This is a genomic window from Streptomyces sp. FIT100 (assembly GCF_024584805.1).
Classification (GTDB): Bacteria; Actinomycetota; Actinomycetes; order Streptomycetales; family Streptomycetaceae; genus Streptomyces.
Genome location: NZ_CP075715.1, coordinates 7,705,668 through 7,821,010 on the forward strand (window position 1 = coordinate 7,705,668; position 115,343 = coordinate 7,821,010).

85 protein-coding genes and 3 pseudogenes (1 of these 88 only partly in view) are annotated in these 115,343 nt (G+C 70.0%); 44 read left to right on the forward strand and 44 right to left on the reverse strand.

The window, feature by feature from the left end; all coding sequences use genetic code 11:
• Positions 1-634, forward strand: the 3' portion of a protein-coding gene (locus KK483_RS34210) for an FAD/NAD(P)-binding protein (protein ID WP_262009099.1). Its footprint begins 848 nt before the window's first position; 634 of the gene's 1,482 nt are visible here — the last part of the coding sequence; its start codon lies beyond the left edge, outside the window; it ends in the stop codon at positions 632-634.
• Position 635: 1 nt separating this feature from the next.
• Here the strand turns inward: KK483_RS34210 and KK483_RS34215 are convergent, their stop codons facing one another.
• Positions 636-1,406, reverse strand: coding sequence for a DUF427 domain-containing protein (locus KK483_RS34215; RefSeq protein ID WP_262009100.1), 771 nt, complete (start codon positions 1,404-1,406; stop codon positions 636-638).
• 203 nt (positions 1,407-1,609) lie between these two features.
• On the opposite strand from KK483_RS34215, the gene KK483_RS34220 reads away from it, so the two are divergent.
• Positions 1,610-2,374: a dienelactone hydrolase family protein gene (locus KK483_RS34220; protein ID WP_262009101.1), complete on the forward strand. Its 765-nt coding sequence runs from the start codon at positions 1,610-1,612 to the stop codon at positions 2,372-2,374.
• Positions 2,375-2,553: 179 nt separating this feature from the next.
• On the opposite strand, the gene KK483_RS34225 is transcribed toward KK483_RS34220, so the two are convergent.
• Both KK483_RS34225 and KK483_RS34230 read right to left on the reverse strand, forming a co-directional pair.
• Entirely contained in the window at positions 2,554-3,699 is a 1,146-nt protein-coding gene (locus KK483_RS34225) for an RNA polymerase sigma factor (protein ID WP_262009812.1), read from the reverse strand.
• Positions 3,700-3,707: 8 nt separating this feature from the next.
• On the reverse strand, positions 3,708-4,127 hold the full coding sequence (locus tag KK483_RS34230) for a YciI family protein (RefSeq protein WP_262009102.1): 420 nt from the start codon (positions 4,125-4,127) through the stop codon (positions 3,708-3,710).
• Positions 4,128-4,389: 262 nt separating this feature from the next.
• Here KK483_RS34230 and KK483_RS34235 point away from each other — a divergent pair, with 262 nt between their 5' ends.
• A complete protein-coding gene (locus tag KK483_RS34235) occupies positions 4,390-5,580 on the forward strand; it encodes a winged helix DNA-binding domain-containing protein (protein ID WP_262009103.1) in 1,191 nt (396 codons plus the stop codon).
• Positions 5,581-5,739: 159 nt separating this feature from the next.
• Here the strand turns inward: KK483_RS34235 and KK483_RS34240 are convergent, their stop codons facing one another.
• The 4 genes from KK483_RS34240 to KK483_RS34255 all read right to left on the reverse strand — a co-directional run bounded on the left by KK483_RS34240 (position 5,740) and on the right by KK483_RS34255 (position 13,917).
• Positions 5,740-7,383 carry a DUF4139 domain-containing protein gene (locus KK483_RS34240; protein WP_262009104.1) on the reverse strand — a complete coding sequence of 548 codons (1,644 nt, stop codon included), beginning with the start codon at positions 7,381-7,383 and terminating at the stop codon, positions 5,740-5,742.
• Positions 7,384-7,391: 8 nt separating this feature from the next.
• Positions 7,392-9,545, reverse strand: coding sequence for a DUF4139 domain-containing protein (locus tag KK483_RS34245; RefSeq protein ID WP_262009105.1), 2,154 nt, complete (start codon positions 9,543-9,545; stop codon positions 7,392-7,394).
• Between the two features lie 264 nt (positions 9,546-9,809).
• Complete coding sequence (locus KK483_RS34250; RefSeq protein ID WP_262009106.1) at positions 9,810-10,739, reverse strand: endonuclease/exonuclease/phosphatase family protein; 930 nt, start codon at positions 10,737-10,739, stop codon at positions 9,810-9,812.
• 700 nt (positions 10,740-11,439) lie between these two features.
• Positions 11,440-13,917 carry a SpoIIE family protein phosphatase gene (locus KK483_RS34255; protein WP_262009107.1) on the reverse strand — a complete coding sequence of 826 codons (2,478 nt, stop codon included), beginning with the start codon at positions 13,915-13,917 and terminating at the stop codon, positions 11,440-11,442.
• Positions 13,918-14,266: 349 nt separating this feature from the next.
• On the opposite strand from KK483_RS34255, the gene KK483_RS34260 reads away from it, so the two are divergent.
• Entirely contained in the window at positions 14,267-14,653 is a 387-nt protein-coding gene (locus KK483_RS34260; RefSeq protein ID WP_262009108.1) for a VOC family protein, read from the forward strand.
• A gap of 56 nt (positions 14,654-14,709) precedes the next feature.
• Here KK483_RS34260 and KK483_RS34265 read toward each other — a convergent pair whose 3' ends face one another.
• Together KK483_RS34265 and KK483_RS34270 are read right to left on the reverse strand one after the other, a co-directional pair.
• Complete coding sequence (locus KK483_RS34265; RefSeq protein ID WP_262009109.1) at positions 14,710-14,949, reverse strand: hypothetical protein; 240 nt, start codon at positions 14,947-14,949, stop codon at positions 14,710-14,712.
• Between the two features lie 228 nt (positions 14,950-15,177).
• Positions 15,178-15,750 (reverse strand): dihydrofolate reductase family protein, encoded by a 573-nt coding sequence (locus KK483_RS34270; protein WP_262009110.1) that lies wholly within the window; start codon positions 15,748-15,750, stop codon positions 15,178-15,180.
• A gap of 445 nt (positions 15,751-16,195) precedes the next feature.
• On the opposite strand from KK483_RS34270, the gene rph reads away from it, so the two are divergent.
• Positions 16,196-18,820 (forward strand): rifamycin-inactivating phosphotransferase, encoded by a 2,625-nt coding sequence (gene rph / locus KK483_RS34275; RefSeq protein WP_262009111.1) that lies wholly within the window; start codon positions 16,196-16,198, stop codon positions 18,818-18,820.
• 89 nt (positions 18,821-18,909) lie between these two features.
• Here the strand turns inward: rph and KK483_RS34280 are convergent, their stop codons facing one another.
• Positions 18,910-19,539: a class I SAM-dependent methyltransferase gene (locus tag KK483_RS34280; protein WP_262009112.1), complete on the reverse strand. Its 630-nt coding sequence runs from the start codon at positions 19,537-19,539 to the stop codon at positions 18,910-18,912.
• Between the two features lie 365 nt (positions 19,540-19,904).
• On the opposite strand from KK483_RS34280, the gene KK483_RS34285 reads away from it, so the two are divergent.
• The 21 genes and pseudogenes from KK483_RS34285 to KK483_RS34390 all read left to right on the forward strand — a co-directional run bounded on the left by KK483_RS34285 (position 19,905) and on the right by KK483_RS34390 (position 50,474).
• On the forward strand, positions 19,905-21,080 hold the full coding sequence (locus KK483_RS34285) for a LacI family DNA-binding transcriptional regulator (RefSeq protein WP_262009113.1): 1,176 nt from the start codon (positions 19,905-19,907) through the stop codon (positions 21,078-21,080).
• A gap of 1,469 nt (positions 21,081-22,549) precedes the next feature.
• Positions 22,550-24,298, forward strand: coding sequence for a phage tail sheath C-terminal domain-containing protein (locus KK483_RS34290; RefSeq protein ID WP_262009114.1), 1,749 nt, complete (start codon positions 22,550-22,552; stop codon positions 24,296-24,298).
• Between the two features lie 17 nt (positions 24,299-24,315).
• Complete coding sequence (locus tag KK483_RS34295; RefSeq protein ID WP_262009115.1) at positions 24,316-24,765, forward strand: phage tail protein; 450 nt, start codon at positions 24,316-24,318, stop codon at positions 24,763-24,765.
• 281 nt (positions 24,766-25,046) lie between these two features.
• A complete protein-coding gene (locus KK483_RS34300; protein WP_313879502.1) occupies positions 25,047-25,445 on the forward strand; it encodes a hypothetical protein in 399 nt (132 codons plus the stop codon).
• Positions 25,442-25,600, forward strand: coding sequence for a DUF6760 family protein (locus KK483_RS34305; RefSeq protein ID WP_242331741.1), 159 nt, complete (start codon positions 25,442-25,444; stop codon positions 25,598-25,600). Before KK483_RS34300 ends, KK483_RS34305 begins: the two co-directional genes overlap by 4 nt.
• Before the next feature lie 1,427 nt (positions 25,601-27,027).
• Positions 27,028-27,465, forward strand: a complete 438-nt coding sequence (locus KK483_RS34310; RefSeq protein WP_262009116.1) for a phage tail protein — start codon at positions 27,028-27,030, stop codon at positions 27,463-27,465.
• Positions 27,466-27,609: 144 nt separating this feature from the next.
• Positions 27,610-28,296 (forward strand): LysM peptidoglycan-binding domain-containing protein, encoded by a 687-nt coding sequence (locus tag KK483_RS34315; protein ID WP_262009117.1) that lies wholly within the window; start codon positions 27,610-27,612, stop codon positions 28,294-28,296.
• A complete protein-coding gene (locus tag KK483_RS34320; protein ID WP_262009118.1) occupies positions 28,293-30,425 on the forward strand; it encodes a VgrG-related protein in 2,133 nt (710 codons plus the stop codon). Before KK483_RS34315 ends, KK483_RS34320 begins: the two co-directional genes overlap by 4 nt.
• A gap of 62 nt (positions 30,426-30,487) precedes the next feature.
• Positions 30,488-30,901 (forward strand): GPW/gp25 family protein, encoded by a 414-nt coding sequence (locus KK483_RS34325; protein ID WP_262009119.1) that lies wholly within the window; start codon positions 30,488-30,490, stop codon positions 30,899-30,901.
• Entirely contained in the window at positions 30,898-34,896 is a 3,999-nt protein-coding gene (locus tag KK483_RS34330; protein WP_262009120.1) for a hypothetical protein, read from the forward strand. The genes KK483_RS34325 and KK483_RS34330 overlap by 4 nt, the downstream gene beginning before the upstream one ends.
• Positions 34,897-35,039: 143 nt before the next feature.
• Positions 35,040-35,206, forward strand: a pseudogene (locus tag KK483_RS34335) (transposase); the annotation flags it as partial.
• 79 nt (positions 35,207-35,285) lie between these two features.
• Positions 35,286-35,738: a collagen-like protein gene (locus KK483_RS34340; RefSeq protein WP_262009121.1), complete on the forward strand. Its 453-nt coding sequence runs from the start codon at positions 35,286-35,288 to the stop codon at positions 35,736-35,738.
• An 813-nt stretch (positions 35,739-36,551) separates the two neighbouring features.
• Positions 36,552-37,139 carry a transposase gene (locus KK483_RS34345; protein WP_262009122.1) on the forward strand — a complete coding sequence of 196 codons (588 nt, stop codon included), beginning with the start codon at positions 36,552-36,554 and terminating at the stop codon, positions 37,137-37,139.
• Positions 37,140-37,716: 577 nt separating this feature from the next.
• The gene (locus KK483_RS34355; protein WP_262009123.1) at positions 37,717-38,166 is read left to right on the forward strand and encodes a collagen-like protein; all 450 of its coding nucleotides are present in this window, start codon (positions 37,717-37,719) and stop codon (positions 38,164-38,166) included.
• Between the two features lie 129 nt (positions 38,167-38,295).
• Complete coding sequence (locus KK483_RS34360) at positions 38,296-40,152, forward strand: putative baseplate assembly protein (protein WP_262009124.1); 1,857 nt, start codon at positions 38,296-38,298, stop codon at positions 40,150-40,152.
• A 98-nt stretch (positions 40,153-40,250) separates the two neighbouring features.
• Positions 40,251-44,141, forward strand: a complete 3,891-nt coding sequence (locus KK483_RS34365; RefSeq protein ID WP_262009125.1) for a phage tail protein — start codon at positions 40,251-40,253, stop codon at positions 44,139-44,141.
• Between the two features lie 383 nt (positions 44,142-44,524).
• Positions 44,525-45,520, forward strand: coding sequence for a hypothetical protein (locus KK483_RS34370; protein WP_262009126.1), 996 nt, complete (start codon positions 44,525-44,527; stop codon positions 45,518-45,520).
• Positions 45,521-45,991: 471 nt separating this feature from the next.
• Positions 45,992-46,357: a hypothetical protein gene (locus KK483_RS34375; RefSeq protein ID WP_262009127.1), complete on the forward strand. Its 366-nt coding sequence runs from the start codon at positions 45,992-45,994 to the stop codon at positions 46,355-46,357.
• 704 nt (positions 46,358-47,061) lie between these two features.
• Positions 47,062-47,502 carry a hypothetical protein gene (locus KK483_RS34380; protein WP_262009128.1) on the forward strand — a complete coding sequence of 147 codons (441 nt, stop codon included), beginning with the start codon at positions 47,062-47,064 and terminating at the stop codon, positions 47,500-47,502.
• A gap of 123 nt (positions 47,503-47,625) precedes the next feature.
• A complete protein-coding gene (locus KK483_RS34385; RefSeq protein WP_262009129.1) occupies positions 47,626-48,318 on the forward strand; it encodes a DUF4255 domain-containing protein in 693 nt (230 codons plus the stop codon).
• A 62-nt stretch (positions 48,319-48,380) separates the two neighbouring features.
• Positions 48,381-50,474 (forward strand): ATP-binding protein, encoded by a 2,094-nt coding sequence (locus KK483_RS34390; protein ID WP_262009130.1) that lies wholly within the window; start codon positions 48,381-48,383, stop codon positions 50,472-50,474.
• A gap of 473 nt (positions 50,475-50,947) precedes the next feature.
• Here the strand turns inward: KK483_RS34390 and KK483_RS34395 are convergent, their stop codons facing one another.
• Entirely contained in the window at positions 50,948-53,377 is a 2,430-nt protein-coding gene (locus KK483_RS34395; RefSeq protein ID WP_262009131.1) for a polysaccharide lyase 8 family protein, read from the reverse strand.
• Positions 53,378-53,644: 267 nt separating this feature from the next.
• Here KK483_RS34395 and KK483_RS34400 point away from each other — a divergent pair, with 267 nt between their 5' ends.
• On the forward strand, positions 53,645-54,388 hold the full coding sequence (locus tag KK483_RS34400; protein ID WP_262009132.1) for a DUF3472 domain-containing protein: 744 nt from the start codon (positions 53,645-53,647) through the stop codon (positions 54,386-54,388).
• A 174-nt stretch (positions 54,389-54,562) separates the two neighbouring features.
• Here KK483_RS34400 and KK483_RS34405 read toward each other — a convergent pair whose 3' ends face one another.
• From KK483_RS34405 to sbnA, 5 genes are all read right to left on the reverse strand, one after another.
• Positions 54,563-55,786, reverse strand: a complete 1,224-nt coding sequence (locus tag KK483_RS34405) for a PP2C family protein-serine/threonine phosphatase (RefSeq protein WP_262009133.1) — start codon at positions 55,784-55,786, stop codon at positions 54,563-54,565.
• Between the two features lie 292 nt (positions 55,787-56,078).
• Positions 56,079-57,602 (reverse strand): aldehyde dehydrogenase family protein, encoded by a 1,524-nt coding sequence (locus tag KK483_RS34410; protein ID WP_262009134.1) that lies wholly within the window; start codon positions 57,600-57,602, stop codon positions 56,079-56,081.
• Between the two features lie 142 nt (positions 57,603-57,744).
• Entirely contained in the window at positions 57,745-58,998 is a 1,254-nt protein-coding gene (locus KK483_RS34415; RefSeq protein WP_399016283.1) for a GAF domain-containing protein, read from the reverse strand.
• A gap of 144 nt (positions 58,999-59,142) precedes the next feature.
• Positions 59,143-59,646, reverse strand: a complete 504-nt coding sequence (locus tag KK483_RS34420) for a metallophosphoesterase (protein WP_262009135.1) — start codon at positions 59,644-59,646, stop codon at positions 59,143-59,145.
• Between the two features lie 236 nt (positions 59,647-59,882).
• Entirely contained in the window at positions 59,883-60,875 is a 993-nt protein-coding gene (gene sbnA / locus KK483_RS34425; protein WP_262009136.1) for a 2,3-diaminopropionate biosynthesis protein SbnA, read from the reverse strand.
• Between the two features lie 340 nt (positions 60,876-61,215).
• Here sbnA and KK483_RS34430 point away from each other — a divergent pair, with 340 nt between their 5' ends.
• From KK483_RS34430 to sbnB, 3 genes are all read left to right on the forward strand, one after another.
• Complete coding sequence (locus tag KK483_RS34430) at positions 61,216-63,918, forward strand: Pls/PosA family non-ribosomal peptide synthetase (protein WP_262009137.1); 2,703 nt, start codon at positions 61,216-61,218, stop codon at positions 63,916-63,918.
• A 107-nt stretch (positions 63,919-64,025) separates the two neighbouring features.
• The gene (locus KK483_RS34435; RefSeq protein WP_262009138.1) at positions 64,026-66,542 is read left to right on the forward strand and encodes an amino acid adenylation domain-containing protein; all 2,517 of its coding nucleotides are present in this window, start codon (positions 64,026-64,028) and stop codon (positions 66,540-66,542) included.
• Positions 66,543-66,592: 50 nt separating this feature from the next.
• Positions 66,593-67,636 (forward strand): 2,3-diaminopropionate biosynthesis protein SbnB, encoded by a 1,044-nt coding sequence (gene sbnB / locus KK483_RS34440; protein WP_262009814.1) that lies wholly within the window; start codon positions 66,593-66,595, stop codon positions 67,634-67,636.
• 61 nt (positions 67,637-67,697) lie between these two features.
• Here the strand turns inward: sbnB and KK483_RS34445 are convergent, their stop codons facing one another.
• The 3 genes from KK483_RS34445 to KK483_RS34455 form a co-directional block, all read right to left on the reverse strand.
• Positions 67,698-69,038: an LCP family protein gene (locus KK483_RS34445; RefSeq protein ID WP_262009139.1), complete on the reverse strand. Its 1,341-nt coding sequence runs from the start codon at positions 69,036-69,038 to the stop codon at positions 67,698-67,700.
• 655 nt (positions 69,039-69,693) lie between these two features.
• The gene (locus KK483_RS34450) at positions 69,694-71,007 is read right to left on the reverse strand and encodes an SWF or SNF family helicase (RefSeq protein WP_262009140.1); all 1,314 of its coding nucleotides are present in this window, start codon (positions 71,005-71,007) and stop codon (positions 69,694-69,696) included.
• Positions 71,004-73,973, reverse strand: coding sequence for a DEAD/DEAH box helicase (locus tag KK483_RS34455; protein WP_262009141.1), 2,970 nt, complete (start codon positions 73,971-73,973; stop codon positions 71,004-71,006). The genes KK483_RS34450 and KK483_RS34455 overlap by 4 nt, the downstream gene beginning before the upstream one ends.
• 299 nt (positions 73,974-74,272) lie before the next feature.
• On the opposite strand from KK483_RS34455, the gene KK483_RS34460 reads away from it, so the two are divergent.
• The 3 genes from KK483_RS34460 (at position 74,273) to KK483_RS34470 (ending at position 76,420) form a co-directional block, all read left to right on the forward strand.
• The gene (locus KK483_RS34460; RefSeq protein WP_262009142.1) at positions 74,273-75,496 is read left to right on the forward strand and encodes an acyl-CoA desaturase; all 1,224 of its coding nucleotides are present in this window, start codon (positions 74,273-74,275) and stop codon (positions 75,494-75,496) included.
• A gap of 73 nt (positions 75,497-75,569) precedes the next feature.
• Positions 75,570-75,752 (forward strand): hypothetical protein, encoded by a 183-nt coding sequence (locus KK483_RS34465; RefSeq protein WP_262009143.1) that lies wholly within the window; start codon positions 75,570-75,572, stop codon positions 75,750-75,752.
• A gap of 119 nt (positions 75,753-75,871) precedes the next feature.
• Complete coding sequence (locus tag KK483_RS34470) at positions 75,872-76,420, forward strand: MOSC domain-containing protein (protein WP_262009144.1); 549 nt, start codon at positions 75,872-75,874, stop codon at positions 76,418-76,420.
• A gap of 17 nt (positions 76,421-76,437) precedes the next feature.
• Here KK483_RS34470 and KK483_RS34475 read toward each other — a convergent pair whose 3' ends face one another.
• The 18 genes from KK483_RS34475 to KK483_RS34560 form a co-directional block, all read right to left on the reverse strand.
• Positions 76,438-77,691: an MFS transporter gene (locus tag KK483_RS34475; protein WP_262009145.1), complete on the reverse strand. Its 1,254-nt coding sequence runs from the start codon at positions 77,689-77,691 to the stop codon at positions 76,438-76,440.
• Between the two features lie 63 nt (positions 77,692-77,754).
• Positions 77,755-79,173: a polysaccharide deacetylase family protein gene (locus KK483_RS34480; protein WP_262009146.1), complete on the reverse strand. Its 1,419-nt coding sequence runs from the start codon at positions 79,171-79,173 to the stop codon at positions 77,755-77,757.
• Positions 79,163-79,939 (reverse strand): sugar phosphate isomerase/epimerase, encoded by a 777-nt coding sequence (locus KK483_RS34485; protein ID WP_262009147.1) that lies wholly within the window; start codon positions 79,937-79,939, stop codon positions 79,163-79,165. The genes KK483_RS34480 and KK483_RS34485 overlap by 11 nt, the downstream gene beginning before the upstream one ends.
• Positions 79,940-79,982: 43 nt before the next feature.
• Positions 79,983-81,041 carry a Gfo/Idh/MocA family protein gene (locus tag KK483_RS34490; protein ID WP_262009148.1) on the reverse strand — a complete coding sequence of 353 codons (1,059 nt, stop codon included), beginning with the start codon at positions 81,039-81,041 and terminating at the stop codon, positions 79,983-79,985.
• An 80-nt stretch (positions 81,042-81,121) separates the two neighbouring features.
• Positions 81,122-82,141 (reverse strand): zinc-binding alcohol dehydrogenase, encoded by a 1,020-nt coding sequence (locus KK483_RS34495; protein WP_262009150.1) that lies wholly within the window; start codon positions 82,139-82,141, stop codon positions 81,122-81,124.
• Between the two features lie 16 nt (positions 82,142-82,157).
• Positions 82,158-83,213 (reverse strand): zinc-binding dehydrogenase, encoded by a 1,056-nt coding sequence (locus KK483_RS34500; RefSeq protein WP_262009151.1) that lies wholly within the window; start codon positions 83,211-83,213, stop codon positions 82,158-82,160.
• Positions 83,210-83,983: a 5-deoxy-glucuronate isomerase gene (locus tag KK483_RS34505; RefSeq protein ID WP_262009152.1), complete on the reverse strand. Its 774-nt coding sequence runs from the start codon at positions 83,981-83,983 to the stop codon at positions 83,210-83,212. The genes KK483_RS34500 and KK483_RS34505 overlap by 4 nt, the downstream gene beginning before the upstream one ends.
• A complete protein-coding gene (locus KK483_RS34510; protein ID WP_262009153.1) occupies positions 83,984-85,162 on the reverse strand; it encodes a Gfo/Idh/MocA family protein in 1,179 nt (392 codons plus the stop codon).
• Complete coding sequence (locus KK483_RS34515; protein WP_262009154.1) at positions 85,155-86,339, reverse strand: N-acetylglucosamine-6-phosphate deacetylase; 1,185 nt, start codon at positions 86,337-86,339, stop codon at positions 85,155-85,157. The genes KK483_RS34510 and KK483_RS34515 overlap by 8 nt, the downstream gene beginning before the upstream one ends.
• 23 nt (positions 86,340-86,362) lie before the next feature.
• Positions 86,363-87,472 carry a glycosyltransferase family 4 protein gene (locus tag KK483_RS34520; protein WP_262009155.1) on the reverse strand — a complete coding sequence of 370 codons (1,110 nt, stop codon included), beginning with the start codon at positions 87,470-87,472 and terminating at the stop codon, positions 86,363-86,365.
• Positions 87,469-88,626: a glycosyltransferase family protein gene (locus tag KK483_RS34525; RefSeq protein ID WP_262009156.1), complete on the reverse strand. Its 1,158-nt coding sequence runs from the start codon at positions 88,624-88,626 to the stop codon at positions 87,469-87,471. Before KK483_RS34525 ends, KK483_RS34520 begins: the two co-directional genes overlap by 4 nt.
• A 3-nt stretch (positions 88,627-88,629) precedes the next feature.
• Complete coding sequence (locus KK483_RS34530; RefSeq protein WP_262009157.1) at positions 88,630-89,646, reverse strand: NAD-dependent epimerase/dehydratase family protein; 1,017 nt, start codon at positions 89,644-89,646, stop codon at positions 88,630-88,632.
• A 96-nt stretch (positions 89,647-89,742) separates the two neighbouring features.
• A complete protein-coding gene (locus tag KK483_RS34535) occupies positions 89,743-91,005 on the reverse strand; it encodes a nucleotide sugar dehydrogenase (RefSeq protein WP_262009158.1) in 1,263 nt (420 codons plus the stop codon).
• Positions 90,998-91,795 carry a class I fructose-bisphosphate aldolase gene (locus tag KK483_RS34540; RefSeq protein ID WP_262009159.1) on the reverse strand — a complete coding sequence of 266 codons (798 nt, stop codon included), beginning with the start codon at positions 91,793-91,795 and terminating at the stop codon, positions 90,998-91,000. Before KK483_RS34540 ends, KK483_RS34535 begins: the two co-directional genes overlap by 8 nt.
• A gap of 26 nt (positions 91,796-91,821) precedes the next feature.
• Positions 91,822-92,853, reverse strand: a complete 1,032-nt coding sequence (locus KK483_RS34545) for a phosphotransferase enzyme family protein (RefSeq protein ID WP_262009161.1) — start codon at positions 92,851-92,853, stop codon at positions 91,822-91,824.
• A 427-nt stretch (positions 92,854-93,280) separates the two neighbouring features.
• The gene (locus tag KK483_RS34550) at positions 93,281-94,150 is read right to left on the reverse strand and encodes a hypothetical protein (RefSeq protein WP_262009162.1); all 870 of its coding nucleotides are present in this window, start codon (positions 94,148-94,150) and stop codon (positions 93,281-93,283) included.
• A 125-nt stretch (positions 94,151-94,275) separates the two neighbouring features.
• Positions 94,276-94,587 (reverse strand): hypothetical protein, encoded by a 312-nt coding sequence (locus tag KK483_RS34555; protein WP_399016287.1) that lies wholly within the window; start codon positions 94,585-94,587, stop codon positions 94,276-94,278.
• 148 nt (positions 94,588-94,735) lie between these two features.
• Entirely contained in the window at positions 94,736-95,335 is a 600-nt protein-coding gene (locus KK483_RS34560) for a class I SAM-dependent methyltransferase (protein ID WP_262009163.1), read from the reverse strand.
• A 196-nt stretch (positions 95,336-95,531) separates the two neighbouring features.
• Between KK483_RS34560 and KK483_RS34565 the strand changes: the two genes are divergently transcribed.
• The 7 genes and pseudogenes from KK483_RS34565 to KK483_RS34595 all read left to right on the forward strand — a co-directional run bounded on the left by KK483_RS34565 (position 95,532) and on the right by KK483_RS34595 (position 103,675).
• The gene (locus KK483_RS34565; RefSeq protein ID WP_262009164.1) at positions 95,532-96,395 is read left to right on the forward strand and encodes an MHYT domain-containing protein; all 864 of its coding nucleotides are present in this window, start codon (positions 95,532-95,534) and stop codon (positions 96,393-96,395) included.
• A gap of 69 nt (positions 96,396-96,464) precedes the next feature.
• Positions 96,465-99,134 carry a nitrate- and nitrite sensing domain-containing protein gene (locus KK483_RS34570; RefSeq protein WP_262009165.1) on the forward strand — a complete coding sequence of 890 codons (2,670 nt, stop codon included), beginning with the start codon at positions 96,465-96,467 and terminating at the stop codon, positions 99,132-99,134.
• The gene (locus tag KK483_RS34575) at positions 99,131-99,565 is read left to right on the forward strand and encodes a roadblock/LC7 domain-containing protein (RefSeq protein WP_242331789.1); all 435 of its coding nucleotides are present in this window, start codon (positions 99,131-99,133) and stop codon (positions 99,563-99,565) included. The genes KK483_RS34570 and KK483_RS34575 overlap by 4 nt, the downstream gene beginning before the upstream one ends.
• Positions 99,566-99,586: 21 nt before the next feature.
• Positions 99,587-100,000, forward strand: coding sequence for a DUF742 domain-containing protein (locus tag KK483_RS34580; RefSeq protein WP_262009166.1), 414 nt, complete (start codon positions 99,587-99,589; stop codon positions 99,998-100,000).
• Between the two features lie 322 nt (positions 100,001-100,322).
• Entirely contained in the window at positions 100,323-101,267 is a 945-nt protein-coding gene (locus KK483_RS34585; RefSeq protein WP_262009167.1) for a nucleoside hydrolase, read from the forward strand.
• 525 nt (positions 101,268-101,792) lie between these two features.
• Positions 101,793-102,356, forward strand: a complete 564-nt coding sequence (locus KK483_RS34590; protein ID WP_262009168.1) for a type 1 glutamine amidotransferase domain-containing protein — start codon at positions 101,793-101,795, stop codon at positions 102,354-102,356.
• 146 nt (positions 102,357-102,502) lie between these two features.
• Positions 102,503-103,675: pseudogene (locus tag KK483_RS34595) on the forward strand (Vms1/Ankzf1 family peptidyl-tRNA hydrolase).
• A gap of 34 nt (positions 103,676-103,709) precedes the next feature.
• Here the strand turns inward: KK483_RS34595 and KK483_RS35590 are convergent.
• The 4 genes and pseudogenes from KK483_RS35590 to KK483_RS34610 all read right to left on the reverse strand — a co-directional run.
• A pseudogene (locus KK483_RS35590) lies at positions 103,710-103,907 on the reverse strand (cation transporter); the annotation flags it as partial.
• Positions 103,904-104,113: a hypothetical protein gene (locus KK483_RS35595; protein WP_399015832.1), complete on the reverse strand. Its 210-nt coding sequence runs from the start codon at positions 104,111-104,113 to the stop codon at positions 103,904-103,906. The gene KK483_RS35595 and the pseudogene KK483_RS35590, both read right to left, overlap by 4 nt.
• A 416-nt stretch (positions 104,114-104,529) precedes the next feature.
• The gene (locus KK483_RS34605; RefSeq protein ID WP_262009169.1) at positions 104,530-106,413 is read right to left on the reverse strand and encodes a transketolase; all 1,884 of its coding nucleotides are present in this window, start codon (positions 106,411-106,413) and stop codon (positions 104,530-104,532) included.
• A gap of 21 nt (positions 106,414-106,434) precedes the next feature.
• The gene (locus tag KK483_RS34610; protein WP_262009170.1) at positions 106,435-107,853 is read right to left on the reverse strand and encodes an NAD(P)/FAD-dependent oxidoreductase; all 1,419 of its coding nucleotides are present in this window, start codon (positions 107,851-107,853) and stop codon (positions 106,435-106,437) included.
• A gap of 338 nt (positions 107,854-108,191) precedes the next feature.
• On the opposite strand from KK483_RS34610, the gene KK483_RS34615 reads away from it, so the two are divergent.
• Positions 108,192-108,797, forward strand: coding sequence for an ATP/GTP-binding protein (locus KK483_RS34615; RefSeq protein ID WP_262009171.1), 606 nt, complete (start codon positions 108,192-108,194; stop codon positions 108,795-108,797).
• On the opposite strand, the gene KK483_RS34620 is transcribed toward KK483_RS34615, so the two are convergent.
• A complete protein-coding gene (locus KK483_RS34620) occupies positions 108,781-109,689 on the reverse strand; it encodes an AraC family transcriptional regulator (protein ID WP_262009172.1) in 909 nt (302 codons plus the stop codon). The genes KK483_RS34615 and KK483_RS34620 overlap by 17 nt on opposite strands.
• Before the next feature lie 286 nt (positions 109,690-109,975).
• Here KK483_RS34620 and KK483_RS34625 point away from each other — a divergent pair, with 286 nt between their 5' ends.
• Entirely contained in the window at positions 109,976-110,818 is an 843-nt protein-coding gene (locus KK483_RS34625) for a phytanoyl-CoA dioxygenase family protein (protein ID WP_262009173.1), read from the forward strand.
• A 113-nt stretch (positions 110,819-110,931) separates the two neighbouring features.
• On the opposite strand, the gene KK483_RS34630 is transcribed toward KK483_RS34625, so the two are convergent.
• Positions 110,932-111,360, reverse strand: coding sequence for a PPOX class F420-dependent oxidoreductase (locus KK483_RS34630; protein ID WP_262009174.1), 429 nt, complete (start codon positions 111,358-111,360; stop codon positions 110,932-110,934).
• A gap of 179 nt (positions 111,361-111,539) precedes the next feature.
• Between KK483_RS34630 and KK483_RS34635 the strand changes: the two genes are divergently transcribed.
• Positions 111,540-111,953, forward strand: a complete 414-nt coding sequence (locus KK483_RS34635) for a roadblock/LC7 domain-containing protein (protein WP_262009176.1) — start codon at positions 111,540-111,542, stop codon at positions 111,951-111,953.
• A 36-nt stretch (positions 111,954-111,989) separates the two neighbouring features.
• On the opposite strand, the gene KK483_RS34640 is transcribed toward KK483_RS34635, so the two are convergent.
• Positions 111,990-113,786: an RICIN domain-containing protein gene (locus KK483_RS34640; RefSeq protein WP_262009177.1), complete on the reverse strand. Its 1,797-nt coding sequence runs from the start codon at positions 113,784-113,786 to the stop codon at positions 111,990-111,992.
• 279 nt (positions 113,787-114,065) lie between these two features.
• Between KK483_RS34640 and KK483_RS34645 the strand changes: the two genes are divergently transcribed.
• The gene (locus tag KK483_RS34645) at positions 114,066-115,133 is read left to right on the forward strand and encodes a DUF6397 family protein (RefSeq protein WP_262009178.1); all 1,068 of its coding nucleotides are present in this window, start codon (positions 114,066-114,068) and stop codon (positions 115,131-115,133) included.
• Positions 115,134-115,343 lie beyond the last annotated feature (210 nt).

Here is a 115,343-nt window from a genome sequence, read left to right on the forward strand (position 1 = left end):
GCACCCGGCCGAGCTCGAGACCGAGTTCGCCCTGCTCCACGAGGACCCCGCGCGCCGACTGCGGCGACAACTGGACCTGGTCCACTCGCAGAGCCTCGCCCTGCGCATCCTGCAGCACACCCTGCCCGTCGCCGTCGACGTCTGGCCGCTGATGCCGCACCGGGACCGCAGCGAACTCCTGCGGAACCACTATCGCGCCATCCACTCCCTGTGCTGCCCGATGCCGCCCACCACCGCCGCCCGCCTCCTCGCGATGAGCGAAGCCGGCCAACTCCACATCATGGGAGGGCTGTACGACGTCGGCCGCGCCCGCCGGGGATTCACCGCCGCCACGGACAGCCGACAGATCCACGCCGACACGGTGGTCAACGCCGCCTCCGTCGCGCCGCACCGCGTACCCGCCGCGGCCGCGCCCCTGGTGGAGTCCCTGATCACGGCATCCGCGGCGTCGGCGCACCCGCACGGTGGACTCCGTGTGGAGCGCCAGACCAGCCGGCTCGTCGCCAACGGCGGGACGCAGGAGTGCTTTTACGCCCTCGGTGACGTGACCTTCGGCGCCTTGTTCATCACCGCGGCGATGCCCGTCATCGTGAAGCTGGCCCAGGAGATCTCCCGCGAGGTGACCGGGCCGTGACTCACGAGTCGATGGGGCGCGGCAGCGGCGCCCCGTCGACATACAGGTCGACGTGCTCGTTGTAGAACGCGACCATGCCCGCAATGCCGTTGGCGTGGACCGTCGGGAAGTCGTACGCCCAGGCGATGTCCTCGCGGGTGGCGACGTCGCCGTCGAACGACCAGTAGCCGCTCGTCGTCCCCTTGTACGGGCAGCGGGTCACCGTGTCGGAGCGGCGCAGCCGGGGCCAGTGGACGTGCATGCGGTCGAGGTAGTAGCGGGTCGGCAGGCCGGTCTCGAACAGCTTCACGCAGGACGGCGCGTCCGCCAGCACGATCCCGTCCAACTCCACGCGGACACTGCTGGAGGAGCGCAGCGCGTCCACCCGGGAGTAGGGACTTCTGGGGTGGACGAAGACCGGCTCGTCCTCCTCGAACCACGAGTCCAGCGCCTCCCATGCGAAACGGACGGTGCCGAGCAGATGCTCCGGAGCGCCCTCGCCCCAGACCCACGCCGCACCCTCGCGCACCTCGGATCCGACCCGCAGGGTGTGGCGCCGCGCAGGCCCGGCGCCCCGTGGTTCGACGTGGTCCTCGTCGGTCAGCGCACCCTCGACCATGTCCTCGACCGGGATGCTGAACTGGGGATACGGGGGCCACTCCCACACGTACAGGGCACGTCGGGTGTCGAACACGACACGCCCGCCGATCAGCCCCCGGATGCGCCGCGGTACCGGCTCGACATGTCCGACCGGGACGATCAGGCTCGGGTACAGCACGCTCTCGTCCGCCATGGACGGTCACCTCGGTTCACTCGTTCCATGTGCGCCCTTGCGCCTCTGCGCCCTTGCGCCCGGGCAACTGCGCCCGGGCAACTTCGGCGTCCGTGACAACGGCACCTCTGCCCGGAACCGGGACTCTGGGCATGTGTCTGAAATGCTATCGATCGCCGAGATCGACCGGTGAACGGCCTGCCCCCACGAGAAGGAGAACGGTCATGCCCGTCGTGCGCGGAACCTCCGTGGACATCCCCACCCAGGACGGCACCGCCGACGCCTACCTGGCCCACCCCGGCGACAGCGCCCCGCACCCCGCGGTCCTGCTCTACATGGACGCGTTCGGGCTGCGCCCCCAACTGCGGAGGATGGCGGACCGCCTTGCCTCGGCCGGCTACACCGTCCTGGTCCCCAATGTGTTCTACCGCCACGGCAGGGCCCCCGTGGTCGAGCTGCCCGACGTCATCGACCCGGTCCGGCGCCCGGAGATCTTCGCGGCTCTCGGCCCCGTCATGCAGGCCCTCACGCCCGAGTCGGCCATGCGCGACGCGGGGGTGTACCTCTCCTGTCTCGCCGCCTCACCCCTGGCCGACGACGGGCCGGTCGGCCTCACCGGCTATTGCATGGGCGCCGTCCTGGCACTGCGCACCGCCGGAACCTATCCGGAGCGGGTCGCGGCCGCGGCCTGCTTCCACGGCGGGCGCCTGGCCACCGACGCCGCGGACAGTCCGCACCTGCTCGCCGACCGCATCACGGCGGAGCTGTACTTCGCGCACGCGGACCAGGACCCGTCCATGACCGAGGACCAGATCGCCCTCCTCGAAAGCACCCTCACCGCGGCGGGCGTCACGTATCGCAGCGAGGTCTACCACGGCGCGCACCACGGCTTCACCCAGGCGGACACCGCCGCCCACGACGCCCAGGCGGAGGAACGCCACTGGCAGGCGCTGCTGGCCCTGCTGAGCCGCACGCTCCGACCGGGCTGATACGGCGCACCGCGTGACCCGACGAGGGGCGCTTCACGGATCGGCCGGGACGGGCCCTTCTTCAGACAGCCCGCACCACGCCCCGGCGCGCATGCGGTCACTGCCCCGGACTGCCCCGGCCCGACCCGGCTCGCCACGGGGCCGCGCCGAAGAGCGCGGGAACGTACCAGCGTGGCCCCTCAGCGAGTCCGGCGGGCGTGGAGACGGGCGGCCTGGCGCGTCAGATGGTCCCGCTCGGCGAGGTTGGGTGCCTTCCGGGCCGCCTCCGCGTACAGCCGCGCCGCCGTCGCCGGATCGCCGTCGCGCTCGTGGAGGTACGCCGCCACCGCGGCGTGACGGGGCAGCGCGTCGTTCACCGCCGCGAGCGCCGCCAGGCCGGCGCGCGGCCCGTCGGCCTCGCCGACGGCCACCGCACGGTTGAGCCGGACGACCGGGCTGTCCGTCAGACGCGCCAACTCGTCGTACCACTCGACGATCTGCACCCAGTCGGTCTCCTCCGCCGTGAGCGCGTCGGCATGGAGCGCCGCGATGGCGGCCTGGGCCTGGAACTCGCCCAGCCGGTCGCGGGCGAGGGCGGCCTGCAGGATCTCGACGCCCTCGGCGATCGACTCCGTGTCCCACCGGCCGCGGTCCTGCTCGGCGAGCGGCACCAGGCTGCCGTCGGGCGCGGTCCTGGCGGCGCGCCGGGCGTGGTGGAGCAGCATGAGCGCGAGCAGGCCCGCCACCTCGGGGTGGTCGATCGAGGCCGCGAGCTGCCGGGTGAGCCGGATGGCCTCGGCGGAGAGGTCGATGTCGCCGGAGTAGCCCTCGTTGAAGACCAGGTAGAGGACGCGCAGCACGGTGGAGACGTCGCCGGGCCGGTCGAACCGCACGCCGGAGACGGTGCGCTTGGCCCGGCTGATGCGCTGCGCCATGGTCGCCTCGGGCACCAGGTATGCCTGGGCGATCTGGCGGGTGGTCAGCCCGCCCACGGCGCGCAGCGTGAGCGCGACCGCGGACGACGGCGTCAGCGACGGGTGGGCGCACAGGAAGTAGAGCTGGAGCGTGTCGTCCACCGCGGGCGCGGGCCCGGGCGCCGGCTCCTCGTCGACGAGGTCCTCACGCCGGCGGCGTGAGGCGTCCGACCGGGCCGCGTCGAGGAACTTGCGCCAGGCCACGGTGGTCAGCCAGCCCTTCGGGTCCCGCGGCGGGTCGGCCGGCCAGACGCGGACGGCCTCGACCAGGGCGTCCTGCACGGCGTCCTCGGCCGCCGCGAAGTCGGCTCCGCGGCGGACGAGGACCCCGAGCACGCTCGGCGTGAGGCTCCGGAGCAGAAGCTCGTTCACCGCAGAGGTCATCGGTGCGGGCACTCCGTGACGGTGGGCGACGCGGCCAGGAACGGGCGCACCTCGAGCCACTCGTGGATCGGCTTCCCGCCCGCCCCGGGGGCGGCCGACAGCTCCCCGGCCAGCTCGACCGCGCGCTCGTAGCTGTCGACGTCGATCACCATCCAGCCGGCGATGAGGTCCTTGGTCTCGGCGAACGGGCCGTCGGTGACCGGCGGGCGCCCCTCGCCGTCGTACCGGACGAACGTCCCCTCGGGGGCGAGCGCCTGACCGTCGACGAACTCACCGGTCCCCTCAAGCCGGGCCGCGAAGTCGTGCATGTACTGCACGTGGGCCGAGATCTCCTCCGGCGTCCACCGGTCCATGGGCACGTCGTTGACCGCGGCCGGGGCGCCGCGGTAGTGCTTGAGCAGCAGGTACTTGGCCATCGTCGTTCTCCTCGGTGCTGGTGCGACCCCCATTGTGGTCGCGTTCACTGCGGGGACGGAGCCGGTCACGGGTTCTCGACATCGCCGTCCGGAACTTCCTGCCGGAATCCGTGGACAGGCTGCCGCAGCGCACGGCGACGGCGCTGAGCGCCTGCTGATGGCGGCGCGCTGCTGCGTCCGATCGGCTCGTTCCCGGGCCACGCCGACGCTGCTGGAGACAGCCTCACACGGGGCGGCCGACGGGCCGCGATACCGTCCGACAGTGGCTGACACGGTTTCGAGAGGCGACGTCATCGCGTTTCGTCTGGGCGCCCATCACCTCACCGAACGGTCGAGCGCGGACGGGCTGCTCGACGCGGCCGGCCGATGCGGGGTCCAGAACAGCCCGCCCGGTTCGGCGCTGCTCGCCCTGCACGCCAGGGTGCGCGACGTTACGCAGCAACGGGTGGCCGACTCAGTCGCCGAGGAGAAGAGCCTGCTGCAGAGCTGGTGCATGCGCGGCTCGCCGTTCTACTTCCCGGCCTCGGACGCACCGGTGTTCACCACCGGCGTGCTCCCGCCCACCGAGGAGGCGCTGCGCCACTTCATTCCCGGCGTGGAGCCGGCGTTGGAGGAGCTCGGTATCAGCCTGATCGAGGCGGTCGAGCTGACCGGCGCCGAGATCGGCGGCGTGCTCTCCGGGCGCCGGCTCGCCATCAACGAACTGGGCGCGGAGGTCGCCGAGCGGATTGCCCGCACCCTGCCGAAGAGACGACGCGGCATCTGGGAAGAAGAAGGCCCCTACGCCCCGGGCCAGCCGCTCGGCGAGGGGGTCGTGCACTTCTGCATCCGCATCCTCTCGCTGCAACGCGTCGTCTGCTTCGCGCCCCGCGCCGGGAACGAGGCACCGTTCGTCCTGGTCGACGAGTGGCTCGGGCAACCGATCCCGCACATCGATCCCGACCTCGCCCGCGCCGAACTGCTCCGCCGCTATCTGCGCTGCTACGGACCGTCGACGCGGGGACACTTCGCTGCGTGGGCGGGGATCCATGCCCGTGACACCGACCCCTGGTGGAGCCCGGTCGAGGACGAGCTGACACAGGTCGAGTTCGGCGGCACGTCGTGGATCCTCGCCGAGGACCTCGACGCACTGCGGACGGCACCGATGCCGAAGGGGGTGCGCCTGCTCCCGCCACGCGACCCGTACACCCAGATGCGGGACCGCGAGACGATCGTCGACCACCGGTACCACCGGGACATCTGGAAGACGGTCGGCGAACCCGGCACGGTCCTCACGGGCGGCAGAATCACCGGCACGTGGCGTCCTCGCAAGAGCGGGCGGAAACTGACCATCACCGTCACGACGTTCGGCCGACTGCCGGAGCGGGACAGGAAGTTGCTGCGGAACGAGGCCGAGCAGGTCGCACCGTTGCGAGGCGCGTCGTCCGTGGACGTCGAGTTCGACTCCGGCTGAGCCTCCTGATCCTCCGCGCCACGAACGGCCCATGTTCACGCCTGCCATGCCCTCCGCGCCGTTCGTGTGTCGACGCGTGGGCCCGCTGGCCGTCCTCATGCCGGCGACCGGCCGTGACCTGCACGGACGGCCTGACGATCCGGACTTGCAGCTGCCGTGTCAGAGCCCGGCGACCTTCGCGCTCGCCGACAGTTCGTAGACCAGGGTGACCGTACGACTGCTGCCGGGCGGGAGGGCGACGCTCCAGCTGGCGATGCCTTCGGCGTCGACCGTGTCGGGCGCCGGCGAGCAGGCTTCCTCGCGCAGGCGTACCTGCACCGCCGAGACCTCGGAGACCGGGATCCGCTCGCGGAGCACGACCGCCCGATCGCCATGCTCCCCGGGAGCGGAGAACCGGGACAGGTGCAGCCGGACCGTGCGGGTGACCAGAGTCCGCTGGGTGATTCCGGAAGTGTCGCGGGTCTCCTCGGACTCCCTGACCACCCGGTGGTCGTCCGCGCTGCCGAAGGCCAGCTCGGCGGGGGCGCCGGGGGCGGTGAAGTCCAGCGTTCCACGGCCGGTGAAGCCGCTGTCGCGGACCAGGTCCACGGGCCCGGCGAGCAGCGCGTGGCCGGACCGGTTATGGAACCGCACCACCTGGGTGACCAGTGGGGACAGCTCGGGCGAGCAGGCGTACTCGCTGCTCGCGGCCGTGGTGAAGACGGAGACGGGCACCCGGTGCGCACGGCCGTCGCCTGCCACGGACACCGGAGCCGGGGACTTCAGTACGCGTACTTCGCCGCCGTCGTCCACGCCCGGCAGGGCGGGCACCGAGAGGCCCGGGGACGGGCCGAGGTCCCCGATGTCCTCCTCGCGCAGCTCGACGCCGACCGTGCGGCGCTCCGCGGCCGAGCGGTCCTCCAGCGTCAGCCGGTCCTCGCCCAGCCGCGGGGGATCGGTGGCGAGCGCCGACCGTGCCGTCGACAACGTCAGCCGTACGTCCGACCAGTCCTCGCCGGTGCGCTGCCAGACCATGGCGTCGGTCTCCAGCGTCAGGGAGCCCCCGTCGAGTACGGCCCGGTAGGCGGGCCGCCACAGCGCACACGCGGTGAGGTGGCTGAGCCGCAGCCGGGCCGGCCCGGCTGCCGTGGACTCCACGGTCAGCTCGATGTGGCCGACCAGCTCCGCGGGCTCCTCCTCGGTGAGGTCCAGCGTCCGCCGTCCCTCCGCGAGCTCGCCTGCGACGGCGGTCAACCGGACCTCCACCGTGCGGAGTTCCTCGCTGTGCGTGTCACGCCCGCTGTCCACCCGGTCCAGTTCGCGTGCCCAGCGCTCCGGCTCCGTCTCGCCGAACCCGGCGCCCTCGCCGATCTCCCGCAGCAGATCGGCGCCGAGCCGGCCGAGCAGGTCGAGGCGGGCCCGGAGACGGTCGCGCCGCTGCCCGAGGGCGAGCCGCTCCTCTTCGAGGGCGTGCAGGCGGTGGCGCAGCGCCGAGTCGTCGTCGCCGGGCGGCAGCGGGCCCCGCGGCGTCCAGCTGCGGACGATCCGCGCGTCCAGCACGGTCGCCGCACGATCCGGTCCATCCGGTCCATCCGGTCCATCCGGTCCATCCGGTCCATCCGGTCGGTCGGCTCGATCTGCTCGATCGGCCGTCAGCTCGGCGTGCAGCGTGCGGTCGACGGCCAGTGCGCTGACCGGTCCGAGGCGCAGCCGTTGGACCCCGGCCTCCAGTTCGAGCACGGTGGTGCGCTCGACATGGGCTCGGTCCTCCAGGCAGGTGACGGCGGTGACGGGGAGGGGGATCGGCCCCGGGGCTGTGGACATGGCGAAGCTCAGCTCCTCCGGTTGCCGCCGGCGATGGCCTTGCCGGCCGGGATGCGGATCTCGTAGCCGCCGTCGAGGGCGGCGGTGCCGCCGGCGGGCAGGTCCACCCGCCAGAGGCGGGTGCCCGGAGCGTGGTGCTCGGGCCCCTCACCGGCCACGGGCGCCTTCCAGTCGGCCCGTTCCTCGATCCGGACGTCCGGTTCCGAGGAGACCGGGACACGCTCGCGGACCTCCACGGTGACGGGCCTCCCGAGCCGGTTGGCCAGCTCCACGTGCACGCGGTGGTCGAGCACGGTGATGTGGTTGCGCAGCCCCGAGGCCGACTCGTGCATCTCGGTACGGCGGGTGACCCGGATCGCCTCGGCCGGACCGAGGCCCACCCGTCGGACCCCTCCGGGTGCGAGGGTGGGCAGCGCGGCGGTCAGCACGAAGTCGTCGTCGACGGTGACCTCCACGGGGCCGGCCAGCAGAGCCCGGTCAGTCGCGTTGGAGAGCGCCAGCGTCGCGTACACGGTCTCCTCCACGGACGGCACGCAGACGTACTCGGTACGCAGACCGACCGGGATCTCGGTGACGGTGACGGTGTGCCAGGTGCCGTCCGACGGGATGTCGGCGCGGGCGGCGGCGTCGAAGCGATGGTCGAAGGAGCCCGCCGACTCGCGGGGCCGCACGGCGTGTCCGGGCAGCGGCAGCGCGGCGACAGCCTCTGCGCGGCGGCGGTACTCGGCGGTCACCAGGTCGCCGGCGGAGGCGGGGAACAGCCGGCCTCGGCGACTGCGCTGCTCGTCGGGGCCGCTCAGGACGAGGGCGGCGTAGTCGAGTTCGGCGCCGCTCGGCCGCGGCGGACCGGTCACCGGCTCCGGCGGCGGAGCCGGCGCGGCACCGCCGGGAGCGGCAGGTGCCATGGGGGCGGGCGCCGCCAAGGACGCGCTGCCCGGACGCGCCCCGCCGCCCGGACGCGACCGGGCCGTCGGCGCGGGGCCGGGCCCACCGCCGCCGACGGCCTCCCGGGTGGGGTCGGCGGCCGCAGCGCCGGGGACCGGCAGCCTCGGAGGCGGTGCACCGTAGCCCTGGAGGGTGGGTGGCGGTGGCGGTGGCGGCGGGACGGCGACGGGCGCGGATCCGATCCCGACAGCCAGTGCCGCGGAACCGGCGGCTGCGCCCGCGCCTGCGCTGGCAGCGGTGGCGGGGCGCGGGCCGGCCGCGTCGTACCCGGCGAACAGATCGGTGAGCCCCGCCGGGGGTTCGCGCCAGCCGGAAGGCGCCGGGCCGGGCTGACGGCGTCCGATCCGGATCGATCGGAGCGTGGGCAGATCGGTGCGGCGCCGCAGGTCGGCGGTGGACAGGCCGACGCGCACGCCCCTCCAGTCCTCGCCGGTGCGCTGGGCGACCGAGGCGCGCAGCACCAGACGGCCGCTGTCATCGCCCTGACGGTGCGTGAGGCGGTAGGCGGGCACCCAGACGGCGCCCGGCACCCCGTACTCCACTTCCACTTCCACCTCCACCTCCAACTCCACATCCGGCTGCGGGTCCCCGACGCCGCTGAGGGTCAGGGCCGCCGAGACCGTGGTCGCCATGTGTGCCGACGGCGCGTCGGTGGAGGCACGGTCCAGCTTGTCCGCGGCGACCTCCAGCGCGTGCTCCGCCCGCCGCAGCTCCTCCTCCAGCTCGACGAGCCGGGCATGAAGGCCCGTCAGCCGCTCGTCGACGAAGTCGGCGAGCTCAAGCCACGCGTCGGCCGGGGTGCGGCGGTGCGGGTCCTCGCGCTTACGGGCCGGCGGGACCGGGCGCAACGCCCCGACCTCTTCGATCAGGCCCCGCTGCCGGTCCCGGCGCCCCTCCGCAGCCGCGTACTCGTCGTGCAGCCGTTCGACCTCACGCCGCAGCCCATCGGGGGTGCAGGCGGCAGCGGGGGTATGGGGGGCGGCAGGCTCGGCCTCCACTTCCACCTCTACCCGAGCCTCGACGACCCGCACACCGGAGGCGCCGAGGACACGGGCCCGCAGAGAACCCGTATCGAGTGAGCGGGGCAGCCCCGTGACCCGCACCCGACCGTCGGGCGGCACGCTGCCCCGGGCCAGCCGACGGCAGACCGCGCCCTGCGCGTAGACCACCACCGAATCGAGGGTCGACTCCCACCGCTGCGCCGTCTCAGCCGTCATCCGCCCCGCCCCCGCCGCGTCAAATGCCGAGCGAAGCCTACGTCAGGGGTCGACCCGTCCGCGTAGGGGCGGACGGCAGTGCCCGTCGTACGGGACGGTGGTCCGGTCGGGCGGCGAGGCCGATTCCGAGGCGTTCACGGAGACGTGGTGGGCCACGGAGACGCGGTGGTCACGGAGGCGCGGTGGGTCATCGGTCCGGGCGACGCCGGCCGGTGTGTCCGCTTCGGACTCCGCCCGCCGCCCGGACCGATGGCCCGAGTCGGATCAGAACTCCAGCACCGCCTGCACCGGCAGGTGGTCGCTGGGGAACTGGCCGTTCTTGGAGAAGGTGTTGATGGCGGCGTAGCGGGTGCGGACGTCAGGCGACGTGAGGATCCAGTCGATCCGGTCACCGTCGGGAGTGAGGGGGCGGTAGCCGTGGAAGGTCGCGTAGAGCGCGCTGCGCCGCTCGGCGACGTCCCAGGTGTCCAGGAGGGCGCCGCCGTTGAGCATGGTGTCGTAGGCGGGGTTCTTGTGGGCGGCGGCGTTGAAGTCGCCCATGACGATGCGGGGCAGGGCGGCGTCAAGGCCGCCCAGACGCTCGGTGATCAGCGCCGCCGAGTGCTCGCGCGCGCTCTGGCCGACGTGGTCGAAGTGCGTGTTGACGGCGTAGAACTCACGGCCCGTGCGCCGGTCCCGGAAGCGGACCCAGGTGACCATGCGCGTGATGGCGGCGTCCCAGCCCTTGGAGGCGATCACGTTCGGGGTCTCGGAGAGCCAGAAGTGGTCGTACTCGAGCGGGTCGAGGCGGGTCGAGTCGTAGAAGACCGTCATGAACTCGCCGTGGCTGCCGCCCTCGCGGCCGGTGCCGATCGCGGCGTAGCGCGAGCCGAGGTCGGCCTCGATGTCCCGCAGCTGGTCGTACAGCCCCTCCTGGGTGCCGATCAGGTGCGGCTCCTCGTGGCGCAGCAGCTCCCGCATGACCGGGCGGCGCTCGGCCCAGGAGTTGGGCGTGGTGGCGCTGGCGTAGCGGAGGTTGAAGCTCATCACGCGCAGCGGTCGGCCACCGTCTCCGCTTTTGGTCCCGGCGCTCACGGCCTGGGCGGACTCGGCGGCCTGGGCCGCCGAGGTGCCGTAGGCGGCGATCGGCAGGGCCAGGGCCGCCGCGGCCGCGGCCTTGATGCCATGACGGCGAGAGATGGGGGATGCGGACATGTGCACTCCAGACTTCTGGTACGGGCCGGGGCCGGCCACGGAGAGTCTCAGACGGCCTTGTGTGGCGGACGTGGCCTGCGCGGGACCGAAGTCGGAACACCGGGTGGCGTACGGCCCGGTACGACGGAACCGCTCCCGCCCCGGCACCCGGCACCCGGCACCCGGCGCCGCACCGCGGGCCGGCGCCCGCCCGGCCGTCGCGCACCGCGAGGCCGCCCTGGCCGCGGTCACCGAAGAACCTCGGCTGCGCATGGGCGATTTGCGGACCGTCGACACGTCGTGAGATCCGGCAGCTTTCGAGCCGGTGGCCACTGGCGTCTACGCCTACGACCGGGGCCGCACGCTCTTCGGCGATCCAGTCGCGCACCGGACAGTCCGCACGGTTCTCCGGCCCGCCTGCGGTCGGCGCGGCACCCCCCTGCCGCGATGCGGCACTCGTACGCCCATGAGGCCCACCGCCTGGGGGTGATCCGCACGGGGCGGCAGCGCCTCCACCACACCCGCGGGGTCCGCGGCGGCGAAGCGGCGGGCCGTAGGCCGACGGCGGTGGTCGGGCCCCGGTGAGCGGTAGCTGACCGCCGACTGCGCATGGCCTACCGCACGCAGAGCGCGGTCGAGCACACGCCCGGTGCGGGAGAAACGGGAGCGCGTGGACTGGATGACGGGACCATCCGGGTCTGCCGGACCGGCAGACGCCCGGTCATTCCTGGCTATTGACGCGCATGCCGGGCGCCCGCGCCAGGGAGTCGGGGTCCGACTGCTCCGCGCGTGCAGGAGTGAGCTCTTCCTCAGCCCAGACGATCTTGCCGCCCAGTGTCGGGCGGGAGCCCCATCTGCGGGACAGCTGGGCGACCAGGAAGAGACCGCGGCCGTTCTCGTCGGCGGTCTGTGCGTGACGCGGACGCGGGGAGTCGGCGTCGGTGTCGGACACCTCACAGGTCAGGGCCTGATGCTGGATCAGGCGCAGACCGATCGGGCCCGTGCCGTGGCGCACGGCGTTGGTGACCAGTTCGCTGACGATCAGGTTCGTGGGGTCCTCAAGACTTTTCAGACCCCATTGGGCCAGCTGACCTGCTGCCAGTTTCCGGGCACGGCGGACAGCGGTCCGGTCGCGGGGCAGCGTCCAGGAGGCGACCTGGTCGGGGCTGAGCGTTCGGGTGCGGACGAGGAGCAAGGTGACGTCGTCGCAAGCCGTCTGCCCCTGGAAGGGCTCCGTTGCGCGGGCGCAGAGGTCTTCCAGGGATCGATCCGGTTGTGCGAGGGCGGTGCCCAGGCGGTGCATTCCCACGTCGATGTCGTGGTCACGGGTCTCGATCAGGCCGTCGGTGTACAGGGCGAGGAGGGTTCCCTCGGCCAGTTCCAGCTCGACGGCCTCGAAGGGGACGCCCAGACCGATGCCGAGTGGGGCTCCGGTGGGCAGGTCGGGGAAGGTGACCCGGCCCTGCGGGTCGACGATCGCGGGCGGGGGATGCCCGGCCCTCGCCATCGTGCACATGCGGGTGACCGGGTCGTAGACGGCGTACAGACAGGTGGCGCCCACCACCGCGGGGGCCTGGTCCGGCGCGTCGGCGTCTTCTCCGACCAGCCGCTGGACCGTGTCGTCGAGGCGGGCCAGCAGCTCGTCGGGGGGCAGTTCCATGTCGGCGAGCGTGTGGACGGCGGTACGGAGCCTGCCCATGGTCGCGGCGGCGTTGATGCCGTGCCCCACCACGTCACCGACGACGAGGGCCACCCGGGCGCCGGACAGCGGGATCACATCGAACCAGTCGCCCCCGACACCGCGGTCCATGTCGGCGGGCAGGTAGCGCGAGGCCGCCTCGACCGCCATACCGCCCCTCAAGCGGTGCGGGAGCAGGTTGCGCTGGAGCGCCAGGGCCGTGGTCTGCTCGCGCGCGTACTGGCGTGCGTTGTTCAACGACTGCGCGACGCGGCTGACGAGTTCCTCGGCCAGGAGCAGGTCGGCCTCCTGGAACGGCACCGGGTCTTCGGTGCGGATGAACAATGCCATGCCCAGCAGGACGCGCCGCGCACGGATGGGTACGACCATCAGCGAGTGCATGCCGTTCTCACGGATCTTCGGCGCCCGTATCGGATCCCGGTCGATCCAGGTGCCCGGAGCGGTGTCCACGATCGGCTCCAGATGGGGCTTCCCGGTGCCGAGGACGTCGGAGACGGGTGAGGCGGGCGGCACGGGAATCGGCTCACCGCGCGCCCACGGGGATTCCGGGACTCCTTCGCGGATCGAGGCCAGACCGGCGCGCCGGAATACGGGGAGGCGCTCGCCCACCGAGCCGATGCGGACCGGGGCGCCCTCGCCGAACGGGACGGACTGCTCCAGGTCCACGGCGACGAAGTCGGCGAACAGCGGCACGGCGAGATCGGCCAGTTCCTGACTGATCTGCATCACGTCCAGGGTCATGCCGAGGCGCGTGCCTGCCTCACGGAGGGTGGCGAGCCGCTCGCGCGCGAGCTGGCTCTCGATGACGTCGACGCTGATGACGCATACCCCGACCGCTCGGCCGTCGGCGCCTCGGAAACAGGAGAACGAAACCGCGAACGGGTGCTCCGGGCCCAGACTCGTCGGCAGCCAGGTCCGGTACTCGTGGACCTTGGTAGTGCCGCTCGCCAGCACCTGCTGCATCACCGCCTCCAGCGCTTCGGCCTTGACACTGGGCATGGTGTCGGTCAGCCGATGTCCGAGCCGTCGGTCGCGGGGGATGCCGTCGTGGCTCTCCATCGTGTCGTTCACCCAGACACCGCGCAGCTGCGGGTCACGTACGGAGATGCCGATCGGTGCCCGGGTAAGGAGCGAGCCCCGCACCGCTCCGTTCACCGCGTCTCCGGTCCGCGCGCCGGCGTCGCTCATGGACACGAGCCACCGCGCTGTCCCGTCCTGCCCGTGCAGCACCGAGATCCGCAGGCTGACATCGAGCAGGCGGCCGTCTCGGTGACGTACCGCCGACGCGCCCGACCAGCCGTTCTGGGCACGGCACTGCTTGACGAACACCGACATCGTCGCCGCTTCGCCGAAGGACGGCAGGAGGAGCGCGACGGAACCGCCCACCATGTCCTGCGCGCAGTACCCGACAAGCCGCTCAGCGGCCTGCGTCCAGGCGACCACGATCCCTTGCTCGTCGAGCAGCGCGATCGCCGATTCGGATACCTCATAGGCACTCATCTGCTTACTGAGCGTTACCTGTTTGGTATTGATGGTGGTCATCGAAGGATGTCCTCGCATGGTCGGGTGAGCGGTAGGGACTCCGGAGCCGATTTGTCCAATGTTCAGCTGATTGACCAGGTGAGGCTCTGTTTTGTGACAGTGGTGCGATCGCTCGCCAGGGAGGATGTCGATGCTCGATCAATTGAAGATCAACGCCGCGTTCGTGCGGTCGCACGGTGGAACTGGCCGCGTCCTCCGCCCCACGTGCGAACAACCGCCTGTGAGCTGAGCGGACGTGGCATCATCGCTCCGCCGCGGTTGGCGTGTTGCCTTTGCCGGATCCGCTACTCGACCGGGAGGTCCTGTCATGACCAGTAAGTTCACCGAGCTGGCGATCGACTGCGCCGATCCCGTCGCGCTCGCCCGGTTCTGGTGCTCGGTCCTGGGCTACGAGGTGCAGGACGAAGGTGACGGAATCGTCACCATCGGCTCGCCGATGGTGCCTGAAGGCAAGAGCCGAATCGGCCCCGTGCCACCGACGCTGACCTTCGCGTGTGTGCCCGAGGGCAAGACCGTCAAGAACCGTCTCCACCTCGACGTCAACCCGACCGACAGGGAACAGGACGAAGAGGTCCGTCGCCTGCTCGACCTGGGTGCTCGACGCGCCGACGTCGGCCAGGGTGAGGAGAGCTGGGTCGTACTTGCCGACCCGGAGGGGAACGAGTTCTGCGTCCTCGCGGGCCGCTGCCCCTGATCGGCATGGCCGGTGGGGTTGTACGCAGAGATCAAGCCGGATCAGCTCGACCGGAGTCAATCGCCGGCAGGCAGGGCCGCCGGCCTGCGCAGCAGCCACCGCCCGAACGACCGACCTGAGGGCCGCACGACGACGCGGCCGAAGCTCTTCGTGCCGACCAGCTCCACCCGCAGTACGACCGGCGTACCGGGGGCCGGAGCCTGACGGATCTTGAGCTTGCTGAATTCCAGTGTCAGGGCGTCGGCGTCGACCACGATGCCCGGCCTGGTGATCAGCGTCAGGGTCTTGCCGCGCATGTCACGTCGATCCGCAAGGTGTTCTGCGTGATCACTGCCCGAGTGAAGTCGAGTGTCACCTCGCACCACTCCGCTGCGAGCTCCAGCCTCCGCGGTACCACCCAGGGCCCCACACGGTCGACCGCACTGAACCTCTGGTCGATCCGGAGCACGTCCTTGACCTCCGCGACGACCGCGCCGGCCGAGGCGGACACGGGCGGCAGGGCTCGCGGAGCCACACCTGCGGTCTCAATCCGCCTGGCGCGCCACGCGGTAGCGGAGGTGGACGACTCTCGACCTGAAGGTGCGGGTTTCGATGAGTTCGAGCTGCACCCGGCGCTCGTGCCGGGGAAAGAAGGGAATGCCACCGCCGACCAGCACCGGGTAGACCCTGGCCCGGTACTCGTCGATCAGATCCGACGCGGCCGCCTCGGCGGCGAGAGTCGCGCCGCCGATCGCGATGTCACCCTCTCCCGGCTCGGCGCGCAACCGCTCGATCTCCTCCGCCAGGCTGCCGGAAGCCAGGCGGGCATGGCCCTGCACCGCCGACAGCGTCGTGGAGAACACCACCTTCGGGAGCGGCTTCCAGAGCGCGGTCCACTCGACCATGGACTCGTCGAGCGACGGATCCTCGTCGGCGGTCTCCCAGTACAGCATCGTCTCGTACAGCCGTCGCCCCAACAGGTGGACGTCGACCTCGCGGATCTCGTCGATCCAGGAGCGGAAGACCTCCTCGTCGGGCTCCGTCCAGTTGAATCCACCGTCCGGCCCGACGATGTAGCCGTCAAGTGAGACGCCCATCGAATAGGTCACGCTGCGCATCAGAAGCCCTCCATGGGAACAGGATCGACCACTATGACCGCCCGACGCCGCGGAACTCATCGCGGCTCGCTGGATTTCCCGGGCTGAGGTGGTTCCTCGTGGGCAGTGCCCTTGGACGGCAAAGGCAAAGCAAAGGCAAGGAGAGCTCTCTCCTTGCCACTCTCAACGTATAGCGCGCTGGGGGGCTTGCCACAAGACCCGGGGCACGGCGCAGAATCGTCGGCCGATGCCACAACCTGCGGAAATGGGGGCACGGGGTGCCTGTGTTGTTGTCGACGTACGAGGGACGCGGTGACGTCGGACCAGCGGTGGGGAGCGGCACTGCAGTTGCCGTTGCACTGGCGGGTGCTCAGCGCGCAGGCGCGGGTTCGACGGACCGGGAGGCGGCCGTGATTCGATCGGGCACCACGGCACAACGGAGCACGACTGCCTCGGAGGCATCGCGATGATCGAGCAGTACGTGTGGGACCTCGATGAGGTTCTCGATGAGGTTGACGAGACACAGATCGCGGTCGTCGGCGGCAAGGGCGCGCACCTGGGACGGCTGTCACGGATCGAAGGCATCCGCGTGCCGGCCGGCTTCTGCGTGACGACGGACGCCTTCCGGCGGATCATGGCCGAAGCGCCGTCGATCGACGATCGGCTCGATCAGCTGTCGCGCCTCGACCCGGACGACGACCGGGAGGCGATCCGCACGCTCAGCGCGCAGATTCGTCGGACCATCGAAGGGATTGCCGTCCCGGACGATCTCGCGGCGGCGATCACCCGCGCGCTTGCCCGGCTCGGCGAGCAGGCCGCCTGCGCCGTCCGGTCCAGCGCGACGGCGGAGGACCTGCCGACGGCCTCCTTCGCCGGCCAGCAGGACACGTACCTGAACATCGTGGGGCCGGCGGCGGTCCTCCAGCACATCAGCCGGTGCTGGGCCTCGCTGTTCACCGAGCGGGCCGTGATCTACCGCCGGCGGAACGGCATCGACCACGGTGCGGTCCACATGGCTGTGGTCGTGCAGCAGATGGTCTTCCCGCACGCGGCCGGCATCCTGTTCACGGCCGACCCCGTCACGGGCAACCGGAAGGTCGCCACCGTGGACGCCGGCTTCGGCCTCGGCGAGGCCCTGGTCTCCGGCCTGGTCAACCCGGACGTCTTCAAGGTGCGGGACGGCGAAGTCGTCGCCAAGGCGATCGCCGCCAAACAACGTGCCGTTCACGCCCTGCCTGCCGGCGGTGTGCAGGACGTGGCGATCGACGCACAGCGGCAGGAGCAGCCCGCGCTGACGGATGCGCAGGTCGTGCGGCTCGTGCAGCTCGGGCGGCGGATCGAAGCGCACTTCGGCCGCCCGCAGGACATCGAATGGTGCCTTGACGACGACGGCTTCCACATCGTTCAGAGCCGGCCGATCACGACGCTGTTCCCCATCCCCGAGACCGGCGACCAGGAGAATCACGTCTACGTCTCCGTCGGCCACGGGCAGATGATGACCGACCCGATGAAGCCCCTGGGGCTCTCCGTGTGGCAGCTGACGGCCATGGTGCCGATGCACGAGGCCGGCGGGAGGCTGTTCGTCGACGTCACCCGGCGGCTGGCCTCGCCCGCGAGCCGCGCCGGCCTCCTGGACGTCATAGGGAGAGGCGACCCGCTGATCAGGGACGCTCTGGAGACCGTCCTCGACCGCGACGAATTCGTCCCGTCGCTCCCGGACGCGGGTCCCGGTGGCCCGCCGGCCGGTGGCCCGCCGGGACCCGCCTCCGCCCCGATCGCTACCGATCCGGCCATCGTCACCGAGCTGGTCGAGCGCAGCCGGATGTCCATCGCCGCCCTGGAGCGCGACATCCGGACGAAGACCGGACCGGCGCTGTTCGACTTCCTGCTGGAGGCGTTCGAGGAGCACAAGCGAGTCCTCGGCGATCCGCTGAACCTTCAGGCGATCACGGCGGCGATGGAGGCCACGTGGTGGCTCAACGACAAGCTGCAGGAGTGGCTGGGCGAGAAGAACGCGGCCGACACGCTCACATTGTCCGCCCCCGGCAACATCACGTCGGAGATGGGACTGGCACTGCTCGACGTCGCGGACGTGATCCGCCCGCATCCGGAGGTCTTGGCGTTCCTGCAGCGCGTCGAGGACGAGGACTTCCTGGACGAACTGGCGAAGCTCGCGGGCGGGACCGAAGCGCGCGACGCCATCGATGCCTACCTCGACCGGTACGGCATGCGCTGCGTCGGCGAGATCGACATCACGAGGCCACGCTGGCGCGAGCGCCCCTCCACGCTCGTGCCCGTACTCCTCGACAACGTCAGGAACTTCGAGCCGGGAGCCGCCGAACGGCGCTTCGAGCAAGGACGGCGGAAGGCGCAGAAGAAGGAACAGGACGTGCTGTCTCGCTTGCGGGCCCTGCCGGACGGGGACCGGAAAGCCGACGAGGCCAAGCGGATGATCGACCGGGTCCGGGCCTTCATCGGGTACCGGGAGTACCCGAAGTACGGCATCGTCAGCCGCTCCTTCGTCTACAAGCAGGCCCTCCTGGAAGAGGCCGGGCGCCTCGTGCAGGCCGACGTGCTCCCTGAGAAGGAGGACATCTTCTACCTCACGTTCCAGGAACTCCACGACGTCGTGCGTACGAACCAGGTGGACGGCCGGCTCATCCAGCGGCGCAAGGACGCGTTCCGGTCGTACCACGCGCTCACACCGCCCCGCGTGCTCACATCGGATGGTGAGGCCGTCACCGGGGCCTACCGGCGCGACGACGTGCCGGCCGGCGCCCTGATCGGCCTCCCGGTCTCCGCCGGGACCGTCGAAGGGAGGGCCCGCGTCGTCCTCGACATGTCGGAGGCCGATGTCGAAGCGGGCGACATCCTGGTCACGGCCTTCACGGACCCCAGCTGGTCGCCGCTGTTCGTCGGGATCGCGGGCCTGGTGACGGAGGTGGGCGGTCTGATGACCCATGGCGCGGTGATCGCCCGGGAGTACGGCCTGCCGGCCGTCGTGGGCGTGGAGCGGGCCACCCGGCTGATCCTGGACGGGCAGCGGATCCGCGTACACGGAACCGACGGGTACGTCGAGGTCCTGCCGTGACCGACCGCACCGGGAAGCCGCATCCGAAGCTTGCGGAGCTTCCGACGGGACAGTGCCGAGCACCCGCCCCGAAGGCCAGGGGGCACGCCCTACTGGCGACGGGCCATCAAGTGGGCGTCGAGGAAGCCCCGTTCGGAGGCCGGGTCGTGGAGCAGCCGAGCGAACGTGAGGAGCCCGGCCCCGGCCAGCAACTCGGCGAACCGGTCCGCCGGCCAGCTGTAGGCGGGCGTCACCTTGTGGTCGAAGCGGACCGGCTCCGGTCCTTCCGTCCCGAAGAACGAGACCAGAAGCAGGCCCCCTGGTGCCAGGACACGCACCTGCTCGGCGAGCAGCGCGGGCAGTTCCCCAGGCGGGGTATGGATCATCGAGTAGCGGGCCAGCACACCGCCGAGCGCGCCGTCCTCGACCGGCAGAGCCTCCATCCGCGCCTCGTCGAACCGCAGCGCCGGATGGGCCCGCCGGGCATGGTCGACCATGCCCGGGGAGAGGTCGAGCCCGAAGGCGTCCAGCCCCAGGTCGTGCAGCATGGCCGTGACATGTCCGGGGCCGCACCCCACGTCGGCCGTCCGCAGGTTCCCCGTCGCGCGCACCAGCGCGGCGAAGGTGCCGACCATGGCCCGCCCGAACGGCTGCGTGTCCAGCCGATCGGCGAACATCGACGCGTACTGCTCGACGGCCCCGTCGTAGGCCGTCCTGGTCTCGTCCTGGTGCTCCGCCACGGGACAGGAAGCTAACACCCGTACACGTGCGAGGCTTCTCCGGCCCCTTGCCGACCCCCACCCAGCCGGAGGAAGTTTAGGCCCCCGATGCGGCGGGGTCGATCACCGTGGCCAAAGGACGTCCCGCTGCCGGGCAGCTCACCGATAGCCACATACCGCAGTGCTGCGGTTGGCGCCGCCCTGTTCCTCGTGTCGGGGACAATCAAGCGGAGGACCGCGGTCACCACCATGACACACCCGGGCAACGCGTGCTCCGGGCGCTATCGCATATTCGACTGAATTGGATGACGTATCCTTTCCGTCAAGGAAATTGAATGGCCATTTGATTTGTCGTACCAATTGATGGTGGGCGGTGGGGTCGGGCTGTGCGGGAGACAGTTGAAGGGCGACGAGAGCGGATTCTTCGTATCGTGCACGACCGAGGAATGGTACGGGTGGCCGAGTTGGCCACCGAGCTCGGCGTCTCCACGGTGACCGCCCGGCGGGACGTGGCCGCCTTGAATCAACTGGGTGAGGTTCGCTGGCTGCACGGTTCTGTTTCCTGGCCAACTGAGCTTCCCAGCACACAGGACACACGGTCGGCTCGGCGGAGTCGGCAAGTCGGATCTCGTCGGGAGTGCGTGCTGGGCATGGTGGTGCCCACTGTGGAACACCACTTCCGGCCCATTGTTCTGGGAGCCCAGACGGCCGCCACCGCAGCCGGGGTCCGCCTGATCGTCGCCGTCTCCGAATACTTCTACAGTCGTGAAGTCGTGCAGGCGCAGGCGATGGTGGAAGCTGGCGTTAAGGGGCTGTTGCTGTCGCCGAGTTGGGATATTAACGGGCCCATTGAGAAAGAGATGGAGCAGATCCTGGCACTGGACGTGCCCGCCGTGCTGGTCGAGCGCAGGCTGCCCGCAGGCGTCGACGAGGCGAGGATGGACCACGTCAGTATCGCTCACACGGAGGGAGCCGCGTTGGCTGTACGGCACCTGGCGCGGCTAGGACACCAGCGGATCGCATTCCTGTCCAGGAACACCCACACTCTTCCCTACATCCGATCCGGTTACCGGGCAGCCACCAGCGCACTGGGCATCGCCGACGACGACCTGTCCCCCCGGGAGCGTCATCTCTTCGGAGACTTCGAAACCTTCGATCAAGAAGCTGACAGATTGCTCGAACTGAGAAAATCCAAGGGTGTGCAAGCAGCGCTCGTGCACACGGACATGGACGCCGTCAGACTGCTTCAGCGGCTCTTTCTGCAAGGCGTTCGCGTACCGGATGACTTCGCCATCGTGTGCTACGGCGATGACTACGCACGCACCACCGACGTGCCACTCACTGCCGTCGCTTCACCCCGAAGAGCGCTCGGCGAGGCCGCTGTGCAACTCCTCCTGCGCCGAGTGGGACATCCCCACGCACGACGTTGGGGATTGGAACTCATGCCCGATCTCCAGCTACGAGGATCCTGCGGAGGCCGAACCCCAGGGAAGGATGCTCACCACCACGGCTTCATCGGCGATGACTGCCCGCTCGCAACCCAGCACCTCACCAACACCTGACGGCGAAGACAGGTTCACTCCGGAACCCGACTGGCGCTCCGGGGACATCTTCGAGCGCATGCATCAGCCGACCCGAGCACTGCCGCATGATACCCGGCAGATTGCGGCCCACCCGGACCCGAACGGAGTTGGCGGTTCAGTCACCCGTGTCATGGTCACCCATCTGCTGAGACACACAGAACCGTCCCGCTTTCCGGCCCGGAGTCATGACCGGGCAGCTCCCGACCACCGTCGACGGGCGCAACGCTCGGATGGCGATCCCCTCGAACGGCAACCTCTTCGAGCGGTGCTTCGCGTCGAGGGTCTGTTCTCTGTTCGCTCACGCCCAGCTGCTTGCGCGCGCGTGCGGAAAGTCGTGATCTCCAATGTGGAGGAAAGAGGTCAATTGACACGCTTCGATCACCGTGTCACGCTACATGCCGAAGTTGGATCACTGCGGGGTTGCGGGGTTTCGAACCTGATAGGTCCAGCCCCGGGACGTCGTCCCAGCAGCAAGCCGCCATCGCCTGATTGGCTCGCCCAGGGTCGTCCTGTCTCGGCTTGGTGTTCCTCAAGCATCTCCAGCCGGACTGCTGTCGGCGCAGCGAGTCCGTTCAACCCGGGTCTCCTCTACGGCAAGTGGCGGGGTTTCCATCTCGGGCGGCGCTTTCTCGGCTGTCGAGGGTCCGGGCTGCTCTCTGTTCGCTCGCGCCCAGCTGCTTGCGCGCGCGTGGAGAGTCGTGATCTCCGATGTGGAGGAAAGGGGTCAATTGACACGCTTCGATCGCCGTGTCACGCTACATGTCGAAGTTGGATCACTGCGGGGTTGCGGGGTTTCGAACCTGATAGGTCCAGCCCCCGGGGCGTCGTCCCAGCAGTAAGCCACCATCGCCTGATCTTGAATCTGTTCATATCCACGCGGTGAGCCTCCGCAGGCCGGCAGGCTTTGCACAACGTGTCTCGAACCCTCTGGTGTGAGGTCGGTTCTTCGGGCGCGCCTGAGGCGCGTTCGCCGATGGCCCGTGGTCGACTTCCTTGATCCACCTGTGCCTGGTCGTTTTGCCAAGCGTGTGGCCCGTCATCGCGCCAGACGGCAGACCCGGCAGAGGTGGCTTTGTTCGTTCATGGCTGACTGATACAGGATCAGCAGTTCGTCTAGGTAACGCTGTTCACGGCAGACGTGCCCTCGCGAGCCACTGCCTCAACGGACTACCGCTCATGAGGCGTCACAGCACCACGCACCCCCGACAGCCCGCGCACATCGCGCCTTGCGCCCGCCGGTTTCAGGAATCTTCCGTAGATGGGCCCGGGCAGCCAGGGCCTGCCTGCTTGAAGCAGCCCGCTGCGGCAGTAGACCATGCCTCACCAGACCGCTGTCTCACAGATCGACGAGCCCGGACTCCTGACGTCCGGGACGCGTCGGCCGGTCCTCTTCCGGCTCGGCATGACTCCAGTTCCGCATCATTCCGCAGTTCTCAAAAGGAGTAGACATGACCACCCCTCTGGCTCCTGGCGTGTATGTGAAGGAAGTTCCCAGCGGTGTCCGATCCATCATCGGCGCCGGGACATCAACGCCTGCGTTTCTAGGGAATACTGCCACCATCAAGACCATCAAGACGCCCACGCTCGTCCGGAGTTGGACCGAGTTTCGCAGCAAGTTCTTTCCTACGCCGGCCGATGCCATGGGGGCGCTTGCGAAGGCCAGCGAGGCCTACCAGGCGGCGGCGAAGAAGCAAGCCGAAGTCGATGCCTTTATCAAGGATGTAGGTGACGGAAAAAAGTCCGATCCCAAAAGCCTATCAGACTGCAACACCATGGCTAAAAAGGCGCTCGAAGTAGCAGAGAAGGCCGGCAGCTTGGCCCACAGCCTTGGATTCAGTCCAGACACTTCCCTTACGGAGGCTTCCGCCCTCGTCAAACAGGCCAGCGATGTCGGCACCACTGAGGCTAAGATAACCAAGTTCAAAGAAGACATCGTCGCCTTCTACGGAAAACTTGACACCTCCTCCGCGAAATTCTCCGTAGGGGGGGAGGCAGTTAAGACTGCAGCTGGCAATGTCAAGAGCGTGGTCGACACGCTGGAAAAGGATGCGTCCCCGGCAAAGGCAGAACTCCAGAAGAACAGTCTCACGACAGCCGACACCGCAATGACAAGCGCGAAAGTGGATTCAGTTGTCCTAGCTCGTTTCGGTCTGGTTCCTCTGGCGGATGTCATCGACATCGTGATCGGCGCGTTCAAGGGATACGACACCAAGTGGTGTCTAGGTGAGGCGGTCCTGGGCTTCTTCGCCAACGGGGGAAGCTCCTGCTACATCGTTCCCGTAACGATCAGCCCCGGAAAGTCGGATCTCGCGGGCACGGCGGCGGACAACACAGGGCTGGCGGGACTGGAGAAGGTGCAGGATGTGAGCATGGTCGCGGTCCCCGACCTGCACCTCGCCACCGCCGATACGACAGCCACAGCCGCCACTGCGCTGAAGCCGCTGGCCGACCAGGTCGTGTCGCACTGCGCGAAGATGCGTAACCGACTCGCCATCATCCACACCGTCCCCGGCCTGAACGCGCAGGAGGCGGGCACATTTCGGGACGGCCTGGGCGTTGGGTCCCGCGCGGACCTTGCCACGCTCTACTACCCCTGGCTCGAGGTCCCCGGGATCGACGGCAAGGTGCGCACCGTGCCGCCGAGTGGGCACATCGCCGGTGTCTGGGCCGCCACCGACACCTCCCGCGGTGTGTTCAAGGCTCCTGCCAACGTCTCACTGTCCGGCGCCATCAGCCTGGCCACACCGCTCAGTGACGACGAGCAGGCCGGTCTCAACGCCAAGGGCGTCAACTGCCTGCGCAGCTTCCCCGGCCGGCCCCTCATGGTGTGGGGGGCGCGCACCCTCGCCGACCCCTCGGACCGGGACTGGAAGTACGTCAACGTCCGCCGCCTGGTGTGCTTCCTGTCCGATTCCATCAAACAGTCCACCAGTTGGGCTGTCTTCGAGCCCAACGACGATCACCTGTGGGCCACCTTGCGTCACTCCGTGTCCTCCTTCCTGAAGGACCAGTGGCGTCAGGGCGCTCTGCAGGGTGCCACTCCTGAGGAGGCGTTCCACGTCGTGTGCGACGCCAGCAACAACCCCCAGGACCTCATCGACAAGGGCGAGGTGCACTGCGACATCTATGTCGCACCGGTCCGGCCGGCGGAGTTCGTCCACTTCAGCATCCAGCAGACCGCGGGCCAAGCGGCCTGACCCGATAAGGAGTTCCCATGGCAACCGGAGACGTCTACCCCTGCAATACGTTCAGCGTTGATTTCGGTGGAATCCAGGTCGAAACCCTGCAGAACGTGAGCACCCCCAGTATGCAGATCGACGTGGTGGAGACCCGTCAGGTCTCGGCCACCGGTGAACCGATCTTGCGTAAGCAGCCCGCTGCCCACCCCCAAGGAGGTGAGATCACCGTGACGCGCGGTATGGACAAGAGCAAGGCCTTCACTGACTGGATCAACACGGCCCTGGAGAAGAAGGACATCGCCAAAGCCCGTCAGAACGTCACGATCGTGCAGTACGACGTGGACAAGAAACCTGTCCTCCGCTACCACCTCAGCAACGCCTGGGCCTCCCAGCTCAAGTGCGCGGACCTCGACGCCAGCAGCACTAACGCCGCCACCGAACAAGTGACGATCACCTACGAGGAATGCACCATGGAACGCCCCTGACCTACCGTCCCTGATGCCGTATCCGGGCCTCGCTGTATGAGCCCTCAAGCCTCGTCCCCGGGCGGCGCAGAGCTCGCGGAGGCAATGCCCGGATACGGCTGATTCCTCGAACCGCTGATTCTTCGAACCGCCGCGCCGATAGCTGCCCTGGGCCACCTCGCCCGCCAGAGAGGAGCGGCACGCCTGCGCGGGTACCCCAGGCCCTGTCCTGTCCCTGCACCCACCCCGACCAACGTAGACCTCCGCGCTACGCCTGAACCGATGAAAGGCCTTCGTCTGCCATGACGGATACCATCCCGGCCGCATCCCGGCTGCAGACCGAGTTCGCCTTCGAATTGCCTCATGGGTACGTCGACGGCGAGGGTGTCGTGCACAAACACGGCAGTATGCGCCTGGCGACAGCACGGGACGAACTGTCGCCGCTGATCGACCAGCGCGTCCGCGAGAACCCTGCCTATCTGGGCGTCGTTCTGCTTGGCCTCGTCACCACCCGTCTGGGGACCGTTCCGCATATCCATGCCGGTGTCATCGAGCAGCTTTTCGCCACCGACCTCGCCTACCTGCAGGGGTTCTACCGAACCATCAACGGCCTGAGCGAGGACACCGGAACGGTGGCGTGCCCTTCCTGCGGTACGCGGTTCACTCTTCCCGACCCCGGGAGCGGCCTGGGGGAATCGTGACGTACCCCCAAGACCGCCTCGGGGAGGAAGTGGGCTACATCGCCTACCACTTCCACTGGCCCAGAGACGACATCCTGGGTCTGCCCCATCATGAGCGTCTTGGCTGGGTACGTGAGATCAACCGGATCAACACACGGCTGAACACGGAGAGGTGATTCCCATGAGCGAAGGGCCTTCTCCTCCTCTATTGTCGGCCGCGGTCTGGCCGCCGGCATCGAGCGGGCTCCGGTATTTCACCAGGCACCTGGCCGCGTGGCAGCGTCTGTCCGTCTTGCCGCACACCTCCGATCCGCTCCCGCGCGGGTGGATCCTCATCTCGCGTGTGGAACTGCGCAGCACGGCGAGAGCACGCCGCAGGCCGACTCCGGCGCTCCTCCTGTGGCAGCCCTTCATTCCCGCGCTGCCAGAAGGAGTCTCCTTCCCGCCCAGTCAGTCAGCGACGCGGCACATGCCCGGGGTCCGGGGCTCGTCCACCGCGCCCCCGCCCCCGGCTCCGGGGGCTCCGGCAAGGGCGGCTCCGGCCGGCACCGCAGCCGACACCACAGCACGTACCGGGAAATCCCCGCGTCCTCCCGGCCAGCCCGATGCGCGCACCCCAGGTGCAGACGCCGCCAAGGACACCGCCGGGTTCCCCCGATCAGCCAGGGAACAGATCGCTTCGCCCCCCGGCAACGCGCGCACACCCGGCCCCAAGGCGCCCGTAGCCCCCCACGCGGCCGCTCCCTTCGGCAGCCCTTCCACAGCCGCCGGCCCTGGAGGACCACTCAGCGATGAGCCCCAGCTCTCCCTCGCCGGGCCGCGCCCCACCGGTCCCCAACCACCATCACCCGCACGCGAACGGCCCTCGCACACGGAACAACCCTCCACCGCCTCCCGTACCGCCCAACCACCCACCGCCCAACCCCGCATCGGTCTCCAACCGCCATTGCCCGCCGCTCAGACCCGCAGGCTCAGCCTCCACACCCCCCGTTACGAATCCATCGCCCAGCCCTCCACGCCCCCTACACCGAGAATGCCCCCCACGCCGACAGCGTCGACAACGGCCCTGCGTTCCGCCACCCCGTATGCGACGACAGCCGTGCCGGCAGTCGTACCGTCGGCGAGCGCGTCTGCCCAGGCCCGTGCCGACAGCACGGAGGCCCTTCCGCTCACCCTCCACTACCCGTCGCCTGCCCAGCCCTCCACAGCGAAAAAGCTGCCCCCGCCCGCCCCCACGACCCCCACCACCCGCGCCCCCGCCCTCCCCTCACCCGCCGCCACGGCACATCTCCGAGCGGTGCCTACGTCAATGTCCGCAGCGGCCGGGGAGACAGTCGCTTTCGCCGCCGATGCGTCGGCCGACCGCCATCGCCGAGCCGCTGTCAACAGTGCGGCTCTCGCCCGAGAGATCACCCGCAGTCATGCGGATCTCCTGGCGCGTGCGCTCCTTCCACGCTTGAAAGCGGCCGGTACACGCAGCGCGGAGCGCGAAAGGCTTCCCACCGGCCGTGACCAGCCTCGGTGACACTCGCGAACGGGTGTGAACGCGTACAGGCGATATGCGCAGGACCCCCTGCTTATCCCTCAGGAGGCGAATACCGCAATGACAGATCAGCCCTTCGCCGTCAGTTCGATGTTCCAACTCACCATCGGCGTCCACAATCTCGGTTCATTCACCAGTTGTGACGGCCTGGGGTGCTCCACCGAGGTGGAGGAACACCGGGAGGGCGGCCTGAACGACCACGTGTGGCAGCTGCCGGGCAGACTGCGCTACACACCGTTGACGCTGTCGCGGCCACTGACCCGGCAGACCACGTTGATCTGGCTGTGGCTGAGCCAGGTGAACTACTCCTTGAAGCCCATACGGCTCCCCGGACAGCTCGTCGCCCTGGGACCCGATCGCCGCCCATTGGTGCGCTGGGCTCTCGACGGCGTCGTCCCAGTGAGGTGGACCGGTCCCTCCTTCTCAGCCGACCAGGCACAGGCCGCGAGCGAGACGCTGGAGATCGCACACAACGGTTTCCTGGAAGTAACGGTCTGAGCCACGCCCCGACCGGACCCCGGGACATGACCGTACGTCGTGAGCGCGCTTCGCCGCAGGCAACGCAAGGGCGAGCCAGCGTCGCCCCCATTGGTTTGAAAGGACTCTGTGGTGTTGTCACTTCCCCCTCTCGGCGGTGCTCTGGTGCGCGCCGCTCTGGTGATGCACGAGCCTCCGACAGGCGACAGCAAGCTTCCCGGGCCGGAACGCGGCCGCCTCGTCCTCCATTTCAACCCCGACCATCTGAGTATCAGCAAACACAGCACATGGGTTCGTGATCCTTCCAAGCTGGCACCGGAAGCGAGCAGTCCCGAGTTCTCCGGGAGCGAACCGCGCACGACGAGTGTGGATGTCTTCCTCGACGCCGGCGACGGCCGCGGCAAAGTACAGGATGCGGTGGAGACTTTGATGGCGTGCTGTGAGCCCACTCCCAAGAGTCTGAGTGCGAATCGGCCCTCGCCGCCTTGGGTGCGCCTGGTATGGGGGCGTCTGCGGACGTTCACCGCCATGGTGACGTCGGTGAGCGCCAACTACACCCTGTTCGCGGCGGACGGGCTGCCGCTCCGCGCGCAGTGCGACGTGTCGCTGGAGGAGATGGGCGGTGTCGTGCGCCGGCAGAACCCGACCTCCGGTGGTCAAGGAAGCGCCGGCATGCATCTGATGAGAGAGGGGGACTCTCTGGCCTCGGTCGCGCACCGCACCTACGGAGATCCGGGCAAATGGCGGGAAATCGCCGAGCGGAACAATATCGACGACCCGGCCCAGCTGCGCCCGGGCCGTCGGTTGATCCTGCCTGAGCTGGTGGACGATATCGCTGGAGGGATGGTATGAGCGAGCGCGCCTACGCCGCCAGACCTCTCATCGACATCGGCTCGCCCATCCCCGGGGAATGGGCCGAACGCCTCACCGAGGCGTTCGTCGACACCAGTACGGGACTCCCAGACGAAGCCTATCTCCGCTTCCACGATCCGGAACACCGGCTGCTGGGCTCGTTGAAAGCCTCGATCGGCACTGCGGTGAGAGTCTCCGTCGTGACCTCACGGGACCGCACCCGTACCGGGATCTTCGCCGGCGAAGTCATCGCGCTCGAAACCGAGTTCACTCACGAGGGGGGGACTTACACCATTGTGCGCGCTATGGATCCCGGTCACCGTCTTCTGCGCGGCCGGCGTGTCACCTCCTATGCCGATACCACGGTCGCCGATGTCGTCAGCAAGATCGCCCGCCGCTCCCGGATGACTTGCGGTCCCATCCAGGCCGACAGCGCCCGTATCCCTTTCCTGGCGCAGCTCAATCTCAGTGACTGGGAGATGGTGCAGCACCTTGCCGCCGAACGCGGTCTGACTGTCAGTGTCGAGGGCACCAAGCTGTGTCTGCGCAAGCCCACTGCCGCGCAGACTGCTCCCAGCCCCCGGAGCGGGGCAGCCGCCAGTCCTTTCGTGCTTCAAGAGGGTATGAACCTCATCTCCCTGCGCGCCGGGCTGTCCTCGACCGGGCAGGTCGCCAAAGTCGAGGTGCGTGGCTGGGACCCGGTGTCCAAACAGCCATTGGCACACCGTGAACCGGCCACCGCCAGTGACCGGTTACAGGCGGGTACCACCCCGGGCAGCGCGTCCAAAGCCTTCGGCTCGGACAGCACCCTTCTGGTCACCGGCCGCCCCTACACCACCGCTCATGACGTGCAGAACGCGGCCCGTGCACTGGCCGCCGACACCTCCGCGGCCTTCGCCGATGTCGAGGCAGTGGCCGTGGGAGCCCCGCAGTTACGGGCGGGCGCCGCTGTCGCCCTGGCCGGTGTCGGCTCGCCCTTCGAGGGAAAGTACACGATCGCCTCCAGCCGCCATATGTTCAACGACCGTGACGGGTACCGGACCCGGATCCGTGTCACCACACACTCGCTCGCGCCGGTGCCTCCGGCACCTCCCTTGAGTACCCGTGGCGTGGCGGTGGGGGTGGTCGCGGACACCAAGGAGCCGCACGAGGGGCAGCACGGCTGGGTGCGCTTACGGCTGCCGTGGCTCGGCCCCGACTACGTCACCGACTGGGTCCGCACCGTGCAGAGCGGAGGGGTCGGCGGTGGCGGGGTCTTCCCGGTCGAGCTTGAGGACGAGGTACTGGTCGGTTTCGAGCACGGACGACTGGACCGGCCCTACGTCCTGGGCGGTTTGTACAACGGCAAGGACAAGCCCGGCGATCACGCGGGAATCAAGCTCATCGATCCCTCCACGGGCAAGGCGAACCGCCGTTCCTTCGCCTCCCGCGACACCGACCGCATCGAGATCCTGACCCCGGCCGAAGGCTCCCAGGGCATTCAGCTGTCCACGGGCAAGGGCAGCGACCTGTACACGGTGCTCATGGACCGGAGCAAGAAGGCCATCACCGTTACCGCTGGCACGGATGCGGAGAGCCTGGCTGTCTGCCTGGACCGGAGCAAGAAGGCCATCACCGTTACCGCCGGCACGGACGCGAACAAGATCACTTTCTGTCTCGACCACGGAAAGAAGGAAGTCACTTTGGACGCCGGCCCGGAAGGCACTCTCAATCTGAAGGCGGCTGACGTGAAGATCCAGCCCAGTGCCAACACCGAGGCGAGGACCAGCACGTTCGCGGTGAACAGCCACACCATCGATCTTGAGGCGGATGAGGAAGGAACCTTCACCGCGAACGGCAGGACGATGAAACTGGGCAGCGCCAAGACAGCCACGCTCGACATCACCACCGGAACCGACGACAACAAGGTGTCCATCAAGACCAAGACGGCGAACATCGAGACGACGGACAACGTGAACTGGAAGAGCAAGGACGTGAAGTTCACCGTCGATGGCGAGTTCAGCGCCACCGCAGGAAAGAGCCAAGTCACCGTCAACAGCACATCGGCCACCGCCGCACAAGGGTCTAACAAGGTCGAGGTCAACAGCAGTGGTGTCACGGTCAAGGGCTCGGCAGTCAACATCGACTGACCGACACAGGCCGCGCGTGCGTCAACAGACCCGAAGAAGCGACTCAGTGAGGAGGTAACGCGATGTCTGTTTCCGACATCATCGGCGCGGGCTGGTCCTATCCCGCACGCTGGAGCCCCCAGCACAACGCCCAGCTCGCCACAGGCGTGGACGACATCGAGCAGGCGATCCATCTGATCCTTGCCACGGCACCCGGTGAGCGCCCCATGCGTCCGGAGTTCGGCTGCGGCATCCACCACCTGGTCTTCGCGACGGTCAACGCCACCACAGCGGGGCTGATGGAACAGGAAGTCCGCCAAGCGCTGGAGCGCTGGGAACCGCGCGCGGAGATCGACGACATCGCCATCACCGGCGATCAGGAGGATGCCTCGCTGATGTACATCGACATCCACTTCCACCCCCGCGGTACCAACGACCCACGCAACCTCGTTTTCCCCTTCTACACGATCCCTTCCCACGCCCCGGAAACGCCATGAGTACCCCCCCGCCCCCTGTCCCGCAGCCCTCGGACGAAGCTCTGGCCCGCCTTGCGGAGGAGGGGCCCGCGGCCCTGGACACCCTGCGGTTCCAGGACGTCGTGGACAACGCCAAGCGTCTGATTCCGCACCTGTACCCCGAGTGGACCGACCACAACGTCTCCGACCCCGGCATCACCCTCGTCGAAGCCTGCGCCGCGCGCATCGACGAACTCTCCTACCGCCTGGGACGTGTCACCGGGCCCGTGCGCGAGGCGTTCCTGCGGCTGCTGGCGCCACCCCGGCGCCCGGCGGTCCCGGCCCGTGCGCTGCTGACGTTCACGCATGAGCCCGGTCCGGCCGCGCCAGTGCCGCTGGTCGTCCCCGCGGGTACGCAGATCAGCACCGGTTCCGCCGGGGGAGACTCCGCCAGGGGAGAGGAGATCATCTTCACGCTCCAGGAGGAGGTGAATCTCCCGCCGGTCCAGGTCTTCCTCTACGGCAAGGCGGCCGACGAGGCGAACATGCCTCCCGTCACGGGCGGCGGCGAGAGCGCCATCCTCTACTCGGGGACCTTGGCACCGGATGGCACCTACGACACCGGAGAGCCGGGACCGGACGCGAGTGCGATCGTCCTGGTGGCCGATCCCGGGCCGGACAAGCTGCTCACCCTCCACCTGTCGTTGCGTGCGCGCAGCGGCCGGCCGGGCCCTCTTCAGTGGCAGATATCCACCAAGGACGGGTGGAAGATGCCGGAGAGTCTGGGCACGAGCTCTCCCGAGCCGTTCGCCGGACCGACCCAGGTGACGCTGAAGGTGCCCGACAGTCGGCTGCGCTACCACCCCAGCATCACGCTTGGCTCCGTCGAATCCTTCCCCATGTTCCGTCCGGCGGAGGAGTATCTCGCCCTGCGGCTGACAGCCGATACCAGTGCTGCGGGGAAGGCGACCTGGTCAATCGCCGCCCTCCACCCCGCCGAGGCGGTCTCCGCGCCCGCGCCCGCCCTGCAAGTCGTACCGTTCAACCAGCAGCACCTCACCGTCGCAGAATCCACCGGCCAGCCGGCCCAGCGCCTGCGGCTGGCTGCCTTCCCGGTCGCCGGCGGCGGCATCGAGGTGACGACACAGCCCAAGGCCGGCATGCTCCAGACCTGGACTCGGACTACGTCGTTCGCCACGTCCGGGCCGGACGATTCGCACTACGTCCTCGACGCCGCAGCGGGCGAAATCGTCTTCGGCCCCGCCATCGCCACGCCCGACGGCCCGCGTCTGTGCGGACGTACGCCCGCGGTGGGCGCAGAAATCAGGGCCCGGGCCGACACCACCCGCGGCGCCCTGGGCAACGTCCCCGCCCACAGCCTCACGCAGTTCGCCGGACAACAGACGGGGCCCCAGCCCGTGCCGGACGCCGTGGTCACCACGGCAGCTGCCGACTACGTCTTCGTCGGCCCGCTGGTGGCCGGCCGCTCCCACCTTAACTCCACAGAAAACTCCACAGAAAACTCCGCGAGGAACTCCACAGAAAACTCCGCGAGAAACTCCACGGAAAACTCTGCGGGAATACCCACGGTCCAGCCCTACACCGGCCTCTGGCCGGCACTCCGGCAATTCCCGAGGATCAACGCCGGGGTCGAGCTGGGTGAGGACTCCCTCATCCTTTTCTCCGGGAGTTCCTACCTCACCCTGCCCACCCCGGACAAGACACAGCCTTCCTCCGACCTGACGCCCCTTCCCATCAGCGGCCTCCTGGGCACGACCGTGAGCGCCGCTCTTCAGTCGTTCGCCCACGGCATCGACGCCGCGCTGCGCATCGACGCCACGACGGTCTACCTGTTCAAAGGCCCACTCGCACTCGCCATGACCATCCAGAACGGAAAACTGACTTCGCCCGGCACGCCCCAGCCGATCAGTTCCCTCTTCCGGTACCTGCCGCCCTCCTTCACCAGCGGTCTCAGCGCCGCCACCGCCGTGCACGGCAAGACCGGGACGTACCACCTGTTCCGCGGGGCGCAGTACGTCGAGATACAGAAGACGGGCGAGGGTGTGTTGGCATGCGCCTCCCCCGCGCGCCCGTCGGCGGAACTGTGGCCGGGCATCGACCGGATCACGCCCCGCATCATGGTCACCAACCCCGCCCCCGCCGTGGGCGGAAGCGATCCCGCGACGTTCCCGGAACTCCTGCGCGACACCCCTGCCGGGCTCGCCCATCCTCAGCGGGCCGTCACGAGCGAGGACTACGAACGCGCTCTGCGCGACGCCGTTCCCGGCCTGGCACGTGTCATCTGCCGCACCTCGGCGCAGGGGTTCGGCGACCTGTCCGTCCTCCTCATACCGGAACTCCCCGCCGGTACACCCCCCACAGCACACAGCCTCACCCCCAGCCCCGGACTGGTGGCCGCCGCGCGAGAGCGGCTGGAGACCCTCCGCCTGCTGGGCACCCGCCTCCAGGTGACCAACCCCTCCTACCACCGCCTGCGCATCACAGCCACACTCACCACCGACACCCCGCCGCCTCACACCCTGCTGCGCGAACAGGTCCGTGCCGCCCTGGTAGCCGCGTTCCACCCGATCACCGGCGGCCGCTCCCAAACCGGCTGGCCGCTCGACCGGCTTCCGGTCTCCGGGGACGTCATCACGGCCCTGGCCCGCTTCCCGGGCACCCGGGTGACCGGCGATCCCGTCGTCGAGGACCTGGACGCCGGAGGCGACGGCTCCGCCTTCCTGCCCGTACTCGACCTACTGGATCTCACCATCAACGGGGTCGATCACCAGGACTCCCACGCCCTGACCCCATCAAGCGGTCAGGCAGACGGTCAGTCACCGGCCACCGCCGACCGCAGCGTCAGCCTGAACCTCACCACTCCGTCAGGCCGCATCTGGCGCCGGACCCACTGCGAGACGCAGAACGGACGCTGGGACACACCGCCGCCGGAAAACCTCAGCCCTGAGACCGCCCGCACGGTCGTGTGCGCCGCGGCCGACCGTGCCTTGCCTCTGTCCGCGCATATCGTCTACCAGCTGGCCGGGACCGACGAAAGCGTCACCCTGGACTTGACCAACCCACCCGCCGGGGCGAACACCTACACCGTCCATACGACAGCGAAAACCAGCCTCGCGCTCTCTTCCCAAAACGCGTCCGGTGCCCAGCCGGTCATCGTCCAGGGATTCCGGGCAGTGGACGGGAGCGAGCTCCCTCCATCGGGAAACAACGCCCACGCCCAGCTCACGGCCGCGCTCGACAGCACGCTCCAGCGGTCCCTCACCATCACGTTGCGCGACGTCAGCCACGACACGTGGACGTTCGGGAACCCGGCGGGTCTCAGCGCCAACACCAGTGTCACTCCCTCCCCCATCCCCCAGGTCGGCAGCGGCAAGACCACCTCCGTCGTCGTGACCACCCCAAGCACCACCGGCGATCTGACCGGTTCCATCCCCTGCACACCCGAGGGAGGGCGGCAACCCCTCACGCTCTCCTGGACCGCTACGGACCACGGCGTGGTGATCTACAAGGTGAGCAGCGACGACGCGGCTGTTTCCGCCTACGTAGGCAACGACAAGATCACCACCAGCGGGCTGCGCAAGAGTGCCTCACAGGACGGTGGAGGCCTCCACGCGGCCGTGCACATCAGCCTGAAGAACTCCGCCCACCGAGCCGCCACACTCTCCCTGCGCAACATACTGCCCGCCACTTTGCAACGGTCCTCTTGCTCACTGCAGGAGGGCAACTGGACCACCGAGCCGGAGAACTACATCGCCAAGGACAAAACCGCGACGCCCACCTGCACGGTTGACGATCCGGGCAAGGCCATGACGGGAAACGTCACTTACACATACACCCTGGCGCCAGGAAAGGAGGACAGCCTCGCCTTCGATTGGACCAGCACGTCCAGTGACACGACCTTCACCGTGAGATGCCCCAAGGACGCCGAGATCAAGACGGGCAACACCCCGTGGATAGCGGAAAAAACCACCACAGATGGAGAGGAAACGGTGTGGGTACTGAGGAGGCAGCAGTAGGAGACGTGAATCGGAATCAACACCCCAAATCTACTGATCCCGCACATGTAAGCAACCCCAGTCCACCCGCAGCTCAAGGAATAAGTCATACCGACACACACCGGTACGGCCTCTCCCGCGTCGCCCCGTAAGCATCCATAACTGAGTTGGTCTTTGCTGCGATCACCTACGCGCTGGTCAGCGGTTACGCCTGGAGGGGCCTTGTCTCCTTGCTTTAAAGTGTCGAAGTCGAACAATGCATCGCCGGTTTGCCGTCTGGTCTCGTGCGGGGATCTGGGGCCAGCTGCACCACAGGATTTGCCAGCTCCTGGGCGCCATCGCGATGGATCACTCCTGAATAGTCTTCCCAGTAATCGACATCCCATCCAAAGTGAAGTGCAGCCGAATATGTGAGAGATTTCATGAGTGAAGAATTAGACGTGACAATACGACAGAAGACGCAAGGTCCCAAGGGGGACACCGGGCTCCAAGGGGACGTCGGCGCCAAGGGGAAAATCGGCGCCAAGGGGAAGAGAGGCTCTAAAGGGAACGTCGGATCCAAAGGGAAACCCGGACCCAAGGGAATGACCCTGTCGGGCGATATTCTTTGTTTTACGGGGGAGACCCTCCGCTTCGGGCGATCCACGGGGCTGAAGGGGATCTCCGCCAGGTTTCCCGTATTCGTGATAACATCCGATAGTTTCTCTATAGCCTACGAGCGATGGCGTGGGGGCACGGTCACTCTAAAATGCGAGATAGAAAGTGATGGGACACTTAAGGTTGTCGAAGGAGGTGATGACGTCAGGGATAATAAAACGCAGAACTTCGGCAGGCTTCGGCAGCACACGCTTAAAATGTCCTAGGCGCGCCAGAAATTCGAGTGTGCACGCAGAAATACCAGCGACGCTTTGGACCGTTTGGGGAAGAGGTTGGGCTGCCGTCACTCCACCATTCCGCAAGAGAATAAAAGCGGCGTCACGGTACAGTCCAGAACCTCATCGTTTCGGATTCATATTGGGAGCAGCATGTCCGAGAACACCGTTACGATTTATCTAGGCCCTGGCCTCAAAGGCGAGACCGGAGATAAAGGCAAGCGCGGAGATAAGGGCGAGCGCGGAGATAAGGGCGAGCGCGGAGATAAGGGCGAGCCCGGAGACAAAGGCCAGACCGGAGACAAAGGTCCGCCTGGGGACGATTGAGGATCGAACTTTCGGAGTTGTTTGGCAAACCGCATCAGCTGGAGCGTGCGGTCGATGCCTGGGTGACTTCGGTGCAGTGAGAGGTGATCATGCTCCAGCGTGCCACCCGTGGAGTTCCGCGCGGCGTGGGTGTTGCGGGAACAACGCCCACGACGGATACCACCATGTCTGGGGATATCGAGCGCATCCTGCAGTACACGATGCCCGCGTGAGGGCTGGAACGGCCACCGCGTGACCATCAAGGGCCGTGTGGACTCCTGACGATCGCGCGGTGGCCGCGGGCACAGGAACGACGCCGCCGCTGGCGGGCGACGTTCGACGTTCGACCAGGCCATGGCCCCTGATCGCGGGCCGATTCCGGTGCGGGTGGAGCCGCGTGCCACAGCCCGCGCCTTCGTACTCGTCCTGCTGGCCGGCGTCGAGCGGAGGAACTGTTGACGGCTGGCCGAACAGGCCGGTCACACCCGCCCCGGACCGGTGCAGTGGCTGCTGCAAGGTGCACGCTGGGACGCCGACGCGCCCGTCCGCGACGACATCCGCGCCTACGTCCTCGATCGCCTCGGCGCCGACAACGGCGTGCTGATCGCAGGCGAGACAGGACTTCTGGAGAAGGGCACCGCTTCGGCGGTCGTGCAGCAACACCACATGGACGCTACGGGCCGGTCTGAGAACAACCAGGTCGGCGTGTTCCTCGCTACACCTCCCGCAAGGCGGGCACTGATCGACCGTCGGCTTTGCCTGCCCGGGCGTGCGTGGTGCCAGGACGTCGATCGCCGCAGTCGCGCAGGGGTGCCTCACCAGGCGGAGTTCGCGACCAAACCCGCTCTGGCCGGGCAGAAGATCGAGGCAACCCTGGACGCGAGGATCAGCGATTCCTGGGAAACGGCGGATGAGGCAAACGGCCAAGGCCCCACTCTGCGTGCTTTGTTGGAGCCCCGCCGGATCGGCTACGTGCTGGCCCGCCGAGGCGAGTACCGCTGTCGGCCGTGTTCGGGGCCGGACACCTCCGATCCGACGGTCTCCCACCTGATCGACGCCTCGCCGCTTCTGGCGAGATGGAGCTGACCGCGATCCGCACTCGCACGTTCCGAAGTCCACCAGCACGTCTGACAGTTGGTGACGACCAGGCTCCGGATGCCAGCGGGCAGGAAATCGTTGGACCTGGACGGGGTCCTGGTCGACGCCCACTCGGACAAGCAGGACGCGGCTCCGACCTGGAAGAAGACCCACGGCCACCACCCGCTCATGGGGTCTGTCGACCACGGCCCCTGAGGGACCGGAAAACCCGTCGCCGCTCTCCTTCGCCCCGGCAACGCGGGCTCGACCACGGCCGCCGACCACATAACCGCCACGCGCCTCACCCTCACTCAACTGCTGGAGAAGTACCGGGCGAGGACGGCGGACGCTGATTCGCTGCGACTCCAGTGGGTCAGAGACGGACGGATGCCCAGGGCGATGCCATCGCGGGCTCCGTTGCTGAACCCTAGGTCAGCGAGAAGCGTGTCGGCGACGAGTTCTGGGCTCAGCCGGCTGTGGCGGGAGAGGGCGTCAGGGTGGGAGGCAGGCGAGGCCAGCGTCGATGGTCTTCGCGACGGCCGACATTTCAGTCTCCCCAATGCTACTGAATACATCGAGGGATTCCATGGCCGAACAACGAGAATCAGTAACGCAGGAGAAAACGCAAGGCCCCAAAGGGGACACCGGCCCCAAAGGGGATGCTGGGCCCGAAGGGGACACCGGCCCCGAAGGGGATGCTGGACCCGAAGGGGACACCGGACTCGAAGGAGATACAGGACCCAGAGGAGACGACGCATTATGTGCTGTACTGGTCGCTACTTATCCCAATCAAGAACTATTCTATGAGCGTTTTGATGGATTAGAATTGGTGGCCGAGTCAACTTCCAGCACTAGCGAAGCTGTATATATCGTGACATCCAAAATCTCGGCAACTGTCGGCGTTCCAAACAAGCAAATACAGATATACCATCGGTCTGGAAAGATCACATCTTCTTTCTTCGACGTTAATTACACTACAGAGATTGTCGATGGAATCAAGATTTATAGAGCTGTCCTGAGACTGAAGCAGTCATGAATCTCGCCTGGACGGTGGCCAGCTGCCACACGGAAACGGCCTGAAGGGGAAAAATCGCCGACCTCTCCAGGAGTGAACCCAGATCGAACGTTCCAACCCTGTCGATCCCCTAACGACTCGAGGAAAGTCATGCCCGACATCGATGCGGCCCCTCCCACGACCCGGACAACAGAAGACAATCGTCCACCCCCACTGATCCCCTTCATAGACGACCCGGCCGCTCGCCCGCCCTTTGCCCGCCTCTTCTCGGAGATACTCGCTCCGCTGGCCCGGAATTACAACCTGCTGCCGGACGCCGCTCTACGACTCTTCGCGGACGAACTCGGCGAGAACCTTCCGCTGAGCGCGCCCGCCCTCGCCGACATCATGGTGGACATGGCCCCGTCACTGGACCAGGTGGTGACCCTCCCCCCCGGCACGGCGTTCGCCACCTCCTCCAGCGAGGGGGCCAACCCCGTCGTCTTCTCCACCCTCGCCGAGCGCGTGCTGGAGTCCGCCTGCCTGCTCACCGCCGGGATTCTCCCCACGAGCGCCGACACCAAGGGCACCGCCCAGTTCGTCCCCATCGCACACGACCTCCCCGTCGAGACCGCACACTGCGTCCTGTTCGTTCTGTCCCGGCCGCTGCCGGGCATGACCTGCCTGGTGACGCTCCCGACGGACATCCCGGACAGCGCGAGCATGCACTGGGAAGCCTGGCAGTCCGGGGAGTGGGTCTCCTGCGGCACCAGCCTGTCCGCCGCGCCCAAGTCCGCCGAGTTCGCCGTCCCCGTCCCTCCCTCACACAGCCCTTACGACTTCCCCGCCACGGGCGAGCATCCCCCAGCGCCCGGCGCGGGGCTGCTGAGGTGCTCCGCCGATTCGCCCTTCACACTCCTCGGGGAAGCGGGCGTACGGTGCCGGGGCAGCGTGACCGCGGTGCAAGGGGAACTGGTCCACGACGAGATCCTCGGCCGCTCGGACGGCACTCCGGCTCAGCAGTTCCCCTTACGCCAGCCGATCTCCACCACCTACCTGCGCCCCTTGGTCGAGTCGGTTCAGGACGCGCACGTTGAACGATGGACCATGGTGGACTCCTTCGCCGCATCCGGTCCGCTTGACCGCCACTTCATGGTCAACGCCGCCACAAGCCGCATCGCGTTCAGCCCTGACCCGCAACGAGGCGGCACACCACCGCCGGGAGCCACCCTGCGCATCCCCTCCTACCACTGCGGCGGCGGAGCGGCGGGAAACGTACCCGGCAGGTCCATCTCGATCCTCCAGACACCTCGGCCAGAGATCACCGGGGTCTTCAATCCATACGCCGCGATCGGCGGCACCGAGCCACGAGACACTCACCGCTCCTATACCGCCAGGCGACGGCCGGTACTCCTGACCGGGGCATCAGCAACCGCCCAGGAATGTGAGGACCTCGCCCTCTCCTCCGGTCTCGGCATCGCCCGCGCCCTGTGCGCACCCACCGCGGCCGGCAGCCAGGCAGCCGCGGTCAAACTGTACGTGTTGCCCACCGCACAACCCGACACCCTGGGGCGCCTGACGGAGGACCAGCTCACCCCTTCCCCCGACGCCGTGGACGCCATCCGGCGCGACCTGGGGCCCCGCCTGCCGACGGGAGCCGACATCATCGTCACCCGCTTCCCGCTGATGGAGATCAGCACGGCGGTAACGGTCCGGGCCGAGCAGTGGGCTTCCCCCCAGGAACGCAAAACGCTCGCACGGGACGCCTGTCTGGCCCTCTACCGCTACTTCAGCCCCCTGCCTGGCGCCGGCCCCTCGGGAGACGGATGGCCCGTGGGCCAGAGCGCTCAGAACAGCGACATCCACCGAGCCCTCCTCGACGTCCCCAACATCGACGGCGTCACACGCGCCGAACTCCGGGGGCCGAGCGCCGTCCCACCGCACTCCCTGGTCTACTCCGGACACCACACCGTCACCTGCATCACCTTCGACGGCCAGACCGACTACGACGCCACCTTCCGAGGCTGACCCGCACCGACCACGGCCGCCGCCCCACCCGGGCACCGCCCCTACCGTGCCAGCCGCCCTCGCCTCCGTGCGCTCGCCGCGACCGACAGGGATCCGCCATGACCAAACCGACCAAACCTACACTCGCCCTCCCGGCCGCCCTCGCACGAGACCCGGTCATGCGGGAGTTCGCCGAACGTCTCGCCCTCATGCTGGAGCCCTTCCCCCGGGCCTTGGAGGACTTCCCCCGCCTGCTCGACGCCTGGCGGACGGATCCCGCCTGGCTGGACTGGCTGAGCCAGATCACCGGCGCACCGGATACCCCGCAGTGGGACGAAGCCGCCCGCCGGGCCGCGGTCGAGGCCGCGGCAGCCCTCGCCGCCCAGCAGGGCACCCACGAGGCGCTCATACGAGAGGCCGGCCTGCTGGGATGGGAGCTGTCCATATCCGATCCAGGCCAAGTCACCACAACGGACCAGTGGTTCGGACCCAGGCGCTCACTGGTCGTCGCACTGGCATGGTCGCCCGCCGACACCGTCAGACTGGTCAGTGCACGGCCCCAGCTGGACGCCATCGTCCGCCGCCACTGCCCCGCACACGTCCCCTACACGGTCGTGGTGGGTGAGGGGTTCACCCCGTCCGCCGCCCTTTCCCTGCCCAGTGACGTGGGCGACACGGGGCAGCCGCGCACCGTGTTCTTCTACGGCCCCCACCCCGAAGGCGACCAGACGGTCGGCTACGACCTATCCGTACCCGCGCCCGTCCCCGGCCCCCGGCGACTGAATGCCCGCTGGTCCGGCCTGGCGCAGCTGGGGAGTGTCGGCAAGAACTTCGGGAAGGGATCTGCGGGACACATCGACGCAGCGGTTTGCTACCCCGATCTCGGCTTCTACCTGATATCCGGTGACGAGGTAGCCGTATGGGACAAGAGCGCCGAGGCGTTCAACAAGATCGCCGGACTGAACAGCATCTTCCCCAATCTGCCGCGAAGGCAGGCGACGCAGGCCCTGGACGGTACGCTGACCATCAGAATTCCGCTGATTGACGATGTCCTGTCCATCCCCTCCGGGAACGACAAGGGTCTCTACGTCTTCTCCGGAGAACACTCGATCCGCTACAGCTCACCGGGGGCGACGAACCCCGAGACGAAAACGATCAAGGAACTTTACACGACAGACCTCCCTCCCGAGTTCCACCGGAACCTCGACGCCGTCGTGGAAGACCCGTTCCGTGAGGGAATCCACTACCTCATCAAGGGACCGCAGTGCGCGGAGGTAGACGGCTTCACCTACAAGGCCACCCACCTGATCCGTGACCTATGGCCAGGACTCCCCGTCCGCACGGCCTCCGAGCAGACCGGTGGAGGCGCTCTGACCATCGAGGCCACCCTCGTCCCCCTCCACTCCGGCTTCCGGCTCTCCTACTTCGCCCGTGCACTGACCGAAGGCGCCCAGGTCTATCTCTACGAAGGCACCAAGAAGACGTCCGGAGAGCTCGCTGCCCTGCCACCGGTCGGCCAGAAGCCGGCACCCGGGTCGGCCGGCAACGTCCTGTTCGAGGGCAGCGTCCTCACAAGCCCCGGCGGCTACACCCTCTACTACGCAGATCCCGCCTTCAACAAATGGCTGTCCGATCCAGCTGAATTTACCGCAATCCTGAAAAAGGAAGACTACGGAACGTTCAGCCTCAAAGGCGATGCGGGCGGCAAGACCGCGAACCGCAAGAATCCAAAATTCACGTGCCAGACCCCATACCCGCGGAGCGCGACCCTCGCTCTGTACAACGCCGCCGACAAGGCTTCCGACCTCGACCAGGCACAGAAGGAGATCCCCACACCCCTGTTCTCGAAGCCGATAGCCAACCAGAACACCGTGCAGGACGTGACCGCCGACAATACGTTCCTGCCCGGCCCTTACAAGGCATACCTGCTGGCCCGCGACGGCCACGCGTTCCTGGCCGAGCCGCTCAAGGACATCACGCTCACCCTCGACCCGAGCGCCATCGGCACACTGCACCTGGGCGGCACGGAGGCGGACGACCAGAAGGGCACCATCCCGCTCGACCGGAAGCCCGTCATCTCCTACACGCCTTCAGGTGAGGAGACATGGACCACGGGGACACTCCACATCTTCCCGCAGGCCGCGCAGGACGCGGCCCCCAACACCCTGCCTGCCGCCGCAGCCGTGCTCACCTATGACATGGTCGACCTCAAGTCGCCCTTCCCTCTTGCTGATTCACTCCCGGTCGGCGGCTACACCGCCTACTTCTGCGCGGGGAAGGCCTGGCTCGCCAAACCGAAGCGCTTCACCGTCACCGCCCCCGCCGCCAGCGGAGAGCTCAAGGTCAATACACCCAGCAGCAACGGAACGGCGAACGTCCTGACGTACAGGACCCCATACGCGAACAGCGGCAACCAAATCGTCGTGGTCCGTGAACTCGACGACCACGCCCCGACCATCAACACCCATGCCGGCCAATGGGACTACGTCTACCGCACCACGGCATCCGACCAACATGGTGAGATCACCATCACCACCACGAATCTCCTGCCGCAGGGCTCCCCGGCGGACGCGGCGCCCGGCACCTACACGGTGCGCCTCGTGACCAGCAGCGGCGCTCCACTGGCAGACCCGGTCACGATCAGCGCCACCCTGAGCCCTGCGCAGTACGAAACCCTGCGCATCACACAACCACTCCCGGAAACGCGCATCAACACCGCCAGTACGATCAAGCTCGAATACACAACCAAATACTTCAACCCGGAAAACATCATCACCGTGCGGGGGGCCGGGGACAACCAGATATATTCCCAAAAAACCGAGGCAGGGAAAACCGAGCAAGAAATAGGAGGAGACAAGCTGCTGGACGGCATGCGCCTGTACCCGGGCAACCACACGATCTACTACCAGGCGCACCGCTCCGTACCCCTGGCCCAACCACTCACATTCCTGGTCCACGCGCCGCGCGCTTCAGGATCCATCGCCGTGTCTCCAACCTCGCCCCACGTGGGCGAAAAATTCCGCATAGGATATGAGACGGAATTTCCCGGAATCTTGGAGGCCAACCGCATAGAGATCTACAAAGAGAACGACCAGCCGGGGAGATCTCATCCGGTCCAGAGCATCAAAGCACCAGGGAAAACAGGAATCGTGGACGCAGACGGGCTGTCCGGCGGACAGTATCGGGTCAACTTCCTGGGCAAGGACAACAGCACACTGGCCCCCGCCCGCGAGATCGAGATAAAGGCCCGCACGATAACCCTGCGTATCGCAGATACGACACACGACCGTTGGACAGTCAAACCCACGTCGCTATCAAGATGCACAGCGGGCAATGAATCAACCGTGCCCGCCACACCAGTCAACGGGACTCCCGCATACACCGACGTGACGTTCACCCAGAACACCGTCACAAACGAGATGGCCGGCACCCTCGAATGCACACACCCCGAGCACGACCAGAAGCTCAACATCACCTGGACGATGAATACGGTGAATGAGTCCATCACCTACAAAACGACGGACAGCGACGGACTCACCGCAAAATTCAGCTCGGACAAGGAACAGTGGACCGACGCGGCATCCGGCACCGGCCCGAATGCCCAGATATGGATAAACCTGCAGAACACAAAGCACCGTGCCCTATCCGCCACCATCATCAACACCTTCCCCTTCGAGGTCAAACTCAAAGACGCCCCCACACGTGAAAACGCAACCCCGACCACCGCACCTCAAGACGTCCCGACGGGAGACACGAAGAAGTTCACCTACACGACCGACTCCTCACCCGATGACTCAAAGGGAACGGTCACCTACAAATTCAAGCCGCCAAACAAGTCGGAGGAAACCATCATACTCTCCTGGACCAGCCACCCCGACAAAAACCCCCCCGAGTACACGTTCACCCTGCCCGACAAAGCCACGATCGAAGGCGACAAGAGGGTGTGGACCATAAGTGCCACACCCAAAGACGGCAAGAATATCTGGACCATAAGTCGCAAACAACCCTGACCGGGATGCCGTGACCTCCGCCCCGCCACCCAAGAGTGGTCAAACTCAGGAGTGCTGCAAGGTCCGTAGATTCTGGCTTAGCTGCTGGCTAGGGTTGGCAGGCCGAGTACCGGGGCCCCATTTTCAGTCCCGCCACGCCCAACCGTGCGTGCGGCCCTCCCGCCGTACTCCGCAACCGCGCCAGCTCCGACTCTACGTTATGGTCCGCCGACTCCATCGGCGGACCATAACGCGTTCGTGGTTAATTCTTCACACTGACAGCTCTGTGCCTTCGGGGCGCAGACGCAACGGGCAGAATAGGCGAATAGAAAATGGCGGCAAACGGAGAAGAGCTCATCATTAGTCTGCAAGGAGAAAGAATCCCTGCACCCAGCGCCCTGACCGTGAACAACAACAACGAGCTGACGTGGGCAGCGGGCGGTGCCGACGCACAAACCAGCTTCCTGTTCACCTTCTTCGGCAATGTCAGTAAGCGGGAGGTAACCGCCTTAGCGGGAACTACCAAAGCAGCTATCCCCACAGACCTGGCAGAAACCAGGTACCTGGTCGAGGCCCGGGCTGTGAAGAACGGTACCTACTCGGCTCCGACCGCTTTGACGATATCTACGAAGGCCTCCTCCGTACCCGAAGACCTGAAGATCAACGGCCTCAACGAGCCCCAGGGCATCGCAACAGCTGGTGCAGGGATCTACATCGCCAACCGGAAGTCCGGCGAAATCATCAAAGCGGACATGGATGGAAATGGCGCGATAGTCGTCAAGAAACTGGAAAACCCTATGGGTATCGCGACGGACGGAGTTAATTTCTGGGTCGCCATCCAGGGCGCAGGAGGACAAGTAATAAAATTCCATACGTATGATGACTACGCACAGGATAGCATTAGGCCGGCCCAAGATAAGCCAGGGATTAACTATCTCTCACTCTTGGATTCAGATATTCTCACCTGGAGTAAACCTCTACTTTTCATCTCTAGAGATAAGGGCTGGGCGGCGCAGGGCTACGGAGCGTGGTGTGAAGAAATCGTGAGCGATCTGCCCGATGCCAGAGGCATGACATCCGACGGTAAATTCCTCTATATCGCCAGCTGGCAACGGGACAAAGTGCTACGGGCACGCTTCGACGGGGCGGCCGGCAAGGAGGAGTTCATCGCCGTCGCCAAGCCCGAGGATATTTCTTGCAATGAGAGACATGTATACGTAACCACCGGCAATAACACGCTGATCCGAGCATCGCGGAGTACTGGAGCTATCGATGATGGCTTCACCATCAAAAATCTCAACAAACCCCGCGGCGTAGCAGTCTGGGGCAACTATGTCTATTTTGTGGAGCAAGGTGCACCCAAGGTATCCCGAGTGTTCATTGGGTGGGCCGCCGAGTAGCAGAATCATGACAGGCCTGCACTCCGCAACGAATCACGCGTGGCTTCACTTTTGCGTCACCTGCGAATGATTCGTAGAAGGGGCCGGATCTGAACCGGCTCCGTGGTACATCCAATATGGGATCAGCTGATTTCACTTCACCGACGAAGAACACCACGTTCTTCCGGGCGGGGTGACCCATAGCCCCGATCCCTGCGATACGACCTGACGCCTGCCATTGCGAGAGTCGGCCGCTGTGGTTTGCTGTACATACCTCGCCCAGGGCGGACCCGACAGAAACACGCGTAGTGACAGCTCACCAGGGACCCTGGCGGGGTAAACCGGTCAACTCTCAAAGCCGGCGGGTAACCTCCACGGTTACCTGCACGACGATGTGAACCGTCGCTACGCCACCGTGGCGCTGGCGTTGCGCTTGTGCGGGACGCCTCCCATGACGGCGCCGCACGGGCGCGGTTGGAGCATGGACCGCTGGTGAGCACGGGGCTGGTGCGGCTGGAGCATCCGGATCAGCCGTTGCTGGTTCGGGCGTTGCGGGTAAGCGATCGTGTCGTCTCCTGTCTGCTGGGGCACGGTGCTCCGCTCGTGGCGGATCCAGCGATGAGCCTGGTTCGTGAGACGCCGCTGCTGCCCGCGTCCGCGCGGCTCCTGGTCCAGCAGGTCCGTGCGGCGCTGGGGCAGCTCGTCTATCTGCGGGGCCGGTCCGACAGCGCGGTGGAGTCGGTCGCCGATGCCGCCATCCAGGAGGGGTCGGGAAAGGCGATACGCGTTGACCCACGCCGCCTTATCCCGGGTGCCGAAGGCGCGAAGGGGATGCCTGCTCGACGCCTCCGACCTTAGAAACCAGCTCACCACCCCCACAGCCGAAACCGGCCCGAGAGGCCAGCCTCCCCGACGCTCACGAGAAAGATCTCCGACAACAGATATACGAAGCAATGCGCCGAAGAAGTACAGCCTTTGAGTTTCCAGTGCCGACCTTGAACAGAGAAACGGACGCATACATCGCGACGTCCGCCGACGAATCGACTGTGTTGACAGGATGGCTCCGTGAAAAAGGTCTTCCAAATGATCCCTCAAAGGTTGGCCCTGGCAAGACACTATGGATCATCTGACACGACTACGAGGTCAGCGACGGCAAACTTGCCATCCGCATCATCTGCCAACGGGATTTAACCCCCCAAAGTACCACTGCCCGTGTGGTCCTCACCGCAGTAGGTGTCTACGGAAAAGGCGGCGCTGCGCAGAACATAGCCGCCGGCCTCGGTGTTCCTGTGTATGGCTCCACCATTCCTGTGTCGATGTCCGCCGACCTTCCCATGATGGTCGATGATGAAGACGAATCCTGCTCCTGGAGCCGGGGCGGGGCCATGTCCCGTGCACTGAACCTCCACGGGACGTTCCATCTCTTCCCGCCGGACCCACCCCGCCTTTTCGTGCCCGACGGCTGAATCCAGCTCCCCGGCCACCAGTCGTGCACGTGCAGAGGCCAGATCTGGGCGCGTCAGGGCAGCCGCAGATACCGTGCAATGCAAGGAGAATCAATCATGGGTGAACTTGTTGTCATCACTGGGGATACGGTTACCATTAATCCTCCCAACGATCCGCCGGCGCAATATACGCTGATCCCTCCTACTCCGCTGCCAATTTCAGGATCAAGCCATAATGTCAAGGTTCGAGGTGCAGTTGCCTGCCTGCCTAGCGACGTCGAGAATCTCACAGCGAATTTCACGTACGATTGTGGATCCTATGTGGGCGGAACCGGGACGGTCACCCTGCGGCTCAAGGATGGGAACAAGACGAAGAAGACCAAGAACGGTCAGCCACTTGTCATCAGCGGCACTGCCTTCGATGCGAAGTTCACTTTTGCGTCACCTGCGAATGATCCGCAGAAGGGGCCGGATCCGAACCGGCTCAGTGGTACATCCAAGATGGGGTCAGCTGACTTCACTTCACCGACGAAGAACACCTTCTTCCGGGCGGGGTGAGCCCAGTCCCCGATCCCTGCGACACGACCTGACGCCTGCCATTGCGAGTGGTGTGCCCCGAGGCATTCACGCCGCCCCGAGGTATCCCGCACCGTCAACCGCCCTCCCACAGAAGGCCCTTCCATGATCAATCATGTGGACAACGCCTTAGAGGCCCTCATCAAGCTACTCAACCCTGATCTTTTCGCCGCCAATGGCGACATGAAGATCCTCTTCAGTCCACCGACGAAGGAGACCGTGCAGATCGGTGCTCGGCAGCAACTTATCGACGTCTATCTGTACGATGTTCAGGAGGCGGCAGCGCGCCGGGAGTCGGGGTCCATCGTCGTACGCGACAACAACGCCCGACAGAAGAACCCGGAAACAGGCCGGATGGAGTCGAGACCGGTTTCCCGGCACGCTCCACCGCGATACCTCAAACTCTCCTACATGCTGACCGTGTGGACAGCTGAGCAGAAGGACTCCCATCAGATACTCGGTTTGTTGTTTGCCCACCTGGCAAAGTATCTGGTCCTGAAGTTGCCGAGTTATCCTTGGCCTCACGAGACCGACGCGAAAATGACGGTCTACCAGACGATGTATGCCGAACTGGATGTTGGGCGTCCTCCTGTGCAGGATCGGATTCTCACCGAGTTGTGGACGACGTTCAACAATACACTCGTGCCTTTCCTGAATGTGACGGTGACGGTGCCGGTGCCCGCCTTCACGCCGGAGCAGATCACTCACGTGGTGGAGAAGGTCGTCTCTCCTGTCACTGCGGTGTCTGCGGGCGCGGAGGAATTCGCAGAGCTCTCGCGGGAAGGCGAGCAGCGGTGATGACACGTCGGCAGCAGCACCTCGCTGACGAGGCGGCGGCAGCGGAATCGCAGGATGCGGGCTTGACCCATCTGCTGAGCAGGCTGTCCCTGGTGGAACGGCGGGTGTTCCGGGCGGTGTCCGCGCGGGTGGCTTCCCACCCTCGCGATACGCCCGCCCCTCTGCGCGGCCTGTACGTCTCGGAGGAGGAGGTGGCGTGGCTGTATCACAACCCGGCACTCCCGCTTGCCGAGGACCCGGATGAGCAGGACTGGCTGGCCGCTTGTGAGAAGGAGGCCGATGCGGCCCAGGCCCGCGGGGCGCGACTGCCGCTGCGGGAGTTGAGCGTCGGATTCGGGTTGTCAGCGCTGGACATCGAGGTGCTGCTGATCGCGCTGGCACCTGAGTTGGACCCGTGCTACGAGCGGTTCTACGGCTATCTGCACGATGATGTGAACCGCCGCTTCGCCACCGTGGCGCTGGCGCTGCGCTTGTGCGGGCTGCCCGCCCATTCCGGCGCTGCCCGGGCTCGCCTGGAGCACGGGCCGCTGGTGAGTACGGGGCTGGTACGTCTGGAACAGGAGGAGCTCGCGCTGCCGAGCCGGTCCCTGCGGGTGAACGACCGTGTCACGGCGCACCTCCTGGGCCAGGACGTTCCGCTCACCCCGGACACGGGCATCCGCCTGGTCTGCGAGGCGCCGCCGCAGCCGACGGCTGCACAGGAGCTGGGGCAGGAAGTGGCCGCGATTCTGGGGCAGGGGCACCTTGTGTATCTTCGCGGCCGTCCGGACAGCGCTGTGGATACGGTCGCCGACGCCGCCGCCTGTGAGGGCAATGCACAGGCCGTACGGGTCGACCTCCGCGACCTTTCCCAGGGCTCGCAGATGTGGGCGGTGCTCGAGACGGCGGTGCTGGAGGCACGGTTGCGCGGGTGCGGCCTGCATGTGGGCCCTCTGCTCCGCCCGGAAACCACGGCGGAGACCGCTGAACCCATGTACCGGGAGGTCCTGCGGCCTCTGCGGGACGCCGGCATCCCCGTGGTGATCTCGGGCCAAGCCCCCTGGGATCCCGCCTGGTGCACCTCCGTGCCGGTGATCCTCACCTGCCCGCCCATGAGCCCCCGGCAGAGAGCCGCCATGTGGCGGTCCGAGCTGGACGACACATGCGCTCCGGCAGACCTGGAATCCACCGTCCGTGCCATGGACGCCCACCGGCTCAGCCCCGGCGAGCTACGTGCCGGTGTCCGTGCTGCCCGTACTCAGGCGCAGGCCACCGGCACCGCGCTGGACGTGCCGACGCTGCAGGCCGGCGCGCGCCTGTGGCACGGGAGCGGTCTGGAACGCCTGGCCCGCAGAATCGAACCCAGCGCCCGCCTCACCGACCTCGTCCTGCCCGATCTGCCCCGCGGTCAGCTCGACGCGCTCGTCGTGCGGGCCCGGCACCGCGAGGAAGTCCTCCACGGCTGGGGCATGCTGCCGGGAAGCAGTCGCGGTGCCGGCACCACCGCCCTGTTCACCGGCGACTCCGGCACCGGCAAAACCCTGGCTGCCGAAGCCGTCGCCGCCGAGCTCGGACTGGACCTCTACGTCATCAATCTGGCGACTCTCGTCGACAAATACATCGGAGAAACCGAGAAGAACCTCGAACGCGTCTTCACCCACGCCGAAGGCGTCAGCGCTGTCCTCCTCTTCGACGAGGCCGACGCGATCTTCGGTAAGCGCTCCGAGACGACGAGCGCCCACGACCGCTACGCGAACATCGAAACGGCTTACCTCCTGCAGCGCCTCGAATCCTTCGACGGCATCGGCATCCTCACCACCAATCTCTCCGCCAACATCGACACCGCGTTCACCCGGCGCCTGGACCTGATCATCCACTTCCCGCCACCGGACGAGCACCACCGCCGACTCCTATGGGACCACTGCCTGGGCACCACCATCCCCCGCTCGCCCGGCCTCGACCTCGACCACCTCGCCCGCGCCTTCCCCCTCTCCGGGGGCAGCATCCGCAACTGCGCCATCACCGCCGCTTATCACTCTGCCGCGACCCGCCAGCCGTTCTCCACCAAGACACTCCTGGACGCTGTCCGGGCCGAATACCTCAAACTCGGCCGCATCATCAGCGAACCCTTCTCGGAACCGGCTCATGACGGTGTGACGTCCGGTGATCCTCAGTAAACGGAACCCGGCCGAGCCACACCGCCGTGGATACGTTGCCCACGTCATCCGCTGGGGGCCGGATCGCGCGGAGCCTGTCGGATGGGCCCAATCGGGTGGGGCGCGGGACAGGGGCGCCCCGGAGGAGCTCGCTTTCCGGGCCCAGATGCGGCTGACGAGGCAGGAGCTGCGGTCGGGGCGTCAGGGCTGTGGCGTTGCTGGGGCGCCCGGCGGCACGGATCCTGTCGGGATACGGAGAGCCGGCGCTTGAGCCGGTGGGCGTGACGGGTGAGGCGCCGTCGCAGGAGCTTGTCGACGCGCGAACCAGCTATGGGCAGGTGCTGCGGGGCGAGGAACCCGGCGCCGGTTCGGAGGTTTCCGGCCCAGGTGCCGAGGGCTTGCCCGGGCGCGGGCTGGAGGTGTGGGAAGACGCTCCTCTGGACCCGGCCACGCATAGCGGCAGCGCAGCGCGGCTCCCGTCCCGGGTGGGCCGCTCAGAACAGTTCGGCGGTGTGCGTGTGGCCCCGGGAGCCGCCGACCTGGACCGTGAGGACAGGCCGAACGCCCGGCGTGAGCGTGACCGTGTCGTCCGCGCGCGTCACCCCCCTTACCGCCCAGGGCAGTTCGAGGCTGAGTGTGGTGACCGTACGCCCGGGGTCCGCGACGGCCACGGCGATGGCGTCCCCGCGCCGCTGGATCAGGAGTGTGCCGGGGCCGTCCGACGCGACGCCGCCGGCCTCGGCCGCCGCCCAGAAGTGGACGGCGGTCAGGCCGAGTCGGCGCACCTGCACCGCCTGGACGTCGGGGCTGTTGGCGAGGATGCGCACCGGGCGGGCGAAGGCCCAGGCGGCGGTGTGCGCGGCGCCGAGGCCGGGGAGCAGCACGTATGCGTACTGCGCGGCGGTGGGGGAGACGCCGTGGTCGAGCCAGAGCGTCTCGTAGCGACGGGTGAGCGGGTCAACGGATCCGCCGGTGTCGGCGCCGGTGTTGATGTCGCGCCACGCGCCGGTTCGCTCCTCGCACAGTGTGTGCAGGTCCGCGCCATCGGGGAACACGTACCCGCCGACCTCTTCCAGATGGGCCCACCTGGCGCCGGGGACCTGCGATGGCGTGCCGAGGGTGCCGCGTCGGTGGCGGCCGTCGACGAGGAGCCGGCCGGTACCGTTCGCGTGCAGATTGCGGTTCTCGACGACGGTCTCCACGGTGCGGCCGTCGCTCGCGGTGATGCCGGCGCCGAGCGCGACGACCCCGTCGTCGAGACAGAACCACGCCTTCCGCGCGCGCAGCGTGCTGCCGTTCGCGACCAGTTCCATCGCCGCCGCCCCGTACCGGTCGCGCAGGACCGCGCCGCCCGCGACGGCGTTGGGGGGCCGGTGGGTGCCGGTGCCGGCACCCGTACCCGCGTCGTCGCGGTGGCGGGTGTCCACAGTGGTGCCGGGGAGCCGGTACGGGTCGACGGTCGGCCAGAAGCCGTCGGAGAACTGGGTGCGGTCGTCGTCGTACAGATAGGTCATGCCGTCACCGGTGTACCAGCCGTGCAGGTTCTCGCCGTTGCCCGCTTCGTAGGCGGCGATGCGCTTCGACGACAGGCTGAGGGCGAGGGTCCAGCCGGGGCGGCGGTGCACGACGCGGTCCATGTCGGCGAAGACGGTGTGTCCGACGGGAACGGGCGCGGTGGGTACGTCGGGGTCGTCGAGGACCGCACGGGCGCGCTGGAGCGCGGGGATGTTCGCGAGCGACAGGTACGGCACCTGCGTGTTGCGCCGGATCCAGCCCTTCGCGACGGATCGCCACCGGTGTGCGTACTCCTCGGGGGCCCCGGTGGCCAGGAGGAGCACGTTGGTGGTCGTGCCGGCGCCGGTGTTCACGTCCTGCTCGCGCTGGCGTGAGACGGCTCGGCCGCGTACGGCGTCCATCATCAGCCCGTCGAAGGTGACCGCGGCGAAGCTTCGTTCGACGGCCTCGTGGATGACGGAGATCCCCGGGTCCGTCACGGCCCAGTCGGAGCCGGCGAGAAGGGCGGAGAGGTAGGCGACACGGCCGAGCAGGACGTTGCCGTAGGTGCCGGTGTAGGCGACGTAGGAGTGCTGGACGAACGAGCCGTCGGCGTAGAAGCCGTCGCCCGACGTCACATGCTTGAAGAGGCTGTTCCGTCCCGCGTCGCGGGTGTCGGAGAGACCGTCGCGGGCGAGTGCCAGCTTCGCCGCACTGCGGCCGACGATGCCGCGCAGGGCGACGATCGCGGCCTTGTCGGCCCGGTTGGCTCCCGTCTCGGACAGGCTGGGGGAGTTGGTGCGGCGGTCGGGATCGGGGCAGAACCTGTCCACGGCCGCGCAGTACGCGGCGAGGCGCTCGGCCGGAATGCGGTCGTACAGCAGCACGCAGACGTCCATGAGGTTCCGCGGTGCGCCGATCTCCCAGAACCACCAGTTGCCCGCCTCGGGCCTGCCGGGGTGGTAGGCGCGGTCGTTGAGGAAGGCCAGCGCGTCGACGACCGCCCCGGCGAGCGCCTCGTCGCCGTGAAATGCGGACCCGGGCGTGCTCCACGCGGTGGCGAGCGTGAGCAGCCTCCCGTAGGACTGGCCCATGTTGCCGGCGGCCTCGACGGGTGCCAGGTCGGGCCACAACGCCGTGCGCCCGGTGGTGCGGTCCAGCGCGGACCACTGCGCCTGCGCCGCGCTGTCCAGGGCGGAGAGGGCCGCGTCGAAGACCGGGTCGGCCGGGTCGATGGCTCCGCCTGTGGAGAGTGCGGCGGCGCGCGCCCGCAGGCTGGCGAACGCGTCCGGCTCGGCGGCGGTTTCGGCATAGTTGTCCACCCTGCCCGTGGTGGGGTGCGCCGCGGCGGCGCTCGCACCGACGGGGACCAGCAGGGCACCCGCCCCGGCCGCGAGAAGGCTGCGTCTGCACGGGTCATGGGGATTCATCGACCAACTGCTCCTCGGCTGGTGTGGCGTCCGCGATGTGCTGCCCGACAGGGTGTAAGCGCTTCCTGTCCCAGGGCAAGAGGGCGTCCGGCGTTTCTCCTCTTTTCTATGGTCAGCAGAGGCGTTTGACGGTGTGCATGGGACAGAAACCGCTGCTACTGGCATAGGGCGAGGGGGAGTTGGACCGGACCATCTTGTGCGCCCTCGTATCGGCTGTCACTCTGCTCCCGCACCTGACCGTCACCACACGCACTGCGGGAGGACGCGATGAGGAAGCAAAAGCTGCTGCGGCGGCTCGGTGTGACGACGGGGGTGGTGGCAGGCGCGATGTCCGCGATGCTGTACACCTCCGGGACCGCGGCGGCCGCGGTCACGCCCGGGCATCTGATCAACGCCTACCACTCGATCCCGGGGGCGCCTGCCGAGGGCCTCAACGACATCAGCTACCACGTGATCGTCAACCAGGAACCGACGATCAACATGTTCTTCGCCCAGGCCTTCTACTTCAAGAACGGCCAGGTCGGCTACATGGGGCTTCAGCCGCGCCCGGACGGCAACGACCTCGCGCTGTTCTCCGTCTTCGGCTCCGGCGCCTCCACCACCGACCCCAACTGCCGTGCGGGGGCCGACGGCGGCGAGGGCGTCAGCTGCTCCGTGCGCTATCCCTACCAGACGGGCCGCCAGTACCGGCTGAAGATCCAGAACGTCGGCGGCTCGAAGTGGGAGGGCATCGTCTACGACACGGTGACGGCCACGACCACACACATCGGCAGCTGGACGGTGTCGTCGTCCGCGGGCAAACTCAAGCCCAACGGGACGATGTTCATGGAGGCCTGGCAGTCGGTCGCCGACTGCAACGCGGTGCCGAAGGCGTCGGCCTACTTCTCCAATCCGCAGGGCCACGGCAGCAGCCTCCGCGGCTCCTTCACCAGCGCCGTGCTGCTGGGTCCGTGCAAGGACAAGGCGAGCTACTCGATCCAGTCGTCCGGCCTGACGGGCACGACGGGCTGAGGCGCAGCCTCAAGAGGCGCCGGGCGTGGCCGCTGCTGGACGCGGTGACGTGGGCCGCGCGATCACGTCCGGGGCCGCCGGCGCCACGGTCGCCGGCTTCGGGAGGCGATGTGCGACGCCCGGCGTGCGCTCCTGGTTCGGCTGCCGCGGCCTGCGCCTCCGTCGACCGGTGTTTCAGTCGAGGACCGCCAGGTGGTCGGCGGCGCCTCCGCGCCACTCGACCATGAAAAGGGTGGCGTCGTCGCTGGTGCGCCCACCGCGCTCCTTCTTGAGCGTGTGGGAGAGCCGGCGCAGATCTGCCCGCACCCCGTCTGACGGCTCATCCCCCTGACGGTTGACGCAGCCGATGAGGCGTTCCTCGCCGAACGGCTTCCCGCCGGCGACATGCTCCTCGATGATGCCGTCGGTATAGCACAGCACCCGGTCGCCCTGCCGGAGCATGTGCTGTCTGACCCGGGGCTGCTCGCCTCCGAAGCCGACGGGCAACGTCGTGGCGCTCTCCAACTGCCGCACGACCCTGCCGTCGCGGATCAACAGCGGCGCGGGGTGACCTGCGTTGACCAGTTCGAGCTCGCCGGTGGTGATGTTGATGTGCATGAGCTGTGCTGTGACGAAGTGGTCGGGCCCGAACTGCTGGGAGATGGCGTCGTCCATGAACGTGTACTTCTCGGGCAGACTGATGAATACGCGGCGGGCGTGGCGGTAGGCACCGATGGCGATGGTCGCCATCGCGGCGGCGTCCAATCCGTGGCCCATCGCGTCGATCACGGCCATGTGAAGAATGTTGTCGTTGAGGGCGTAGTCGAAGCTGTCACCGGCGACGCGGTAGGCAGGCTCCAGGATGCCGGCCACCTCGACCTGCGGCACGGACATCGTCAGCGGAGGCAGCAGGCTCCACTGGATCTCCGCGGACACGCTCATCGGCTCCCGACGCCGGGCATGAAAAGACTGGTCGGTGTAAGCGTTCTTGGTGGCCAGGATGTCGGCGACGAGGCCGGCGAGTCTGCCCAGCAGGCGCCGGTCGTCGTTGTCGAGGGCGTCCATGGTGACGGCCATCACGCCCACCTGGTCGCTGCCGTCCAGCAGCGGCAGGTAGATCCGGACGTCGCGGGCCTGCGGCACCTCGACGGCCTGCGCGCGCAAGAAGGCCCGGCCGGCGGGGGAGCCGAACACCGGCTCGGGCTGACTGACGTGCAGGTTCCTGCCCGGCAGCGGCACCAGCAGCTCCTGCGCGTAGTCCTGGAGCAGGATGGAGACGTCACGACCGCCGATCCTCGCCACCTCCTCCGCGACCAGCGGCGCGACCAGCTGTGGCGGCAGCAGGCGCGCCCTGTCCAGCAGTACGCCGAGCAGTCGCTCACCGAAGCCCTCCGACCGATCCACGATCTCCTCGTCCATGGCCCGGTTCGCCGCCTCATTCCTGCCATCCAGCCGGTCACTGTCTCTGTACAACGTGACCTGGAGTCCGGTGGAGTTTGCTGATTACGCCATGCGCGGCATGTTGGGCGGCGTTGTTCGGCGGCTGTCACTCCTTGTCCGGGGAAGGTCTTGCCGAAGGAGACGATCAAGATGTCACCCCTTCGGCGAGCGCCGAGTGGTGTCACATTGCGCCGGCAAGGCCGGGTAGCCGTGCACTGCGAGGGGCGCCTGGCGGGTGACCTGCCTGGTCAGGCGCCCCCCGCTCCCGCGTCTAGAAGAAGCCGAGTTTCTGCGGCGCGTACGACACCAGCAGATTCTTCGTCTGCTGGTAGTGGTCGAGCATCATCTTGTGGGTCTCACGGCCGATGCCGGACTGCTTGTAGCCGCCGAACGCCGCGTGCGCCGGATACGCGTGGTAGCAGTTCGTCCAGACCCGGCCCGCCTGGATGGCCCGGCCCGCGCGGTACGCCTGGTTGATGTCGCGCGTCCAGACGCCCGCGCCCAGGCCGTACAGCGTGTCGTTCGCCGTCCTGATCGCGTCGTCGAAGTCCGAGAACGAGGTCACCGCCACGACCGGGCCGAAGATCTCCTCCTGGAAGATCCGCATCCGGTTGTCGCCCTCGAAGATCGTCGGCTGGACGTAGTAGCCGCCTGCGAGCTCGCCGTCGTACTCGATCCGCTGACCGCCCGTCAGGATCTTCGCGCCCTCCTGCTGGCCGATGTCCAGGTAGGACAGGATCTTCTGGAGCTGGTCGTTGGACGCCTGCGCGCCGATCATCGTCTCCGTGTCCAGGGGGTGACCGGGCACGATCGCCTCGGTACGGGCGATCCCGGCGTCCAGGAACTCGCTGTAGTGCCCGCGCTGGATCAGCGCCCGGGAGGGGCAGGTGCACACCTCGCCCTGGTTGAGGGCGAACATTGTGAAGCCCTCCAGCGCCTTGTCGCGCAGCTCGTCGTCCGCGGACCAGATGTCGTCGAAGAAGATGTTCGGCGACTTGCCGCCCAGCTCCAGCGTCACCGGCTTGATGTTCTCGGACGCGTACTGCATGATCAGCCGGCCCGTCGTGGTCTCGCCCGTGAAGGCGACCTTCGCGACGCGCGGGCTGGACGCGAGCGGCTTGCCCGCCTCCGCGCCGAAGCCGTTGACGATGTTCACGACGCCCGGCGGGAGCAGATCGGCGACGAGGCTCATCCAGAAGTGGACGGACGCCGGGGTCTGTTCGGCGGGCTTCAGGACGACGGCGTTGCCCGCGGCCAGCGCGGGGGCCAGCTTCCAGACCGCCATCAGGATGGGGAAGTTCCACGGAATGATCTGCGCCACGACGCCGAGCGGCTCGTGGAAGTGGTAGGCGACCGTCGAGTCGTCCAGTTCGCTCAGCGATCCCTCCTGGGCCCGCAGCACCCCCGCGAAGTAGCGGAAGTGGTCGATGGCCAGCGGGATGTCGGCGGCCAGCGTCTCCCGGACCGGCTTGCCGTTCTCCCAGCTCTCCGCGACCGCCAGCTCCTCCAGATGCGCCTCCATCCGGTCGGCGATCCGCAGCAGGATGTTCGCCCGTGCCTCGGGCGCGGTACGCCCCCACGCCGGGGCCGCGGCGTGCGCGGCGTCCAGGGCGCGCTCGACGTCCTCCGCGGTGCCCCGGGCGATCTCGGTGAAGGGCTGCCCGTTGACGGGGCTGGGGTTCTCGAAGTACCGGCCCTGGGCGGGCGGCACGGACTCCCCGCCGATCCAGTGGTCGTAGCGGGGTGCGAACGTGACGATGGCGCCGTCCGTGCCCGGCGCTGCGTATCGGGTCATCTGGCAGACCTCCCGAGGTTGCCGCCGCCCGCCGTTGGACGGCGCTCGGCGTCGACGCTACGAGGGGCGACGTTGCAACCGGGTTGCGGCGTACGTCCCGCGCCGCGGGGACGGGCCACGCCGAGTGCTCGTCGAGGCCGTGCTACGCCGAGTACTCCTCGTCCAGCTCGCGCACACGGGCCTGTGCAGCAGCCCGCCGCCCCCGCGGCAGCACCGCGGCAAGCGCCTGCCACGCCGCCAGGTCGTCCTCGCCCCACGGGCTGTACGCCCAGTCCGACAGCAGCCCCGGATCGCCGCGCGCGATGACCGCGGCACGCAGCTGGTCCGCCAGCCGCCGCCGAAGCCGTACGACACCGGGGGCCCGGGACCCCGGGAGCAGCGGGCCCGCGTACCCGCTGACCGCCGCCGCCACCGCGCCCGAGGCGAGCCGGCGCGCCGCCGCGTCGAAGTCCGCGTCGACCGGCACCGCCAGCCGGTACGGGCGTGACAGCAGCAGCCGCGGCCCCAGCAGGGCGCGCAGCCGGGAGAGTTCGGCGCGCAGCGTGACCGGGGTGACGTGCTCGTCCTCGTACAGCTCCAGCAGCAGCTCGTCCCCGCTCAGCCCTTCCGGACGGCGGGCGAGCATCACGAGGATCTCGCTGTGCCGGCGGCTGAGACGCAGCTTGCGGCCCTCCGCGACCAGCAGCGCCTCGTCCCGCCCGAGCGCCGTCAGCCGCACCGACCCCTCCGCGGGCCGCGGCGCCAGCAGCGCCAGCTGCGACTCGGCCGCCCGCGCCACCGCCCCCACGAACGCCAGGCTGTGCGGATGCGCCAGCGGGTTGCCGCCGGTGATGTCCACCGCGCCCAGCAGCCGTCCGCTGTGCGGGTCGTGCACGGGCGCCGCCGCGCACGTCCACTCCTGGACCGGCCGCCGGAAGTGCTCGGCCGCGAACACCTGGACGGGGCGGTCGAGCGCGATCGCTGTGCCCGGCGCGTTCGTCCCTGCCACGGACTCGGTCCAGCGCGCACCTTCCACGAAGTTCATCCGCCGCGCGCGCCGCCGGGTGTCCGGATGCCCCTCGACCCACAGCAGCCGCGCCTGCGCGTCGCACACCGCGACCAGATGCTCGCCGTCGACGGCGTACACGCCCATCAGCTCCCGGATGACCGGCATCACGCGCGAGAGCGGATGCCCGTCCCGGTACGCGCCGAGCTCGTCGTCGGCGAGCTCCACACTCGCCGTGCCCTCCGGGGCGACATGCGCCCGTGCACAGCGCTGCCACGACTCGGCCACGACGGGCCGTACGGTCCGCTCGACGCGGCCCGCCGTCGCGAACCGCTCGTACGCCCGGCGCAGCTCGCTGCCCCGCCGCACCGGATCGCCGCCGGTACCCAGAGCCACCCAGGACCCGGTCACGCCGGTCACGTCGGTCGACTCGGTCAACGCGTCCTCCCGGTGGGTGACTTGTGCGCACGGCGCGCACGTGCCTACGTCCGCGGCACCCATCGTCGTCCGGGACCCGGGCCCCGACAAGGCGTACGGAGCCGCCGTACCGGGCGGTCACGTCCTGGGCGGCAGACGGTGCAGCTCCACCTGCGTCAGTCGTCCCCGCGAGACGGCCGCCGTCACGTACGTGCAGTACGGCTGACGCCGCCTGTCGGTCGGCGAACCCGGGTTGAGCAGCCGCGGACCGCCCTGCGCGGTCGTGTCCCAGGGGATGTGGCTGTGGCCGAAGACGAGCACGTCCAGGTCAGGAAAGTGCTCGGCGCATCGCCGTTCCCGGCCCTGCGCCGGACCCGTCTCGTGCACGACACCGAAGCGCAGCCCGCCCAGTTCGGCGTACGCCACTTCGGGCAGGCGCGCCCGCAGCGCCGGTCCGTCGTTGTTCCCGAACACCCCGATCAGCCGCCGGGCCCGCGCCTCGAAGAGGTCGAGCGTGGCCTCGTCCACCCAGTCGCCCGCGTGGAAGACGACGTCGGCCCCGGCGATGGCCGCGAGCAGCTCGTCGGGCAGCCTCCGGGCCCGCGCGGGCACATGCGTGTCGGACGTCAGCAACAGCCGCACCGGGCCACCTCCCGCTCCGTCCCGGCGGACGTGGTCGGCGGCTGCCCGCCGGGGTCACGCAGCCGCCACCTACGACACAGGATCGCCCAGCGACGCCCGGAGTGGGGTGGCTGGGCGATGACAACCTCGGTCCGTCACAGTGGCGCAGAGTCCGCGCACCGTTCCAGTGCGTGAGTGCGTGAGTGCGTGGTGGCCGGTGGCCGGTGGCCGGTGTCCGTGCCGGACCGGGGCGTGGTTCAGGCGGCGATGGCGGCGGGCGCGGCCGCCGGGTCGAGCACGTCCTTGCCGTACAGCTCCTGGACCCAGCTGGTCTGGTAGATCGTCTCCAGGTAGCGCTCGCCGAGATCGGGGGAGAGGGCCACGGCGGTGAGCGGCGGGAGGCCGGGCCTGTGGTGCGCGTCGAGCCAGCGCAGCGCGCCGCTGACGACCGTGCCCGTGGAGCCGCCGAAGAGGAAGCCGTGGCGGGCGAGGCGGTGGCAGGTGCGGATCGTGTCGGCCTCCGGCACGTGGACGACATCGTCGACCAGGTCGGTGTCCAGCAGCGGAGGCCGTACGCCGGCGCCGAGGCCGGGGATCATCCGCGGGGCCGGGGCGCCTCCGAAGGACACCGAGCCGGTGCTGTCGACGGCGACGATACGCACCGGGCGGTGCCACTGGCGGAACCAGCGGGCGCAGCCCATCAGCGTCCCGGTGGTCCCGGCCCCGACGAACAGGACGTCCAGGCGGGGGAACTGGCGCGCGATGGCAGGTGCAGTGGCGCGGTAGTGGGCCATGGCCGCATGGGGGTTGGTGTACTGGTTGAGCCACACGTAACGCTCGTCCGAGGCGAGCAGGGTGCGTACGTGTGCGATACGTGCGGCCAGCAGCCCGCCCTCCGCGGCGGGTTCGGCGATCACGTGGACCTGGGCACCCAGGGCTTCCATGAGGAGCCGGGTCGACAGGTTGCAGCGTGAGTCCGTCACGCACACGAACCGGTAGCCCCGGCTGGCCGCGATCATGCTCAGCGCCACGCCCAGGTTGCCCGAGGTCGACTCGACGATGACCGAACCCTCCGTGAGCAGCCCGTCACGTTCGGCGGCCTCGACCATCGCCTTGGCGGCCTTGAGCTTGACGGAGCCGGCGAAGTTGAAGCCCTCGCACTTGAGGAACAGCGGCTTCCTGAGGGTGTCCCTGAGGTCGATGTAGAGCTCGTCCTCGTTGAATTCCTGGGGAGTGGATATGACCGGCACGGTCGCCTCCTCGTCAGTCCCTGTCTCGGTCTCGCGCCCGGTGCGCTTTCCCGTCCGCTTCGGGGCGGTCCGGGACATCTCCAGTACGCCCTCTGCACCGCGGCGCGTCATGCCACCGGAATTCGGGGCTTGACATGCGCCGCGGGCACGGCTAGAGGCCTGCTCCGGCCGGCGAGCCTGCGGCAGCTACCAGCGGCGATGGGTCGTGTCAAGGCCCGAATTCCAGGGGCAGGACAGGGCCGCACGGGACTGGGCCTACTGGTGGGGCGAGGCCGTGGGGCATCCGTCCGCCGGACAGGGCCGGACGGCGTCGCTTTCCAAGCGTTTCAAGGGAGTTCACGTGACAGGCAATACCGTTCAGGTCCCGCAGGACCGTGTGGAGCAGGACTTCGCCGAGGTGCTGGCCGACGTGGTGAGCGCCGAGCAGGTGCCGGTGGACAGCCACTTCTTCCACGACCTGGGTGCCGACTCGCTCGTGATGGCGCGGTTCTGCGCGCGGATCAGGAAGCGGGCGGACCTGCCGCCGGTGTCGATGAAGGACGTCTACCGCAACCCCACCGTCCGCAGCCTCGCCACCGCGCTCACGCCGGCCCTGACGTCCGCTGCCGGCCCCGGGCCGGGGCCGGCAGCGGACGTGTCCCTGTCCGTGTCCGTTCCGGCCGTACCCGGCCCTGCACCCGCGTCCGCATCTGTGTCCGCATCTGCGTCCGCACCTGTGTCCCCGGCGGGCTCCGTCCCCGCACCGGCGTCCGCCACGGACCCGGTGGCGGAGACCGGCCGGGCCGGTGCGCGGCAGGGGTCGTACGTGATCTGCGGGATCCTGCAGCTCCTGCTGTTCCTCGGGTACTCGTGCCTCGCCGCGCTGGCCGCCGTCGAAGGCGGCGCCTGGGTGGCGGATGCCTCAGGTGCCGCCGGTGCCTATGCGCGGTCGGTGGCCGTGGCGGCCGTGGGCCTCGCGGGCCTGTGCGCGTTCCCCGTGGCCGCGAAGTGGATCCTGATCGGCCGGTTCACGGAACGGCAGTTCCCGGTGTGGAGCCTGGCCTATGTGCGCTTCTGGTGTGTGCGCACGCTGATCCGCACCAGCCCGGTGCGGCTCTTCATCGGCTCACCGCTGTACACGCTGTACCTGCGGGCACTCGGCGCACGGATCGGCCGCAATGTGGCGGTGTTCTCCACGCACGCGCCGGTCTGCGCCGATCTGCTGACGATCGGGGACGGCACGGTGATCCGCCGGAATGTGTTCCTCGCCTGCTACCGGGCCGAGTCAGGCCGTATCCGCACAGGCCGCGTCACGCTCGGCCGCGATGTCCACGTCGGTGACCAGTGCGTGCTGGAGACCGGCACGTCGATGGGCGACGGCGCCCGGCTGGGACATGCCTCCGCGCTGTTCGAGGGCCAGAGCGTGCCCGCGGGAGCGTACTGGCACGGCAGCCCGGCGCAGCCGGCGCCTGTCCCGCCCCCGGCACTCCCCGCCCTCGCCCCCACGGCTACGGCTACGGCCACGGGAACGAGCCCGGGAACGGATGCGAGCCCGGGAACGGGAACGGGTGCGGGTCCGCACTCCGACCCGGCAGCCGTGGCCGGTGACCGGCGGCGGTGGGCCTATCCGCTGCTGCAACTGCTGGCCCAGGTCGGCATCGTCCTGCCGGTGGCCTTCTTCACCGCGGAGATCGTCCTCACCCGCGTCCCGCCGCTGAACGTGCTCACCGGCCACCGCCCGGGCGCCTTCACCAGCGTCGCGTTCTACGCGGAGGCCCTGGCCGGCTCGTTCGTCCTGTTCTTCGGCGCGGTGCTGGCCGGCCTGGCGGTGACGATGATCGTGCCCCGGCTGCTCAACCGCCTGATCGAGCCGGACAAGGTCTACCCGCTGTACGGCGTGCACTACGCCGTGCACCGCGGCGTGGCCGCCCTGACCAACCGGATGTTCCTCACCACCCTCTTCGGCGACAGCTCCGCCATCGTGCACTATCTGCGCCGACTCGGTTACGACCTGTGCCGCATCGAGCAGACGGGGTCGAACTTCGGCATCGAGGTCAAGCACGACAGCCCGTACCTGAGCAGGATCGGCACCGGAACGATGGTCGCCGACGGGCTCAACCTGATCAACGCCGAGTACTCCGGCACCTCCTTCCGCCTCTCCCGGGTCGCCGTCGGGGCGCACAGCTTCCTCGGCAACAACATCGCCTACCCGTCCGGCGGCAGGACCGGCGACAACTGCCTGCTGGCGACCAAGGTCCAGGTGCCCCTCGACGGACCGGTACGCGAGGGCGTGGGGCTGCTGGGCTCCCCGTGTTTCGAGATCCCGCGCACCGTGACGCGCGACAACGTGCTGCGCGAGCCCGCCGGCGGCCTGGACCCGGCACGGCTGCTGGCCGCCAAGAACCGGCACAACACGCTCACCGCGGCCCTGTACCTGCTGGTGCGCTGGCTGCACTTCTTCCTGATCACCCTCATCGCGGCGGGCGCCACCGCCCTTCACGCGGTGGTCGGCGCACCGGTGATCGCGGTGGCCGGTGCCCTCGTCCTGGCCTGCACCGTCGTCCACTACGCGCTGTTCGAACGGGCCGTCACGCGCTTCCGTTCCCTGGCGCCGCTGAACTGCTCGATCTACGAGGACGCCTTCTGGCGGCACGAACGCTTCTGGAAGCTGGCCTCCATCGGCTACGAGCAGATCTTCGACGGCACCCCGTACAAGAACCTCGTCTGGCGACTCCTCGGAGTGCGCCTGGGCAAGCGGGTCTTCGACGACGGCTGCTCCATCGTCGAGCGCACGCTGACCGCCATCGGCGACGAGTGCACCCTCAACGCGGGCAGCGTGATCCAGTGCCACTCCCAGGAGGACGGCGCCTTCAAGTCCGACCACACCACCCTCGCCGCGCGCTGCACCCTCGGCGTCGGCGCCTTCGTCCACTACGGCGTGAGCATCGGCGAAGGAGCCCAACTCGCCTGCGACTCCTTCTTGATGAAGGGCGAGGAGATCCCCGAAGGCGCCCGCTGGGGCGGCAACCCGGCCCGGCCCGTGCCCCTGCAGGCCGGCAAGTGACCCCAAGCATCCAACCGGTTCAGGCAGTTGGCCTCCAGGCAGTTGACCCCCAAGGCAGTTGAACCCTCACGCAGTCGAACCATCCCGAGCATCACGGAGAAACCCTCATGGACACGCACACCACCGCTACCATCAACCACGGCATCGACGTCCCCATCGACACCCCCATCGACGACAACGGTGCGACGCGCCTCGCCCCGCCGCCCGCGGGCGCCGTGACCACCGTGCCGCGGTGGACACGAGAGCCGGTGCCGGGCACCGCCGATCACGAGCTGCTCGTGCCGGACCGGACGGTGGCGGCGCTCCGATCGACGGCACGCGAACTCGCGGTGCCGTTCGAGACGGTGCTGCTGGCGGCACATGCGAAGGTCCTCGCGGCGTTGACGGGGGAGCGGGAGATCGTGACGGGGTACGTCACGCCGGGCGGTGGCCGGGCGCTGCCGTGCCGGATCGACCTCGGCCCGGGCACTTGGCGCACGCTCCTGACGGAGGCCCACCGGTCGCAGGCGGGGCTGCGGGACGCTCCCGCCGACGCGTCGTTCGAGACGGTCTTCGACCCCACGGGCGGTGGCGGCGGTGCGGTGGACGGGGAGCGCGCGGCGCTGTGGGTCGGGCCGGTGGCGATGCCGGGTTTCGGTGGTGGGCTGGTGCTGCGGTTGCGGTATCGCACCGACGTGCTGGACGGGGAGAGTGCCGCCCGGGTCGCCGGGTATCACCTGCGGGCGCTGGAGCTGATCACCGCGGACCCGGACGGCGATCACCGGCAGCGGAGTCTGCTGTCGGCGCAGGAACTGCACCTTCAGGTGGAGGGGTTGGCGGGGCGGCGGCGCGAACTGCCGGACCGGCGCGTGCACGAGCTGTTCGAGGAGCGGGTGCGGGCGCACCCGGATGCCGTGGCCGCGGTGTGCGGGGAGCGGGTCTGGTCGTACGGGGAGCTGAACGCCCGGGCGAACCGGCTGGCGCGGGCGCTGGTGGCACGAGGGGTGGGTCCCGAGCGGGTGGTCGCGGTGGTGATGGAGCGGAACCTGGACTGGCTGGCCTCGGTCCTTGCGGTGTTCAAGGCGGGCGGGGTGTATCTGCCCGTCGAACCGCACTTCCCGGCGGACCGCATCGCACGGACACTGTCCAGGGCGGGGTGTGTGCTGGCGCTGAGCGAGGCGGGCAGCACCGACACGCTTGACCAGGCGCTGTCGGGCGGCCTGCCGCAGGTGGACAGGCTGCTGGTCGGTGAGGCGTACGGAGAGGAGCACGCGGAGAGCGACCTCGGTACCGGGATCGGGGCGGACGGGCTGGCGTACGTCTACTTCACGTCCGGTTCGACGGGTGAGCCGAAGGGCGCGATGTGCGAGCACGCGGGCCTGCTGAACCATCTCTTCGCGAAGATCGACGACCTGGGGATCAAGGAGGGCACGGCGGTGGCCCAGGTGGCGCCGCAGTGCTTCGACATCTCGCTGTGGCAGCTGCTCTCCGCCCTCCTGACCGGCGGACGGACCGTGCTCGTGGAGCAGGACGTGATCCTCGACGTCCCCCGCTTCCTCGACACGGTCGCCCGCGCCCGGGTCGGCGTCGTACAGGTGGTGCCTTCCTACCTGGACGCCGTGGTGACGGCGCTGGAGCGGCAGCCGCGTGACCTGCCCGACCTGCGGTGTGTGTCGGTGACGGGCGAGCCATTGAAGCGGGAGCTGGCCGAGCGGTGGTTCGCGGCCGCCCCGGGTGTGCGGCTGGTGAACGCCTATGGTCTGACCGAGACCTGCGACGACACCAACCACGAGGTGATGGACCGGGCCCCGGAACGGGTGCTGCTCGGCCGGCCCGTCGCCAACGTGCACGTCTACGTCGTCGACGAGCGGCTCAACCCGGTACCGCTGGGCGCGCCCGGCGAGATCGTCTTCTCCGGGGTATGTGTGGGACGCGGTTACGTGAACGATCCGCAGCGCACCGCGGCGGCGTTCCTGACCGACCCGCACCGGCCCGGCGAGCGGCTGTACCGCAGCGGTGACCACGGCCGCTGGTGGCCGGACGGGAAGCTGGAGTTCCTGGGCCGCAAGGACGCCCAGGTCAAGATCCGCGGTTTCCGGATCGAGATCGGCGAGATCGAGAACACCCTGCTGCGTATGGACGGCGTCCGTGACGGCGCGGTCGTGGTCACCACAGGAGGCGGTGACAGCAAGCAGCTCATCGCCTTCTACACCGGCCCCCGCCCTCTGGACGAGGCCGTGCTGCGGGACCGGCTGGGCGGAGGGCTGCCCGCCTACATGGTGCCCGCCTCCTTCCGCTGGCAGGAGCGGCTCCCGCTGACCGCCAACGGAAAGATCGACAAGAAGGCGCTGGCCACCCGGGCCACGGACCCGCGCACCACCGACGCCGGCCGGCAGGTCCGGGACGGCCAGGACGGTCAGGACGAGTCTCCGGCCACACCGGCCGAGCGGCGGCTGGCCGCCGCCTGGGCAGGTGTCCTCGGCATCCCCGAGGACCAGGTCCACCGCGGTGACCACTTCTTCGACCGCGGCGGCACGTCACTGTCCGCCGTGAAGCTCGCCATCGCCCTGGACCGCACCATCTCGCCCAAGGACATCACCGAGCGTCCTCGCCTCTCCGACCTCGCCCACCTCATCAATTCCTGAGACCACGCGCAGAAATGACGTCACGTCAGAAACGAAGGGAACGCACCATGATGCCGAACTCCTCCGCCGTTCCGCCGTTCGCGGTGGTTCCCGGTGCCCAGGTGCAGCAGGCGCTGGCCGGTCGGGAGAAGCAGGTCGTGGAGCTGGTGGAGAGTGTCTACCGGCTGCACGGCGCCGGTGACTCGGTCAACCCGCCCTCGTACTTCCTGCGGTTCACCGACCGGCCCACCTCGCGGATCATCGCCCTGCCCGCCTCGATCGGCGGCAGCGTACACGTGGACGGACTGAAGTGGATCTCCAGCTTCCCCGGCAACGTCAACGCCGGGATCCCGCGGGCGTCGGCGGTGCTGATCCTCAACGACCACGACACCGGCTACCCGTTCGCCTGCCTGGAATCCTCCATCATCAGCGCGACCCGCACCGCCGCCTCGGCCGCGCTGGCCGCCGACCGGCTCACCCGCCACCGGCCGGACGCGGCACGCCCGGTACGGGTGGGCTTCTTCGGCACCGGACTGATCGCCCGCTACATCCACACCTTCCTCGCCGCCACCGGCTGGTCCTTCGACGAGATCGGCATCCACGACCTGTCCATCGACAGCGCCGCCGGCTTTCGCACCTACCTGGAACAGTCCGGCACACCCGGCCGGATCGCCGTCCACGACAACGCCCAGGAACTCATCCGCACCAGCGACATGGTGGTCTTCGCCACCATCGCCGCCGAACCCCACGTCACCGAGACCGCCTGGTTCGACCACAACCCCCTGGTCCTGCACATCTCACTGCGCGACCTGGCACCCGAGATCATCATGGCCTCGGCCAACATCGTCGACGACGTCGAACACTGCATGAAGGCGAACACCTCCCCCCACCTCGCCGAACAGCTCACCGGCAATCGCACCTTCCTCACCGGCACGCTCGACGACGTCATCACCGGCCGCACCACCCTGCCCGCCGACCGGCCGGTCGTCTTCTCCCCCTTCGGCCTCGGCGTCCTCGACCTCGCCGTCGGCAAATACGTGTACGACGAGATCGCCCGCACCGGCGAACTCCACATCATCGACAACTTCTTCCACGAACTGCGCCGGTACGGATGAACCGCCCCCGCACCGGGCCACCCACCCCACCCCACCCCACCACCCCACCTCAGACGTCCCGTCAGAAGTCCCGCGCAAGGTGCGCCGCCGGGGTGTCCGCGCAGCGCAGGTGGTCGGCCGTCGCGGGAGCGCCGTCCGCGACATTGCGGTCGTAGGTCACGGTCTTCACCGTGACCGGCTCCGAGCCGACGGCGACCTCGAAGACGGAACCGCCGCCGGAGGCCGGCCGCAGGCGTGCTCCGGGCAGGGCCGCGGCCAGCGTCGACGCGTCCTCCTCCCGCCCGGCCGGGTACGTGATGACGGGCGGTCCCGCGGGCCGCACCGAGGGAGCCGATGCCGAGGTGTCGGTGACGGCGAACCTGGTGCGCCGCAGCGCCTCGGCGACGGCGGCGTCGTCGACCCGGACGGCGATTCCCGCGGGGTTGGTCTCGGCACGCGTCTCCGGCACGGGCAGGATGCGGGTGTCGCCGGTGACGGGTCGGTCGGCGCGCAGGGCGTCCCACAGCGCCCGCGACCGGGCCGTGTGCCACAGGAGCGTGGAGCCCACGCCCGGCACCCGGTGGTCGAAGTGCGCGATCGGCACGGTCGTGAACTCCGTACGGTCCGCCGGGAGCCGGCCCAGCGACCAGCCGATGCGGACGAGATCGTCCAGGCCCGTGGCTTCGTCGGTGCGTACGGACGTGAGGAGCGTGCGCGCCGTGTGCGCGGCACGCGCGGGGTCGGCGAGCGCCCCACGGACCGTCAGGTCCTCCAGCATCTCGGCGAGCAGACGCTGCTGGCGGCGGACCCGGCCGAGATCGCCGGGACGGTCGATGTGCCGGGCCCGGGCGTAGCGCAGCGCCCCGTTGCCGTCGAGGCGGTGCGTGCCGGCGGTGACGTCGAGTCCGGAGTTCTCGTCCTTGAGCGGCTTGTCCGTGCAGACGGTCGCACCGCCCAGGTTGTCGACGGTCTGCTCGAAGCCGGTGAAACCGGTCTCGAGGTAGTGGTCGATGCGCAGGCCCGTGGCCTTCTCGACGGTGCGCACGGCCATCGGACCCCGGCCGACCTTGTACGCGCCGTTGATCTTGCCCCAGCGGGCGGGGGCGGCGGACCCCGCCGGCGCCGCGTACTCGACGTAGCTGTCGCGGGGAATGGAGACGACGCTCGCGCGCTGCTGGTCCTCGGAGAGGTGCACCAGCATCATCACGTCGGTGCAGTCGCAGCCTTCACCGCCCACGTTTAGGCGGCGCTTCTCGGCGGCCGACAGACCGGTACGGCTGTCGACGCCGACGATCAGGATGTTCGTCCCGCGGCCGCCGTCCCGGGCCGCCGGCTCGCCGGAGCCCGAGTCGGCCCGGGCACCGAGCCAGGGCAGCGAGACCAGGCTGGACAGCAGGGCCAGTCCGACAGTGAGACGGCGCATCACACATCCCCGGGGTGGACATCGGTGAGTGCGAGTGATCGTAGGAGGACCGAGCCCCGTCGATCATGCTATGGGCCGACCGGCACGCCGTCCCGGCCGTCGTAGTCACCCACGTTGTCCAACGCGGCCCGCGCCGTCCCGGCCGCGCCGCCGGGCGGCGAGCCAGGTGCGGGAAGACATCACGGTGCCGCGCGCGGCACGCCGCAGCCGCTCGGCAAGCGCTGCGCGCGTCGGCCCGGACGTGGGTCTGGGTGCGCTGAGCGGTTCAGCCAGCCGGCCTCGCCCAGGCGACGACGGGGTCGAGGGCCGGATTGAGGGTGCGCAGCGGCTCCCACATGTGGGCCGCACCAGCAGCCGTCCGGCGGGGGGGGGAAGTGGTCCGCCCACCAGGTGGACGACGTGCTGGGGGCGCGCCTTGCCGGCGGCCGGGCGGCCGCAGCGGCGCAGAAGTTGTTCGCATGACGCGCCTCGTGCTGTGACTGGAAGGGTTCACGGGCTCTCGCGACGCCCGGCACGGCACCGCACGGGACGCCGCGAGCGACTCGGCAAAGCCTTTCCGGTCACAGCACCAGCCAGTACGACGCCGGGGGCGCCGGACGCGCGTCCGGGCGCGTGCGCCCGGCGCCGCGGGGCCGGGGGCCGGGGGCCGAGGGCGTCAGCCCTCGGCGAGCGTCAGCGCCGACGCGGGGTCCGGCGCCGCGGGTCCTGCGGGGGCCCAGGCGCCGCCGGACCTGGTGTACGGCCACCAGCGCCCGTCGGGGCCCACCCGCAGCTGTGCGTCCGCGCCCACGACCGTCCACCGGCCCGCGCCCGCGCTCCGCAGCCGTGGCCGTTCCCCCGCGTCCCAGCCTTCCGCCAGCTGCGCCTCCGCCCGGACGAGCGTCTCCTCGTCCGGCACCCAGCCGTCCTCCAGGACCGTGAGCGCCGGGGCCCCGCCGGACCGCCAGGCGCGGACCGCGAGGCCGAGACCGGACCGCGTACGTCCGGAGCCGGCCGCGAGCCGTGCCGCGACCGCCGCCGGGAGCCGTGCGCCGGCGTCGCCCGACGCGGCCAGCCGCACGGCGTCCTGGCACAGGGTCAGCTCCGGCTCCGCCGGCCGCCGCTCATGCCCGTCCGCCAGCGCCTCCGCCAGCATCCGGTGCGCGCGCACCGCCGCGTCCGCCGCGAGGAGCTCCAGGGCTGCCGGGTCCACGCCCGGCGCCGGGGCCGCCTCGGTGTCGAGCGACGGCGGCACCCCGGGCTCCGCCGGCAGCGTCGGCGGCTCCGGCAGCACCGGCAGGAGCCCCGCCGCGGCGAATGCCTCGTCGGCCCGTACGCCCTCGGACACCGGCGCGGACGGCTCCGCCCGCGCGGCGCTGCGCATCTGGAGCTCGTCGAGGAGCCTCCGTTCCCCGCGGCCCCGCAACAGCAGCAGCACGAACGGGTCCTGGTCCAGCAGCCGTGCGACCTGGTAGCACAGCGCGGCCGTGTGCGGACACAGGTACCACGCCTCGCAGGTGCACGTCGGCTCCAGGTCACCGATGCCCGGCAGCAGTCCGGCCCCGGCGTCCGCCGCGTCCTCCACGAGGTGCGGCGGCATCTCCCGGTCCAGCAGCGCCGCGATGTGCCCCGCCCGTTCCACCGCCATGTCCAGGAAGCGGTCCCAGGCGTCGCCGGTCAGCTCCGGCAGCAGGACGTCGCTGCGGTACGCCGTGCCGTCCCGGTCCCGCACCACCGCCGTGATCCGCCCGGGCCGCACGGACACCGCCCCGACCGCCCCGGCACGCGCCTGCCTGCGACCCTGCTTGAGCTGCTCCGAGTCGAGCGCCGAGTCCTCCAGCGCCCGCAGCCACGCCTGTCCCCACCAGGTCTGTGCGAAGCCCCGCCCCTTGGCGGACGGCAGCGCGGCGAACGTCCGCTCGCCCTCGCCCTCGCCCTCGCCCTCGCCCGCGTACTCGTGGTCGTGGTCGTGGTCGTGGTCGTCCGTCATCGTGCGTCGTCCCCTCGCAGTTCGACCAGCTCCGCCAGCTCGGCGTCGGTCAGTTCGGTCAGCGCCGCCTCGCCGGAGCCGAGCACCGCGTCCGCGAGCTCCCGCTTGCGCTCCAGCATGGCCGCGATGCGGTCCTCGACCGTGCCCTCGGCGATGAGCCGGTGGACCTGCACGGGCTGGGTCTGGCCGATGCGGTACGCCCGGTCGGTGGCCTGCGCCTCGACGGCCGGGTTCCACCAGCGGTCGTAGTGGACGACGTGACCGGCCCTGGTCAGGTTCAGCCCGGTGCCTGCCGCCTTCAGAGAGAGCAGGAACACCGGTACGTCGCCGTCCTGGAAGCGCCGCACCATCGCCTCCCGCTGCGCGACCGGCGTGCCGCCGTGCAGGAACTGCGTCCGTACCCCGCGCCCCGCCATGTGCCGCTCCAGCAGCCGCGCCATCTGCACGTACTGGGTGAACAGGAGCACGCTCGCACCCTCGGCCAGGATCGTGTCGAGGAGTTCGTCGAGCAGCTCCAGCTTGCCCGAACGGCCCGCGATCCTCGGCGCCTCCTCCTTCAGGTACTGCGCCGGGTGGTTGCAGATCTGTTTGAGCGCGGTCAGCAGCTTCATGACGAGGCCGCGCCGCTCCATGCCGTCGGCCCCGGCGATCGCGGCCATCGTCTCGCGCACCACCGCCTCGTACAGTCCGGTCTGCTCGACGGTGAGCGCGATGCTGCGGTCGGTCTCGGTCTTCGGTGGCAGTTCGGGCGCGATGCCCGGGTCGGACTTGCGGCGGCGCAGCAGGAACGGTCGTACGAGCGCGGCGAGTCGCGCGGCCGCCGCCGGATCCGCACCGCCCTCCACGGCCTGCGCGTACCGGGTCCGGAAGGCGCCGAGCGGGCCGAGCAGCCCCGGCGTCGTCCAGTCGAGGATCGCCCACAGCTCGGACAGGTTGTTCTCGACGGGCGTGCCGGTCAGCGCCACCCGGGCCTTCGCACCGATCGTGCGCAACTGCTTCGCGGTCTCCGCGTACGGGTTCTTCACGTGCTGCGCCTCGTCGGCGACGACCATGCCCCACCCCACGCCGGCGAGGCTCGCGGCATCGAGGCGCATCGTTCCGTAGGTGGTCAGGACGAACTCCCCGTCCGCCAGGCCGTCGAGACTGCGCGTCCCGCCGTGGAAGCGGCGCACCGGCGTGCCGGGTGCGAACTTCTCGATCTCCCGCTGCCAGTTGCCCATCAGCGAGGTCGGGCAGACGACGAGCGTCGGCCCGGCGGCCGACTCGTCACCCCGGCGGTGCAGATGGAGGGCGATCAGTGTGATCGTCTTGCCGAGGCCCATGTCGTCGGCGAGGCAGCCGCCGAGGCCGAGTGAGGTCATCCGGTGCAGCCAGTTGAGCCCGCGCAGCTGGTAGTCGCGCAGGGTGGCGGCGAGCGCGGGGGGCTGGCCGACCGTCCGAGCCCCGCCTTCCGGTTCGGCGATCCGCTCGCGCAACCGCTCCAGCCAGCCCCCTGCCCGGACCTCGACACGCCTGCCATCGACCTCGGTGGAGCCGGTCAGCACCGCCCCGAGGGCGTCGACCGGAGTGAGCTTGTGGTCCTGGCTCGCACGGGCGCGGCGCACCTCCTCCGGGTCGATCAGCACCCACTGGTCGCGCAGCCGCACCACGGGCCTGGCGGCCTCGGCCAGCCGGTCCAGCTCCTCGCGGCTCAGCCGCCGGTCGCCCAGGGCGAAGCGCCAGTTGAAGGCGAGCAGGGCGTCCGCCGACAGGAACGAGGGCAGCCCGGAGCCCGTCGGGTCCGCCGCCGGTGCGTCCGGACCCGCAGACCTGTCCGCAGACCCGTCCGCAGATCCGGCCGCAGTCCGGTCTCCGGCCCCGGCCGCAGATCCGTCCGCCGGCCCGTCCGCAGGCTCGTCCGCGGGACCGATCACCGCGTGTGCCGTCAGCCGGGTGGTCAACTCCCGCGGCCAGTGCACCTCTACACCCGTCGCGGCGAGCGCCCGGGAGGCTTCGCCCAGCAGTTCGGCGACCTCCTCGTCGGCGAGCTCGACCGCGTCCGGCACCGCCGCCGACAGGAGCGGGGTGAGGGGCGTCCAGGCCCGTGCCGCCCGGCGCAGTGCCAGCAGCGCGTCCATGCGGGCGCGCGGTCCGAAGGCGGCGTCCTGCCCGGCGGCCCACACGGCCGCGGTGTCCGCGACGAGCGCCGGGTCGCTGACGCTGTGCATCTGGAGCACCGCCCTGAAGGACGGTGTGTCGTCACCGCCGCCGGTGAGGCCCAGCACCTCGATGCGCAGGGACACCCGTACGCCCGCGTCGAGTCCCGCCGCCACGTCCTGGGCCCAGGCACGGGCCTCCGGCAGCACCTGCGGCGCGTCGGCGGCGAACGCGCCCGAGCCCGCGGCGAGCGGCGCGGCCGGGGTGCGAGGCAACCCGTCGGCGACCGCGTCCAGGAAGGCGCGCAGCAGTCGTTCGGGTGCGGGCAGCAGCAGCGGCTCCGCGGCGGCGTCGAGCGGGACGGCGTGGGCCGTGGGCGGCATGGCGGCCGCGAGCGTACGGATCCGGTCCAGGTCCTCCGCGGACAGCGGCCCGACCCGCCAGGCGTCGTGGTCGGTCGCGGTCAGGCCGGGCAGCAGCAGCCCACGGGCGGCGAGTTGGAGTGCGAGGACGGCGGCGGAGCCCCAGAAGGCCGCGGAGGGGGACGCGTCCTCGGTCACCCGCGCCCGGGTCAGGACCGGCAGCGCGTCCCGTACGGGCAGCAGTCGGGCCCGTACGGCACGGGTGCGGGCGCCGCGGTCGGTGCCGGCCGTGGCGACGGTCAGGTCCCTGAGCGCGTCGTCGCCGCCGGGGCCGGCCGGCGGCTCGGCCCCGGTGGGGTGCCAGAACGCGACGCGGCCCGTGCGGGGCGGGTCACCGGGCAGGAAGACCGCGGAGCAGAGGGCGAGTTCGGAGATCTCGGGGGGCGTGGCAGCGGGAAGCGTGGGCACAGCGATGGCGCATTCCTCAAATTTGACTACTGCGGGCCGGAGCCGCCGAGGGTACCTCACGCGGCGCCCGACTCGGGAGCGCCTCCGAGGTGACCCGTGTCACTCGCCGGCACTTCCGGCGCCCTGGGGTGCGGACGGCACCACCAGGGGGGCACCGGGAATCCCCCCACCGTTCCGGGGTGGTGGCGCCATGGCCGCGAAGGGAGCCGGATCCGTACGTTTCTTCAGGTCAGAGCAGTCTCGGGGTCGAGCGCGCCGACGGCGCAGCCGGCCGAGACAGACGGAGACCGGAGACCTTCATGCCTCAGGCCAGTGTCACCACCGCCCTCGCCCCCGACGCGGGCCCGCACTCCGGCAGCCCCGCCGACCGGCCCGCGGAGGGATCCGCCGGCAGCCCCGCCGGCAGCCCCGCCGGCAGCCCCGCGGACGGGTCCGCCGGCCGCTCCGCGAGCAGGCCCGCGGGCAGCTCCGCCGGCGGTTTCGGGGGCAGTGACTTCGCCCCGCTGCTGCGGACCGCGAAGGAGCAGGGCCTGCTCGACCGCCGCACCGGCTGGTACGCCCGCGTCATCGCCGTCAACCTGCTCGCCCTGGCCGCCGTCGTCACCGCGATCGCGCTCATCGGCCCGTCCTGGTGGGTGCTCCCGCTCGCCGCGCCCCTCGCGGTGCTGTCCGCCCGTACCGCCTTCATCGCCCATGACGCCGGCCACGCACAGATCACCCCGGACCGCAGGACCGGCCGCGCCATCCAGCTCTTCCACGGGAACCTGCTGCTCGGCATGAGCCAGGACTGGTGGAACGACAAGCACAACCGCCATCACGCCAACCCCAACCACGTCGACAAGGACCCCGACGTCGCCCCCGACGTCCTCGTCTTCTGCAAGGACCACGCCGGCGGTCGCACCGGCTTCCGCGGCTGGCTCACCCGCCACCAGGCATGGCTCTTCTTCCCGCTCACCACCCTCGAAGGCATGGCGCTCAAGGTCTACGGCTTCCGGCACGTCTTCTCGCGCTCCGCGGACGGCCGGCCCGCCGCCCGGGGCCGCGCGCGCGACCGCTTCGTCGAGGGCGGGCTCCTCGTCGCCCATGCCGTCGGGTACGCGGCCCTGCTGCTGACCGCCCTCACTCCGCTCCAGGCCCTCGTCTTCGCCCTGCTCCACCAGATGCTGCTCGGCCTGCACCTCGGGATGGCGTTCGCGCCGAACCACAAGGGCATGGAGATGCCGGGAGCGGACGGCGGGGAACGCTGGGGCCACCTCCAGCGGCAGGTCCTGACCTCGCGCAACATACGGGGCGGCGCCCTGACCGACTGGCTGCTCGGGGGGCTGAACTACCAGATCGAGCACCATCTCTTCCCGAGCATGCCCCGGCCCCATCTGCGGCTCGTCCAGCCGCTGGTCCGCGCCCACTGCCGCCGCCAGGGCCTGCCGTACACGGAGACCGGGCTGATCGACTCGTACCGCCAGGCGCTCGGCCATCTGCACGAGGTCGGCGGGGAACTGCGCGCCGCACGGGGCACGAGCTGAGGGAACCGGCGGGCGCGCGGGCACGTTCTCATCACAGGGAGTGGCGGCCAGGGGCCGCGAAGGAGGCTGCAAGATGTCGACAGGTGCGAAGATCGCCCTCGGGGGAGTGGCCGTGGGCCTCGTCCTCTGGCCACTGATCGGATTCTGGTTCTCGCTGCTGGTGATCGTCGGAGTGCCCGCCGTGGCCTACTTCGCGCTCGACCCCTCGCAGCGCCGCCGGCTCCGCCGGATCAACCGCAAGGAGATCGGCCGCTGACCGGGCCACTGATCGGCCACTGACCGGGCCGCTGACAGTCGCTGACCGGCGGTTTCCTCTTCCCTGTGCCGACGGTAGGGTCGGAGACGATCATCGCCACAGGGGAGGGGAGCTCAGGGATGGGCATCGGCGGACGGGTCACCACGGTCAGCAGCAACGGCGAGTACTCCTTCACCAAGCCGAACAGGGAGAGCATCACCCTGCTCATCGGACTCGGTGTGGAAGGCGACGTCCACGCGGGTGTGACCGTCAAGCACCGCTCCCGCGTCGCGCAGGACCCCACCCAGCCCAACCTCCGCCAGGTCCACCTCATCCACGAGGAGCTCTTCGACGAGGTGCGGACCGCGGGCTTCGAGGTCCGCCCCGGCGACCTCGGGGAGAACGTGACGACGAGCGGCATCGACCTGCTCGCCCTTCCCACCGGGGCGCTGCTGCGGCTCGGTGCCGAGGCGGTGGTCGAGGTGACGGGGCTGCGCAATCCCTGCCTCCAGATCGATGTCTTCCAGGACGGGCTCCTCAAGCAGGTCGTCGGCCGTGACGACGAGGGCGCGATCGTCCGCAAGGCCGGGATCATGTCCGTGGTGAGGACCGGCGGAGTGGTGCGGCCCGGCGACACCATCACGGTGGAGCTTCCGGTCGGGCCGCACCGGCCCCTGGAGCGGGTCTGAGCTCAGCTCAGCTCAGTTCAGCACGCACCGGCTCGTAGCTGCACCGCGGAAGCGGTCGTGAGGAACACCGCGGCAGCCAGGATCAGGAAACCGCGCGGCCCCAGCGATTCCAGCAGAATGCCGCCGCAGACCAGCCCCAACGGCAGGCCCGCCTGCGCCAGCAGCCGGTAGATGCTGTTGATCCTGGTGTGCATCTCCTGGGGAATGATCGTCATGCGGTGCGCATAGAGGGTCGAGAAGTACGGCGGCGCGACCCACAACGCCAGCGCCAGGCCCAGCAGGGCACCCCATGCGGCCGGCGCGAGCGCCATGATCAGCTCGCCGGCCGTCCAGCCCAGGCCCGCGAGGAGCATGACCCCGTACGGGCCCAGCCGGTGATGCAGAAAACCGCTGCAGAAGCTGCCCAGCACTCCGCTCAGCGCACCCAGGGCCAGCAGCAGCCCGGTGCGGGAGGAGTCGGCGTGGAACTCGGCCTTCATCAGAGCCATGAAACTGAGCCACACCGTTCCGAGGGCCGCGATGTTGGCGAAGTTCGCCAAGGCCAGCCGCCGCAGCTCCGCATGGTGGAAGAGGTACCCGACGCCTTCACGGATCGAAGCCCACAGCGATGTTCGGACGTCCCGCGCGACCGGGGGACGCATCGGCGTGCGCAGGCACAGCACGCCGATGCCGGCGATCACGAAGGTGAGCGCGTCGACCCCGAAGGCGTAGCCCGCACCGGCGAACGTGGTCGTGCCCAGGCCGATCAGCACGCCGCCGAGGGCCGGGCCCAGCACCTCGGTCATCGCGGTCGTGCCCTCCACCCAGCCGGAGGCCCGGGCGAGTTCGCGCGCCGGCAGGATCCGCGGGAAGACCGTGCTGTTGGCCACGTCGAAGAAGACGTAGACGATGCCCGAGCACAGCACCGTGCCCGCGATGACCACGATGCTGGTGCCACCACCGAGGAGATAGCCTGCGAGCAGTCCGAACAGCACGGCGCGCACAAAGTTGCCGACCGCCATGACGACCTGCTTGTTCCATCTCTCCACCAACGCTCCGGCCGGAATGGCCAGGATCACGTACGGCAGCTGTTCCAGGGCAGCGACGAACCCGGCCGTGCTCGCCGAACCGGTGGCGTTGAGCACCAGCAGGGGAAGCACGAACTGGGAGATCTGCGTTCCCACGCGCGAGGTGACCTGTGCCCACCAGACAATGACGAAGTCCCGCACCCGCCACAGATTCAGCGGAGGCGCAGTGTCCAGGTTTCGGGCGGTCGCTTTCCCGGGAGCCATCGCATCGTCGCTTTCCACGGTGAGCCGGGGCGTTGGAGGAGAAGGCGAGTGACCGGTGTGCCTTCAGGCGAGCGCCGTGGCCCGCAACGACCACGTCTGTGCTCGGGTGATGCGGGCGAGCCCGGTCACGTCGAGGTCCGGCCGGTGCATCCAGCGGCGGACCCGCCGCAGGTAGTGCTCGCTGATTTCCTCAGCCACCTCGGGCAGTTCCGGTGTCACCGAAAGAGGCACCGCCTCAGGCAGCGACCGCAGCCCCCGGACACTCCCGCCGGCCGTGAGATCGAGCAGGCAGCGGTAGAGCGCGGCGACCGGAACGGCGACGCCGTCGGTGGCGGCCAGGGCCGGCAGCGCACCCATGGCACTCACCTCCCGGCAGACGGACGCGGCAGCCTCGCGCAGCCGGGTGGCGTCGAGCCGGTCAGGGTGGCCGGGCACATGGTCGGAATCCGGCAGGGCAACCGGCCCGAGGATCTCCGGTACGGCCCCGGCCCGCTCGACGTCCTCGCCCGTCAGTTCGCGGCACATCGCGTACAGCAGCTGCGCGGGCGAGAGCACGCGCGACGTTGTACGGATGCCGGGCCCCGCGGCCTCGCCCAGTGCCGAGCCGAACCAGCCGGCGTCGAGCCCGGGCCTGCGCCGCAGGGCGGCCACCATCTCGCCGAAGGCGACGAACTCGGCCGCCGGTGAGGCATGGAGAACATCGATGAGCCGGGCCAGGTTGTCCAGCATGGTGCGGGTCTCGGCGGGTGGCCGGCGGCCGGGGGCCACGAGTGGTGCGCCAGGTGCGGGATTGCGCCCGCCCGCGTAGTTGGCGGCGTCCCAGAACTCCCGGTGGACGAACATCGTCGGATGACCGATGTACAGGTGCAGCACGCCGTCCTCCGACCGCGCGGCCTGCTCGAGCATCCCCGGTATGCGGCCGATCAGCTCCGCGAAGCGCACCGGGTCCGGGAGGACGTCCTCCACCGGCCCCACCGCCTCGGAACGGGCGAAGCACAGCGCGCCCGCGTACCAGTGCGGATTGTGTCCGCCGCCGGTCCTGCTGAAGGAGTGCAGATGGGCGGGGACACCGAGCGCGGAGAGCGCGCCAGGGACCTGCGGCCCCCACGATGTCCCGGCCGTGGCGAAGCCGCACAGATCCCGGCCGGTCAGGTCGCGGATGAGGTCCGCTCCGGAGCGCTCCTGTGCCACGACCTCGGCGACACCCTTCGCCCAGTCGAGCGGTTCCAGGTATTCCGCCACGGTCGGGTGCGTCGAGTGGTGGTTGGTGTGGTAGCCGATGTCGTGGGTCCGCAATGCCTCGAAGACGTCGTGCCGTTGCCGCCGGACCAGGGCCCGCGCCTTGTCGCCGGTGAGGAAGAACGCCCCGGACACGCCCTTCTTCCGCAGCATGTCGGCGAGCCACTTCACCGCGTCGTCACTGGCAGGGGCGACGGGGTCCTCCACGTCGAAGGTGAGAAGGACCCGCGCTCTACGAGGCATGGGCGGTGCTCCCTTCGCCCGAGGGCCTCCACAGGCCGTACATCCGCAGCACGGACACGGCGTCCCGGAGGCTCTGCCGCCCCGTGGGGGACTCGATCTCCAGCGCACAGCGCCCGGTGAAGTTCCCGGAGCGCATGACCTCGCGCAGTTCACGCAGGGGCATCGCCGCGAGTGGTGTGTCCGGGCCGCCCTTGAGGTGCACCTGTGCGACCAGCGGCAGTAGGTTCCGCAGGTCGGCGACCGGGTCGGCCCCGGCGTAGAGGCAGTTGCCGGTGTCGAAGAACAGCCGTGCCCTCGGGTCGTCCATGGTCCTGACCAGGTCGGCGGCGTCCGCCGGCGGCGTGCCCCCGACGAACTCGGCGGCAATGACGGTGCCATGGGGTGCGGTGGCCGCCAGCAGTTCGGCGTACGCGTCCGCGTAGACCTCGGCGCGCCGGGGTTCCTCCGCCTTCACGCGGACGGGTACGAGTACGAGGTCGCAGCCGAGCCCGACCGCGGTCCCGGCGGTGTCGATGACCCGCCGGACCGCGTCGGAGCGGTCCTCCTCGGGCACGTCGGGCAGCCGGACGAACTCCGCGACCACCGCCGAGGCGACGGTCAGCCCGTGCGCGGCGGCCAGTGTGCGCAACTCCTCGGCCCGGCCGGGCTCGTCGGCGCTGCGCAGGGGGAGTTCCACGAAGTCCAGGTCCAGCCGCCGGAACTCGGCGAACTTCTGCTCCGGGGTGTATGCGTCGGTGATGGTGTCGGTACCGGCTCCGAGCAGCACGGGTGTTGCCTCCTGTGGTGTGACGCGGGCGCTGTGGTCGGGGTCAGGCAGGCTGGTCGAGCAGTGCGCCGACCCGCACCGGTCGGCCGGTCTCGGCGGACCGCTGGTGGGCGAGGGTGGTGGCCAGCGTGCTCACCGCTTCTTCGTAGGAGGCGAGCACGAGCTCGGGGCGGCTGTCGCGTACGGCGCGGACGAAGGCCCGGTCCTGTACGGCCATCGAGTCGTCTATGAGCGTCCATTCCTGCCGCCCGTCGGCGGTCACCACCTCCACGGTGCGCGACTCCCCCTCGTGGCCGAGGATGGAGACGGTGAGACCCTCGGCGAAGATGTGGATGCCGCGTGCGTATGTGGGGTTGCCATGGCCGGAGACCATGTTGGTCACCAGACTGCCGACCGCCCCGTTGGCGTAGGTGAGGCTGGCGACGGAGGCGTCGAGGATCTCGGACGTCTCGTGGGTGGCGATGCGGCGGGCACCTGAGACATAGACCGTGGAGATGTCGGACACCAACAGCCGCAGCAGGTCGACCTGGTGGGTCGCCATCTCCACCACCTGACCGCCCGAGCGGGCCTGGTGGCGGTACCAGTCCCGGGGCGGCAGCTTGGCGAAGCGGTGGGCGAGGGTCATGGCGATCTTCCGATCGCCCAGAGTCTCGCGGACGAACGGCACGATCTGCGAGTACCTGCTCTGGTAACCTGCCGCGCCGATCAGGCCCTTGGCGCGCAGTGCACCGGATATCCGCCGGGCCAGCGACAAGTCGAGGGCGACGGGTTTCTCGACGAGGAGAGGCAGCCCGGCCTCGATCGCGGCGAACTCCACCTCGCCGTGCGCGAAGGGCGGCAGGCACACGAAGACCGCGTCCAGGCGCTCCTCCTGGAACATGCGCACGGGTTCGGCGTAGAGCGGAGCCTCTGCGAACGGCACCAGCAGTTCCTGCGGTGCCGTTGCCCACAGCTTCTCCAGCACGCTCGAGCGGGTGGCCTCCGCGGCGGCCGGGTCCGTGTCGCACAGCGCGACCACTCTGGCCTCCGGATCGGTCAGCACCCGCTTGAGGTGCTCTTTCGCGATGTACCCGACCCCGACGAAGCCGATGCGTACAGCCATGGTGGTCCCTTCTCTTCTGTGTCGCTGGGAGAGCGGCAACGCGGCAACGCGGCAACGCGGAAACGCGGCCGGGCTACGTCCTATGAACCGGAGTCGCGCCAGTTCAGGAGCACGCCGATGGCATCGTTGTCCGGCGAGGCGATGAGCTTGTACGCCGCCTCTGCTTCGGCGGCCACGAAGGTGTGGGTGACCAGGTCCTCGACCGCCATGCGTTCCTGCGCGAGCAGTCGGAAGAACAGCTTGACGTTCTCGGCGAACGTCCCCCGCAGATGGCGTCCGGCGCCGGTCCGCGGAATATCGCTGTCGTGCACGCCGACGACGGTCTGGGCCCTGCGGAGCACCGTGCCGCCGAGCACCTGCTGACCAGGCCAGGCCGTGTCCCCGACGAGGACCAGGGTCCCGGCCTCGCGGGTGAGGTCGGACAACCCGGCGAGGGCGTCGGGGGCGCCGGTCACGTCGTAGGCGACGCCGACACCCTCACCGCCGGTGAGCTGGATGACCGCGTCGCCGACCGCCGGCACTCCACCGGCGAGGACCGTCGTCGCGCCGTGTTGCGCGGCGGCGGCCAGCCGGGAATCGCCACGGGCCAGGGCGATGAGTTCCCCGGCGCCGGCGACGGCCGCGTACTGCAGCACGAGCTGCCCCAGCGGCCCGAGCCCGGCAACCGCGACCGGCTCGCCGAACAGCGGGCCGGTACGCCGAACAGCGTGCTGGGCGATGGCGGACAGGGCGAACCACACCGCTGCCTCGTCGGTGACCTCGTCCGGCACCGGGTACACCGAGCCCTCCGAGACCACCATGTGGCTCTGGTGCGAGCGGCGCAGCACCACCCGGTCGCCGGGCCAGTAGCGGGCAGTCATCGGGCCGACGGCGAGGACTTCGCCGACCGCGCTGTAGCCGGGCGCGAAGGGGTGGCGCACCCAGGATGCCCAGTGTGACGGCCGCTCGAAATCCCCGAGGAAGCAGTTGCGTTCGGTGCCTGAGCTCAGGAGCGTCAGCCGCGTACGGACGAGCAGGTCGTCGCCGGAGAGCTCGGGCAGCACCTCACGCCGCAGTTCCACGCGCCCCGGCTCGGTGATCACTACATGAGTGCTGTGCATGGGTTCCACAGTCCTTTCAGGGTTCGACGACCGGCACCAGGCAGTCCGGTAGGCGTGCGATGGCCACGGCGTCCGCGATCCGCTCAAGAGGGATCCGGTGGGTGAGAAGGGACTCCAGATCGAGCCGGCCGGTCTCCAGGAGACGGGCGGCCTCCTCGAACACACCGGGCTTGTAGTGGTAGCTGCCGAGAATGCGGATCCGGCGGTAGTGGACGGCGTTGATGTCGAGGGGAATCGCAGTTCCGGGCGGGCAGCCGCCGAATCCGACGACCGTCCCTCCGTCCCGTACGACGTCGAAGGCGCTGCTGTACGTCGCGGCGCTGCCCACCGCCTCGACCACCACGTGCGGACCGCGCCCTCGGGTGAGTGCGGCCACGTGGTCGGCGGACACGTCGCCGGAGTCCACGGGGACGCCGCCCGCCTGCCTCACCAGCTCACGTCGCCAGGGGTGGTTGACACTGCAGAGCACCTGCCGCGCCCCGCGCAGCCGGGCCAGGCGCACCTGGATCAGCCCGACCGGCCCGCAGCCGATGACCAGGACGTCCTGGCCCGGGCCGATGCCGGCTGTGTCGGTGGCGTCCAGCACGCAGGCCACGATTTCGGTGAGCATCGCGGTGGCCGGAGACACACCTGGGGGCACGTGCCTGGCGTGGGCCGTCACCGGCGGGCGGATCCGTACGTACTGCGCGTGTGCCCCCGGCGTGACTCCGCTCCTGGTGGCGCACAGGGCCGGTAGCCCGTCGTCGCACTGGTCGCAGCGTCCACACGGTGGGTGCGGGTCGAGGGTGACGGTCTCGCCGGGAGCGAGGCGGCGCACCGCGTCGCCGACGGCGACCACATCACCGGCGACAAGAGTGCCCAGTACGGAAGGCGGGGTCATACGCGGGTGGCCGATCGTGACCGCCCGTACGAGGGAGGCGCCGAACATCGCGGCGCGCACCCGGATCACCACGTCCCCGGGCTCCTCCACTTGCGGCGTGGGCAGCTCCTCGACGGTCAGCGGCCGGCCGGCGCCGTGCCAGACGGCAGCCCGCATCCGCCCCGGGAGGGCCGTCGCGGCCGGGCCGGTCACCCTGCACCGTCCGCGTCGCGATGGGCGCAGGCGTCCAGGAGCCAGAGGTGACGGGGGTCGGTCCGGAAGCGGAGCTCCCGCTCGGTCCCGGCCAGCGCCCACAGGTAGTAGAACCGGTGGCCGGCCGCGGCGACGAAGCTGTGGTAGCCCTCCCGTACGGTGACGGTGTCGCCGTCGCGCACCACCTGCGCCTGCCTGCCGGCCTCGACGGCGGGGTAGTGGACGAACAGGCCGAACCCCGACGGAGGGGAGACGCGCACATGGAACGCCTCCTGCTGGTGGCTCTCGTACGGTGGATCGTGCGCGTCGTGCTTGTGCGGCGGATAGCTCGACCACACGCCCTCCGTGCTGAAGGTCTCACCCACCAGCACTCCGTCCGCCTGCTGATCCGGCCCGACGATGTCGTGGACCTCCCGCTCCCACACCCCGCTGCCGCGTCTTTCCGCGTGGACCTGGTCCGGCCGCACCACGTACGGCTCGCGCGGAGTCGAGGCAGGCGCCGAGGCCACGGCGAACCGCACGCCCGCGGGGCCCGCCGTGATCCGCCAGCTTCGGTCCGCCGGTGCGTAGATGGCGGTGGCCCGGCCGTCGAAGACGTCGGCGCGCTCGCCCAGCCCCTCCCAGCGCGGGCCGCCGGTGTCGAAGCGGACGTCGCAGCTTCCGCCGAGGACCACCACGACGGCTTCCTCGTCGCTCTGCCGGTGCTCCTGTGACTGGCCGGGGGCGAGTTCACCGACGCGCAGGGCGACCGGCAATCCGGTGGCGGCCATTCAGACGTCCCTTCGCGTAGTGGTTGCCGCCGGCGCGGTGATGTCGGCGGGTCCGCAGATCCCGGGGAGCAGTTCGTCGACGGCGACCGGTCCACCGCCGGCCGCCGAACGTGTCAGGGCTTCACCCGTGGCCACGGCGTAGGCACCGTCGACTGCTGTCGCGGCCTGGTTCTCCTGCTCGGGCGCGGGCTGCCGCAGAAGCGCCGTGATCATGCGCAGGTCCGCGCCGGAGTGGCGGCCCCTCTCGCGAGGGATGGTGACGGACTGGACCGGCCCGTCGAGCCGACTCAGCCGGATCGTGTAGTGCCTCGTCATGCGGGCCCCGTCGGGCGGGGAGACTTCGTACCTTGTGGTGAGCTCGCCACGAGTGCCCTGCACGGTCAGCGTGTAGCCCTCCCAGGGCGAGCGGGCCGACAGGGAGTAGTGGGCCACCGCACCGCCCCGATAACGGACAGCGGCGGACAGCGTGTCGGCGATGTCCGCGTCCACCGGCACTCGGCGGTCGTGGTCCGTGCCGGGCCCGGACTGGTAGTGGACACGCCGGGTCCAGCCCACGACCTCCTGCGGCCGGTCCGCCAGCCACCAGTTGAGCAGGTCGAAATGGTGACAGCTCTTGGTTATCTGCAGGCCGCCGGACGCCGCCGCCTTGCGGTGCCAGCGCAGGAAGTAGCTGTGTCCGTGGCCGGGCCGCAGCCGATAGGACAGGTGCGCCTGGGTCGGCGTACCGATCGCCCCTTGGTCAAGCAGGCGCTTGATGGCCTGATGGAGGTTCAGATGGCGCATGTTGTGCGCGACCCGCACGGAGGCGGGGGAGCGGCGCTCGGCGGCCACGACGGAGGCGGCCTGCGCCGCCGTCAAGGTCATCGGCTTCTCCGTCAGGACGTCGATCCCCGCGGCCAGCGCGGCCTCGATCTGCTCGGCGTGCGCGTGGTCAGGCGCGGTGACGATCAGCACGTGCGGCCGTGCGTCGTCGAGGAGGGCCCGTACGCCGCCGCGGTACGTCGGCACCTCCCACCGCTCCGCCACCGCTGACAGCTGCGCCGGATCGGTGTCGGCCACCGCGACGAGTGTGCCGATGCCGGAGGCGTGCGCCTGCGGCCCGAACAGCGGCAGATACGCGGTCCAGGCCCGATTGCCCGCCCCGCTGAGTGCGTATCGGGTGGTCCCCTGCTCAGCCATCGGCCTCCTCCACTTCGATGTCCCCGGAGCCGTCGGGTTCCTCGTGCAGCCACCGGCCGCCGCGCGCGACGCGGAGCACCCGCAGGTTGTCGTCCAACACGACCAGGTCGGCGGCCAGACCCGGTCTGAGGGAGCCGACCCGGTCCGCGATACCCAGCACCAGGGCCGGCGTCGTCGCGGCCATCCGCGTGGCATCCACGAGCGGAACCCCCGCGCGCAGCACGGTGAAGCGGAGGATGTCGGAGAGAAAGCTGGTGCTTCCGCAGAACGACGCTCCGCTGCGGTCGAGGGCGACCCCGTCGGCGACCACTCCTTGGGTCGCGCCCATGGAGAACGTGGTGCCCCGGGGCAGCCCGGTGCCGGCCGAGGCGTCCGAGACCAGACACAGCCGGTCCGGCCCCAGACAGCGGTAGGCGATGTGCACCAATTCCGGCGGCAGGTGCCGGCCGTCGGCGACGAGCTCGGCGGTGAACTCCGTAGAGGCCAGCACCGACTCCAACAGGCCGGGAGTGCGCCGCGGTCCCTCCTTGCACAGCGTGGACTGGCCGCTCCACAGATGGGCGATGTGCCGCAGTCCGTCCGCGTGGGCGGCGGCCAGCACCTCGGTGGACGCCCCGCTGTGCCCGGCCGAGACGGCCACACCCCCCTGTGCGAGCGCCCAGATCATGTCGTCCGCTCCGGGCAGCTCCGGGGCGAGCGTCACCATGCGGATGAAACCGGGCTCGGCCACCAGGTCCCGCCATAAGTGGTCGTCGGGCGACCGCAGGGCCTCGCGCGGGTGCGCGCCTCGGAACTTCGGGTTGAGGTACGGGCCTTCGAGGTGTGCGCCGATGGGCCGGTCGCCGGTCCACCGGCGTCGGCCGACAGCGAGCGCGGCCATCATCTCGGCCAGGCTGTCCGTCGCCAGAGTGGCCAACAGGCTGGTGCTGCCCGCCGCCGCATGGGCGGCGGTGACGGTCCGCCAGGCCTGGGCGCTCGCTTCGTTGAACGAGCGGCCCAAGGCACCGTGGGCGTGGATGTCGACCAGCCCGGGCAGGACGAGTCGGCCGCCGACGTCGATGACCTGCCAGTCGGCCGGTGGCCTGCGGTGCTCGCCGACGTATTCGATCATTCCGTCGCTCAGGAAGAGGCACTCGCCGGAGCCGACACGGTCGGTGTGCACTACCGAGGCGTTCACGACGGCGGTGCACCGCTCGTCCCTCACCGGCCCACCGCCCGCTGATAGACCCGCAGATGGCGGGCGGTGAACGCGTCGAGGTCGAAAAGCCCGGAGCGTCCCAGGCTGGCCTCGCCCAGTACCTTGCGCTGCGGGGCGTCCTTCGCCAGCGACTCCAGCACTGAGGCGAGTTCCTGGGGTTTGTCCGGGTCGAAGTACAGCCCGGCATCGCCGGCTGTCTCGTGGTGGGACGGGATGTCCGACAGCACCAGTGGCAGGCCGGCCGCCATGGCCTCCAGGATGGAGATGGGCATGCCCTCGAACCTGCTCGCCGAGACGAAAGCCTGCGACGACATCAACAGCGGAAGCACCAGGTCCCTGCGCCAGACCTGGCCGTACCACTCGATCGCCTCGTGGATCCCCAGCACGAGACCGCGCCGGTAGAGGTCGGCCATCTCAGGTCCGTCACCGATCACACGCAGCCGGACGTCCACGCCGCGCTGACGGGCCTCCGCCACTCCGGCCAGCACGGCCGCCTGGTTCTTGTGCGGGTACAGACCGGCCAGGCTGATCACGGTGAGACCGCCGTCACCGCGTTCGTCCACGCGCTCCGGGCAGTCCACCCTGATGGCGTTGGGCACCACCTCGACCTGCGCCGCAGGGAGCCCTACCTGGGTGGTGCAGAAGTCCCGCACCGCCTCCGACACCGCGATCACCTGGTCGACGCGGGCGTTGAGGCAGCGGTCGAGACGGTTGCGCAGCCATGTGCGCTTGTGGGTGTAGACGCTGTGATAGGAGACCACCGTCGGCCGGCCCCTGAGAGCGAACCGCACGAGAGGGTGGATCCGGCCGTCGCCGAAGTGGATGTGGACCACGTGGCCGCGGGTGAGCCGGGCCACCGCCGCCAGCCGCCGCGCCGGCGAGCCGGACAGGGAGACGGCCTTCACCCGCGGGTCGAGCTCGGTCATCAGCGCGTTGCGCTTGGCGACCGCCAGTGCCACGACGCGCACCTCGACACCGCGCGCCACAAGCTCGTTGGCCAGCGAGGTCACCACCCGCTCCAGGCCGCCGACGGTGAAGTAGCGCACCAGCAGGCACACTCGCAGGCCGGAGACGGACCGGTCCGGCGCCGCGGCCTTCCTCGGCTCGCTCATGCGCCACCCCCCAGCAGCGCCGCATAACGCCGGGCACCGCCGAGCAGGTGCCCGGCCTTGGGAGACAGGGGTTCGCGCAGGGCCTCGGTCAGGGTCGGGCCCACGGCGCCGGAGAGCACCTCGTCGAGGTCGCTCATGCGCACCAGTCCGCGGTTCGCGAGCAGCCGGGCGTGGATGCGCTGCTCGGACTCCCTTACCTGGCGCGGGATGACGACGCTGTTGCAGCCGACCGCGAGCACCTCGCTGAGCATGTTCGCGCCCGCGGCCCCGATGAACAGGTCGGCCGCCGCCATCCACGTCATCATCGACGGCTCGTAGGAGACGATCTCCAGCCACGGCAGCGGGGCGGCACGCTCCCGCAGCGCTTCGGCGTCCGCCGGCTCCAGATACGGGCCGGTCACCAGCCGCGCCCGGTCGAACTCCGTGCTGCGCTCGGCCAGCGCGTCGATGAGCGCTGTCCACAACGGCATCGCACCCTGCCCACCGCCCATGGCGGCCAGCACCAGACGCTCGCCGTCGTCGACACCCAGCTCCGCCCGTGCCGCGTCCCTGCCGAGGCGGGACTCGGCGACCAGGTAGCCGGTGTACTGGATCCGCCCCCGGAGGAAATCCGGCACGCTGTAGTGGTCTTCGAGGCGGAACACTTCGGGGTGGGTGTGCACATGGATCGCATCGAAGTGCCGGTCGATCCAGCGGGCGCTTTCCCCGCGGAAGTACTCACGGTCGGTCTTGCCGGCGTCGAAGAGGACACCGCGCAGGGTGAGCACGCGCCGACCGCCGCTGCCCCTGGTGCCGGTCAGCGCCGGGACCAGCTCGTCTCCGGCACCCCTGGGCAGATGGTTGACCAGAAGGACGTCGGGCGCGTAGTGACGCAGAAAGACCTCGGCCATCTCCGCGCGCATCCGGAAGAGAGGCCCGGTCTCCATTGCCGTCCGCCCGCGGGTGCCCCATCCGGCGACGCTGTCGTAGTTGGTGAAGGCGGGCAGCTTCACCACGTCCATGCCGGCCGGCAGCAGGTCGAGCCCGCGATAGGCGCCGGTCAGCCCCGAGATCTGCACTTCCTCACCGCTGCCGGAAAGCCCGTGCGCCACCTTCGCGCTCTCTGCGGTGTGCCCGAGGCTTCTGCCGTTGTGCCAGTACATGGCGATCCGCACGGTCTACCTCCTTGCTTCCGCGGAATGGCGTGTGCCGCGTACTCCGGCGACATGGGAAACGGTCTCGCGCAGGCCCTCGTCCAGGCCGACGACGGCTTCGTAGCCCAGCTCCTGCCGTGCCAGTCCGAGATCGGCGAGTGCCGAGGCCACGTCGCCGGCGCGCGGAGGCGCGGTCGACGCCTGTACCGCTGACGCTTTCGAGCGTCCTGGTACCGCGGCGACATGCGAGCGCAGGATCTCGAAGAGGGCGTTGAGTGAAGTGCCCCGCCCCGTACCGACGTTGAAGACGCCGCACGAACCGGCCGGGCGGGCCACCGCCAGGAGATTGGCGCGCACGACGTTCTCCACGTGGGTGAAGTCCCGGGACTGGGTGCCATCGCCGTGGATCACGGGGGACTCCGCGGCCAGCAGGGCCCGGATCCAGCGGGGGATCACCGCCGAGTACGGTCCGTCGGGGTTCTGCCGTGGCCCGAAGACATTGAAGTAGCGCAGGCCCGTGAGGGCGATGCCGGTGTTCCGGTGGGTGACCGCCGCCAGTTGCTCCATCGCACGCTTGCTCACCGCGTACGGCGACATCGGCTCGCCCAGGACGGGCTCACGACGCAGTGCGGTGGAGACGTCCCCGTAGACGGAGCTGGAGCTGGCGTACACGACACGGGACACTCCGGCTTGTGCCGCGGAGCTGAACAGGTTGACCGAGCCGATGGTGTTGGTCCGAAGCACCTGGACCGGATGGGCCATGGACCGGGGTACGGAGTTGAGCGCGGCCTGGTGCAGAACCACGCCGACGCCCCGCACGGCCGCGTCGCAGGCGTCCCGGGACCGCAGATCCCCTTCGATGAGCCGGAAGCGCGCCCATCGCTCGGCACCGACCCGGGCCTCCACCTCGTTGAGGTTCTCCTTCTTCCCGGTGGAGAAGTTGTCCAGGCCCACTACATGCCGCCCCGCTCGCAGGAGCGTCTCCAGGAGGTGCGAGCCGATGAAGCCCGCAACACCGGTAATCAGCCAGGTGTCTGACACATCCGGTACCTCGGCAGGTAATCGGGCAGCGCGCATCGCGACCTCCGTGCAGCGGGATGGAATGTCAGGGGGAGAAAAGAGTGGGGCCGGGTGCGCCTACAGCACCGCGACGCCGAGGTCGGTCAGCCGGCCCCGGGTGTCGAAAAGGGCTCGGGTCCTGGAGCCGTCGACGTGCTCCCGGTACTGCGCGTGCCACTGCAGCACGATCGTCAGGTCGGCGGCGCACAGCGCGACGTCCAGATCGTCGGCGGCGGGGACGTCGAGCCCGTCGACGGCCCAGGTGTCGACATACGGGTCGTGATACGTGACGTCGGCGCCCTGCTGCCTGAGATGGCGCACCACATCGCCGGCAGGGGACTCGCGCTGGTCGGCGATGTCCGCCTTGTACGTGACCCCCAGCACCAGGACACGAGCACCGGTCAGTTCGCCACCCGTGCGCGCGACCAAGTGGGCGGCGCGCTCGACCACATACCGTGGCATGCCGTCGTTGATCTCATGGGCCAGGTCGATGAGCTGCGACCGCCGGCCCAGCTCACGTGCCTGGTAGGAGAGGTAGCGAGGGTCGATGGGGATGCAGTGGCCGCCGACGCCCGGGCCGGGTTGGAAGGCGGCGAAGCCGAAGGGCTTGGTCGCGGCGCAGTCGATGGCGTTCCACAGGTCGACGCCCAGCTCATGGCTGAGCATCGCCATCTCGTTGACCAGCGCGATGTTCACCTGCCGGTAGGTGTTCTCGAGGATTTTGGCCATTTCGGCTTCCCGGGTGCCCTTGGCCGCCACGACCTTGACCACGAAGCGGGCGTAGAACGCCATGGCGCGCCGCGTACAGTCCTCGGTGTAACCGCCCACGACCTTGGCGGTGTTGCGCACGCCGTGATCGGAGTTCCCGGGATCGATGCGCTCGGGCGAGAAGGCCAGCTGGAAGTCGTCACCGGCGCGCAGTCCCGACTCCTCCAGGACGGGCCTGATGATGTCGTCGGTCGTGCCGGGGAAGGTCGTGGACTCCAGCACGACGAGCATGCCCCGCTTGAGGCGACGTGCCACCATACCGGCGGCCTCCATCACATGGGACAGGTCCGGCCGGCCGCTTGCGCCCAGCGGCGTCGGCACGCACACCACCACCACGCGTGGTGCGCCGAAGTTGTCCTCGTCGCAGCTGGCGGCGAAGCCGGCAGCGCGCATACGTGCGATGTCGTCGTCACTCACGCCGTCGACGGGGGAGACTCCCGCGTTGAGCCGCCCGACCACCTGCGGGCTCACATCGAAGCCACGGACGCTCAGACCGGCCTGAACGGCTTCCCTGGCGAGCGGCAGCCCGACATAGCCCAGACCTATGACCAGCAGATCAACTGGCTCAGACATGGGGCGAGCCCCCGTGCACCGCGGACGCCAGGCTGCGGATGGCCTCCACCGGCTTGTCCGCAGCCCAGGCGCGGCGACCGATCGCGGCGCCGCGGACACCCTGGTCCACCGCGCGGCGCAGGAACCGCTCCAGCTCCGTCGACGCATTGGGCGGTCCACCCGCCAGCACGATGGGGACCGAGGTGCTGTCCACGCATTGGGCGATGACCTCGGCGTCGTCAGGCAGCGAGGTCTTGATGACATCGGCCCCGATTTCCTCGGCGATCCGGCAGGCGTGGGCGTAGGCGCTCGGGCCCATTCTGTCCAAGGCATCGGGAAGGCTGTAGACCGTGACCAGGACGGGCAGGCCCATGCCGTGAGCCCGCTCGGCGAGTTGAGCGATGACGCGTGCGTTCTCGAGATCGCCGGCCGAGCCGAACTTGAACTCTCCGCATACGGCGTCGGCGGCGTGGGCCGCGGCGTACTCCACCGAGTTGAGCAGGACGTGGTCCACGCCCGCCGCCAGCCGACCGGTCAGCGCCATGATGACGCCGAGCCGCTCGGCCCCCGGGACCGAGAGGCAGTCGACCATGCCCGGCCGGAGCATGACCGCGTTCGCGTTTCCCAGAGCGGCGGCCTCAACGATGGCGCGAGGATGCTCCAGACCTCCAGCCGGTCCGATGGTGATGGCGTGGTCGAGCGGGATGACAAGGCTTCTGCCGGTGGCCGGCGAGAACAGGCGGCGCAATCGAATGGAAAACCCGTCGAAAGTCTGCCTCGGCCGAGATTCCAGGAAGGTCGTCTTCTTCATCTGCGGCTGCCCTTTCTTGCTTTGAGCTATAGAGCGGCAAGATTCAGATGCCCAGGGTACTTTCCGGATGAAAGGTAATCCCGCATGGTGTTGAGAATCCCCTTGGAGCGAGCTGGTCCCCACTCGAGAACCGCTTCATTCCTGGAGCTCAGTACAAAATTCAAAATGATCATGTCGCGCATGACCAAGAATTCACTGAGGCGTTCCGCCGAGGGTGGAAGTCCGCGGATCGAGCGGTATCCGCGGACGTACCTCTCGGTGAATTCCGGATACTCCTGGGGGTCGCAGGTGCGCAGGAACGACGAGAGTACGGAGGCTACGTCGAGCATGTAGTACCCGGGGCCGCAGTCGTCGAAGTCGATCACCGCCACATCGTCATCCGGGGTGGCGACCACGTTGCCGCGATGCAAGTCGGCGTGAATCAAGCCCCACTCGTGAGGAGTCCGTTCGGGCAGCCGGTCGCACACAGTTCTGCACACCTGAAGCAGCAGGGCTCGCTCCGTATCGCTGAGCCGGTCGTGCGCCACCGGGTCGGTCACCGCCGCGCCGCCCTCGAAGATCTCCCCGTACCCCCAGGTCGGGCGCGTGAAATCGGCAGGGGGGCGGTACTGCATGGCATGCTCATGGAGGTTCGCCGTGAGACGTCCCAGCTGTTCGGCGGCGGTCGCGCTCAAGCTCGCCGGAGACGACTCCCCCGGAATCCATTCGAAGACCACGGACGTCACCGGCTCGGGCCACCTGGGGAGCGCGAGGCTCGTGACCATGCCCGTCGAGCGGGTGGGTACGGGCTTCGGAGCGATCACCGCTTTGCCGGAGACGAGCGAATCGATCCAGGCGAGCTCCGAACTCTGCTCCTGCGCGCTTCGTCCGTCGTGCACGGACATGCGCAGGACATGGCGCATTCCATCACCCTCGACGAGGTACACCGCATTGTCCTCGTATTGGAGCAACTTCAGTCTGTTTCTGGGAATCGCGTAATGCTCAAGAGTCTCGAAGGCTGCCGACCTCAGCCATTTCAGTCGAGTGGCTCGCGCCAATTCATTGAACATTTTGCCCATGGGCGTTCCTTCTTGCGGCTGTTGCAGGTGGCTCAAATGTGGATCTACATGTGCGTCGCGCTCCAGGGTCAAGTGAGGGCTTCTCGATCCGGAGAACGGGTCATGAACGCGATGGATGAATGCTCTCACCACGTATCCCGGGGTTTCAAGTGGACCCTGCGACATGGCTTGATCATTGCCCATGCCCGGAGAGCTGGTTTTCGGATTCGATATCACAGGGGAGTACGTCAAGGCAGGTCAGGTAGCCGCGCTGGAATGCGCTGAGGACGCCGTCAGCCCGGCCGGGGCGCCACGGATCAGGACACCAGCGTGTTTCGGCACCCCTGATCGGATGATCGCGTGTTCGCGCCCTGTGCGTCCAACTCCCGCGTGTCGCTGTGCGATTGCCTGGAGCACGAGTTCGGAAACGGCGCTCGCGTTCCCGTGCTCAGGAGGGACGCACGGCCATGGCGTCCAGCGCCTTGAGCAGACCGGGGAGTTCGGGCCCGCGCCCGACCGGCAGCACCTCGCCCGGCTCCTCGTCGAGGAGGACGAAGGCGATGTCGTCGGTCCTGGCCACGATGGACCAGCCCGGTCCGTCCGCGCGCAGCATCCGCGCCCCGTCCGGAGCGAAGCTGGAGCGCACCCGGCCCGTGGGCGGTGCCTCGTCGACATAGCCGTGGAGTTCCTTGAGGACCCGCGCCACACCCTCGTGCGACACGGTCCGCTCCTCCTCGGAGGCGTCTGCACTCGCCTCGGCGTCCGGGGTGCCCGACCCGGTCGCGGCGTCCGCCCCGGGCGTGTCCGCCCCGTCCTCGGCGCCCTCGTCCGTCGCGTCGCCCACCTGATCGCGCCAGCTGGCCCACTGAAGGGCGATCTCGTCCGCGCCCATCCTGCGCTGCGCGGGCCCCCAGACCTCCGTGTCGGGCGGGGAGAGGCGCGGCCCTTCGCCGTCGTCCTGCGGATCGTGCGGCGCCGGCAGGCCCGGGGCGACGGTCGCGACCGCCAGCGGCCAGCCGGGCAGGGCCGCGACGACAGTGCGGTCGCTGGGGGACAGGTCGTACTCCATGCCGCAGTCCCAGGACGCGATCGCCACCGCGACCAGGGAGACGTCGTCGACGACGACCGTCCACCGGGCGCCGGCGCTGTCCTGGCCGAGCACCAGCCCGTACCCCTCGCCGTACGGCTCAAGACCCAGCGCCTCGCACGCCGCCGGGAAGTCGTCGCCGAGCACGCTCGGGAACTGCGCGGGCGTCAGCAGCAAGGCGGTCAGCACAAAGAGCGTGTCGTCGTCGGCGACACCGTCCGTCCCGGCCACAGCACCCTCCCATCCGATCGTTCGTCGGCGCACCCTAACCAGTGGGTAACCGCCTCGTCGAGGGCCTGCGGCAGGGAATTGCTCCCGGGCCCCCGGCCCGGCCCCCGGTCCGGCGGCGGGCCGGCTCAGCCGACGGGCAGCCCGAGGAGGCTGCGCGCCACGGACTGCGGTGATTCGTCCCGTTCCCGCGCGAGGGCGATGACCGCCCGGCAGGCCAGTTCGTTCACCCCGAACGACAGCGCCTCGGGCGACACCCAGCTCGACGCCTCGTCGATGCCCTGCTGGTCGTCCTCGGCGCACGCCGACACATACGTGGCCGCGGCCTCGAAGATGTTGTGCTGCCGTCCCCGCGCGGCCGCGGCCGGAGCGACGCCGTGCTCACCGCTCCGCCCCGCCGTGAAAAATCTGCGTATGTTCCCGATCACCTTGTCGAACACGATGGCCCCCTTCTTCGACCCGTTCACCTGTTCGGCGTAGTCGCCGGTGCGACAAGTCTTCCCCCGGTGCGGCCTGCAACGAACGTCTGTTTCGGCCCGGCTCGCAACGGGGCGGCGGCGGGCGACGGCCGCCGCCGGGGGCGGTGCCTCAGTCCTGGCGTACCGCCAGGGCCAGGAAGCGCGCGTCCTCGTCGGCGTACGACACCAGCCGCCAGCCCGCGACGCTCAGCAGCGGCCCGAGACGGGGCTCGGCGCGCAGATCGTCGTCGCTGACCATGCGGCCCTGACGGGCGGCCAGCGCGGCCCGCCCGATCGGATGGAACAGCGCGAGGCGTCCACCGGGGCGCACCACTCGGGCCAACTCGCGCAGATTCTCGGCAGGTTGCGGCAGATGTGCGATCAGACCGGCCGCGAACACGGCGTCCAGCGCGCCCGTCCGCAGCGGCAGCCGCGCCACGTCGGCGAGCAGCAGCGCACCCGCCCGGTCCCGCCCGGCGCGGGCGGCGGCGTCCAGCATCTGCGGGGTCAGATCCGCACCGACGACCGTGCCGGCCGGACCCACGGCCTCGCGCAGCGCGGGCAGTGCGCGCGCCGTGCCGCAGCCCGCGTCCAGCACGGCGTCGGCATGGCGCAGGCCGAGGGCGGCGACCCCGGCGGCGTAGGCGGGTCCGTCGTCCGGGAAGCGCGCGTCCCAGCCGGCCGCGCGGGCGCCGAAGAACTCCTGGACGTGTGTGTGGTCGTCGGTCATGCGGCCATGATCCCGCAGGCTCCGGGCCTTGCGATGGCGGTCGTCCGCAGCCGCGGCGTCCGGCGTCTCACTCAGACGTTCGGTGCACATGTTCGAACTCGGCACGATCGTTCTGAAACATCTCTCTGTCATATTCCATCAGCTTTCGAACTGCGCCCCTGTCGCGCGCCCCCCGCGGGACTAGCGTCCCTGAGCCATGGGACACCTGGACCACGCCACCTTCGGCTGGCTGACCCCCGCGCTGTCGTACGTGATGGCCTGCATCGGCGCCGCCCTCGGCCTGCGCTGCACCGTACGGGCGCTCGAAGCGAGCGGCAGTTCACGCCGCAACTGGCTCATCACCGCCGCATCCGCCATCGGCACCGGCATCTGGACGATGCACTTCGTCGCCATGCTCGGCTTCGGTGTCACCGGCACCGACATCCGCTACAACGTGCCGCTGACCATCCTCAGCCTGATCGTCGCCATGCTCGTCGTCGGCGCCGGGGTCTTCGCCGTCGGCTACAGCCGCGACCGCGTCAGAGCCCTGCTGCTCGGAGGGCTCACCACCGGACTCGGCGTCGCGAGCATGCACTACCTCGGCATGGCCGCGCTCCGCCTGCACGGCGAAGTGCGCTACGACCCGCTGCTCGTCGCGCTCTCCGTCGCCATCGCCGTGATCGCCGCGACCGCCGCCCTCTGGGCGGCGCTCAACATCAAGTCACCCGTCGCGGTCGCCGTCGCCTCCCTCGTCATGGGCGCGGCGGTCAGCAGCATGCACTACACCGGGATGCTCGCGGTCAGCGTGCGTGTCGAGCCCTCGGGCCCGGCACTGCCCGGGGCCACGGCGATGCAGTTCATCTTCCCCCTCGCCGTCGGCCTCGGGTCGTACCTCTTCCTCACCTCCGCCTTCGTCGCCCTCTCCCCGACGGCGCGGGAACGGGCCGCCTACGCCTCGGCCGAGCGGATCACCGAACCGGGCGAACGGGCCCCCGACCAGGGCGGACGCAGCACCGAGCCGGGCGGACGCAGCACCGAGTCGGGCGGACGGAGTACCGAGCCGGCCGGCGTCCCCCGGTAGCCCGCCCGTCCACCACCCGCCGCGACACCGCCCGACGCACCCACACCCCGTATCCGGAACGAGGAGGCCATGCGCACACCACGCAGCACCCCCGGCGCCGACACGCCAGACCCGCACGGCCCCACTCCGCCTTTCCCCACCGCCGAATCCGCCGCGCAGCCGGTGCGCGGGCGCCGCGCCCACGCCGGACCGCCCGCGGACGAACAGCCCGAACCGGGAGCCGACCGCGACCCGGCCACGGCGCGTGCCCAGGGACGGGGCGCGGGCGAGGGATGGCGGCTGCGCCCGCGGACGGTACGCGCCAAGATCGTCTCGCTGCTGATGGTCCCCGTCGTCTCCCTCCTCGCCCTCTGGGGCTTCGCCACCGTCACCACCGCCCAGGACGTCGCCCGGCTGCGCCAGCTCCAGGACGTCGAGAACCGCGTCCGCGAACCCGTCGCCGAGGCCGTCACCGCCCTCCAGACCGAACGCCGCGCCGCACTCCGCCAGCTCACCGCCCCCGCCGCCGAACGCGCCGCCGACCTCCAGCAGCAGGCCAGGCTCACCGACGCCGCGCTCGCCAGGCTCTCCCTCGACGAGAACCACACCGTCGCCGACGCGGGCGGCCTCCCCGCGGGCGTCACCGAGCGCCTCGGCCGGTTCGTCGACTCGGCCGCCGCGATCCCCGCCCTGCGCACCTCCGTCCTCGACCGCAAGGCCGACTGGGACCGTACGTACGAGACGTACACCGGCGCCATCACCGCGGCGTTCGCCGTGCAGGGCGCCCTCACCGGCATCCAGGACACCACTCCCGGCTCCGACGCCCGCGTCCTCCTGGAGTTCGGCCGCGCCTCGGAAATGCTCGCCCGCGAGGACGCGCTGCTCAGCACGGCCCACACGACCGGATCCTTCGGGGCGGAGCGTCTGCGACTGTTCACCGGCGCCGTCGAGACCCGCCGCGCCCTCACCGAATCCGCCGTCGCCGATCTACGGGCGCCCGAACGCGCCGCCTGGCGCGAACTCACCTCCCAGAGCGCCTACCGGGCACTGGAAGCGGCAGAGAACAGGACCCTCGCCGCGCCCGCCGGCCGCCGTGCCGCCACCGCCGTGCCCGCCGGCACCTGGGAGGCCGCCCACAGCACCGTCCGCACCGCCGCCCGCGACATCGAGACGAACGCCCGGCGCAGCGCCGCCGACCGGGCCGACCCCTTCGGCCAGGGACTCCTCACCGCCGCGGGCGCCGCCGTCCTCCTCGGCCTCGCCGCCGTCGCCGCCTCGCTCGTCATCTCCGTGCGCATCGGCCGCGCCCTCGTCGTCGAACTCGTCAGCCTCCGCAACACCGCCCTGGAGATCGCCCGCCACAAACTGCCCCACGCCATGCGCCGGCTCCGTACCGGCGACGAGATCGACGTCCAGGCCGAGGCACCGCCGGGACCGCCGCCGCAGGACGAGATCGCCGAGGTCGGCGAGGCGCTCTCGACCGTCCACCGGGCCGCCCTCAGCGCCGCCGTCGAACGCGCCGAACTCGCCAGCGGCATCTCCGGAGTCTTCGTCAACCTCGCCCGCCGCAGCCAGGTCCTCGTCCACCGGCAGCTCAACCTGCTCGACAGCATGGAACGCCGCGCCGAGGACCCCAACGAACTCGGCGACCTCTTCCGCCTCGACCACCTCACCACCCGTATGCGCCGCCACGCCGAGAGCCTGATCATCCTCTCCGGCTCCGCACCCGGCCGGGCCTGGCGCATGCCCGTACCGCTCACCAACGTCGTCCGCGCCGCCGTGTCCGAGATCGAGGACTACGCACGCGTCGAAGTGCGGCAGCTGCCCGAGAGCGCCGTCGTCGGCTCCGCCGTCGCCGACGTCACCCACCTCCTCGCGGAACTCGTCGAGAACGCCGCCCAGTTCTCCCCGCCCCACACCAAGGTCCGCGTCAGCGGCGAGCCCGTCGGCAACGGCTACGCCCTGGAGATCGAGGACCGCGGCCTGGGCATGGGCAAGGAGGCCCTCGCCGAGGCCAACCGCCGCATCGAACAGTCCGAGGCCCTCGACCTCTTCGACAGCGACCGGCTCGGACTCTTCGTCGTCAGCCGCCTCGCGGCCCGCCACGAGATCAGGGTCCGGCTGCGGACCTCGCCGTACGGAGGGACCACGGCGGTCGTCCTGATCCCCATGCCGCTCCTGCAGAGCGCACTGCCGCCGGGAGGCACCTCCCCGGCCGGCCGCGCCAAGGAGACGGCCCCGCCCGTCGCCCACGCGCTCGCGCAGGACGAGGAGTCCGAACCGGGCGCGACCGGCCCACGCGCCCTGGAGCGCAGGCTCGATGCCGCACCGCCGCCCCCCGGCGTCATCGCCCTGCGGCTGCGCGGCCGCCCTCACGCCGCCGAGCAGCCCGGGTCCCACACCGAGCCGGACACCGGAGCGCACCCCCACCCCCACCCTCAGCAGCACCAGCCCCACCCGCACATCCACTCCCAGGGGCAGCCGCCTGTTCCGTCGCCGCCCCACGCCGAGGACGAGGCGGGCGGGCTCCCGCGCCGCGTCCGGCAGGCCAGCCTCGTACAGCAACTGCGCGAAGCCCCCAGGCCCGAACCGGCGGAAGCGGCCGGCAGCAGCCCGCGCGACATCACGGAACGCACCCCGGAGCAGGCCAGGGACCGCATGGCCGCCTACCGCGCCGGCTGGGCGCGCGGCGGCGGTGCGGCCCCCGGCCGGAACGGCCACCACAGCAGCGCCCACAGCAGCGAAGGAGACCTGGCATGATCGACCACGAGAGGATCGCCCCGCACCGCTCCGGAGAACTCGACTGGCTGCTCGACGACCTGGTGCTGCGAGTGACCGAGGTCCGGCACGCGGTCGTCCTCTCCAACGACGGCCTCGCCGTCGGCGCCTCGGGCGGACTGAGCCGCGAGGACGCCGAGCACCTCGCCGCCGTCGCCTCCGGATTCCACAGCCTCGCCAAGGGCGCGGGGCGCCACTTCCACGCCGGCTCCGTACGCCAGACGATGGTCGAGATGGACGACGGCTTCCTCTTCGTCGCCGCGGCGGGGGACGGTTCCTGCCTCGCCGTCCTCAGCGCCGTGACCGCGGACATCGGCCTGATCGCGTACGAGATGGCCCGCCTCGTCAAGCGCGTCGGCGAGCACCTGCACACCCCACCGCGCATGTCCACCACCCCGCCCGCCGCCGGCTGACCGGAGGGAGGCTCCACGACCATGAACGACGCCGGCGAGGAAAGCCAGGAGCACGAGGGAAGCCGCTGGTACGACGCCGACGCGGGTCCGCTCGTCCGCCCGTATGCCATGACCGGAGGCCGTACGCAGCCAGGTCCCGGTTCCGTGCGGTTCGACCTGATCGCCCTCGTCGACATCGCCCCCGACGCGGCGGGACGGGCCGAGGAGTCGCTCTTCGGCCCCGAGCACCGGGCCCTGCTCGACCTCTGCCGCGTCGAGACCCAGTCGGTCGCCGAACTCGCCGCGGACGCCGACCTGCCCGTCGGCGTCGTCCGCGTGCTCCTCGGCGACCTCCTCGAGGCCGGTTACGTCACCGTCCGCCGGCCCGTACCGCCCGCGCAGCTGCCCGACGAGAAGATCCTCCGGGAGGTGATCGAGGGACTCAGGGCGCTCTAGGGACTGTCGTCGAAGGAGCCTCGTCCGTCCGGAGGCCGGGCCCGGCGGTGTCTGGTGCGCGCGATCGCAAGGCAGAGGAGGGAGCCCATGGGGGGCACCTCCCGTGTCCGAAGGGCCACGGGGGACATAGGCGACCGGCGACAACGCGGCGTGGGGGCACCTCCCAGGCGCGAGTTCTGGGGGGAGCGTGCCAGGCGTCGCCGGGCCGGCGGGCCCCTTTCCGGCCGCCTGCACGTGTCCGGGCACGGCATGTGCCCCGGCGCACTCGGGAGGCAGACTGGTGGGGCACGCTTCCGACCGGACGCCGACGCCGAGGAGCACCGTGCCTGTCCCGATCATCATCGACTGCGACCCCGGGCACGATGACGCCGTCGCCATCCTGCTCGCGGCCGGGGATCCCGCGATCGACCTGCTCGCGATCACGACGGTCGCGGGCAACCAGGTGGTCGAGAAGACCACCCTGAACGCCCGACGGATCTGCACCGCGGCCGGAATCACGGACGTCCCCATCGCCGCGGGCTGCGCCCGGCCGCTGGTGCAACCGCTGTACGTGGCGGACGACGTGCACGGCGACTCGGGAATGGACGGCCCCCACTTCGGTGAACCCACCGTGGACGCTGTCGCGGAGCACGCCGTCGACCTCATGCACCGGATCCTCACCGGCCATCCGGAGCCCGTCACTCTCGTCCCGACCGCCCCGCTGACCAATATCGCCCTGCTGCTGACCCGCTATCCGGAGGTGGTCCCGCGCATCCGCGAGATCGTCCTCATGGGCGGCACGACCGAGCGCGGAAACCGCACGCCCGCCGCCGAGTTCAACATGTACGTGGACCCCGAGGCCGCCGACATCGTCTTCCGCAGCGGGGTACCGGTGACCATGTGCGGGCTCAACGTCACGCACCAGGCGCTCGCGACGCCCGACGTGCTCGCCCGGCTCGACGGGCTCGGTACCGAACTCGGCCGCATCTGCGTCGAGTTGATGACCTACTTCGCCTCGACGTACCGCCGCCTGTGGGGCTTCGAGGCCCCGCCGCTGCACGACCCGGTCGCCGTGGCCCGGCTCATCGACCCCTCGATCGTGGAGTGCGCCGACGCGAGCGTGGCCGTCGAACTGCGCGGCGAATACACCCGAGGAGCGACGGTCGTGGACCTGCACCAGTACCTGGACCGGCCCGTCAACGCGCGGGTGGCGGTCTCCCTGGACAGCGCGAAGTTCTGGGACCGGGTGGTCGCCGCCGTCGACGCGCTCGGGAAAAGGGAGGGATGACCGGGCGCCGCACACGCGGCCTCGTGACCGGCCGCCGTACGCGCGCGTGCCGACACGAAGCCCGCCCCGTTCCCGCCCCGGCTGCACGGCGTCCCGCAGGACCTCGTCCCGCAACCCAGCGCAGCAGCGGCTGATCAGCTTCCGGCAGACGGCTCGGCCGTGGCCTGACGGCTTCGCGGTCGAGGACGGGATCGGGAAACCGGTGCCGTCGTGCGTACGCATGATCACTCTCAGCTCCTGGAACGAGGTGCTGACGACGGTTGGCGGTCGCAGCGGTGCCGAACGGCCAGTGGACGCGGTCGAGCACATTGGTACGCGTCCACACCCCCTGTCGGCGCAAACGCGGGCGCCGGGCGCCCCCGGCCATGCCTTCAGCGGCGGTCGGTCCGGCGATCCAGGCATAACGACGCGATACGGGGGTACCTGGGAGCCGAGCCAGGCCGCGTCCGGTGGCTCCGGTGGCATGCGCCCCCTTCCGCCCGCCGGACCGGCACGCCCAACGGGGGGAGAGGAGCGCCGACCATCATGAACATCGCCTTCCTCATGGCGCCGGAAGGCGTCGAACAGATCGAACTCACCCGCCCGTGGCAGGCCGTCGCCCGCGCAGGCGACACGCCTTTGCTGCTCTCCACGAAGCCCGGCCGCATCCAGGCATTCCACCACCTCGACAAGGCCGACAGCTTCCCCGTCGACCTCGTCGTCCCCGGCGGCGGCTCCGCGACCGACTTCGACGCCCTCGTCCTGCCCGGCGGCGTGGCCAATCCCGATGCGCTGCGGATGGACGAGAAGGCCGTGGCCTTCATACGGGCGTTCTTCGACGAGGGCAAGCCGGTCGCGGCGATCTGCCACGCGCCCTGGACCCTCGTCGAGGCCGATGTGGTGCGCGGCAGGAGTCTGACGTCCTGGCCCAGCCTCCGCACCGACATCCGCAACGCCGGCGGCATCTGGGTCGACGAACAGGTGAAGGTGTGCCGCGAAGGCCCGAACACGCTGATCACCAGTCGTAAGCCGGCCGACCTCGAAGCCTTCTGCTCGGCCCTCACGGACGAGCTGGCGAAGGAGTCCGCCGGGTCGGGCGCCCGGCCCTGACCCGGCGTCCCGGCCGGTCACGAGGTGTCGCCTCCGCGGTGTGGCCTCCGCGGAGGCGCCTGTGTCACGAGGGTCCGGCCGGGTAGGTGCACGGTCAGAGGACCCGAGGCCGTCGGAGAGTCCCCGGCGGGCCCTCGGGGCATGCCATGCGACTCGTACACCTCACCCCCCTCTACGAGCGCCCCGGCCCCTGGGCCAGCGTCTGCGTCGGCGTGCCCCGCGCGGCCCACGCGGCCGACGGGGCGGAGACGGCCGAGGCGGCCGAGTCGGTCGAGTCGGGCCCCGGCGAACGGGAGCTCGCCGCCCGCGAGATCTGCCGGGAACTGGGCCGCCAAGGCGTCGACGCGGCCACGGGCAGGGCCGTCCACGAAGCGCTGACCGAGTGGCCGGGAGCCGCAGGCGCGGAGGGCCGGGCGATCTACGCCACGCACGGCGAGGTCGTACTCGACTCGCCGCTCACCGCCGCGCCAGGGACCCCCGGGATCCACTGGGCGTCCCTGCCCCGGGTCGCCCCGCTGCTGGACCTCGCCGTCCAGGAACCGGTGTGCCTCGTCGCGTACGTCGACCGCACCGGGGCCGACCTCGAACTCCGCGGCCCGCTCGGCAGCCGCCCCGCGGGCGAGGCCGAGGGCAAGGACTGGCCCCTGTACCGCACCGCGGCAGCCGACTGGTCCGAGCGCCACTTCCCGATGCACGTGGAGAACAGCTGGGACGAGAACACCTGGGAAGAGAACGCCTCGCAGGTCGCCGCGGCGCTCGCGCTCTGCCAGGAGGAGACGCGGGCGGACCTCATCGTCCTCGTGTGCGGCGACCGCGAACGCCGCGCCGTCACGCAGCACCTGCCGCAGCCACTGCGCCCGCTCACCGTCGCCGCGGAGCACGGCGGTCCCGCCCGCGGCCCCGGCGCCCGGCTGCCCGACGAGGAGATCGAGCGCGCCCGGCGCGCCCATCTGCGCCGTATCGAGCGCACCGAGCTCGACCGCTACCGCGCGGCCGGCGCTCTCACGGCCGAGGGCCTGCCCGCCCTCGTTGTCGCGGCGCGCGAGCACCGGATCGCCGAGCTGCTCGTACGCCCCGAGGGACCCGACCCGTGCCGCGAGGTCTAGGTCGGCCCCGAACCCGACCAGATCGCGGTGGACCGCGGTGGCACGCGGTACTTCGGCGAGGAGCACGCCCCCGAGCCCGGACGCGCCGACGACGCCCTGCTGAGGTCGGCGGCGGTCAACGGCGCCGAGGTCCTGCGCGTCCACCCGGCGCCCGGCACCGGCGATCGCGGCGTCCCTGCGGGCGGACTCGGGGCCCTGTTGCGCCGCCCGTAGGCGGCCGTAGGCGCCCGCGGACGACGGACGAACGCGCGGCGAGCAGGAAGATCTCGTTGAGGCTGTCCGCCACGGAGTGCGCCGCCTCGGACAGCAGCGCGGGCGACGACGCCGCGAGCCCGCCGATCGACTTCGCGACGGCGATGACGAGGTTCGCGGCGAGGGCGACCACGACCGTCAGCCGCGTTCGCCGGTCGGCACGCTCGCCCTCCTCGCCCTTCCGACCCGTCACGACGACCTCACCGTCTGCCCACCGGCGCGCTCGGCCACCTTCCCAAGGGTCCTCCTCCGCCTGCCCGGCAGCTGCTCCCAGGCGAGCGGCGTGGTGACCGGCGCGCCGTCCCGGGTCCGCACGGAGAAGGGGGCGAGTGCCGTCTGCGCACATCCGTTGCGCTGTGCATCAAGGTAGAACCGATCGCCGCGCGCCGCTTTCCGCACCTGCGTGGCGAGCTACTGCGGCCGCTCAGCGGCGCGATGATGTGCACCTCTCGCGTGCCGGTCGTCAGCAGCACCGGCACCGGCCCCAGTTCGCCGCCCGGCTCCCCGAGGAGGAGGGCGGCACGCCGTACCGCATCGCACGTGCCGTCCGCGTCCCGCGACGACTCCGGCGACGCACGCCGGGCCGGCGAGCTGCACGAGGGTCGCGGTGGCGTCGCACAGCGTGTGCGTGACCGTACCGCCTACGTCCTCCTTCTCGGCCTCGGCCCGGTGCGGCGGGCCGGGGAAGCCGTCGGGCGGCTCCTTCCGCATGAACCGGCCTTGGCGCACCGACGCGGCGCCCGGCCCGCACACGTGCGTGTCGTACTCATCGTCGTCGGCTGCCCGCGGCCGGCGTCCGCCACACAGCCGCGGGCTCAACGCACCACGACCCGCTCCACCAGCAGCTTCACCGCCGCCGCGATCGACTCCGCATCGATGCCGGACGCGTGCAGCTGCTCCTCGGGCGTCGCCGACGCGGGCATGTTGCGCACGGCCAGGCGGGCGAGCCGCGGCACCGGGCGGCCGTCGGCGAACGCGTCCGCGACGGCGTCTCCCAGGCCGCCCTCAGGATGGTGGTCCTCGACGGTCAGCAGGCACCCCGTGGCGCCCGCCGCGTCGTTCAGCGCCTCGACGTCCACCGGCTTCACCGAGTACAGATCGATCACCCGCACCGGGATGCCGTCCTCGGCCAGTGTGTCCGCCGCCCGCAGCGCCTCATGGACGGTCGTGCCCGCGGCGACGACCGTCGCCCGGTCCTCGTCGCTGCGTCGCAGCACCCTGCTGCCGCCCACCGGGAACTCCTCGTCGGGCCCGTAGAGGACGGGCGTCGCGGCGCGGGTCGTGCGCAGGTAGCGGACTCCGTCCAGGTCCGCCATCGCCGCGACCAGCCGGGCCGTCTGATGGGCGTCGCACGGATAGAGCACGGTCGAACCGTGCACGGCACGGAACATGGCCAGGTCCTCGAGACCCATCTGCGACGGGCCGTCCTGGCCGATCGCCACCCCGGCGTGCGAACCGACGACATTGATCCCGGCCCGGCTCACCGACGCCATCCGCACGAAGTCGTAGGCCCGGGTCAGGAACGCCGCGAAGCTCGACGCGTACGGCACCCAGCCGCGCGTCTGCAACCCCACCGCCGCCGCGATCAGCTGCTGTTCGGCGATGTAGCACTCGAAGAACCGCTCCGGATGCGCCTTCTTGAAGTATTCCGCCCGCGTCGAGTCGCTGACCTCGCCGTCGAGCGCGACGACATCGCCGCGTGCGGAGCCGAGCGCCGCCAGCGCCTCCCCGTACGCCGTACGGGTGGCCTCCTCGGAGCCGGTGTCGTAGCGCGGCAGTTCCAGCGGGCCGCCTTCCAGCGGGCCGCCTCCCCGCGGGCCGCTGCCGCCGGGGCGCGCCACCTGCGCGGGTGGCGGCTTGCCTGCCTCCGCCCGTATGGAGCGCCGGCCGCCGAGTTCCGCGACGGCGGCCTTCGCGTCCGGGAGCGGCTTGCCGTGCTTGCCCTCCTGGTCCTCCACGGCGGCGACGCCCCGCCCCTTGAACGTGGCCGCGATGACCGCCGTGGGCCGTTCCGGTTCCCCGTCGGCCGCCGTCGCCTCGGTGAACGCCTTGTCGACGGCCTCGACGTCATGGCCGTCGACCTCGATCGTGTGCCAGCCGAACGCCCGCAGCCGCTTCCCGTACGCCTCCAGATCGTGCCCGTGCCGGGTCGGCCCGCGCTGTCCCAGCCGGTTGACGTCGACGATCAGCGTCAGATTGCCCAGCTGCTCGTACGAGGCGTGCTCGACGGCCTCCCAGACCGAGCCCTCCGCCATCTCGCTGTCCCCGGACAGCACCCACACCCGGTACGGCAGCCGGTCCAGGTACTTGCCCGCGAGCGCCACGCCGACGCCGATCGGCAGGCCCTGGCCGAGCGAGCCGGTGGCGACGTCCACCCACGGCAGCCGGGGCGTGGGATGCCCTTCGAGACGGCTGCCGAGCCGCCGGAACGAGAGCAGTTCCTCGTCGTCGACGGCTCCCGCCGCCTTGTACAGGGCGTAGAGCAGGGGAGAGGCGTGTCCCTTGGACAGGACGAGCCGGTCGTTCGCGGGATTGCCGGGATCGTCGAAGTCGTAGCGCAGATGACGGGCGAGCAGCACGGCGGCGAGCTCGGCCGCGGACATCGACGAGGTGGGGTGCCCCGAGCCGGCGGCGTCGGCCGCCCGCACGGCGTCCACCCGCAGTTGCTGGGCCAGTTCGGCGAGTTCCTCGTACCGCATGTGGCTGTGTCACTCCTTGTGTCACTCGGTGGCCCGGTGCGGTCCCTCCTTCGCCGGCGCACCGGCGACCCGGGCGAGTTCGGGGGAGGCCGTGTCCAGCGGCACCGACCACGAGCGGACCAGGCCGAGCTGCACGGCCTGACGCGGCAGCACCGCGTCGAGCAGCCAGTCGGCCGCCACCCGCACCCGGTTGCCCGGCATCGCCGCGAGGTGGTAGCCGCGGGTGACGGCGTCCGCGAGCGGCCCGGACAGGGGCACGCCGAGGGGGTTCGCCGCCGCCTTCAGACCACCCAGGTCGACGGCGAACCCGAGATCGTGGTGCTTGTACGGGCGGGCTTCGCCGTGCCCGAGGGACGCGGCGAGGTTCCGGGCCGCGGCGTCCCCCTGGCGGGAGGCGTGCTGCGCGGTCATCGGCGTCAGCTCGAACTCCCGCTCACCGTCTGCGCCGTGCCCGTCCGCCTTGCTGACGGGCCGGGTGAGATCGGGTACGGCGGCCGCGTCCCCGCACGCGAACACCTCGGGGTGCCCGGGCACGTTCAGCTGCGGCGTCACCAGCAGCCTGCCGCGCTCGACGGGCAGACCGACCCCGCCGACCAGCGGGTCGGGCCGCACACCGACGCACCAGACGAGCGTCCTCGTCGGCACGAACTCGCCGTCGTCGAGCCACACTCCGTCCTCGGTGGCCTCCCGGACCGACGTGCCCGTACGGACCTCCACGCCCCGGCTCCGCAGCACCCGGTCCGCCGTCGCGGACAGCCGCCGGTCGAGCTCGGGCAGCACACGGGGAGCGATGTCGAGGAGCAGCCAGCGGGGCCGGGTCCCGCCCGACCGCCAGGCGGACCTACCGGCCGGCCCGGGCCGGGCCGTCTGCGCATGCAGCGCGTCGGTGAAGAGTTTGCCCTGCGCGGCGACCTCGGTGCCCGTGTACCCGGCGCCGACCACCACGAACGTGCAGCGCGACGCGCACTCGCCGGCATCGGTCTCCGCCGCCGCGAGCTCCGTCTGCCGTGTGATGTGGTCACGCAGGTACAGCGCCTCGGGCAGACCGCGGAAGCCGTGGGCGTACTCGGCGACCCCCGGCACCGGCAGCAGTTTGTTCACGCTGCCGACGGCGAGCACGAGCCGGTCGTAGGCCAGTTCGGCGTGCCTGCCCTCCGGATCCGTGTACGCCACCCGGCGCGCCTCCAGGTCGACTCCCGCGGCCTCCCCGAGCACGAGCCGGACGCGGGGGAGGGTGTGCGCGAGCGACACCGTCACCCGTCGCGGCTCCAGGATCCCCGTCGCCACCTGGGGCAGCAGCGGGAGGTACAGGAAGTAGTCGGTCGGATTGAGCAGGACGATGTCGGCCCGGTCCCGGGGAAGCGTCCGGGACAGTGCCCGGGCGGTGCGGTAACCGGCGAACCCTGCCCCCACGATCACGATCACGATCCGGGACGGCACGGCGAAACGCCTCCCATGCGATGTGCTGCGGCTATGCCGGACATGTGCCTGGTTCGCTTCTCCGGGTGCCCGTCCACCGACCCCGCAAACGCTCGTCGCGACGACCGAACTGTCGCACCCACGCGAATTTCGAATTCATCCGTACATCAACTGTGACCGGAACAGTCACATCGCGCAAAAAGTGATCTCGCCACCCCGTCCAGGGCCCTGCTTGCCATACTGCTGACGCCACACAGAACAGGTGTACTGGTGCCGGCCTCTCGCTGAGCCCGCCGTCCCCGAGGCGGCTCTGACCTGGGGTTTCATTCGCGGCGCACAACCGACGAGAGAAGTGATCAATGCCCCCCGAGGTCTCTGGCAGCACCGGCGGAGAATCCGCCGCTCTCGCGCTGAAAATACTGGTCGCCGGCGGCTTCGGGGTCGGCAAGACGACCCTCGTCGGAGCCGTCAGCGAAATCCGCCCGCTGCGCACCGAGGAGCAGCTCAGCCGGGCCGGCCAGACGGTCGACGACACCGGGGGCGTCGATCAGAAGACCACCACCACCGTGGCCATGGACTTCGGCCGCATCACCATCCGTTCGGGACTCTCCCTCTACCTCTTCGGCACGCCGGGCCAGGACCGCTTCTGGTTCCTCTGGGACGAGCTCTCCCAGGGCGCGCTCGGAGCCGTCGTCCTCGCCGACACCCGCCGCCTCGAGGACAGCTTCCCCGCGGTCGACTACTTCGAGCACCGAGGCATCCCCTTCGTCGTCGCCGTCAACTGCTTCCCCAGTGCGCGCACCTACGGCGCACACGAGGTCTCCCGCGCCCTCGACCTGGACCGGGGCACCCCCGTCGTGCTGTGCGACGCCCGCGACCGCGACTCCGGCAAGGAGGTGCTCATCCGCCTCGTCGAGTACGCGGGCCGGATGCACACCGCCCGGCTGCTCAACTCGGTCGGCTGACCCGGACGCCTGACTCCGCCGGCCGTGAGCCCCGCGCGAGCCCGCCCGGCCGGTGAGCGGTGCGGTAGTCCCGCGGCCGGGTCCGCGTCAGCTCCAGGAAGCGGCGGTTGAAGTTCGACAGGTTCTGGTAGCCGCTGCGCGCCGCCACCTCGGTGACGGGCAGTTCGGTGGCCTCCAGCAGCCGGCAGGCGGTCTGGACGCGGAGCTGGTTGACGTAGTCCGTCAGCGTGCGCCCCATGGCCCGGCGGAAGAAGCGGCTGAACGAGGTCGGCGACATATGGACGAGTTCCGCGACCTCGGCAAGCCCCACGGGCCGGGTGTGCACCTCCTGCAGATACCGGCAGACCCGGTCCACGCGGTCCCGGACGCCCGTGTCCGGCGCGGGCGTGTAGCCCGGACCGGTGATCGGCTCGCCCGTGCCACTGCTGGCGAGCTCGTGCAGGGCGGCGAGCAGCGCGGTCGTGCGCGTGGCGGGGTCGAGCGAGGGAAGGACCGCCAGTGATTCCCGCAGTGCCTGCGGCGGCTGGGCGAAGAGCCACCCGCGGCTTGCCGACGCCAGCAGCGCCGCGACGTCCCGGAACTGGGGCAGCGCGAAGAACTCCGGGCCCAGGAAGTCCTCGCGGAACTGCGCCACGACCGCCTCCGAAACCCCGCCGGGACGGGCCACGGACGTGAAGGTGTGCGGCAGGTCGGGGCCGAGCAGCACCAACTCGCCGGGCCGGTACGGCTCGATGGTGGTACCCGCATAGCGCGTACCGCAGCCCTGGGTGATCAGCGTGAGCTCGTACTCCCGGTGGAAGTGCCAGGAGAAGTCGTACGCCTGCTCCCGGCGGACGAAGCTGGTCCACGTCGTGTCCGAGGGAACGCCGGGCTGCTCGAAGCGTGGTTTCACGCCGGGAAGGCTAGTTCGTGTCTTCACAGTCCCGTCTGCCCGGTGACGTCTGGCACGCTCGCTCGCGGCGTTGTCGTCGGTCGCCGATGTCCCCTGTGGCCCTTCGGGCACTGGAGGTGACCCCACCGCATGGACTCCGTCTTCCGCCGTGCGGATCGCACGCACCAGACACCGCCGGGCCCGCCCTTCGGACGAGGAGCACGAGGAGCGGCATGGGCAACTGCGTACCGGTTCCTGGCAAGCGGGGCGTGGTACCGGCCCGGACGCGGCTGCCAGGCTTGCCCGCATGACCGCCACCGCTGGGGCGCCAGCATCCACCGTGAACGAGCTCAGCCTTCCCTACGAGCTGCCGGACACCGCCGCCGCCGACTTCGCTCGCGACGGCTTCGTCCATCTGCCGAACGTGCTCTCGCCCGAGACGATCGGCGCCTACGAACCCGAGGTGACGAGCGAGGTCATCCGGCTCAACACCCAGCACCTGCCGCTGGCGGAGCGCGACACCTACGGCAAGGCGTTCCTCCAGGTGGGCAACTTGTGGGAGCACAGCGAGAAGGTGCGCCGGCTCGTCCACTCCCGGCGCCTCGCCGGTATCGCCGCCCGCCTCCTCGGCGTGGACGCGGTCCGGCTCTACCACGACCAGGCGCTGTACAAGGAGCCCGGCGGCGGCATCACGCCCTGGCACGCCGACCAGTACTACTGGCCGCTCGCCTCGGACCGCTGCTGCACCATCTGGCTTCCGCTGCAGGAGACCCCGTACGAGATGGGCCCGCTGGCCTTCGCGCGCGGCAGCCACCGGTTCTCCCACGGCCGCGACCTGCCGATCAGCGACGCGTCCGAGGCGCGGCTCAAGGAGGCCCTCGCACGGCAGGACTTCGAGGACGTCGTGGAGCCCTTCGCCCTCGGCGACGCGAGCTTCCACCTCGGCTGGACCTTCCACCACGCCTGCCCGAACCGCGGTACCGCCGCGCGCCGCGTCATGACGGTGATCTACATGGACGCGGACGCCCGCGTCGCCGAGCCGGTCAACGAGCACCAGAAGGCCGACCTCGGCTGGATGCCCGGCACCGGGACCGGGGAGATCCCCGACACCCCGCGCAACCCGGTGCTGTACGACGCGCGTACGGCCTGACCGCGCGAGCCCCGCCCCGCCCCGTCTCGCCGACGCCGACATCCGGGGCGCGCGGAGTCGGGGCGCGAGGGAGTCGGGGCCCGCGGGTCTCCCGGTCCGCCCGCCCGTGCCCGTCAGTCGGCCACCCCCGCCTCGGCCAGCACCTGCTCGGCCCGCACCCGTACGACCAGTTCGCCCGGCACGCCGTTGCGCGCGCCGAACTCCTCGGCGCGCTCCTCGCCCACGTACCGCGCGGCGATCCTCGTCGCCCACAGACGCAGCTCGGTCGGCTCCTCGCTGACCTCGGCACGGCCCCTGATCAGCACATACGCAAACGGCGGCCGGTCGTCGTCCACGCACAGCGCCACGCGTCCGTCCCGCACGAGGTTGCGGCCCTTGACCGTGCGCTTGCCCGTGTTGAAGACGATGTCGTCACCGTCGAGCACGAACCACACCGGCGCGACATGCGGACTCCCGTCCGCGCGCACCGTCGACAGTTTTCCCGTACGCGTCCCCTCGGAGACGAACGCCCGCCACTGCTCCTGTGTCATCTGCTTCGCCATGTCCGCCATCCTGCGACGCCGACGGCCTCCCGCGAAGGCGACTCTCCGCCGATCCGCCCGCCCGGCGGTCCCCGCTGACGCCGTGCGCCCCGGATGACGCCTTGCCCCAACGGGACCGGTGAGGAAGGCTTACCCGATACACGGGGCAACGGGGAACACATGAACGGGGAGGACTGTTAATGGCGCTGGACAAGGAACTCGACTGGCTCCTGGACGACCTGACCAAGCGGGTCGAGCACATACGGCACGCACTCGTGCTCTCCAACGACGGCCTGGTCACCGGAGCCAGCACGGGTCTCGAACGGGAGGACGCGGAGCACCTCGCGGCCGTCTCCTCCGGACTGCAGAGCCTCGCCAGGGGCTCGGGGCGGCACTTCGGGGCGGGCAAGGCCCGCCAGACGATGGTCGAGTTCGACGACGCGTTGCTCTTCGTCACCGCCGCGGGCGAGGGCAGTTGCCTGTGCGTCCTCAGCGAGGCGGAGGCCGATGTCGGCCAGGTCGCCTACGAGATGACGCTGCTGGTGAACCGCGTGGGCGAGCACCTCGCCGTGGACGCGCGGCAGCCCGGCCGCGTCACCCTCTCCGGCTTCTGACCGACCCGGGTCCCTGGATCCGCGCGGGACCGCCGGTCACGCTCCGGCCGTCCAGCGCTGGTCGCGGTCACCGTCGGCCGGGTCGAAGCCGAGGGCACTGCCCTCGGAGTCGCCGAGGGGCTCAAGGGCGAAATCCGGCGCGACCCGCGGGCGTATCGCCCCTGAACCGTCGACGGTGAAGAGCAGGTTGAGACCGTTCCTGCCGTCGACGGAGGCACAGGACCAGATACCGGCCCCGCGGTCGCTGTCGCCCCGCGAGTCGAGGCAGTAGCCGGGATCCGCCTTGCTGCGCAGCAGCCCGCTGGAGTCCAGGCTCCACTGCTGGGTCCGGGCACCGTCGCAGCGGGCCGTGACGACATCGGTGCGGTTCTCCATCACTCCGTCCTCGATGTCGAGGCACAGTCCGGTGTCCGCGTTGACCACCTGGACGTAGCCGCCTCCCGGGACGATCGGCGCGGGCCGGTGCGGTGCGTGCGTCGACACCGTGGGCGCGGGTGGCGGCGCGGCGGGGACCGTGGGCGAAGGCGCGGGACTCGGTGCGTGCGAAGGGCTCTTCGACGGCCTCCCGGAGGGGCTCGCCGGCGCGGTTTGGGTGGGTGTGGGGACGATTCCAGGAACGGTGTCCCGGGCATCCTGAGCCGGCGGTACCTCGGCGTGGCCGGGTGCCGGGGCGGGGCCGTCCGAGGCAACGGCCAGCACGGTGCCGGCGACGGCCGCGCCCGCCAGCGCTGCGGCGACCAGGACGCCCGAGCGCACCGGCCGCCGCGGATCCCACCCCGGCGCGGTGGCGGAGGGGATGAACGCCGTGAGGCCGACGGCTGCTTCCGGAGCGGCCGGCCGGGCCGGAACAAGGCCCGGCAGCCCGAGCACCGGGCCCTGGCCCTCGCCCTGGCTGTGGTTGTGGTTGCGGTTGCGGTCCTGGAGGTGGCCGTGGAGGTGGCCTCGGCCTCGGTCCGCATACGCGGCGCCGCCCCACCCCAGGAGGCCGTCGGCGAACACGGCCCGGGGGTCGGCCGCCATGCGTGCGAGCTCCGCGACCAGCCGCGTACAGCTCGGGCACTCCGCCAGATGGACCGTCAGATCCTCGCTGCGCCGCCCGTCCTCCGGCCGCGCCGCGGCCTCGATGATCCGGCGGAAGCCGAGGCACTTCCTTTCTCCGGCGCGCTCCAGGTGCGCCTGGATATAGGCATGGCGCAGAGCGTCCCGCGCCCTGTCCTGCAGCTCGGGGACGAGCCTCGGAGGGACGCCCAGGTACGAGGCGACCGTGGCGTCCGGCTCCTCGTCCACCACCGCGTACCAGAGGACGCCCCGCGTCGGCTCCGGCAGCCCGTAGAACGCCGTGACCATGGCGGACGACGCCTCGAAACGAAGCGGCCGCGGACCGGCCGCAGCGGCCGGACCGGGTGCATCGGCCGCACCGGCCGCACCGGCCGAAGAGTCCGCGGCGACATCGGCGTACTGGTCCGTCCACTCGGCGAAGCCGGACACGAGCCGTTCCCGCCTGCCGCCGGCAGCCCAGGCGGCGCCCGCCCGCTGAACGAGCATCAGCAGGTGGTGCCGCCAGGTCCCGCGCGGCCGGAGGCCCCGGAAGGCTTCCTTGGCGGCGAGGTCGAAGGCGAGGACGGCCAGCTGGTTCCCGGCGGTCTGATGGCGCCCGCAGAGCCGGGCGTAGTCCAGAACCGCGGGCAGGTGGCGGCGCTTGAGCTCCTGGGCCGCGGGATGGGCGTGAAGGGCGCCGGCCCGCAGTCGATCGGTGAGCTCGGCGTCCGAGAGGGTGGTGCAGTCCGTCTTCTCGTCCGCGGGAACCGGACCGAACCGTTGGAGCTCTGGCACCCTCTTGACCCCTCGTTCAGTACGGCAGTACCGGCCGGGCCGCCTTCCCGCCGCCGGAGCGCCTGCCCATTGGCTGCCCATGGCCTGTCCAGCCGGTGTTACTCGCGGGGAAACAAGAGCCCATGGTGAAGCAGGAGGAGGCTGCGCGGAAGGTGTTTCCGTGGGTAAGTGCGGTGGATACAAGGGGTCGTTGAGGGTTATCCACAGACCTGACGGAGCGTCGCTCCGTGCGGCTACTCTCGTCACTGAGAGTATGCGCCTGAGACGGGGGAGAGTGGCATGACCGACACCGATGAGACGACCGGCACGAGCTCCGGCCTGCCCGAGACCATGGCTTTCGGGCGCGCCGCGACGGCGCTGGAGCTGAAGGGCGGCGAGCTCGACCTCGCCGTGCAGCTCGGCCACGTCCGTGCGATGCAGGGGAAGCCCCCGGGCAGGGCCAGGGTGTCCCGCGAGGAGATCGACCGGCTGCGGGGGGCCGAGGGGTTCCCCGAAGCGCTGCGCGAGCGTGTGCGCACGGTGGGCACCGCCGAGGGTGCCCGGCTCATCTCGACCACACCCGGCCGTTTCACAAGACTGGCGCGCACGGGCCATGTCATTCCCGTGCGGTTCTACCTGAACCGCTATCGCGCGGTGGTCTGGCTCTATCTCGCCCCGGACCTGGAGGAGTTCGCGGCACGCAACCCGGACCTGCTCGACGGGCGGCTCCCCGCGCCGCTGCGCGCCCGACTCGACGACGGCGAGGACTGGCGCGCCCGTAACTGGCGGGGCCGCCGCCTCGGCGTCCTGCTGCGCCGCTGCGACGACCCCTGGGAGCGCACGGCCGCGATCGCGTCGCTGCTCGACCCCGTCCTGGTGGCCGAGACGGTCGGCGATCCGTACGAGCGGGCGCATCTCGAGCGGCTGCGGCCCGAACCGCCCTATGCGCGCACGGAGTCACCTGCGGTCCGCGAGGCGACGGACCGTCTCCTGCGCGCCGACGACCCGGACGAGATCCAGTGGCACCGGATGCACCTGGGCCACTCACTGGAAGAGGCCCGCGCCTCGACCCCTGCCCCGCGCCCGGACATGCCCCGGCCGAGGCCGCCCCGCCTCGGCGTCCCCGCTTCCCGGGCCCTCGGCGGCACCGTCCCCGACCTTCGTCCGGGGTCCGCGGCCGTGAGCTCCGGCGCCGAAGGGGCACCCGCCGTCCCGTTGCCCCCACGGGGCCCTGACCTGCGCCTCCCCGCCCCGCCAGGGCGTGACAGCGGCGCCCCAGGCCGGCACCGGGCACCGACCCGGCGGCTGCCCAGGAGACTCCTCGCACGGCTGCGCCTGCGCAAACCGTCGACCGCGCCGCCCGGCTGAGGCGCAAATCCGCCTCCCCTGCGGAAGCGGATCGAGCAGGGGCGGATGCGTGCCGGGTTGGCGTGCGTTCTGGGTTCCCGAGGATGCCGCCCCTGTCCGCTGGCGCAGGTCGAACGGCTTGCCGGTGGTGCCGGGTCAGGATCGGTCGGGCTTGGCGAGACACATGCAGCCGGTCGGCCACCTCGCCGACGCTGCCGCCCGGGGTGGCCT

Bases quoted from the DNA above. Each gene is read 5' to 3' on its own strand.
- KK483_RS34325 (WP_262009119.1), top strand. From the start codon at position 30,488: ATGTCTGTTTCCGACATCATCGGCGCGGGCTGGTCCTATCCCGCACGC.
- KK483_RS34460 (WP_262009142.1), top strand. From the start codon at position 74,273: ATGCCTCAGGCCAGTGTCACCACCGCCCTCGCCCCCGACGCGGGCCCG.
- KK483_RS34295 (WP_262009115.1), top strand. From the start codon at position 24,316: ATGGCAACCGGAGACGTCTACCCCTGCAATACGTTCAGCGTTGATTTC.
- KK483_RS34470 (WP_262009144.1), top strand. From the start codon at position 75,872: ATGGGCATCGGCGGACGGGTCACCACGGTCAGCAGCAACGGCGAGTAC.
- KK483_RS34535 (WP_262009158.1), bottom strand. From the start codon at position 91,005: ATGTCTGAGCCAGTTGATCTGCTGGTCATAGGTCTGGGCTATGTCGGG.
- KK483_RS34505 (WP_262009152.1), bottom strand. From the start codon at position 83,983: ATGGCCGCCACCGGATTGCCGGTCGCCCTGCGCGTCGGTGAACTCGCC.
- KK483_RS34445 (WP_262009139.1), bottom strand. From the start codon at position 69,038: ATGCGCCGTCTCACTGTCGGACTGGCCCTGCTGTCCAGCCTGGTCTCG.
- KK483_RS34495 (WP_262009150.1), bottom strand. From the start codon at position 82,141: ATGCACAGCACTCATGTAGTGATCACCGAGCCGGGGCGCGTGGAACTG.
- KK483_RS34240 (WP_262009104.1), bottom strand. From the start codon at position 7,383: ATGTCCACAGCCCCGGGGCCGATCCCCCTCCCCGTCACCGCCGTCACC.
- KK483_RS34465 (WP_262009143.1), top strand. From the start codon at position 75,570: ATGTCGACAGGTGCGAAGATCGCCCTCGGGGGAGTGGCCGTGGGCCTC.
- KK483_RS34615 (WP_262009171.1), top strand. From the start codon at position 108,192: ATGCCCCCCGAGGTCTCTGGCAGCACCGGCGGAGAATCCGCCGCTCTC.
- KK483_RS34290 (WP_262009114.1), top strand. From the start codon at position 22,550: ATGACCACCCCTCTGGCTCCTGGCGTGTATGTGAAGGAAGTTCCCAGC.
- KK483_RS34360 (WP_262009124.1), top strand. From the start codon at position 38,296: ATGCCCGACATCGATGCGGCCCCTCCCACGACCCGGACAACAGAAGAC.
- KK483_RS34450 (WP_262009140.1), bottom strand. From the start codon at position 71,007: ATGACGGACGACCACGACCACGACCACGACCACGAGTACGCGGGCGAG.
- KK483_RS34220 (WP_262009101.1), top strand. From the start codon at position 1,610: ATGCCCGTCGTGCGCGGAACCTCCGTGGACATCCCCACCCAGGACGGC.
- KK483_RS34605 (WP_262009169.1), bottom strand. From the start codon at position 106,413: ATGCGGTACGAGGAACTCGCCGAACTGGCCCAGCAACTGCGGGTGGAC.
- KK483_RS34580 (WP_262009166.1), top strand. From the start codon at position 99,587: ATGAACGACGCCGGCGAGGAAAGCCAGGAGCACGAGGGAAGCCGCTGG.
- KK483_RS34625 (WP_262009173.1), top strand. From the start codon at position 109,976: ATGACCGCCACCGCTGGGGCGCCAGCATCCACCGTGAACGAGCTCAGC.
- KK483_RS34265 (WP_262009109.1), bottom strand. From the start codon at position 14,949: ATGCGCGGCAAGACCCTGACGCTGATCACCAGGCCGGGCATCGTGGTC.
- KK483_RS34245 (WP_262009105.1), bottom strand. From the start codon at position 9,545: ATGACGGCTGAGACGGCGCAGCGGTGGGAGTCGACCCTCGATTCGGTG.
- KK483_RS34310 (WP_262009116.1), top strand. From the start codon at position 27,028: ATGACAGATCAGCCCTTCGCCGTCAGTTCGATGTTCCAACTCACCATC.
- KK483_RS34560 (WP_262009163.1), bottom strand. From the start codon at position 95,335: ATGACCGACGACCACACACACGTCCAGGAGTTCTTCGGCGCCCGCGCG.
- rph (WP_262009111.1), top strand. From the start codon at position 16,196: ATGATCGAGCAGTACGTGTGGGACCTCGATGAGGTTCTCGATGAGGTT.
- KK483_RS34410 (WP_262009134.1), bottom strand. From the start codon at position 57,602: ATGACCCGATACGCAGCGCCGGGCACGGACGGCGCCATCGTCACGTTC.
- KK483_RS34380 (WP_262009128.1), top strand. From the start codon at position 47,062: ATGGGTGAACTTGTTGTCATCACTGGGGATACGGTTACCATTAATCCT.
- KK483_RS34270 (WP_262009110.1), bottom strand. From the start codon at position 15,750: ATGCGCAGCGTGACCTATTCGATGGGCGTCTCACTTGACGGCTACATC.
- KK483_RS34255 (WP_262009107.1), bottom strand. From the start codon at position 13,917: ATGAGTGCCTATGAGGTATCCGAATCGGCGATCGCGCTGCTCGACGAG.
- KK483_RS34395 (WP_262009131.1), bottom strand. From the start codon at position 53,377: ATGAATCCCCATGACCCGTGCAGACGCAGCCTTCTCGCGGCCGGGGCG.
- KK483_RS34230 (WP_262009102.1), bottom strand. From the start codon at position 4,127: ATGGCCAAGTACCTGCTGCTCAAGCACTACCGCGGCGCCCCGGCCGCG.
- KK483_RS34385 (WP_262009129.1), top strand. From the start codon at position 47,626: ATGATCAATCATGTGGACAACGCCTTAGAGGCCCTCATCAAGCTACTC.
- KK483_RS34490 (WP_262009148.1), bottom strand. From the start codon at position 81,041: ATGGCTGTACGCATCGGCTTCGTCGGGGTCGGGTACATCGCGAAAGAG.
- KK483_RS34405 (WP_262009133.1), bottom strand. From the start codon at position 55,786: ATGGACGAGGAGATCGTGGATCGGTCGGAGGGCTTCGGTGAGCGACTG.
- KK483_RS34330 (WP_262009120.1), top strand. From the start codon at position 30,898: ATGAGTACCCCCCCGCCCCCTGTCCCGCAGCCCTCGGACGAAGCTCTG.
- KK483_RS34475 (WP_262009145.1), bottom strand. From the start codon at position 77,691: ATGGCTCCCGGGAAAGCGACCGCCCGAAACCTGGACACTGCGCCTCCG.
- KK483_RS34510 (WP_262009153.1), bottom strand. From the start codon at position 85,162: ATGGCTGAGCAGGGGACCACCCGATACGCACTCAGCGGGGCGGGCAAT.
- KK483_RS34630 (WP_262009174.1), bottom strand. From the start codon at position 111,360: ATGGCGAAGCAGATGACACAGGAGCAGTGGCGGGCGTTCGTCTCCGAG.
- KK483_RS34545 (WP_262009161.1), bottom strand. From the start codon at position 92,853: ATGGGCAAAATGTTCAATGAATTGGCGCGAGCCACTCGACTGAAATGG.
- KK483_RS34520 (WP_262009155.1), bottom strand. From the start codon at position 87,472: ATGAGCGAGCCGAGGAAGGCCGCGGCGCCGGACCGGTCCGTCTCCGGC.
- KK483_RS34215 (WP_262009100.1), bottom strand. From the start codon at position 1,406: ATGGCGGACGAGAGCGTGCTGTACCCGAGCCTGATCGTCCCGGTCGGA.
- KK483_RS34320 (WP_262009118.1), top strand. From the start codon at position 28,293: ATGAGCGAGCGCGCCTACGCCGCCAGACCTCTCATCGACATCGGCTCG.
- KK483_RS34590 (WP_262009168.1), top strand. From the start codon at position 101,793: ATGAACATCGCCTTCCTCATGGCGCCGGAAGGCGTCGAACAGATCGAA.
- sbnB (WP_262009814.1), top strand. From the start codon at position 66,593: ATGCCGAACTCCTCCGCCGTTCCGCCGTTCGCGGTGGTTCCCGGTGCC.
- KK483_RS34400 (WP_262009132.1), top strand. From the start codon at position 53,645: ATGAGGAAGCAAAAGCTGCTGCGGCGGCTCGGTGTGACGACGGGGGTG.
- KK483_RS34575 (WP_242331789.1), top strand. From the start codon at position 99,131: ATGATCGACCACGAGAGGATCGCCCCGCACCGCTCCGGAGAACTCGAC.
- KK483_RS34260 (WP_262009108.1), top strand. From the start codon at position 14,267: ATGACCAGTAAGTTCACCGAGCTGGCGATCGACTGCGCCGATCCCGTC.
- KK483_RS34565 (WP_262009164.1), top strand. From the start codon at position 95,532: ATGGGACACCTGGACCACGCCACCTTCGGCTGGCTGACCCCCGCGCTG.
- KK483_RS34435 (WP_262009138.1), top strand. From the start codon at position 64,026: ATGGACACGCACACCACCGCTACCATCAACCACGGCATCGACGTCCCC.
- KK483_RS34480 (WP_262009146.1), bottom strand. From the start codon at position 79,173: ATGCCTCGTAGAGCGCGGGTCCTTCTCACCTTCGACGTGGAGGACCCC.
- KK483_RS34300 (WP_313879502.1), top strand. From the start codon at position 25,047: ATGACGGATACCATCCCGGCCGCATCCCGGCTGCAGACCGAGTTCGCC.
- KK483_RS34355 (WP_262009123.1), top strand. From the start codon at position 37,717: ATGGCCGAACAACGAGAATCAGTAACGCAGGAGAAAACGCAAGGCCCC.
- KK483_RS34365 (WP_262009125.1), top strand. From the start codon at position 40,251: ATGACCAAACCGACCAAACCTACACTCGCCCTCCCGGCCGCCCTCGCA.
- KK483_RS34570 (WP_262009165.1), top strand. From the start codon at position 96,465: ATGCGCACACCACGCAGCACCCCCGGCGCCGACACGCCAGACCCGCAC.
- KK483_RS34635 (WP_262009176.1), top strand. From the start codon at position 111,540: ATGGCGCTGGACAAGGAACTCGACTGGCTCCTGGACGACCTGACCAAG.
- KK483_RS34645 (WP_262009178.1), top strand. From the start codon at position 114,066: ATGACCGACACCGATGAGACGACCGGCACGAGCTCCGGCCTGCCCGAG.
- KK483_RS34250 (WP_262009106.1), bottom strand. From the start codon at position 10,739: ATGTCCGCATCCCCCATCTCTCGCCGTCATGGCATCAAGGCCGCGGCC.
- KK483_RS34540 (WP_262009159.1), bottom strand. From the start codon at position 91,795: ATGAAGAAGACGACCTTCCTGGAATCTCGGCCGAGGCAGACTTTCGAC.